Annotated in this window: 97 protein-coding genes, 1 tRNA gene and 1 pseudogene (1 of these 99 running past the window's edge); 35 read left to right on the top strand and 64 right to left on the bottom strand. The window is 62.8% G+C overall.

Annotated features, from left to right (window positions below; all coding sequences use genetic code 11):
• Positions 1-1,838: the 5' portion of an NAD(P)H-dependent oxidoreductase subunit E gene (locus tag L4X63_RS23765; RefSeq protein ID WP_284694729.1), read on the bottom strand. 733 nt of this gene lie to the left of the window's left edge; only the first 1,838 of its 2,571 coding nucleotides appear in the window; it begins with the start codon at positions 1,836-1,838; the stop codon falls past the left edge of the window.
• Between the two features lie 327 nt (positions 1,839-2,165).
• A complete protein-coding gene (locus tag L4X63_RS19840) occupies positions 2,166-2,933 on the bottom strand; it encodes a class I SAM-dependent methyltransferase (protein WP_250680400.1) in 768 nt (255 codons plus the stop codon).
• Positions 2,934-3,188: 255 nt separating this feature from the next.
• On the opposite strand from L4X63_RS19840, the gene L4X63_RS19835 reads away from it, so the two are divergent.
• Complete coding sequence (locus L4X63_RS19835) at positions 3,189-4,016, top strand: AraC family transcriptional regulator (protein WP_250680399.1); 828 nt, start codon at positions 3,189-3,191, stop codon at positions 4,014-4,016.
• Positions 4,017-4,059: 43 nt separating this feature from the next.
• Here L4X63_RS19835 and L4X63_RS19830 read toward each other — a convergent pair whose 3' ends face one another.
• The 5 genes from L4X63_RS19830 to L4X63_RS19810 form a co-directional block, all read right to left on the bottom strand.
• On the bottom strand, positions 4,060-4,965 hold the full coding sequence (locus L4X63_RS19830; protein ID WP_250680398.1) for an NmrA family NAD(P)-binding protein: 906 nt from the start codon (positions 4,963-4,965) through the stop codon (positions 4,060-4,062).
• Between the two features lie 205 nt (positions 4,966-5,170).
• A complete protein-coding gene (gene creC, locus L4X63_RS19825) occupies positions 5,171-6,598 on the bottom strand; it encodes a two-component system sensor histidine kinase CreC (protein ID WP_250680397.1) in 1,428 nt (475 codons plus the stop codon).
• Positions 6,595-7,323: a two-component system response regulator CreB gene (gene creB / locus L4X63_RS19820; RefSeq protein ID WP_250680396.1), complete on the bottom strand. Its 729-nt coding sequence runs from the start codon at positions 7,321-7,323 to the stop codon at positions 6,595-6,597. The genes creC and creB overlap by 4 nt, the downstream gene beginning before the upstream one ends.
• Before the next feature lie 5 nt (positions 7,324-7,328).
• A complete protein-coding gene (locus L4X63_RS19815) occupies positions 7,329-7,970 on the bottom strand; it encodes a sugar transferase (RefSeq protein WP_250680395.1) in 642 nt (213 codons plus the stop codon).
• Entirely contained in the window at positions 7,967-9,406 is a 1,440-nt protein-coding gene (locus L4X63_RS19810; protein WP_250680394.1) for a B12-binding domain-containing radical SAM protein, read from the bottom strand. Before L4X63_RS19810 ends, L4X63_RS19815 begins: the two co-directional genes overlap by 4 nt.
• 242 nt (positions 9,407-9,648) lie before the next feature.
• Here L4X63_RS19810 and L4X63_RS19805 point away from each other — a divergent pair, with 242 nt between their 5' ends.
• Positions 9,649-9,999, top strand: coding sequence for an Ig domain-containing protein (locus L4X63_RS19805; protein ID WP_250680393.1), 351 nt, complete (start codon positions 9,649-9,651; stop codon positions 9,997-9,999).
• A gap of 177 nt (positions 10,000-10,176) precedes the next feature.
• On the opposite strand, the gene L4X63_RS19800 is transcribed toward L4X63_RS19805, so the two are convergent.
• On the bottom strand, positions 10,177-11,088 hold the full coding sequence (locus tag L4X63_RS19800) for a LysR family transcriptional regulator (RefSeq protein ID WP_284694728.1): 912 nt from the start codon (positions 11,086-11,088) through the stop codon (positions 10,177-10,179).
• 287 nt (positions 11,089-11,375) lie between these two features.
• On the opposite strand from L4X63_RS19800, the gene L4X63_RS19795 reads away from it, so the two are divergent.
• The 7 genes from L4X63_RS19795 (at position 11,376) to L4X63_RS19765 (ending at position 19,114) form a co-directional block, all read left to right on the top strand.
• Complete coding sequence (locus L4X63_RS19795) at positions 11,376-11,591, top strand: hypothetical protein (RefSeq protein WP_250680391.1); 216 nt, start codon at positions 11,376-11,378, stop codon at positions 11,589-11,591.
• 178 nt (positions 11,592-11,769) lie between these two features.
• Positions 11,770-13,605 (top strand): cytochrome c3 family protein, encoded by a 1,836-nt coding sequence (locus L4X63_RS19790; RefSeq protein ID WP_502799930.1) that lies wholly within the window; start codon positions 11,770-11,772, stop codon positions 13,603-13,605.
• A gap of 77 nt (positions 13,606-13,682) precedes the next feature.
• On the top strand, positions 13,683-15,149 hold the full coding sequence (locus tag L4X63_RS19785; protein WP_250680390.1) for a sigma-54-dependent transcriptional regulator: 1,467 nt from the start codon (positions 13,683-13,685) through the stop codon (positions 15,147-15,149).
• Between the two features lie 95 nt (positions 15,150-15,244).
• Complete coding sequence (locus L4X63_RS19780; RefSeq protein ID WP_250680389.1) at positions 15,245-16,900, top strand: DUF3373 domain-containing protein; 1,656 nt, start codon at positions 15,245-15,247, stop codon at positions 16,898-16,900.
• A gap of 48 nt (positions 16,901-16,948) precedes the next feature.
• Complete coding sequence (locus L4X63_RS19775; RefSeq protein ID WP_250680388.1) at positions 16,949-17,266, top strand: hypothetical protein; 318 nt, start codon at positions 16,949-16,951, stop codon at positions 17,264-17,266.
• Between the two features lie 59 nt (positions 17,267-17,325).
• The gene (locus L4X63_RS19770) at positions 17,326-18,708 is read left to right on the top strand and encodes a cytochrome C (protein WP_250680387.1); all 1,383 of its coding nucleotides are present in this window, start codon (positions 17,326-17,328) and stop codon (positions 18,706-18,708) included.
• A gap of 94 nt (positions 18,709-18,802) precedes the next feature.
• Complete coding sequence (locus L4X63_RS19765) at positions 18,803-19,114, top strand: hypothetical protein (RefSeq protein WP_250680386.1); 312 nt, start codon at positions 18,803-18,805, stop codon at positions 19,112-19,114.
• A 396-nt stretch (positions 19,115-19,510) separates the two neighbouring features.
• On the opposite strand, the gene L4X63_RS19760 is transcribed toward L4X63_RS19765, so the two are convergent.
• The 5 genes from L4X63_RS19760 to L4X63_RS19740 form a co-directional block, all read right to left on the bottom strand.
• Positions 19,511-20,578 (bottom strand): sulfate/molybdate ABC transporter ATP-binding protein, encoded by a 1,068-nt coding sequence (locus L4X63_RS19760; RefSeq protein WP_250680385.1) that lies wholly within the window; start codon positions 20,576-20,578, stop codon positions 19,511-19,513.
• 11 nt (positions 20,579-20,589) lie between these two features.
• Positions 20,590-21,456: a sulfate ABC transporter permease subunit CysW gene (gene cysW / locus L4X63_RS19755; RefSeq protein ID WP_250680384.1), complete on the bottom strand. Its 867-nt coding sequence runs from the start codon at positions 21,454-21,456 to the stop codon at positions 20,590-20,592.
• 106 nt (positions 21,457-21,562) lie between these two features.
• On the bottom strand, positions 21,563-22,393 hold the full coding sequence (cysT, locus tag L4X63_RS19750) for a sulfate ABC transporter permease subunit CysT (RefSeq protein ID WP_250680383.1): 831 nt from the start codon (positions 22,391-22,393) through the stop codon (positions 21,563-21,565).
• A gap of 8 nt (positions 22,394-22,401) precedes the next feature.
• Positions 22,402-23,229: a nucleotide-binding protein gene (locus L4X63_RS19745; protein ID WP_250680382.1), complete on the bottom strand. Its 828-nt coding sequence runs from the start codon at positions 23,227-23,229 to the stop codon at positions 22,402-22,404.
• A gap of 157 nt (positions 23,230-23,386) precedes the next feature.
• Entirely contained in the window at positions 23,387-24,394 is a 1,008-nt protein-coding gene (locus tag L4X63_RS19740) for a sulfate ABC transporter substrate-binding protein (RefSeq protein WP_250680381.1), read from the bottom strand.
• Positions 24,395-24,544: 150 nt separating this feature from the next.
• On the opposite strand from L4X63_RS19740, the gene L4X63_RS24035 reads away from it, so the two are divergent.
• From L4X63_RS24035 to L4X63_RS19725, 3 genes are all read left to right on the top strand, one after another.
• Entirely contained in the window at positions 24,545-24,868 is a 324-nt protein-coding gene (locus tag L4X63_RS24035; protein ID WP_502799929.1) for a DUF2905 domain-containing protein, read from the top strand.
• Between the two features lie 541 nt (positions 24,869-25,409).
• Entirely contained in the window at positions 25,410-25,688 is a 279-nt protein-coding gene (locus L4X63_RS19730) for a TFIIB-type zinc ribbon-containing protein (protein ID WP_250680380.1), read from the top strand.
• A gap of 184 nt (positions 25,689-25,872) precedes the next feature.
• On the top strand, positions 25,873-28,416 hold the full coding sequence (locus L4X63_RS19725) for a cation-translocating P-type ATPase (RefSeq protein WP_250680379.1): 2,544 nt from the start codon (positions 25,873-25,875) through the stop codon (positions 28,414-28,416).
• A 126-nt stretch (positions 28,417-28,542) separates the two neighbouring features.
• Here the strand turns inward: L4X63_RS19725 and L4X63_RS19720 are convergent, their stop codons facing one another.
• The 3 genes from L4X63_RS19720 to L4X63_RS19710 are packed head-to-tail and all read right to left on the bottom strand — an operon-like array spanning position 28,543 to position 31,452.
• On the bottom strand, positions 28,543-29,778 hold the full coding sequence (locus L4X63_RS19720) for a DUF1638 domain-containing protein (RefSeq protein ID WP_250680378.1): 1,236 nt from the start codon (positions 29,776-29,778) through the stop codon (positions 28,543-28,545).
• Positions 29,771-30,823 carry a uroporphyrinogen decarboxylase family protein gene (locus tag L4X63_RS19715; protein WP_250680377.1) on the bottom strand — a complete coding sequence of 351 codons (1,053 nt, stop codon included), beginning with the start codon at positions 30,821-30,823 and terminating at the stop codon, positions 29,771-29,773. The genes L4X63_RS19720 and L4X63_RS19715 overlap by 8 nt, the downstream gene beginning before the upstream one ends.
• Positions 30,820-31,452, bottom strand: coding sequence for a cobalamin B12-binding domain-containing protein (locus L4X63_RS19710; protein WP_284694727.1), 633 nt, complete (start codon positions 31,450-31,452; stop codon positions 30,820-30,822). Before L4X63_RS19710 ends, L4X63_RS19715 begins: the two co-directional genes overlap by 4 nt.
• Before the next feature lie 242 nt (positions 31,453-31,694).
• Between L4X63_RS19710 and L4X63_RS19705 the strand changes: the two genes are divergently transcribed.
• Together L4X63_RS19705 and L4X63_RS19700 are read left to right on the top strand one after the other, a co-directional pair.
• Complete coding sequence (locus L4X63_RS19705) at positions 31,695-32,399, top strand: cytidylate kinase-like family protein (RefSeq protein ID WP_250680375.1); 705 nt, start codon at positions 31,695-31,697, stop codon at positions 32,397-32,399.
• A gap of 194 nt (positions 32,400-32,593) precedes the next feature.
• A complete protein-coding gene (locus L4X63_RS19700; protein ID WP_250680374.1) occupies positions 32,594-33,424 on the top strand; it encodes a mechanosensitive ion channel family protein in 831 nt (276 codons plus the stop codon).
• Between the two features lie 160 nt (positions 33,425-33,584).
• On the opposite strand, the gene L4X63_RS19695 is transcribed toward L4X63_RS19700, so the two are convergent.
• The 7 genes from L4X63_RS19695 to L4X63_RS19665 all read right to left on the bottom strand — a co-directional run bounded on the left by L4X63_RS19695 (position 33,585) and on the right by L4X63_RS19665 (position 44,752).
• Complete coding sequence (locus L4X63_RS19695; protein ID WP_250680373.1) at positions 33,585-35,990, bottom strand: PAS domain S-box protein; 2,406 nt, start codon at positions 35,988-35,990, stop codon at positions 33,585-33,587.
• A gap of 42 nt (positions 35,991-36,032) precedes the next feature.
• The gene (locus tag L4X63_RS19690) at positions 36,033-36,623 is read right to left on the bottom strand and encodes a DUF1638 domain-containing protein (RefSeq protein ID WP_250680372.1); all 591 of its coding nucleotides are present in this window, start codon (positions 36,621-36,623) and stop codon (positions 36,033-36,035) included.
• On the bottom strand, positions 36,616-37,653 hold the full coding sequence (locus L4X63_RS19685) for a uroporphyrinogen decarboxylase family protein (protein ID WP_250680371.1): 1,038 nt from the start codon (positions 37,651-37,653) through the stop codon (positions 36,616-36,618). Before L4X63_RS19685 ends, L4X63_RS19690 begins: the two co-directional genes overlap by 8 nt.
• Position 37,654: 1 nt before the next feature.
• Complete coding sequence (locus tag L4X63_RS19680) at positions 37,655-38,317, bottom strand: cobalamin B12-binding domain-containing protein (protein WP_250680370.1); 663 nt, start codon at positions 38,315-38,317, stop codon at positions 37,655-37,657.
• Positions 38,318-38,827: 510 nt separating this feature from the next.
• Positions 38,828-40,087: a uracil-xanthine permease family protein gene (locus L4X63_RS19675; protein ID WP_250680369.1), complete on the bottom strand. Its 1,260-nt coding sequence runs from the start codon at positions 40,085-40,087 to the stop codon at positions 38,828-38,830.
• 20 nt (positions 40,088-40,107) lie between these two features.
• Positions 40,108-40,737, bottom strand: a complete 630-nt coding sequence (gene upp / locus L4X63_RS19670; RefSeq protein WP_250680368.1) for a uracil phosphoribosyltransferase — start codon at positions 40,735-40,737, stop codon at positions 40,108-40,110.
• 259 nt (positions 40,738-40,996) lie between these two features.
• Complete coding sequence (locus tag L4X63_RS19665; protein WP_250680367.1) at positions 40,997-44,752, bottom strand: PAS domain S-box protein; 3,756 nt, start codon at positions 44,750-44,752, stop codon at positions 40,997-40,999.
• A 761-nt stretch (positions 44,753-45,513) separates the two neighbouring features.
• Here L4X63_RS19665 and L4X63_RS19660 point away from each other — a divergent pair.
• Positions 45,514-46,206, top strand: a complete 693-nt coding sequence (locus L4X63_RS19660) for a VIT1/CCC1 transporter family protein (protein ID WP_250680366.1) — start codon at positions 45,514-45,516, stop codon at positions 46,204-46,206.
• A 189-nt stretch (positions 46,207-46,395) separates the two neighbouring features.
• Here L4X63_RS19660 and L4X63_RS19655 read toward each other — a convergent pair whose 3' ends face one another.
• From L4X63_RS19655 to L4X63_RS19645, 3 genes are all read right to left on the bottom strand, one after another.
• Positions 46,396-47,403 carry a WD40/YVTN/BNR-like repeat-containing protein gene (locus L4X63_RS19655; RefSeq protein ID WP_250680365.1) on the bottom strand — a complete coding sequence of 336 codons (1,008 nt, stop codon included), beginning with the start codon at positions 47,401-47,403 and terminating at the stop codon, positions 46,396-46,398.
• A gap of 291 nt (positions 47,404-47,694) precedes the next feature.
• Positions 47,695-47,771, bottom strand: a tRNA-Met gene (locus L4X63_RS19650).
• 237 nt (positions 47,772-48,008) lie between these two features.
• Positions 48,009-48,815 carry a hypothetical protein gene (locus tag L4X63_RS19645; RefSeq protein ID WP_250680364.1) on the bottom strand — a complete coding sequence of 269 codons (807 nt, stop codon included), beginning with the start codon at positions 48,813-48,815 and terminating at the stop codon, positions 48,009-48,011.
• A 458-nt stretch (positions 48,816-49,273) separates the two neighbouring features.
• Between L4X63_RS19645 and L4X63_RS19640 the strand changes: the two genes are divergently transcribed.
• Together L4X63_RS19640 and L4X63_RS19635 are read left to right on the top strand one after the other, a co-directional pair.
• Positions 49,274-50,113 (top strand): sulfite exporter TauE/SafE family protein, encoded by an 840-nt coding sequence (locus L4X63_RS19640; RefSeq protein ID WP_250680363.1) that lies wholly within the window; start codon positions 49,274-49,276, stop codon positions 50,111-50,113.
• On the top strand, positions 50,104-50,421 hold the full coding sequence (locus L4X63_RS19635) for a DUF1634 domain-containing protein (RefSeq protein ID WP_250680362.1): 318 nt from the start codon (positions 50,104-50,106) through the stop codon (positions 50,419-50,421). The genes L4X63_RS19640 and L4X63_RS19635 overlap by 10 nt, the downstream gene beginning before the upstream one ends.
• 9 nt (positions 50,422-50,430) lie before the next feature.
• On the opposite strand, the gene L4X63_RS19630 is transcribed toward L4X63_RS19635, so the two are convergent.
• The 5 genes from L4X63_RS19630 to L4X63_RS19610 form a co-directional block, all read right to left on the bottom strand.
• Positions 50,431-50,586 carry a hypothetical protein gene (locus L4X63_RS19630; RefSeq protein WP_250680361.1) on the bottom strand — a complete coding sequence of 52 codons (156 nt, stop codon included), beginning with the start codon at positions 50,584-50,586 and terminating at the stop codon, positions 50,431-50,433.
• 83 nt (positions 50,587-50,669) lie between these two features.
• Positions 50,670-51,107, bottom strand: a complete 438-nt coding sequence (locus tag L4X63_RS19625) for a DMT family transporter (RefSeq protein ID WP_250680360.1) — start codon at positions 51,105-51,107, stop codon at positions 50,670-50,672.
• Entirely contained in the window at positions 51,104-53,065 is a 1,962-nt protein-coding gene (locus L4X63_RS19620) for a hypothetical protein (protein WP_250680359.1), read from the bottom strand. Before L4X63_RS19620 ends, L4X63_RS19625 begins: the two co-directional genes overlap by 4 nt.
• The gene (locus L4X63_RS19615; RefSeq protein ID WP_250680358.1) at positions 53,062-53,952 is read right to left on the bottom strand and encodes a class I SAM-dependent methyltransferase; all 891 of its coding nucleotides are present in this window, start codon (positions 53,950-53,952) and stop codon (positions 53,062-53,064) included. The genes L4X63_RS19620 and L4X63_RS19615 overlap by 4 nt, the downstream gene beginning before the upstream one ends.
• Positions 53,953-55,161: a glycosyltransferase family 9 protein gene (locus tag L4X63_RS19610; RefSeq protein ID WP_250680357.1), complete on the bottom strand. Its 1,209-nt coding sequence runs from the start codon at positions 55,159-55,161 to the stop codon at positions 53,953-53,955.
• A 270-nt stretch (positions 55,162-55,431) separates the two neighbouring features.
• Here L4X63_RS19610 and L4X63_RS19605 point away from each other — a divergent pair, with 270 nt between their 5' ends.
• Positions 55,432-56,121 (top strand): carbonic anhydrase, encoded by a 690-nt coding sequence (locus tag L4X63_RS19605; protein ID WP_250680356.1) that lies wholly within the window; start codon positions 55,432-55,434, stop codon positions 56,119-56,121.
• A gap of 104 nt (positions 56,122-56,225) precedes the next feature.
• Here L4X63_RS19605 and L4X63_RS19600 read toward each other — a convergent pair whose 3' ends face one another.
• Together L4X63_RS19600 and L4X63_RS19595 are read right to left on the bottom strand one after the other, a co-directional pair.
• On the bottom strand, positions 56,226-57,401 hold the full coding sequence (locus L4X63_RS19600) for a pilus assembly protein TadG-related protein (RefSeq protein WP_250680355.1): 1,176 nt from the start codon (positions 57,399-57,401) through the stop codon (positions 56,226-56,228).
• 116 nt (positions 57,402-57,517) lie between these two features.
• Complete coding sequence (locus tag L4X63_RS19595; RefSeq protein ID WP_250680354.1) at positions 57,518-58,819, bottom strand: L-lactate MFS transporter; 1,302 nt, start codon at positions 58,817-58,819, stop codon at positions 57,518-57,520.
• A gap of 680 nt (positions 58,820-59,499) precedes the next feature.
• On the opposite strand from L4X63_RS19595, the gene L4X63_RS19590 reads away from it, so the two are divergent.
• Complete coding sequence (locus L4X63_RS19590; RefSeq protein ID WP_250680353.1) at positions 59,500-59,961, top strand: hypothetical protein; 462 nt, start codon at positions 59,500-59,502, stop codon at positions 59,959-59,961.
• Positions 59,962-60,391: 430 nt separating this feature from the next.
• On the opposite strand, the gene L4X63_RS19585 is transcribed toward L4X63_RS19590, so the two are convergent.
• The 5 genes from L4X63_RS19585 to L4X63_RS19565 all read right to left on the bottom strand — a co-directional run bounded on the left by L4X63_RS19585 (position 60,392) and on the right by L4X63_RS19565 (position 63,607).
• Entirely contained in the window at positions 60,392-61,018 is a 627-nt protein-coding gene (locus L4X63_RS19585; protein WP_250680352.1) for an acetate uptake transporter, read from the bottom strand.
• A 442-nt stretch (positions 61,019-61,460) separates the two neighbouring features.
• The gene (locus L4X63_RS19580; RefSeq protein ID WP_250680351.1) at positions 61,461-61,796 is read right to left on the bottom strand and encodes a hypothetical protein; all 336 of its coding nucleotides are present in this window, start codon (positions 61,794-61,796) and stop codon (positions 61,461-61,463) included.
• Between the two features lie 83 nt (positions 61,797-61,879).
• The gene (locus L4X63_RS19575; protein ID WP_250680350.1) at positions 61,880-62,083 is read right to left on the bottom strand and encodes a GSU3473 family protein; all 204 of its coding nucleotides are present in this window, start codon (positions 62,081-62,083) and stop codon (positions 61,880-61,882) included.
• 70 nt (positions 62,084-62,153) lie between these two features.
• Positions 62,154-62,756: a YceI family protein gene (locus L4X63_RS19570; protein WP_502799928.1), complete on the bottom strand. Its 603-nt coding sequence runs from the start codon at positions 62,754-62,756 to the stop codon at positions 62,154-62,156.
• Between the two features lie 125 nt (positions 62,757-62,881).
• Positions 62,882-63,607, bottom strand: coding sequence for a response regulator (locus L4X63_RS19565; protein WP_250680349.1), 726 nt, complete (start codon positions 63,605-63,607; stop codon positions 62,882-62,884).
• A 248-nt stretch (positions 63,608-63,855) separates the two neighbouring features.
• On the opposite strand from L4X63_RS19565, the gene L4X63_RS19560 reads away from it, so the two are divergent.
• The 6 genes from L4X63_RS19560 to metE all read left to right on the top strand — a co-directional run bounded on the left by L4X63_RS19560 (position 63,856) and on the right by metE (position 69,273).
• Complete coding sequence (locus tag L4X63_RS19560) at positions 63,856-64,386, top strand: Spy/CpxP family protein refolding chaperone (protein ID WP_250680348.1); 531 nt, start codon at positions 63,856-63,858, stop codon at positions 64,384-64,386.
• 154 nt (positions 64,387-64,540) lie between these two features.
• Complete coding sequence (locus L4X63_RS19555) at positions 64,541-64,864, top strand: hypothetical protein (protein WP_250680347.1); 324 nt, start codon at positions 64,541-64,543, stop codon at positions 64,862-64,864.
• A 3-nt stretch (positions 64,865-64,867) separates the two neighbouring features.
• Positions 64,868-65,401 (top strand): YMGG-like glycine zipper-containing protein, encoded by a 534-nt coding sequence (locus L4X63_RS19550; RefSeq protein ID WP_250680346.1) that lies wholly within the window; start codon positions 64,868-64,870, stop codon positions 65,399-65,401.
• Between the two features lie 366 nt (positions 65,402-65,767).
• Positions 65,768-66,208: an Hsp20/alpha crystallin family protein gene (locus tag L4X63_RS19545; RefSeq protein WP_250680345.1), complete on the top strand. Its 441-nt coding sequence runs from the start codon at positions 65,768-65,770 to the stop codon at positions 66,206-66,208.
• A 41-nt stretch (positions 66,209-66,249) separates the two neighbouring features.
• Positions 66,250-66,645, top strand: a complete 396-nt coding sequence (locus L4X63_RS19540; RefSeq protein ID WP_250680344.1) for an Hsp20/alpha crystallin family protein — start codon at positions 66,250-66,252, stop codon at positions 66,643-66,645.
• Positions 66,646-66,957: 312 nt separating this feature from the next.
• Complete coding sequence (gene metE, locus L4X63_RS19535; protein ID WP_250680343.1) at positions 66,958-69,273, top strand: 5-methyltetrahydropteroyltriglutamate--homocysteine S-methyltransferase; 2,316 nt, start codon at positions 66,958-66,960, stop codon at positions 69,271-69,273.
• On the opposite strand, the gene L4X63_RS19530 is transcribed toward metE, so the two are convergent.
• Positions 69,239-69,391 (bottom strand): hypothetical protein, encoded by a 153-nt coding sequence (locus L4X63_RS19530; RefSeq protein ID WP_250680342.1) that lies wholly within the window; start codon positions 69,389-69,391, stop codon positions 69,239-69,241. The two genes, metE and L4X63_RS19530, sit on opposite strands and share 35 nt — an antisense overlap.
• A 276-nt stretch (positions 69,392-69,667) precedes the next feature.
• On the opposite strand from L4X63_RS19530, the gene L4X63_RS19525 reads away from it, so the two are divergent.
• Entirely contained in the window at positions 69,668-71,248 is a 1,581-nt protein-coding gene (locus L4X63_RS19525; protein WP_250680341.1) for a sensor histidine kinase, read from the top strand.
• 13 nt (positions 71,249-71,261) lie between these two features.
• Here L4X63_RS19525 and L4X63_RS19520 read toward each other — a convergent pair whose 3' ends face one another.
• Positions 71,262-71,438, bottom strand: a complete 177-nt coding sequence (locus L4X63_RS19520; RefSeq protein WP_250680340.1) for a hypothetical protein — start codon at positions 71,436-71,438, stop codon at positions 71,262-71,264.
• A 185-nt stretch (positions 71,439-71,623) separates the two neighbouring features.
• On the opposite strand from L4X63_RS19520, the gene L4X63_RS19515 reads away from it, so the two are divergent.
• Positions 71,624-71,986, top strand: coding sequence for a hypothetical protein (locus tag L4X63_RS19515; RefSeq protein ID WP_250680339.1), 363 nt, complete (start codon positions 71,624-71,626; stop codon positions 71,984-71,986).
• Here L4X63_RS19515 and L4X63_RS19510 read toward each other — a convergent pair whose 3' ends face one another.
• From L4X63_RS19510 to L4X63_RS19450, 13 genes are all read right to left on the bottom strand, one after another.
• Positions 71,987-73,411: a sigma-54-dependent transcriptional regulator gene (locus L4X63_RS19510; RefSeq protein WP_250680338.1), complete on the bottom strand. Its 1,425-nt coding sequence runs from the start codon at positions 73,409-73,411 to the stop codon at positions 71,987-71,989.
• 56 nt (positions 73,412-73,467) lie between these two features.
• Positions 73,468-74,619 (bottom strand): sensor histidine kinase, encoded by a 1,152-nt coding sequence (locus L4X63_RS19505; RefSeq protein WP_250680337.1) that lies wholly within the window; start codon positions 74,617-74,619, stop codon positions 73,468-73,470.
• Position 74,620: 1 nt separating this feature from the next.
• Positions 74,621-75,967, bottom strand: a complete 1,347-nt coding sequence (locus L4X63_RS19500; RefSeq protein WP_250680336.1) for a hybrid sensor histidine kinase/response regulator — start codon at positions 75,965-75,967, stop codon at positions 74,621-74,623.
• Positions 75,964-77,037 (bottom strand): chemotaxis-specific protein-glutamate methyltransferase CheB, encoded by a 1,074-nt coding sequence (cheB, locus tag L4X63_RS19495; protein ID WP_250680335.1) that lies wholly within the window; start codon positions 77,035-77,037, stop codon positions 75,964-75,966. The genes L4X63_RS19500 and cheB overlap by 4 nt, the downstream gene beginning before the upstream one ends.
• An 11-nt stretch (positions 77,038-77,048) precedes the next feature.
• Complete coding sequence (locus L4X63_RS19490; protein ID WP_250680334.1) at positions 77,049-79,217, bottom strand: hybrid sensor histidine kinase/response regulator; 2,169 nt, start codon at positions 79,215-79,217, stop codon at positions 77,049-77,051.
• A gap of 45 nt (positions 79,218-79,262) precedes the next feature.
• On the bottom strand, positions 79,263-81,119 hold the full coding sequence (locus L4X63_RS19485) for a HAMP domain-containing methyl-accepting chemotaxis protein (protein WP_250680333.1): 1,857 nt from the start codon (positions 81,117-81,119) through the stop codon (positions 79,263-79,265).
• A gap of 39 nt (positions 81,120-81,158) precedes the next feature.
• On the bottom strand, positions 81,159-81,743 hold the full coding sequence (locus L4X63_RS19480; protein ID WP_250680332.1) for a chemotaxis protein CheW: 585 nt from the start codon (positions 81,741-81,743) through the stop codon (positions 81,159-81,161).
• Between the two features lie 3 nt (positions 81,744-81,746).
• Positions 81,747-83,363, bottom strand: a complete 1,617-nt coding sequence (locus L4X63_RS23755; protein WP_284694726.1) for a CheR family methyltransferase — start codon at positions 83,361-83,363, stop codon at positions 81,747-81,749.
• A complete protein-coding gene (locus L4X63_RS19470) occupies positions 83,360-83,806 on the bottom strand; it encodes a chemotaxis protein CheW (protein ID WP_284694732.1) in 447 nt (148 codons plus the stop codon). Before L4X63_RS19470 ends, L4X63_RS23755 begins: the two co-directional genes overlap by 4 nt.
• A 21-nt stretch (positions 83,807-83,827) precedes the next feature.
• On the bottom strand, positions 83,828-84,235 hold the full coding sequence (locus L4X63_RS19465; protein ID WP_250680330.1) for a response regulator: 408 nt from the start codon (positions 84,233-84,235) through the stop codon (positions 83,828-83,830).
• A gap of 443 nt (positions 84,236-84,678) precedes the next feature.
• Positions 84,679-85,128, bottom strand: a complete 450-nt coding sequence (locus L4X63_RS19460; RefSeq protein WP_250680329.1) for a response regulator transcription factor — start codon at positions 85,126-85,128, stop codon at positions 84,679-84,681.
• Positions 85,129-85,136: 8 nt separating this feature from the next.
• A complete protein-coding gene (locus L4X63_RS19455) occupies positions 85,137-86,114 on the bottom strand; it encodes a sigma-70 family RNA polymerase sigma factor (protein ID WP_250680328.1) in 978 nt (325 codons plus the stop codon).
• Positions 86,115-86,140: 26 nt separating this feature from the next.
• Positions 86,141-86,296, bottom strand: coding sequence for a hypothetical protein (locus tag L4X63_RS19450; RefSeq protein ID WP_250680327.1), 156 nt, complete (start codon positions 86,294-86,296; stop codon positions 86,141-86,143).
• A 353-nt stretch (positions 86,297-86,649) separates the two neighbouring features.
• On the opposite strand from L4X63_RS19450, the gene L4X63_RS19445 reads away from it, so the two are divergent.
• Both L4X63_RS19445 and L4X63_RS19440 read left to right on the top strand, forming a co-directional pair.
• Complete coding sequence (locus L4X63_RS19445) at positions 86,650-88,446, top strand: SulP family inorganic anion transporter (RefSeq protein ID WP_250680326.1); 1,797 nt, start codon at positions 86,650-86,652, stop codon at positions 88,444-88,446.
• Between the two features lie 303 nt (positions 88,447-88,749).
• Positions 88,750-89,040, top strand: coding sequence for a YciI family protein (locus L4X63_RS19440; protein ID WP_250680325.1), 291 nt, complete (start codon positions 88,750-88,752; stop codon positions 89,038-89,040).
• 11 nt (positions 89,041-89,051) lie between these two features.
• On the opposite strand, the gene L4X63_RS19435 is transcribed toward L4X63_RS19440, so the two are convergent.
• Entirely contained in the window at positions 89,052-89,432 is a 381-nt protein-coding gene (locus tag L4X63_RS19435) for a winged helix-turn-helix transcriptional regulator (protein WP_502799927.1), read from the bottom strand.
• A gap of 148 nt (positions 89,433-89,580) precedes the next feature.
• Here L4X63_RS19435 and L4X63_RS19430 point away from each other — a divergent pair, with 148 nt between their 5' ends.
• From L4X63_RS19430 to L4X63_RS23750, 4 genes are all read left to right on the top strand, one after another.
• Positions 89,581-90,213: a flavodoxin family protein gene (locus tag L4X63_RS19430; RefSeq protein WP_250680324.1), complete on the top strand. Its 633-nt coding sequence runs from the start codon at positions 89,581-89,583 to the stop codon at positions 90,211-90,213.
• A gap of 14 nt (positions 90,214-90,227) precedes the next feature.
• Positions 90,228-90,518, top strand: coding sequence for a putative quinol monooxygenase (locus L4X63_RS19425; protein WP_250680323.1), 291 nt, complete (start codon positions 90,228-90,230; stop codon positions 90,516-90,518).
• A 107-nt stretch (positions 90,519-90,625) separates the two neighbouring features.
• Positions 90,626-90,931 carry a TRL-like family protein gene (locus tag L4X63_RS19420; RefSeq protein ID WP_250680322.1) on the top strand — a complete coding sequence of 102 codons (306 nt, stop codon included), beginning with the start codon at positions 90,626-90,628 and terminating at the stop codon, positions 90,929-90,931.
• A gap of 178 nt (positions 90,932-91,109) precedes the next feature.
• Complete coding sequence (locus L4X63_RS23750; protein ID WP_284694725.1) at positions 91,110-91,553, top strand: plasmid partition protein ParG; 444 nt, start codon at positions 91,110-91,112, stop codon at positions 91,551-91,553.
• Positions 91,554-91,675: 122 nt separating this feature from the next.
• Here L4X63_RS23750 and L4X63_RS19405 read toward each other — a convergent pair whose 3' ends face one another.
• From L4X63_RS19405 to L4X63_RS19395, 3 genes are all read right to left on the bottom strand, one after another.
• Entirely contained in the window at positions 91,676-92,362 is a 687-nt protein-coding gene (locus tag L4X63_RS19405) for a cytochrome c3 family protein (protein ID WP_250680321.1), read from the bottom strand.
• A 423-nt stretch (positions 92,363-92,785) separates the two neighbouring features.
• The gene (locus L4X63_RS19400) at positions 92,786-93,256 is read right to left on the bottom strand and encodes a hypothetical protein (protein WP_250680320.1); all 471 of its coding nucleotides are present in this window, start codon (positions 93,254-93,256) and stop codon (positions 92,786-92,788) included.
• 30 nt (positions 93,257-93,286) lie between these two features.
• Positions 93,287-95,935 carry a beta strand repeat-containing protein gene (locus L4X63_RS19395; RefSeq protein WP_250680319.1) on the bottom strand — a complete coding sequence of 883 codons (2,649 nt, stop codon included), beginning with the start codon at positions 95,933-95,935 and terminating at the stop codon, positions 93,287-93,289.
• 680 nt (positions 95,936-96,615) lie between these two features.
• Between L4X63_RS19395 and L4X63_RS19390 the strand changes: the two genes are divergently transcribed.
• Positions 96,616-98,061 carry an OmpA family protein gene (locus L4X63_RS19390; RefSeq protein ID WP_250680318.1) on the top strand — a complete coding sequence of 482 codons (1,446 nt, stop codon included), beginning with the start codon at positions 96,616-96,618 and terminating at the stop codon, positions 98,059-98,061.
• A 64-nt stretch (positions 98,062-98,125) separates the two neighbouring features.
• Complete coding sequence (locus L4X63_RS19385; protein ID WP_250680317.1) at positions 98,126-99,151, top strand: GW dipeptide domain-containing protein; 1,026 nt, start codon at positions 98,126-98,128, stop codon at positions 99,149-99,151.
• A 104-nt stretch (positions 99,152-99,255) separates the two neighbouring features.
• On the opposite strand, the gene L4X63_RS19380 is transcribed toward L4X63_RS19385, so the two are convergent.
• From L4X63_RS19380 to L4X63_RS19350, 7 genes and pseudogenes are all read right to left on the bottom strand, one after another.
• Entirely contained in the window at positions 99,256-99,927 is a 672-nt protein-coding gene (locus L4X63_RS19380; RefSeq protein ID WP_250680316.1) for a heavy metal response regulator transcription factor, read from the bottom strand.
• Between the two features lie 164 nt (positions 99,928-100,091).
• Entirely contained in the window at positions 100,092-101,576 is a 1,485-nt protein-coding gene (locus L4X63_RS19375; protein ID WP_250680315.1) for a heavy metal sensor histidine kinase, read from the bottom strand.
• A 236-nt stretch (positions 101,577-101,812) separates the two neighbouring features.
• Complete coding sequence (locus L4X63_RS19370) at positions 101,813-102,823, bottom strand: hypothetical protein (protein WP_250680314.1); 1,011 nt, start codon at positions 102,821-102,823, stop codon at positions 101,813-101,815.
• A 602-nt stretch (positions 102,824-103,425) separates the two neighbouring features.
• On the bottom strand, positions 103,426-108,702 hold the full coding sequence (locus L4X63_RS19365) for a hypothetical protein (protein WP_250680313.1): 5,277 nt from the start codon (positions 108,700-108,702) through the stop codon (positions 103,426-103,428).
• 108 nt (positions 108,703-108,810) lie between these two features.
• On the bottom strand, positions 108,811-109,707 hold the full coding sequence (locus L4X63_RS19360; protein ID WP_250680312.1) for a cytochrome C: 897 nt from the start codon (positions 109,705-109,707) through the stop codon (positions 108,811-108,813).
• Positions 109,708-110,207: 500 nt separating this feature from the next.
• The gene (locus tag L4X63_RS19355; protein WP_250680311.1) at positions 110,208-115,067 is read right to left on the bottom strand and encodes a cytochrome c3 family protein; all 4,860 of its coding nucleotides are present in this window, start codon (positions 115,065-115,067) and stop codon (positions 110,208-110,210) included.
• A gap of 70 nt (positions 115,068-115,137) precedes the next feature.
• A pseudogene (locus L4X63_RS19350) lies at positions 115,138-115,343 on the bottom strand (hypothetical protein); the annotation flags it as partial.

Below are 115,343 nucleotides of genomic sequence, written 5' to 3'. Positions count from 1 at the left end.
AAGACCTTGGTCCCGGGGGAGTTTTCCGTCCCGATGCTCCGGAACCACTGGGCGCCCTTTCTGATGATCGGGCAGATGTTGGCGAGGGTCTCGACGTTGTTGACGATGGTGGGTTTCCCCCAGAGACCAGCGATGGCGGGGAAGGGAGGCTTGTAGGTCGGCATGCCGCGCATCCCCTCGACGGACTGGATGAGGGCGGTCTCCTCTCCGCAGACGAAGGCACCGGCGCCGTACTTGATCTCGATATCGAAGGAAAACCCGGTAGCAAGGATGCCGGCGCCGATCAGCCCGGCGTCCCGCGCCTGCTTAAGCGCGGTCTCCAGCCGTTCGATGGCCAGCGGGTACTCGGCCCGGATGTAGATGATGCCATGGCTGGCGCCGATCGCGTAGCCGGTGATCGCCATCGCCTCCAGGACAGCGTGCGGGTCCCCTTCGAGGATGGCCCGGTCCATGAACGCGCCGGGGTCCCCTTCGTCGGCGTTGCAGATCACGTATTTCTCGTCGCTCTGCACCCCCGCGGCAAAGCGCCACTTCTTCCCGGTCGGGAACCCTCCCCCGCCGCGCCCGCGCAGCCCCGAGGCCTCGATCACGTCGATCACCTCGTCCGGCGTCATGGCGGTCAGCACCCGGGAGAGCGCCTGGTAGCCCGAGTACTCCAGGTAGTCCTCGATCTTCGCGGGATTGATCCGCCCGCTGTTACGGAGCACGATGCGGGTCTGGTGGCAGCCGGGGAAATCCTCCTCGTCCTCCGGCACGTACCAGGAGCGCTCCAGCGTCGCCACCCGGCCGGTCCCCGCCATGCCGGCGGTCAGGATGGCCGCGGCGTCGCCGGGGGTAACGTTCCCGTAGATAAGCTTGGCGCCGCTCTGGCGATCAACCAGCTCGACCGTCGGCTCGCTGTGGCAAAGCCCCATGCAGCCGGTCTCCACCATCTCCACCGCCCCGGCGAGCCCAAGCTCTTCCGCAGCCCGCTTCAGTGCGTCGTAGACGGCCTTCCCGCCGGCCGCGATCCCGCAGGTTCCCAGCGAAACCAGGACGGCGAGCCCCTCCCGCTTTTCCTTGCCTGCCTTCAGACCGGCGACCAGCCTCCGGAGCCTTTCCGCACCATCGGCCACACCTTCCGTCGAACCGTTGCCTGCGCCTGCCTGACCAGCACCTTCCGTCACAGCGTTGCCCAGGCCCGCTACCCCCGCGCCTTCCATGACACCGGTGCTGTCGTCCGCTCCCCCCGCACTTTCAGTGGAAGCGATGCTCTCCTCCGCTATCCCAGCATCTTCAGCGGAAGCATTGCCCTCCTCCGCTATCCCGGCTCCTTCCAAGGAAGCGCTGCACCCCTCGACGATGCCCCGCACCATTTCGGGGGTGACGTTGCCGTACACGCGGTCGTTGACCATGACGACCGGCGCCAGGCTGCAGGCACCGACACAGCGGAGGGCGCCGAGGGAGAACTCGCGGTCTTCGCTCGTTTCGCCATGAGCGATGCCGAGCACGTTCTCGAACTCCCGCAGCACCCGGTCCGCGCCCTTGACGAAGCAGGCGGTCCCGGTGCAGACACTGATCCTGAATTTTCCCGGCGGCTGGGTGACGAAGAAAGAGTAGAAGCTGACCACGCCGTAGACATCGGAGAGCTGCAGCTTGAACTTGGCTGCGACGAAGAGCTGGACTTCCTGCGGCAGATAGCCGAAAAGCTCCTGCGCCTTGTGAAGCGTTGAGATGAGGTGGGTGCGGCTTTTCCTCAGTTCCGCGGTCGAGGCGAGTCCTTCAATGTACCTTTCAAGTGCCAGCTTCTTTTCGGGAAAAGCATCCAGTACGCTGGACGACTCGTTACAACTGCACATGCCTTCTCCGGTACTAACAGCGCCGGGGCAAACACCGGCTGAGAGATAAAAATTGAGCGGGAGCGGGAATTGGAAACAGTACCATTTTGCCGCAGCCACATCAAGATCTACACACCTCCCCCCACGTTAGAAAATCCTCGCCTTTCCGCCCTCTTGCGGAGCAGTAGCGATTCGAGAAATCCACCTCTTTCAAAGGTCCTTGAAAGAATTTCGGGATAGGTTAAAAGTCCCCCTTTTTCAAAGGGGGGGACCTCGTTCCCGAAATTATCCTCGGTATCCCGCGATGAACCTTTCCAAAGGGGGGGACCTCCTGCCAGTGCGTCCCGGTCAAACCGCCAATTTTCTCCCTACGAAGACGCCGATGGGGACGCTGTAGACGATGGTGTCGCCGGCCCGTCGGGGGGCGATGCCGAAGCTGTCGGCTCCGACGTCGGCGGTGATCATCTCCCGCAGCCGCTCCTTGTCGCCCGGCTTGGGAAAGGACGCCTTCAACTGGGCCTCAAGCTCGATCTCCACCCGATAGCTCCCCTGCCGGCAATCGACGAGCCCGGAAGCGAGCATCAGCGCGGAGAACTCCTCGGTGGTCAGTGCGTGCGTGTGCGAGGGATCGCGCATGATCTCCAGCCGGTCGTAGGCTTCCACCTTGGCAGGCTCGATGGCCACATCGGCCACCAGCACTCTCCCTCCCGGCCGGCAGACCCGGATCATCTCAGCCAGCGCCCGCTGGGGTTCCAGGAAGTGGTGGAAGCTGTAGCGGGTGATCACCAGCGAGAATGAGTCGTCAGGGTAAGGGAGCGGGACGACGTCCCCTTCGGTCCAGGTGAGGTTAGTCAGGCCAAGCTCCTGCTGGCGCCTGGCCGCCTGCTCAATCATAGCCGGGGTGATGTCGATACCGGTCACCTGCCCAGCGTGGCGGGCGAACTCGCAGGCCACGAGCCCCGGACCGCAAGCAACGTCCAGCACCAGATCGTCCTTGGTAGGCTTGGAAAGCTCGACCAGCAACTCCATGGCATCGAGGTGCCCCGGTACCTGGGCAAAGGGAATGGCCTGTTGGGAAAACTGGGAAACAATCTCCTGCAGGTGGCTGCGACTCATCTTCTGCTCCTTTCATTAATTCTAATTTGGCTCAGCTCAAAGTTCCCCCTCCCCTTGAGGGAGGGGGTTAGGGGGTGGGGGAAGGTGCCACATTTCCCGTAGCTTGCGGCTTCACCCGCCCCCCCGGCCCCCTCCCATCAGGGAGGGGGAGAGCTTAACTTAACGGCAGGGGGGACAGGGGGGATTTGCCTTTTCCCGTTTTATTGGCGGCAACTATAACTTGCCTCCCCGTGACAGTCTATCTATAGTGCGACAATGACTGTCGCGAAACTGACAAGAATAGCCCCCATTGAGCTTGGCTTCCGGCTGGATGAGAGTCTGCCGGTCATCCCGCTGGCCATCGAAGTGAGCCCCCAGAAGATGGGAGCCCGCGAAGTGGGGTGCGCGGCCGTCCACAGCCATCCCCGCGGCCAACTGATCTTCGCCAGCAGCGGCGTGATGCGGGTCATCTGCGGCCGCGACATCTGGGTCGTCCCACCCTCCCAGGCCGTCTGGGTTCCTCCCAACCAGGAGCACGAAGTCTATTTCCCCTGCGACGTCTCGTTGCGCAACCTTTTCGTCGATCCGAGCGCGGTGAAGGGTCTGCCGGAGATCTGCACCATACTGAAGGTGACGCCGCTCTTGCGGGAGCTGGTGCTGAAGGCGGTGGAGATCGGAGAGGATTATCTTCCGAAGAGTGCGGGATGGCGGCTGATGCAGGTCCTTCTGGACGAATTGCGGCAGGCGGAGACCACGCCGCTGCATCTTCCGATGCCGAGGGACGAGCGTGCCTTGCGGGTGACCGAGCAGTTACTGGCCAATCCGGGGGACGACCGCGATGTGGAGGCGTGGGGACGTGAGGCGGGGGCGAGTGGCCGGACCCTCGCGCGCCTTTTCCAGGCCGAGACCGGTCTCACCTTCGGCGCTTGGAGAAAGAGGCTACTGTTACAGGAAGCGGTAAAAAGGCTGGGAAGTGGCGACCAAGTCACCGCCGTCGCTTACGATCTCGGCTACCAGAGCCTGAGCGCCTTCATCGAGATGTTCCGCAAAGAGTTAGGCAGTTCCCCGCGCCAGTACGCAAAGCGGCAAGAAGGAAAAATCTAACCGCCCCCCTCCCCCCTTCAGGGGAGAGGGGAGCAATTGCCAATCATTCGGCGTGCATATGCACCGCCCCCTGGTACACCGCCGCGAAGCTCTTGGCGAACTCCTCAATCGAAGTCGGCGTGGTATTGGCGGCGTTACGCGGGCGGTTGACGCCGAACAGCCCCTCGTTGAGCGCCTTGCTCATCTCAATGAAGAGCCGGGCGGTGTCTGAGCTGAACCCTGACATGGTCATCCCCTTGAACGCCTCATCGGGGTTGAACTGCACGTATTTGAGGTCCGGCATGCCGATCCGGCGGCCGATCACCCCGAAAGCCTCTTGCAGGGTAAGATCCCTCTCCCCAAGGAGGTCCCGCACCTCTTTCCCTTGGAAATCCAGCGCGGCCAGATGACCGGCAACCTTCTCCGCGATGTCCCTGGTAGCGATCATGGCCAGCTTGATATCACCCCGCACCGCCGATCCGGCGATACCGTGCTCACGGATGAACGGGATAGAGGCCATGAGGTTCTCCATGAAGTAGGTCGGGCGGAGATGGAGCACGTTCAGGTCCAGCCGGTTCAGCCGTTCCTCCTGCTCGTGCAGCCCCACCACCGGGCCGGTTCCTGAGGAGAGCTCCGCCCCCTGGCTGCTCAGGTTGACCACATACCCAACCTTCGCCGCGGCCAGCGCCGAAGCAATGGTTTCCCCGACCTCCCGCTGGTGATTGCGGAAACTCGCTATCGAAAATTGAGGAGGCGGGATCATGGCAAAGACCGCCTTTGCCCCCTTGAAGGCATCGGTGACAAACGGGAGGTCATTCAAGTCCCCCACCGCCGCCTCGGCCCCTATCTCCACCAGATGTTGCAGCTTAGTCCTATCCCTGCCGATGACCCGCACCCGCTCCCCGCGTTCCAGCAAAAGAGCAGTGGCCGTTTTCCCTATATTGCCGGTTGCCCCCGTTATGACTAACATCTGTATCTCCTTTCCCCCCTCGCGCGGGGCTTGTTCTCTCTTCTCATTATAACCCCTCTCCACCCCGGGGGGGCCAGTTTCGCCGTGCGGACCCTATCTCGTGGGAGAGGGATAGGGAGGCCGGGTGAGGGAGATCTTCGATGCAAAAAGGCACCTGATCCCGGACCAGGTGCCTTTTCATACGCTCTGTCTGTCCCCTCCCGGCTTAAACCGGCAGGCTCATCACCGCGCGGAGCCCTTTGCTGGGGAGGTTCTCCAGCCGGATCTCCCCGCGGTGCAACATCGCCACCTCCCTCACAAAGTTGAGCCCCAAGCCGGTGCTCTTTTTCCCCGTGTCGGGGCGCTGGAGCGAGAAGAACCGGTCGAAGACCCGCTCCAGGCAGTACTCCGGAATCCCCGGTCCCTCGTCGTCGACCGACAGCGAAAAACCTCCCGCCTCGATCTCTCCCCGCACCGTTATCTGCGCGCCCGGCTTGCTGAAATCGATCGAGTTCTGGACAATGTTGGAAACGGCCTGGTGAAGGAGGAATGGATCGCCCTGCACGTTGCTGTCCCGGGCGATCTCACAGTCGATGCGGAGCCCCTTACAGGAAAGGATGGGGGCCTTGCTCTCGATCACCTTGGCGACCAGGGTGTCCATGGGGACCGGCTCCACGTGCTGCAGCGTCTTCTGGGCCTCGAGCTCGGAGAGCTTCAGCATGCGATCCACCAGATCCTGGATACGGTTGGCTTCGGTGCGGATATTGGAGAGAAACTTGCTCCTTTTTTCCGCTGGCATCTGTTCGTCCAGCAGCTCCGCGGCCCCCCTGATGGCCGAAAGCGGGCTCTTGATCTCGTGAGTGAGGGTGTGGACGTACTGCTCCACGTACTTTTTCCCTTCCAGCGCCTCGCGCATGTTCTCCAGCGCCAACCCCATGTCCCGCAACTCGCTCCGCCCCATCGGGGGAAGGGGCGATCTCTTGCCGTCGCGGACGTCGTTGGCATAGCGGGTGAGCCGCTTGATCGGGCGGGTGAGCCAGAGGGAGACCAGGAACGACAAGGCGATCGCCAATGCGGCGCAGAAGTACCAGAGCTTGCGGATCCTCGCTTTCTCCTGCTTCAAAAAGGTATTGATGTTGGTGGTCGGCTTGGCGACGGTCAGCACTCCGGCCGTCTTGCCGTTCACGACGATGGGCGCCGCCACGTACAGCACCGAAGTCGCCGGATCGTTCGGGCTCAGGCGGGTGCTCCTGGTGCCGTACTCGCCCTTGAGGGTAAGCTTCACGTCCCGCCAGTTCGAGTAATCGGCACCGATGCGCTCCCTGCCGCGCGAGTCGAAGACCACCTTTCCGGAGCTATCGGTGATGTACACCCGGAGGTCGACGCTGCTCTTGGCAAAGCCGTAGATTTTCGCGCTCAGGGGGCGGGAATAGGTCCGGTCGAAGACCAGGTAAAGCTCGTCGGCGCTGAAGCGGTTCTCCTCCATCTGGCGGCCGACCAGGTTGGCGAGGAGGGTGGCGTGATCCTGGAGCGGATCCTCGACGCTCTCCAGGAAGAACATCCGGAGATCCTTGATGAAATGGCTGGCGGGGTAAAAGAAGCAGATGAGGCAGATGAGCACGAAGGCGCTGAAGATGCGGGAGCCGAGTTTCACAGGTCGTCCCTCAACGCGTATCCGGTCCCTCGATGGGTGACGATCGCCTCGATCTCCGGCTGCATCTTCTTGAGTTTGGCGCGGATGTTCTTGATGTGGGCGTCGATGGTCCGGTCGAGACTGCACTCCGGGTGCTCCCAGACGAGCTGCATGAGCTGCTCGCGCGAGTAGACGTGCCCCGGACGCCTGATGAAGGTCTTGAGGATGTCGTATTCGTAGCGGGAGAGATCGACCATGCTGCCGTAGTAGCAGATCTGCCGCTTCGACTCGTTCACCGAAAATGCCCCGGGACTCGACGCGGCGTGCTCGGCGTTCCCCACATCCCCTGTTGTCCCTGTTGTCCCTGTTGCCCCTGTTGTCCCTGTTGTCCTGCGCAGGACCGCCTTGACCCTGGCCGAGACCTCCCGGGGACTGAACGGCTTGGTGACGTAATCGTCGGCGCCGAGCTCCAGGCCGACGATCCGGTCGATCTCGCCCGAGCGCGCGGTGAGGAAGATGATCGGGACGCTGCTTTGCTGGCGGATGAGCCGGCAGAGGTCGAAGCCGCCGATGTCGGGGAGACCGATGTCGAGGATCACCAGGTCGACCTGCTGCGCCGCCAGGGCCTCGACAGCCGACATTCCGGTGGAGAAACAGAGCGTTTCGAATCCCTCCGTTTCCAGGGCGTACTGGATGGCATCGACAATAGCCGGCTCGTCGTCGACAATCACTATCCGCTCCTTCATCTGTATCAGCCCCCTCTTCCACTCAATGTGAGTCGGCCATAATCATTCGGCCGTTCCCCGTTTCTCTTTCCTTTCAACCGATATGTCAATCTTTTTGTTTTCCTTCTCCAGTTGCGCCACCGGGAGAGAGTATTCCGTACCCGGTGCTTCCCTACACAGTTCACAAGGAAAGATAGGACGATCACCTGGATGTCCAGCCAAAGGCTCCACCGTCCGGCGTGGCATCCGTCGAGGAAGCGGCTCACCCGCCGCCCCTTCCCCGCGAAGAGCTGGGCCACTCCGGTCAGCCCCGGCTCGCTTCGCCATCGGTCCAAGTCCGGGCCGCCCCAACCAAGACGGTCGACGTCGTCCCGGGTCATCGGGCGGGGGCCGACGATTGCCATCTCCCCTTTCAGAACGTTGATGAACTGCAAGAGCTCATCGATCCCCGTCACCCGGATCCATCGCCCCACCCGCGTCACGCGGCCGTCCCGCATGCTGCGGAACTTGTAGATGCTGAAGGGAACCATCCTCTTGCCGAGCCGCTCTTGCACGAAAAGAACCGGCCCGCCGTCATCGAGCAGGATCAGCAGGGCAACGAGGACAAGGAGCGGCGCGAAGAGCAGGAGCGCCGTACCGGCGACGATAGTATTAAAGGCACCTTTCATAGCGAGCTTTTCACCCCCCCGATGGACATCCGGTTATCGAGAGAGAGCTTGCCGTCCTGGCTATCGGCTTCCCCGCGGGCGCTCTGGGCGCTCGAGAGAATCGATTCCAGCACGCCGCGCATGGAAAAGAGCGCCTTGGACTTGATCAGGAAGTTCCAAAGCGGCTCGAACCGCTTCCATCCCCCCGCGTAGAGCACGTGCCGCAGGCGGTTGGCGAATTCCAGGTGGGAGCCCGCCCCCTCCAGGATGGATCCCCAGCTATAAAACTCCCGGTACGCCCAGTCGTAGCCATCCTTCAGTTCCTGTGCGCTCATCCCCTTCGGCTGGTAGACCACGTGCCTCGTGTCGTAGAGATCCCAATCCCGGCTGGTGATGCGCCCTTGATCGTTCAGCGATTGAAAGAGCCCGGTGCCGGGGTAGGGAGTCAGGATATGGAAGGTCGCCGTGGTGATCCCCCTTTCGATGGCCCACGAGGCGGTGCGCCGGAAAACGTCGGGGCCGTCGTCGTCGAGCCCGAACACGAAGCTCCCGTTGATGAAGACTCCCAACTCGTCCAGGCGGCGGATCACCCTGTCGTAGTCCCGCCCGAGGTTCTGGCGCTTGTTGCTCGACCGCAGGTTGGCCGGGTTGATCGACTCGAAGCCGATGAAGATACTGCGAAGCCCTGCCTCCACGGCCTTCTCGATGAGATCCCCCTCCAGGATGGAATCCACCGTGGCGGCGCCCTGGAAGAGACGTTTCATGCCGCGCATGCCTTCGAAGAGGCCGGCGCTGAATTTCCGGTCCCCCAGCAGGTGATCGTCCAGGAAATAGAGGTGGCGCCCCGGCAGGCTCTCGATCTCGGCCAGCGCCGCATCGACCCGCCTCGTGTAGAAAGAAGGTCCCCCCTGGAAGAAGTTGTCCTTGTAGCAGAAATTGCAGTGATGGGGGCAGCCGCGGGAGACCACCAGCGAGTTGGGGACGAGGTAGCGCTCCCTTTTGATGAGGTCGCGGCGGGGGAGCGGGATGTCGAGGGAACGAAGCGGCGAGAAGTAGACCGGCTTCGCCTCCCGGCGCCGGAAATCGGCCAGGAACTGTGGAAAGGTCGTGTCGCCGGGGCCTAGGAAAATGGCGTCGGCATGGAGCGCCGCCTCTTCCGGGACCGACGTCACGTGCAGCCCCCCCAGCGCCACGAAGACACCTTTGGCACGGTAATGGTCGGCCAGCCGGTAGGCGCGGGAAGCGCTGGTGACATAGACCTGGATCACCACCAGGTCCGGCGTGTCGTCGACGGCGACCTCCTCCACGTGTTCGTCGACAATCTCCACCTCGTCGGCGGGCGACAGGAATGAGGCGAGCGTGGCAAGCCCCAGGGGCGGGAACAGCGAGTACTTGATAGGGCGCCAGAACGGGCTTTTTGCTTCCACGAGCGCGGGGAGTATCATCTTGACCTTCATACGGTACCTCCTTCATGGCATGAGCTGCCGCATCGCCGGCAGTGATCGTGCCGCTATAGATAGAAGAAGAAGGTGAAGCCAGTATGAAGCCGCGATGAAAGAGCTATGAAAAGCGCTCAGAGGGGGATGGGACAGGATGGAGGAACTAAAAAGGGATGCGCAGTGACTCGCAGGACACCGCTGTGTGTTAGAATCTTAAAATCCTGAAACGGCACAACCAGCCGCCGGAATCGGAGGAAGACGTGAAGCACTTACTTTTTGCCCTTGTGACCGTACTCTGTCTGGCCGGGTGCGGAGCCGACTGGTTCCCGCAGAACACGAACACGGCCTCTTCGCTGACCGTCTCCACCAGCACCCTCCCGGCGGGGACCGTGGGAACGGCGTACAGCCAGACGCTGACCGCGACCGGCGGCACATCCCCCTACAGCTGGTCCGTTACGACCGGCACCCTTCCGGCTGGGCTCAACATGAGCTCCGGCGTGATCTCCGGATCGCCCACCACCGCCGGTACCTCCACCTTCACCGTGCAGGTCACCGATTCGTCCTCTCCCGCGCAGACCGCCACCAAGAGCCTGAGCATCCAGGTCAATTGAGCCCGCGGTAAGGATCCCCGTTACCTTATCTCCTCAAGACGTTCTTCCTAGGATTCCGGCGGGATACAGGTCCCCCCTTGTCAAAGGGGGGACAGGGGGGATTTGAAGTAACAACCCTGAGGAAAAGTAGACGCCGGAGCAGAGCCGCGCTAGCCATGGTGCCGGCTCCCCTCCTCTTCACAGCTCCGGAACCTCGATTCCGAAGGATGAGAATATGGACGCAATGAGAAACTTCATGCCCGGGGTGAGCACGGTCTGCCTGTTCATGACCAGCGTTCGCTTGCGGCGATGGTCCAAACCTTCCACCTTGTGCTCGCAGAGCACTCCCGCCTCGATCTGAGCCTGAACGAGCTCCCTGCAGATCAGCGCAATCCCTTCCCCATCCACAATCGACTGCACTATCACATGAAGGTCGTCGTAGGTCACCGTGTCGGTGAACTCGCTCACGTCGTGGCCGGCCACCTGCATGCTCACCGCCAGGTGTTTCCAGGAACAGCAGTCCTCCCTTCTGCGGTACAGCCGCTGCTTCACCAGCTGGTCTATGGTCACCGTCCCGGGGGGAAGCCCCAGCTTGGGCGCGCTCACGAAGACCATCTCCCCCTCCGGCAAGGGAAACGTCGCGTACCCTGACAGATCCAGCAACTCCCAGTGTTCGATCACGATGAAGTCGAAGATCCCTTCCCGCAGGCCGTCCAGCGCCAGGTGCGGGGGCTTGAAGGCTATCTTCAGGTTTTTGAGGTTGGGAAACTTGGCCGTGTAACGCTTGAGGACGTCCGGGAGGTAGGCGATGCCGAAGGGATGGGTGCAGGCAAAGGCGATGGGGGGATTGTGCTCCAGGGTATCGAGCCGGTGCAGCATGTTCTCCTCGAGGCTCAGGATCTTCTCCGCCTCCCCGATGAAGATCTTCCCCGCCGCCGTCGGCTTGATGGTGGGGCCGCTGCGGTCGAGCAGCGGGTGACCGCACTCCTCCTCGACACACTTGATCCTCCGGGAGATGGCTGACTGGGTTACGAAGAGGTTTTCCGCCGCCTTGGAGAAGCTTCCCGTCCTGACAACTTCGATCAAACTCCGCAAGTTTAATGAGTCCATATTCCTGAACGTCCTCTTCTTATGCGTGTTGCGCATCCAGCCATGAGAAATATTCGTTTTACATTCAAAAAGATATATATTTAAATCCATCGCCGAGGTCAAGAAAAAAGCGACTCACACTTTCATTAGAAAGTACGCCGCGTTACGCGATACCAGAAAACGTTACCGAACCGTAACACCCGGCGGCCAAAACGGGAGGTAAGACAGGGGTAAACAGTTAATTACGGTGAGATGAATGTGCAGCTAGTGGTTACCAATAAGTTGTTTCACACAAAGGAGTTAGCAAGATGCATCACTTGGAGAACATCAAGTTCGGACTCATGTTGGCCTGCGGCGTCCTCTTCGTCATCTTCCTCTTCTTCGCCACCTACTACACCCTCTACGAAATCTCCCTCAACGAAACGCTGGAAAAGCCCAAAAAACGCAGGTGGTCGGCCCTGACCCTCCTGCTCCCCGGAATCGGCGCCATCTCCTACCATCTGCTCGCCCCCAAGAACCGGTAAACACAATCTGAAATAAGATCGTGCGCGGCCACTCCCTCCCCCAAAGCTTCCTCCCTCCGAGGCACGGGAGAGGGGGCCGCGCGCCCTTGCGGCAACAATCGACGGCAGCAGTGCGCCCGCCGGCGGGTAAATGAACCCGGGCGCCCACTAACGGCAACAGGAGAGAAGTGTGCGTTTCATCTACATTGCATTGTTTATAGCGGTATCGCTGGCAGTACCCACCCCGGCCAGGGCCCAGCAGGGGATGGCCATCGACCCGGCAACCTGCCTCGGGTGCCACGGCGACAAGATCCAGGCCACCAGCTTCGCAGCCTCGGTCCACGGCAAGAACGCCTGCACGAGCTGCCACGTCGAGATCACCGACCTCGCCAGGCACATGAAGGGGGAGATCAAAGTAGGCAAGGTGCAGTGCGTGCGCTGCCACAAGAAGGAGGCGGCCGAGCACTTCGCGAGCGTCCACATGCTGCACGACATCGGGTGCGCCTCCTGCCATACCGACATCCACACCCACACCTACTGGAAAAAAGACAAGCGGGCGGTGGTAGCCAAGTGCATCCAGTGCCACGACAAGGAGTCCGTCTACCGGCAGTCGGTACACGGCATGGCGGTGGCGGCAGGCAACCAGGATTCGGCGGCCTGCAACGACTGCCACAACCTGCACGAGATCAAGGCGGTGACCGGCAAGGACGGCCGCAACAACAGCGAGTTCCACACCAAGGTCTGCCTCAGGTGCCACAGCGACCGCAAGATGATGGAGCGTAACGGCGTCTTCAACGTGGCGGTCGAGACCTACATGGAGAGCTACCACGGCAAGAACTACCGCCTGGGCTACCCGGAGCGGGTGGCCGGCTGCACCGATTGCCACACCGCCCACGCCGTACTCCCGGGGCGGGATCCCCGCTCCACCGTCAATCCGAAGAACCTGGTGGATACCTGCCGCAAGTGCCACAGCAAGGCGACCTTCCTCTTCACCAAGTACTACCCCCACGGCGAGCACACCGACCGCGACAAGTACCCGGTCCTCTACTGGACCTTCCTCAGCATGACCGGGCTTTTGGTCTCCACCTTCGCCGTCTTCTGGCTCCATACCCTGCTCTGGCTTTGCCGCGGCTTCATCGAGAACCGTGAGAAGCAGGCGGCCCTGGAGAGCGGGGAGCTGTTCCACGCGGTACACGACGGGCACAAGCAGTACCGCCGCTTCACCAGGCGCCACATATTCCTCCACCTGCTGGTCATCACGAGCTTTTTGGGGCTCGCCCTGACCGGGCTCCCGCTCAAGTTCAGCAGCCAGGATTGGGCCAAGATGCTCATGTACTTCTACGGGGGAAGCGCCAACGCCGGGCTCATCCACCGGATCTGCGCCGGGATCACCATGGTCTACTTCGGCTCCGCGCTGGCGATGTCGATCCACTTCCTCTTCCTGCGCAAGGACCTCCCCGGCAACTTCCTCCAGCGGCTGTTCGGCCCCGATTCCCTCTGCCCGAACCTCCGCGACCTGAAAGACGTGACCGGCATGGTCCGCTGGTTCCTGCTCCGCGGTCCCAAGCCGACCTTCGAGCGGTGGACCTACTGGGAGAAGTTCGACTTCATCGCGGTCTTCTGGGGGATGTTCGCCATCGGCGGCTCCGGCCTCATGCTCTGGTTCCCGCAGTTCTTCGGGAGCTTCCTCCCCGGCTGGGCCTTCAACGTGGCCACCATCGTCCACTCCGACGAGGCCCTTTTGGCCACCGGCTTCATCTTCACCGTCCACTTCTTCAACACCCACGGGCGCCCCGAGAAGTTCCCGATGGACTTCGTCATCTTCAACGGCCAGATGTCCAAGCACGAGTTCATCGAGGAGCGTGGCGACCAGTGGAAACGCTATGAAGAGCAGGGGGTAACCGAGCAGTACAAAGCCGAAAAATCGAGCGGCCCCCTCTACGACTTCTTCTTCAAGGCCTTCGGCTTCCTGGCCCTTTTCACCGGCATTGCGCTCCTTTGCATGATGACCTACGCCTTCATCGCCCCCCACTGATGCGGCAGATGCGGAGCAGCCGGTTAAGGCGGGGGAGGGGCAACCTTCCCCCGCGGCATCAAGCAGGAAGGACCAACGTGGGCAAGGACCGCATTCTGATCGTAGACGACGAGAGGCTGATCGCCTCCTCGCTCGCGACGCTGCTCGGCCGGGAAGGGTACGAGGTGGAGAGCGCCCTGACCGGCGCCGAGGCCCTCGAGAAGTTCGAGCGCTTCCGGCCGCAGCTGATCATGCTCGACATCTCCCTCCCCGACATGAACGGGCTCGAGCTCCTCAGGCGGATCAAGAGGGGAAACGGGGAGACCCGGGTGATCGTGATGACCGCCCTCGCCAGTGCCGACTGTGCGCTGCAGGCGCTCAAGGACGGGGCGGAGGATTTCTTCGGCAAGCCGTTCGACCTGGAGCTGGTCAAAGAGGTGGTGCGGCGGACCCTGGCCAAGCGGGAGGGGGGAGAGGAAAAACGGCCGGAGCTCCGCAAGGAGGCGGCCGACGCGAAGATGATCGGCAACTCCCCCAAGATGATCGGCATCTTCAAGCTCCTCAAGGCTGCCGCGGATGCCGACGCGAAGACGGTGCTCATCACCGGGGAGAGCGGCACCGGCAAGGAGCTCGCGGCGAGAGCCATCCACTGCCACAGCGGCCGGGCCGGCGCCCCCTTCGTCGAGGTGAACTGCGCCTCCATCCCGGAGAACCTGCTGGAAAACGAGCTCTTCGGCCACGAAAAGGGCGCCTTCACCGACGCCTCCCGGCTGCGCAAGGGGCTCTTCGAGATGGCGCAGGGGGGAACCCTCTTCCTCGACGAGATCGGAGACATGCCCCTCCCCATGCAGGCCAAGGTACTGAAGGCGATCGAGAACCGGCGTTTCAGGAGGCTCGGAGGGCAGCAGGACGTGGAGGCGGACGTCCGGATCGTGGCCGCCACCCACCAGGACCTCCCGAGGATGGTGGCCGAGGGGAAGTTCCGCGGCGACCTCTTCTTCCGCCTCAACGTGATGCACATAGAGCTCCCCCCGCTGCGCGAGCGGGTGGAGGACATCGAGCCGCTCGTGAAGTACCTGATCGAGGCGCTCAACGCGGAGTACGGGAGGAAGGTGGTCTCGCTCTCGCCCGCCACCCTCGCCTGCCTGGCCGGCTACCACTGGCCCGGCAACGTCCGCGAGCTGCGCAACGCCATCGAAAGGCTGATGATGCTGGAGCCGGGGAACGTCCTCCCCCCCGACCAGCTTCCCTCCGAGATCAAAGGGGGACGCCGCGCTCACCCCCCGGTCGGCAAGGCAGGCGCCGGGGAGCACAGGGCGGCCGCCGAAGAGCGCAAGCAGACCGGCGGAGAGCGGGCCGACGGCGACACCATCCGGCTCCCCTCCTCGGGGATCGCCCTCGACGAGCTGGAAAAGCTCCTGATCGAGCGGGCACTCGCCATGAGCGAGGGGAACCAGACCAGGGCCGCTAGGCTCTTGAAGACCAGCCGGGACACCCTCCGCTACCGGATGAAGAAGCACGGGCTCGGAGAGGGATCCGGCAATCACCCGGCCTCGGGAAGCTGAAGGCCACCGCTACCAACACTCCGCGCTGCCCGCTCTTCTGGTGGGGCCGGCTCGACGCGGTCATCTCGCAGTGAGAAAGAGGGAGAGAAAGAGACATGCAAAGGAACACCGTAGGGAAACTCTTGTTGGGGGCGCTGGCAGTGGCGCTGGCCGTCCCCGCCGCAGCGCTCGCCGACGACCAGGCGCTGCAGACCAAGGTCGAGGATCTGACCAGGAAGGTGCAGCGGCTGGAGGAGAAATCGCTCAGCCGGTGGCTGTCGGTGAGCGGCGACTACCGCTTCCGGATCGACAGCCTGCGGGGTGCCACCACCCCCTACACCGACGTCAACCAGACCTTTTCCTTCGCCCAGAGCCAGATGAACAGCGGCTTTCTTAACGATCCGGCCGGTTTCGGGCCGCAGGTCGCCGCCTTCCAGAACTTCGCAACCCAGATGAGAGGGGCCACCACCTACCAGGCGGCCAACGCCTTCCTGGGGAGTAACCAGGCCATGCTCGGGGCGCTCCAGAACTTCGCCCAGACCGTCCCCGCCTACAAGCCCAACAACGACACCCTCTACACCAACCGGCTGGGACTGAACATCCACGCCAAGGCCACCAAGGACGTCACCGTCAACGTCCGCCTCCTCGCCTACAAGGCCTTCGGCTCCCAGGACGAGTCCTCGGTGACCAACGGGGGCTCCACGCCGTTCTTCGCCGACCGGACCGGCGTCTTCGACGGGACCCTCGGGCATGTCCCCTCCACGAGCCTTCTGAACGTCGACCGCGCCTACGCGACCTGGTCCAACATCGCCGACCAGCCGATCTGGTTCTCGGTGGGCCGCCGCCCCTCCACCGGGGGAGCCCCCAGTAACCTCCGCACCAACGACGAGCGCCCCGGTAACGGCGGCACCCCTGCCCTCCTGGTCGACTACGCCTTCGACGGCATGACCATCGGCTGGGCGCCCGACATCGAAGCGCTTCCCGGCGCCTACGCGAAGGTCTGCTACGGCCGCGGATTCGAGTCCGGGTTCGAAAACCCGGGCAACAGCGTGAAGGACACCGACATGCTCGGCGTGGCGGTGGTCCCGGTCGATACCGATCCCCTGCGCGTCTGGCTGCAGTGGAACCGCGGCTTCGACATCTTCGACTTCCCGGTCATGAAGAACACCGCCTTCGGCGACACCGCCCCCACCGTCAACCTGGGCTCCATCGACTGGTACGGCGCGGGCGCCATGAGCACCCTCAAGGATATCGGCCCCGGCAAGCTCAACTTCTTCGGCGACGCCGGCCTGAGCGTCACCCACCCGAACCAGAACGTCTCCGCCAACGCCGGATTCCAGGGGCTCATGACCGGCCAGTTCTTCCGCCCCGAAGCACCCAACGACAAGACCGGCTGGGCCGCCTACCTGGGCGCCCGCTACGACTACACCCCGACCGACACCAAGCTCGGCTTCGAATACAACCACGGCTCCAAGAACTGGATCACCTTCGCCCCCGCCGCCGACGACATGTGGACCTCCAAACTGGGGACCCGCGGCAACGTCTACGAGGCCTACCTGATCCAGGGGCTCAACCTCAAGGCCGTCTCCTCCTACCTCTCCAAGGCCTTCTTCAGGATCGGCTACCAGTACTACGACTTCGAGTACACCGGGAGCAACAACTGGGTCGGGGCACCGGTCAAGATCTCCTCGATCAACCCCTCCGACATGATGCTGCTCGCCCCGGTCAAGTACGCACACGACATCTACGGCACCTTCGAAGTGAAATTCTAACCGCACGGGAGAGCCCCCAAGCGGGGAGCCCGGACAAAGGAGAACGAGATGAAAAAAACAATATCGACGTTGTTTGTGGCGGCAGTGGTGGCCCTCGGTCTGGCGAGCTCCGCCTGCGCGGAAGATGTCAAGTTCGTCGGGGTCATCACCAAGATCGAGATCGCCGGCAAGGACGCCAAGACCGCAACCGCCACGGTGAAGGATAACGGCTCCGGCACCCCGGTGCTGGTCACCGTGAACGACGATCTCACCCTCGACAAGTTCAAGGACCACCGCATCGTCGAGGGGGACGAGATCCGCTGCAAGTACGAGACCGCCGCCGGGAAGAACGTCTCCAAGCTCTTCCGCAAGACGGCCGGCTGCTAGCGCAAACAATGCCCCGCCGGCACGGACCGCGGGGCCTACCTAAAAAAGAGAGGAATCAAATGACCAGAACAACCATCGTCGCGGCGGCTTTCGTCCTCGCCGCGTCCACCGCCATGGCCGGTGAGCACTTCGGGCGGGAGAGCATCGAAAAGAGCGGCTACCAGGGTCCCGAGACCTGCGAGGAGTGCCACCCCGGCACCGCCAAGGCCTTCCTCGACACCGTCCACTGGAAGCACGAATCCAAGGTGACCAACGTCGACGGCATCGATCCGAAGAAACCGTACGGCATGAAGAACCGCATCTACGTCATGTGCAACGGCAACGATATCGTCAACAACCTCAAGGAAATCCCCAAGAGCCCCGAGACCGGCAAGACCAAGTTCTCCGGCTGCAACACCTGCCACCCGGGGAACCACTTAAGCGACGTCGGGAGCACCGGCCCCGAGGCCGAGAAAGCCATCGACTGCCTGGTCTGCCACTCCAGCGACTACGACTTCAGCAAGAGAAAGCCGTACAAAGACGAGCAGGGACGCATCGTCATGGGTCAGGACCGCAGCACCAAGGCCGCCCTCGCCATCGGCAAGCCGAGCGTCAAGAACTGCATGGTCTGCCACGAGGCGGCCGGCGGCGGCTACGTCGTCAAGCGCGGCTTCTCCTTCACCAAGGACACCGACGTCCATGCCGCCAAGGGGATGGTCTGCGTAGACTGCCACAAGGCCAAGCACCACAAGATCCCGACCGGCCTCGATCCCAACAACTGGGCCAACGACGGTGTGCGGATCTCCTGCGCGGACGCCTCCTGCCACGGCGACAAGCCGCACAAGGATGCCGACCTCAACCGCCACATCGCCAAGATCGCCTGCCAGACCTGCCACATCCCCCGCACCGGCGGCGCCTTCGCCAAGGACTTCACCGTCTGGACCCAGACCGCCGACAAGTTCTACGAGCCGACCACCCTCAAGAAAGAGGCCAACGAGACCACCCCGGTCTACGCCTGGTACAACGGAACCGTGGCCAACACCCCGCACTTCATCGGCCCCAAAGGGAGCCGCAAGGACGGCAAGAGCAAGATCATGCCGTTCAAGATCTTCCAGGGTAAAGCCTTCTACAACGCCAAGAGCGGCGAGCTCCTCTCCATGGACTTCGCTCCTCCCATGGCAAGCGGCGACACCCGCGGCGGCGTCGAGTCGGCGGCCCGGACCCTCGGGCTGAAGAACCCGGAGCAGGTGGCCAAGAGCGCGGTCCCCGGCTGGCAGACCATCTACTTCGGCTCCAACCACTTGGTCACCAAGGGTAAGGCCCTCTCCTGCGCCAACTGCCACGCCCCCAACGGGGTGCTTAACTTCAAGAACCTCGGCTACAGCGACAAGGAAATCGTCAGGCTGACTACTCCCGAGCTCTATCTCAAGCAGCTCGTCGAGAAGCAGAAGGAAGAGTGGTAGTACGTTCCGGCACCGTTTCGTCCCGTACCGGCAGCAGCGCGGTGCGGGGCGGACGGGCCAACAGCGCTCCCGGCGGAGCAGGTGGGTGACGACGATGGCATGCGAACTACACGACTGTTGTCAGTTCTTCAAGGACAACATGGCGGAATTCCCGCAGGCGGCCGAGTACATAAAGAAAAAGCTCTGCTTCGGCCAGCACGAACAATGCACCAGGTACATGATCTACATGGAATCGTGGCGGGGGGGAATGGCGCGGCTGTACCCTCCCGGCGACGAAGAAGCGGTCGCCAAGGCCACCCGGTGCATGGGAAAGAAAAAGGGCGCTCCGGCGGACGGTCAGGGTGACGGCACTCCCCTCCCCGGCGAGCCGGCCGTTGCCTGCGCCATCGACCGCTCCGACAAGTAACCCCGACAAGTAACCCCGACAAGTAACCCGCCGCCAGGCGGACCGGGCACCGCTGCCCACGGTGCCTTTTCTCGAAGCACTCCGCTTCCCTCTACGACGCCACCGCCCAGGTGCTGAAAGCGGTGTACGGCCATGAAGTACTCAACCTCTGGTATTCGAAACGGGTACTGGCCGAGCCCGACGTCATGGTCGGTGCCGGCGAGCCCGGCGTCATCCACGGCCAGAGATAGCGGTAGCAACCGGCAGGGGGGCCCGAAGCGGCGCCGTCAAGTTAAGGTAGCGGCAGCAACGGCGCCCGCCCCAGGCTTCAAGAAAAAGGCACCCGGCCAAAAACCGGGTGCCCTTTTTCTATTCTGCCCCTTTCAAACCAGAGGGCCCCCTCCGGACAAGCGGGAGTTAGATCTGGTAATCTTCAACAAATACACGCATCTTGCGCGGCCTGGCAAAAACCTTTTCCCCAACAGCCAGCTGCAGCCGGTCGGCCTCCTCGCGCGGGAGATTCGCCTCCCAGGTATCGCCGCCGGCTATCCGCAGCTCCACCCGCACCAACGGCCCCACCGACAGCAGGTGGCTCACCTCCGCAGAGACCGCCCCCCCCTCGCCCGGCACCCGCTCGATCGTTATGTCATGCGCACGTACGTAGCCGATCGCGGGAGCGTCGTCGGCAGTGGCATGCTCGGGCGAGTGTACTCTCAATCCTCCCATCTGGGCGGTCCCGGCATGCACCCTCCCTCGAAAGAGGTTCACGCTCCCCAGGAAATCGAAGACAAAAGGGGTGGCGGGATGGTCGTAGACTTCCGATGGGGTCCCCTCCTGCTCGATGCGCCCTTTGTTCATGACGACGATGCGGTCGGCAACCTCCAGCGCTTCCTCCTGGTCGTGGGTAACGAAGACGCTCGTCACATGGATCTCATCGTGCAGCCGTCTGAGCCAGCGGCGCAGCTCCAGGCGTACCTTGGCATCCAGGGCGCCGAACGGCTCATCCAGCAGCAACACCTCCGGCTCCACCGCCAGCGCCCGGGCCAGCGCCACCCTTTGGCGTTGCCCTCCCGAGAGTTGCCCCGGGTAGCGCCCGGCCAACTGTTCCAGTTGGATCAGCTTCAGCAGACGTGCCACCTTGTCGCGTATTTCCGCCTTGCCGGGCCGTTCCGCTTTCGCCTTCACCGTCAAGCCGAAGGCGATGTTGTCGAAGACCGTCATGTGGCGAAAGAGCGCGTAGTGCTGGAAGACGAAGCCCACCTTGCGCTGTTTCACCTGACGCCGGGTGGCCTCCTGCCCGTTAAAGAGGACCGTTCCCCGGTCGGGATGCTCCAGTCCGGCAATGATCCGCAACAGCGAGGTCTTTCCGGAGCCGGAAGGCCCCAAAAGCGCGACCAGTTCACCGGACGGGACCTCGAGGTTGACGTCGCTCAGGGCGGCAAAGTTGCCGAAATTCTTGCTGAGATTCTCTATCGTGATGCTCATCGGTACCCCTTTCACTCCGCGGCAGAGACCTGCCGGATTTTCCATTCCGCCACGCTCTTGACGGCCAGGGTCACCAGGGCCAGCATCGCCAGGAGCGAGGCCACGGCAAAGGCCGCGGCGTAGCTGTACTCGTTGTAAAGGATCTCCACCTGGAGCGGGATGGTGTTGGTCGAGCCCCGCACGTGCCCCGAAACCACCGATACCGCTCCGAATTCCCCCATGGCCCGCGCGTTACAGAGGATCACCCCGTAGAGGATCCCCCACCTGACGTTGGGGAGCGTCACCCTGAAGAAGGTCTGCAGTCCGCTCGCCCCCAGGGTCAGCGCCGCCTCCTCCTCCTCCCGCCCCTGGGACTCCATGAGAGGGATCAGTTCGCGCGCTATGAACGGGAAGGTGACGAAGATGGTGGCGAGGATGATGCCGGGAACGGCGAAGATGATCTTGACGTCGTGGGCCTGCAGCCACGGACCGAGCCACCCCTGCAGCCCGAAGATGAGCACGTAGATCAGCCCGGACACCACCGGGGAAACCGAGAACGGCAGGTCGATCAGGGTGATCAGCAGGCTCTTCCCCGGAAAGGCGAACTTGGCGATGGCCCAGGCGGCGGTCACACCGAAGACGAGGTTGACCGGGACGCTGCAGGCGGCGGCCACCAAGGTGAGCTTGATGGCGGAGAAGGTGTCCGGGTCCTTGAGTGCCTCCAGGTAGGCCTCCCACCCCTTGTCCAGAGCCTGGACGAAGACGGCGGCCAGCGGGAGCATCAGGAACAGGGTCAGGAAGGAAAGGGCCACGGCCAGCAGCAGGTAGCGGACCCAGGCCGGTTCGGCGATACCGGAGGTCCCGTTTTTCTTTACCGTGCGATGAATGGAGACCTGCATCTCGTACCTCGAAAAAGTTTCTGTTTTGGCGGCAATTGCGCGCCCGCCGCCCCCCGCCCGGGAGAGGGATTGGCGTGGTCATCCGGTCGACGGGGTGGCAAAAGAGCTACTCGGCGAAGCGGCGGCTCCACTTCTGCAGCAGGTTGATGGATAAGAGCAGCAAGAACGAGACAACGAGCATCAGGGAGGCGATGGCAGTCGCTCCGGCATAATCGTACTGCTCCAGTTTGGTGATTATCAGCAGCGGAGTTATCTCCGAGACCTTCGGCATGTTACCGGCAATGAAGATGACCGAGCCGTATTCACCGGCTGCCCTGGCGAAGGCCAAGGCGAACCCGGTGAGGATGGCAGGAAGCATGGACGGAAAGATGATCCGGTAAAAGGTCTGCCAGCGGCTCGCTCCGAGGCAGGAGGCGGCCTCCTCCAGCTCCCGGTCCAGTTCCTCCAGCACCGGCTGCACCGTCCGGACGACGAAGGGAAGACCGATGAAGACCATGGCAACCACGATACCCAAAGGAGTGAAGGCTACCTTGATACCGTGCGGTTCGAGGTAGCGCCCAAGCCAGCCGTTCGGGGAGTAGATGCTGGCCAGGGTGATCCCGGCAACCGCGGTCGGCAGGGCGAAGGGGAGATCCACCAGGGCGTCCACCAGCCTTTTCCCGGGAAACCGGTAGCGCACCAGCACCCAGGCGACCAGCACACCGAAGAATGCGTTGACCAGGGCCGCGGCCAGGGAAGAGCCGAAGGTGACCCGGTAGGAGGCGACCACCCGCGGCGCGGTCACGGCGGCGACAAACTCATCCCAGGTGAGGGTCGCCGTCTTGAAAAATAACGACGACAGGGGGATGAGCACGATGATGCTCAGGTACAAAACGGTGCAGCCGAGGCTCGGTGTGAAACCGGGCAGGACGTTGTTCTTTCCGCCATGCGATGCCATAAAATCTCCTAGATCCCCAACCCACCGGCGACCACTCCGGTCTCCAGCTCGGTTATCACCTCACCCCACCTAAGAGCCCACTTCTTTAGCGCCTCTTCCTCCAGGAACTTGGGGCGCCGTACTTCGCGGGCATGCATGACGGAGCCGGCAAGCTTCCGATAGGCGAAGGAAATCTGCGAGACGGGCGCGGCTTCGATCAGGGTCTGGTTATAGAAATCGCTTACCGAAACCATGAGCGAGCGGGAGACGGTGGCCGCAATCGAGGTCCCGGTCCGGCTGACGAAATCGGAAACGATCGACTCGTAGAGGGGGCCGGTCAAATTGTTAACGACCACTCCGCCGAAGCGGCAATTGGCCGCCGGAAGGGTATTAAGCCAGCCGAAGCAGGCATTCGCGCTCTGCAGGGCGGCCATGTCTGCCGTTGTCACCACGAGGATACGCGGCACCCCTTCCACCGCGGCCGGAACTCCGAAGCTCGCCGCCGGCTCCCGGGAGACGTCATGCACGACGAACTCGGGCCGGTAGGCGGCCAGCAGGGGGTGCATCATGAGGCCGGCCGCGCCGGGATCCTCCCCTTCGCAAACCGGTTCCCCCGCTTCGAGGCAGATCGAATGCCGGTACCCGCGGGCGTACTGCGGCGAAGCCTCGCCGCTCCATCCTGGCAGCGGTGCCAGCTCACTCTCTCCGCGCAGAGGCAGGGAAGAGTTCCCGTGGGGGTCGTACCCAATAAAAACGACCCGTTTCCCCGCCTCGGCCAGGGCAGCTGCGAGGTTGACCGCGGTGGTCGATTTTCCCACCCCGCCTTTGCCGACGATGACCACATGTTCGGCCGCCATCTCAGGCTCTCCTTCCGCTTGGCGCTACCGCCCGGCCACCGGAAAGGCCGGCTGCGCCGTGGGGTTCCCGGGCAGACCGGGCGATTACCCGGCCCCGCCCCTTTCCGCTCCAAGCGGGTGATTGCCGCGCAGGCTGTAAGCGCCGGTGAAACATGGCCTATCTCCCCCCGGCATAAATCTGGTCGAATACCCCGCCGTCGGCGAAGTGGGTCTTCTGCGCCTTGCGCCACCCCCCGAAGGTATCGTCGATGGTAACCAGCTTCACCTTCGGGAAGACCTTGGCGTACCGCGCGGCCACCTTCTTGTCACGTGGCCGGTAATACCTCTTGGCGGCGATCTCCTGCCCCTCGGGGGAATAGAGGTACTTCACGTATTCCTCGGCGAGCTTGCGGGTTCCCTTCCTGTCCACCACCTTGTCGACCACCGACACCGGGGGCTCGGCCAGGATGCTCAGCGAGGGGACCACGATCTGGAATTTGTCCCTCCCGAGTTCGTTCACCGCGAGGAAGGCCTCGTTCTCCCAGGCCAGCAGCACATCCCCCTGCCCCCGCTGCACGAAGGTGGTAGTCGCCCCGCGGGCACCGGAATCGAGGACCGGCACATGCCTGAAGAGATCGGCAACGAACGCCTTGGCCTTGGCTTCGTTCCCCCCCTTCTGCTTCAGCGCGTAGGCCCATGCAGCCAGGTAGTTCCAGCGCGCCCCACCGGAGGTCTTCGGGTTAGGGGTGATCACCTGGACTCCCGGCCGGATCAGGTCGTTCCAGTCCCGGATCTGTTTCGGGTTCCCCTTCCGGACCAGGAAGACGATCGTCGAGGTGTACGGAGAGCTGTTATGGGGGAGGCGTTTTTGCCAGTTTTCGGGGATCAGCTTCGCCTTGTCATGGATCTCATCGATGTCGTAGGCAAGGGCGAGGGTCACGACGTCTGCCTCCAGCCCGTCGATCACCCCCCGGGCCTGCTTGCCGGATCCACCGTGCGACTGCTTGAAGGTCACCTCCTGACCGGTTTCCTTCTTCCATTTCCTGGCAAAGGCCTTGTTGAAGTCCTGGTAAAGCTCGCGGGTCGGATCGTACGAGACGTTGAGAAAATCCTTGGCGACTGCGGTGACCGGCAGCATGGCGACGCCCAGGGTGAAAAGTACCGCCGCAACAATCGTTTTTTTCATGGCAACCCCTCCAGTTGATTTGTCCTACAGATTTAATAGACTAATTGACGAGGTCCACTTATAGACTTCAACGGCACTACTGTCAAGAAAAAATAAACACCCTACCACACCAATACGGTCAAGTTACCACAAGGTCATCACCGGCATGACATCGCCACATCCACGAGGAAGCAGCTATTCGCAATACGCATTGGCCCGGCGTCCACTTCGCCGGGGCCACGGAGGGATGAAGATCGTCGAGATAGGTCAGGGGGAACTGCTTTTGACACAGCCCCCCACCTGCTCATCATTCCCGGTCTCATCAGCGCCCTCATCGGCGTGATCCTGACCCTAGCCGGCCGCATCCCCTCGCTGGGACGGCTCCCCGGCGACATCTGCCGGCTGTGGAGTTCGTCTGGTTTCTTTTGGGAATGCAAAGATACGTTGCCCTTTTTGAAAACTTTGATATCTTACCGGGCATGCGCGAGAGCCTGACAGCCATACTGCTTATAGTGGTCGTACTACTGACTCCGGTAGCCTGTTTTGCTCACCCGTGCATGGACTTTCACGCGGCAACCGATGCAGAGATGCAGCTAGAGCTATGCTCTCCCGAGCAGGGGCCGGCTCAGCTCGAAGCAGACTGTTGCGAGACGAGCTGTTGCTGCGCCGATTACCTCCAGCTCTCGCCACTTCCAGCGGTGGCTCACTCCCCCGAGATTTCCCGTAACCGTATCCCCGCGCTCGTTGCGGTCCTTCCGCAGGTATCTTTCGAGATCTACGTCCCCCCGAAAAACCGTTACCCCTCCGCATAACCGTTACCGGGGAGTCGCCTCCTCTTAAGTCATCTACAAGCAGCTATTTCCGCTCAGCCAGCCGCGCCCTCCCCTTAAAAGAGAACGGCCCGGATCTGGATGGGGGGAAAATGCGGTCTCGCGTTATTCGCGGGGGGGATGGCAACGATCGTTGCCCGGTCCGGCAACCGTCTTGCACCCTCTTGTCTTGGGCACGAAGACCGCTACCGCAAAGGAGATAAACTATGAAATGTCCCGTATGCACTGGAATCGATCTTAAAATTGCCGACCGCAACGGCGTGGAAATCGACTACTGCCCGGAATGCCGCGGCGTCTGGCTTGATCGCGGAGAGTTGGACAAGATACTCGAACGCTCCCAAAGCTACGCCATGCAGCCCCCCCCCGAACAGCGGCCCCAGCATGGTGGGTACGGCCTAAGGGGTCACGATAGCCACCATGACGACCACCAGGGATCGCACGGTTACCAAAGGAAGAAATCGTGGCTGTCGGAGTTGTTCGACTGACCGCCTGACGAGGCAACGCGGCAACCGGAGACGCCAAGACGCCGTTAAAAGCGTAAGCATCTGCAGACCGGACCGTCGAGGCCGGGCAGATGAAGTGGGAAGTTGACCTAAGGCGGGCAGGCGGCGGGAACCCTGTCCGCCTTAGGAGACCGCGGCGCGCCGTGAAAAACGAAAGGCAAGAATAATGGACCTCCACAATATCGCGGGACTGACATCGCTTGAGGCAGAAGAGATTCTCCGGGAGGAAGGGGCCAACGACCTCCCCTCTTCCGGGCAACGCGGCAACCTCCGGATTGCCCTCGATGTCATGCGGGACCCGATGTTCCTGTTACTGGCGGCCTGCGGCACAATTTACCTGCTGGTTGGTGACATGCAGGAAGCCCTGATGCTGCTGGCCTTCATTTTCTTCGTCATGGGGATCACGCTTTACCAGGAGAGCAAAACGGAACGGGCATTGGAGGCGCTCCGGGATCTTTCCAGCCCCAGGGCACTGGTGATTCGGGATGGTGTCCAGCAACGTATCGCGGGCCGCGACGTCGTCCGCGGCGACATCATCGTTCTCGCGGAAGGGGATCGGGTCCCCGCCGACGCCCTGGTGCTCGATTGCACCAACCTGGCTTCCGATGAATCGCTATTGACGGGAGAATCGGCGCCGGTCAGGAAACGGCCGGGCGATGCGTCATCCCCGCTTGTCCAGCCAGGGGGGGACGACGTCCCCTTCGTCTTCTCTGGCTCGCTGGTGGTAAGCGGCCAGGGGCTGGCCCGGGTGACCGCCACCGGCCGGCAAAGCGCAATCGGGAAAATCGGCGCGGCATTACAGACGGTAACGGCGGAAGAAAGCCCCCTCCAAAGGGAAACAGCCCGGCTGGTGCGGACCCTGGCCACCGTGGTATCCGCCCTTTGTGCCATTCTTATCGTCACCTATGGTCTCACCCGTGGCCTCTGGCTCGACGGCATGCTGGCCGGTCTCACCCTCGCCATGGCAGTCATGCCCAACGAACTGCCGGTGGTCCTTACCATCTTCCTCGCCCTGGGAGCCTGGCGGCTCTCCCGAACCCAGATCCTTACCCGGCGATCGCCGGTGGTGGAAACCCTCGGCTCGGCAACCGTTCTGTGCGTGGACAAGACGGGGACCTTGACCCTGAACCGGATGGCGGTCGCCGCCCTGCACGCCGACGGCCTGTTCTGCCCCGTTGGCGATTTCCGCACCGATCTGCCACCCGAGGTCTTTCATGATCTCGTCGAGTTCAGCATCCTCGCCAGCCAGAGGGATCCGTTCGATCCCATGGAGCGCGCGATCAAGGAATTCGGCGATACCTATCTCGCGCACACCGAGCATCTGCACGTCGACTGGTTCCTGGAAAAGGAATACCCGCTCTCGCCGGAATTGCTAGCCATGTCCCATGTCTGGCGGTCTGCGAAGAGCGAAGCCCATGTGATAGCCGCCAAAGGCGCGCCTGAGGCGGTCTTCGACCTTTGCCATTTCACGGAAAAAAAGCAAAAGGAGATGATGGCGGCGGTTACCCGTATGGCCGACGGCGGTTTGCGGGTGTTGGGAGTCGCCCGCTCGTACTTCCGGGAGGAGGGGCTGCCGGGAGAGCAGCACGATTTCACCTTCGAGTTCCTGGGACTGATCGGTTTTGCCGACCCGGTGCGCCCTACCGTGGCCGGCGCCCTGCAGGACTGTTACCGGGCAGGCATGAGAATGGTCATGATCACCGGGGACTATCCCGGCACCGCCAGGAGCATCGCCCGGCAAATCGGGCTAAGGGAGCCGGATCAGGTGATCACCGGCGACGAATTGGCCGGTATGGAGGAGGGCGAACTGCGGGAAAGGGTGAAAACCGTCAACATCTTCGCCCGCGTCGTCCCCGAACAGAAGCTTTGTTTGGTGCAGGCGCTCAAAGCCAATGGCGAGGTCGTCGCCATGACCGGCGACGGGGTCAACGACGCGCCGGCCTTGAAAGCCGCCCATATCGGCATCGCCATGGGGGGACGAGGTACCGACGTGGCTCGCGAGGCCTCCGATCTTGTGCTTCTTGACGACGACTTCGCCTCGATCGTCCGGGCCGTCCGGATGGGGCGGCGGATTTTCGACAACCTAAAGAAAGCGATGGCTTATCTTTTGGCCATCCATGTGCCGATTGCCGGCATGTCGCTCATCCCGGTTTTCTTCAAATGGCCACTGCTTTTCATGCCGATCCACATCGCTTTTCTCCACCTTATCATCGATCCCGCTTGTTCCGTCGTTTACGAAGTCGAGCGGGCCGAGCCCGAGGCGATGAACCGGCCGCCGCGCCCCCCCCGGGAACCGCTGTTTAGCGGAATGGTACTACTGTTGAGCACTCTCCAAGGCCTGGGCGTCTTACTGGTGCTGCTGGCGGTGTTCGGCGTTAGCCTCAACCGCGGGCAGGGAGAATACGAGGCGCGGACCCTGGCGTTCATGACTTTGATCATAGCCAACCTCGGGCTTATGATCACCAACCGCTCCTGGTCGGTAACGGTAGGCTCCATCCTGAAGGCACCCAATTCGGCCCAGTGGTGGGTCACCGGAGGGGCCTTGGCATTCCTCGCCGCAGTGTTGAACATTCCCGTAGCCAGGGAAGTCTTCCGTTTCAGCGCGGTTCACCCGTTAGATGTCGCCATAGCGGCGTCGGCCGGTCTTCTGAGCGTGCTGTGGTTTGAACTGTTTAAAAAGCTACAGCCGAAGGGTCGCGGGAGGCAGTAACCGGTGGCGCAACCGGCCGCCGGACAGGAATCCCCCTTTCCGCAGAAGTTGGCGGCTTCCGTCCGGAAAGGGAACCTTTCCCGGTCAGCCTGGGGACGATAGGCGTCTCCGGGCCAGCTAGCCGCTTCACGGCGCTTTGCCCCCCCCCTCTTCCAGCTTCCGGATTTTCTCCTTCAGCTCCGCCATGCGCAACTCCCGGTTGACCAGGAAACGGTTGATGAGCGTCAGCTGCTCGTTGTTCTTTTCCAGCTCGGCCGTTCTCTCTTTCACCCGCTGGTCCAGGTCTATGGTGAGAGCAAGGAGGGCCTGTTCCGATCGCTTCAACCGTTCGTAGTTGCGCGCATTGTTGATGGAGAGGGCACAGATCGGCAGCAAAACGGTAAGCGCCATGTCGACATAGTGCTGCCGGTACTCGGGAAAGGTGATCCCTTCGACGACGACCATGCCGAGGGTCTCGTCGTCCAGGGCGACGCGGAACAAACTCCCCCCCGGATCACTCCAGCAGTGATTGCCGGCCAGGTCGGCGAGACGCCGTACGGTCGCCTCGTCGGGGGTGCCGCTCCCGGCGGCCAACGAGTGCGTCCGGAGCGCTTTTCCCTCCTCGAAGCTGACATAGGAGAGCTCCTTGGGCGCCAGCAGCATGTCGAAAGTCCCCAGTACCAGCCGGATCGTTTCCTCTTCGTCCTGGGTGCAGTTGAACCTCCCGAGCAGGTCCAGGGCCATGGCGTAATCCGAACACTGGTGTCTGAGTTTGGCGACGGTCTCCTCGCCTTTGAGCTGTTGCTGTGCCAGCCTGCGCTTCAAAACGATGACGGTGAGCAGGCGGGAGAAGTGATCGAGGCCGACGTCGACGACGGCATGGGGAAAGCCCGCATATTCGGCAAATTCTTGGAGCCGGGCGGACGACTCCGCGCAGACCCCGGTGTCCAGCAGGATGAGTTTGCTGGTCGTTTCCAGCAGGAAGGCGTGCAGCTCTTCCCTGGTGAAGCGCCAGGAGGCGATCCGCTCCCTCCAGTGGGCAAGCCAGCCGGGGGTCAAGAGGTAGGCCCCTTCCCGGATGGCTCTTTCCACCTCGCCCCGGCCGGCGAACATTTCGAAACAGGGTGTGGCGATGTGAAGGCGGCAGCCGGTGCCGCTGCCGGGTGCATCCCGCAGGAGCGCGAGACACGAATCGCCGATGATGTCCGCTTCGGTGCCGCCGGAAAGACACTGCGAGGCGTCCTCCAACGACAGGGGGGGACGGCCGCAGCGGCTCGGAAACGAGCGGACCGTCACCCCGTCGAAAAGGGGATCCGAGGCAACTACCCTCCTTGCTTCCTCGAGGTAGTTCTCGCAGACCAGCAGATCGATAGTGTCAGCCATGTTCCTCCACCTGTGCCAGGGGATAGCGTCCCCACCTCCGCACGGACTCCGCGATGGCGTAGAGCACCGGCTCCGGCACCTGCCAGGGGATCTCCCCGTGGTTGTCGGCCAGGATGAACCCGCCACCGGCCCCGGCCGCCGCGATAGCGTTTCTTACCGACCTTTCCGCATCTTCATCGCTCCAGTGGCGCATTTCGATGGCATTCAGGTTCCCCACCACCGTGAGCCTGCCGCGGCAGGCCTCCTTGACCGTCTTCAGATCCTCCAGGACGCTGACCCCGATGGCCTTGGTGCCGGTATCGGCAACATCCCCGACGACGGAGAGGCAGCGCCCGGAGGCAAAGTGGGTGGCGGTGGCCCCCTTTATGCGGGCGATAGTGCGTTTGGCCACCGGGAAGCCGGTCTTCAGGTAGAGATCCCGGGGAACGATCGATGCCGACGAGACCGGGTCGAAATAGCAGATGAAAGTTGCTCCCGCTGCCAGCTGGGCGTTGGCCCAAGCGACGCAGAACTCCTCGTTGACCGCCATCAGCCTCTCGAAGAGGGACGGCTGTTCAAAGATAAGGTCAAGGTAGGGGGCGAACCCCATCTGCATTACCGGCGCGGAAAACGGCGAAACCACCACGCCCACGATGGGCACCTCGCCGCCGGCCCGTGACTTCATGATTTGCTGGGCCTTGAGCACCTCCTGCAAGCAGGGCGAATCCGCGATCGAGGGCGGGGTCAGACGGCCGATCTCTTCCGGGGAACGGATGAACGGCGCGCCCGAGTTGGGGGGGCCGTCATCGCTGAAGATAACCTCCCCTCCCCAAGCTTCCACCTCCACCGGCGCATAGGAAAACCCGTTCAGGCAATCGTGGCCGTATTTCGCCCGCATCCGGAGCTGCCCCTCGGCAACGAGCTCTCCCTTGGAAAAATACTCCTTGATGGAGAGCCCCAGCTCCCGGGCACCATGCATGGTCAGGGAGAGGAAGTAGGGAACGCGATCCGGCTCCCGGTTGCCCATGGTGGCGAGCACCCTTTGCAGCGAGGTCATGGCAGTCATAGGCCACCTCCGGTCAGCTCCTGCAAAATGACCGCGGCATCCGAGGCGTTGCGCCCCATCGCATCGGCGCCGACCTCACGCCAGAGCCCCTGGTCGAAGCAAAAGGGCGCGCCGCCGACCACGATCTTGACGGGCAGCCCCGCGAGGTTGAGCCGTTGCCGCAAATCGGCGATGTGCAGCGCCGAGTGGAGCATGAGCACGGAGATAAACAGGATCTCGATGCGGTCCTCGGCCACCAGCCGCAGGGCGGAGTCGAGGTCCACCCGCCCGTAATCGCGCAGTTCGTAACCGGCCGAGCGGAGCACCGAATGCACGAGCCGCTTGCCGAGCATGTGGTAGTCCTCGTAAACCGCGACCGCGAGCCGCGGCTGGTTCCTTCGGCCCGGATCGCCGAGCGGCAGGAAGGTCTCGATCAGATTCTCGCAGATCCGCCCCGCCATGTAGATCTGGGAGAGAGCCAGCTCTCCCGCTTCCCAACTGCGGCCGATCTCGGTCAGGGATGCGGTTATCAAGGTTTCCAGGGTCGGCACCACCCCCTGCCGGTCGATCGACTCCTGCAGCACTTCCTGTGCAGAAACGCGATCCAAGGCGAGCAGGGCGTTTTTGAAGGCGGCAACCGGCTCGTTCATCTTCAGCCTCCCGCAACGGTACTGCCATATAAATGTCCTCGATATGTAACTTTCCCAGTTAAAGTATTGTTGTCAAGGCACTATCCGATCCGCTTCGTGACATAAGGGGAGCAGTGCAGAGGCGGGTCTGAAGCTTGGGTAAAAAAACGCGGCCGCGGCGGTTGACTATGCCAAAAATGAGTGCCTACTTATACTCATAGATGATTGTGACAACCAACGCAGGTCAAGAAGAGGTGGCGGCCATGACAGACAAAATGCTCATCCCTTCCGTGGAAGAAAGAATCGGCAGTCTCATCGAAGTCACCCGCAGGAACCTCAAGGAGCACGGCATAGCCGGAGAGAGGCTGCGCCCTACCGTCACCCTGACCAGAGAGTACGGCTGTCAGGGGTATCCGGTCGCCGTGCAGTTGCAGGCAGCGCTGGAAAAGCGGACCGGCGCGCCCTGGCTGGTCATGGACCGGGCGCTATTGGAGGCGGTGGCCCAGGATCACCGCGTGAGCGAAGAGATCCTGGCCAACATCGGGAGCCGCCACCGCTTCCTGGACGACATGCTCTCCACCTTTACCCCGCGCTGGAAGAGCGACAAGGATTACTACCGTCTGCTGGCGCGCCAGATCCTCGCGCTCGCCCAGGAAGGGAACGTGATCCTGGTGGGACGCGGAGCGGCGATTTTGACCCAGGAGATGACCCACTGCTTCCATTTCAGGATCGTCGCCCCCATCGACTTCAAGATCAAGTCGGTCATGGCGCGGACCAAGCTCCCCTCCCACGAGGCGCAGGATCTGATCAGCGACCGGCAGGGGCAGCGGGACGCCTTCCTGAAAGACTTCCTGGGGCGCGACATCGCCGACCCGACCCTCTACCACCTGGTCTTCAACAACGCGCGCTGTACCGCCGGGCAGATCGTGTCCCTGATGACCCACGTAATGTTCCCGAAAGAGGGGTAAGACTGTGACTACGTTATACCTCTCCCCTTCAGTTAACTCCCATTCAGAAAGTCGAACTGATGCCAAGATGCTGGTGGATGTGAGGGGGGCGCGATGACGGATAAAGGCGGACAAAAGCGGTTTAGGCTGTAGGTTTATCTACGGATTGACTTCACTGGCAGTGGCGATGACCCCCCCGGCGGGAAGGAGGCATTATGACTGGTATGGATCAGTACCAACAATTGGCTGTCACCTATGCAACGACCTTGGGAACCAAGATCATCGCCGTCATCCTCTTTTGGCTGATCGGCCGGTACCTCATCGGTCTGGTGGGACGTATGCTTCAGTCGGTCTTGGAGCGGCAGAAAGTAGATCCCACCCTCATGCGCTACATTGGAAACTTTGTAGCCGTGACGTTGAATATCGTTCTCGTGGTCGCCATCCTCGGGTACTGCGGGATCCAGACGACAACCTTCGCCGCATTGGTGGCTGGTGTTGGCATAGCAATCGGAGCCGCGTGGGGGGGACTCCTTTCCAACCTGGCAGCGGGGATTTTTATCGTGGTTTTACACCCGTTCAAGGTGGGCGACTTTGTGACAGTTGCGGGAGTCACCGGCAGCGTCAAGGAAATCGGGCTTTTCGTTACCTCGATCAACACGCTGGATAACATACTCACGCTGGTCGGCAACGGTAAAATATTCGGCGACACGATCCAAAACTACACCGCAAACCCGTTTCGCAGGGTCGACTTGAAATGTCAACTTGCAGGCAACGCAGACCATGTTGCCGCCATGCTCCTGCTGCGTGAGAAATTAGCCGCCGTCCCCAACGTTTTGGCCACCCCCCAAGTAGATGTTGAAATTCTCGAGTTTAATCTTGTGGGACCTGTTCTGGCCGTGCGGCCGTACTGTCATAACGACCACTATTGGCAAGTTTTTTTTGACGGCAATCGCACGATTCGCGAGAGTCTCAATGCTGCGGATTTTCCTGCACCGATGCCATCCCAGATGGTACTCGTGAACTCGGTCCCCTCCCCAACCACCTAACAGTGCATGCCCTCCCAAAGGCTGTCGTCATCCTTCGGCAGGGAAAATGGTGACAAAAGAACGGAAAAGGCACCCGGCGGATACCGGGTGCCTTTTATCGTTTTGCTCACTCCAGGGCCACCTTGGCCAAGGAGTGCCGCCAAAGCGATGCGGGGCGGTCTCATTGATCGAGAACCTCCCTGATTTTCCTCAACAGGTCGATGGGCTGCACCGGTTTCATGAGGAGGTGCACGCCAAGCGGCGTGGCCTCTCGCGTCTCGATGAAATCGGCAGGGTACCCGCTGGTGAAGATCGTTTTGATCCCCGGTCTCATGGCACTGATCTCGTCGTAGGCGATTTTTCCCGATTTCTTCGGCATGATGACATCCATCAACACCAGATCGATCCGGTCCCGCTCCCGGCGGAAGGCATCGACAGCCTCCTCCCCGTCTTGCGCCTGCAGTATCTGGTAACCGAACTCCTCCAAAGTCTGCACCACCATTTTCATGACGCCCGCGTCGTCCTCGACCACCAGTAGGGTCTCGTTGCCGGTCAGCACCGGAACCCGTTCCTGGAGGGGACGTTCTTCGCTGCTTATTTCGCCCCCCGCAAGCGGCAGGTATACCTTGAAGGTCGTTCCATGGCCTACTTCGCTGTAGACGTTGATCACTCCCTTGTGTTGCTTGACGATGCCGAAAACTATCGCCATGCCCAGCCCGGTACCTTTGCCGACCTCCTTGGTGGTGAAGAACGGCTCGAAGATGCGCGAGCAGACGTAATCGTCCATCCCGAGGCCGCTGTCGGATACGGAAAACCAGGCATACGGGCCGGGCGATACGTCGCTGTTGTCGTAGGAAGAGACCGGTGCCTGCATCTGGACACCTGTCTCGATGAGCAGCAGCCCCCCCCTGGGCATGGCATCGCGCGAGTTGGCCGCAAGATTGATGAGCACCTGGTCGATCTGGCTTTGGTCGACGCTGACCGGCACCTCCCGGGGGATGGTTTTGATTTTCAACTTGATGTCTTCCCCGATAATCCGTACCAGGAACTTTTCCACTTGGACGACGATGCCGTTCAGGTCCACGACGTCGAGCGTGAAGGGTTGCTTGCGGCCGAAGGTAAGCAGGCCCCTGGTCAACTGGGCGGCTTTCTCGGAGGTGGCGAGAATCTGTTCCACCGCTTCCGCTTCGCGCTTTGCCAGGTTGCCCAGTTTGAGCATGCTGGCGTAACCGACGATGACGGTGAGGAGATTGTTGAAATCGTGGGCGACCCCGCCGGCCAGTTGCCCGATCGATTCCATTTTTTGGGATTGCCTCAACTGCGCTTCCAGGTGTTTGCGGTCCGTCACGTCCTTGGCCATGCTGATGGCCAGCCTGCGCCCGTCGAGAAGGCTCCCCAGCGGAGCGGAGCTGAAGTCCCAGAACCGTTTTTCGCCGCTACGGGTGGTTATCTCGTAATCGCCTTCGTCGATTCTTCCGGAGAGCCCATACAGATCGCCGATGTATTCTTTCACCTGCCGGGCCCGCCCTCCGTAGGCCTTTTGGGTCCAGACATCGACGGTGGGGATGTCCGCCAGCGTGTATCCGCTCATTTCGGTCCAGGTGCCGTTTATCTGGACAACCTCCCCGTCTTCGGCGTGGATCATGATCGGAAACGGGGCATTGAGGACCGCCAGCCTGAACCGCTCCTCGCTGAGCCTCAGCACGGCCTCGGCGGTCTTGCGCTCGGTGATGTCGCGAATGAAGACCGCGTAGTGGCCCCCTTCCTCCCCCATGTGCTTGATGCTGACCTCGACATCGAACAGGGAGCCGTCTTTGCGCCGGTGCCGGGACTCGAACCGCGCCATCCCCTCCAGGAGAATCCTTTTTCCCCTTTGGGCGACATCCCGCTCCGTATCCACCGCCTCCACCAGGGTGATGGGGGCGCCGATGAGCTCGTCGCCGGGAAAGCCGCTCATCCGGCAGTAGGTATCGTTGACCTCGACGATCCTTAAGTCGCCGTTTACCAGCCAAAACCCCTCCATGGCGGTCTCGATGATGGTCCTTTGCCGGTCGACCGCCCGTGACAGCTCCGCGGTCCTCTCCGCCACTTTTTTTTCCAGTTCCTCGGACTGCTTTTCGATCTGCCTGAAGGCAAGCGAGTTTCTGATGGCAAGAGCGATGGGAGGTGCCAAAAGGTGGATGATCTGGCTGATTTCCCTAACCCGGTCGACCCCCGGCAGATCCAGAAGGACCAGCCAGCCGGTGGTCTCCCCCCCCACCTTGAGAGGGTGGACGAGAAGCGAGTCGATGCTTTTCCGGATCAACGCCTGGCGCGCGGGATGATCTTCATCGAGCCCGGCCGGCAGGACGAGGCGCTCCCCCGAGGTGACCTCCTTGCACAGATCCAGGATTTCGTTACCGGTAAAGATGCCGGATCTTCGCAGCGGGCTCACATGGAGTATTTCCACCGAGGTCCGGTCCAAGCCCGCCACGAGCACGGCAGCCGTGCGCGCACCGGTCAGCTCCCGGACCTGCTGGGTCAATGTCTCGCTCAGCGCATCCGGCGAGGTCGACGCAAGGAGCTCGGAAATGATCTCTATTGCCATTATCTGGGAGGCGGAAAGGGCGTTTTTGCTCATAGGCTCACATCACCCTGGAATAAGGCCGTCAAGCTCGCTGCGGGCGGCAAGCAGCGCCGCACACATGACATCCAGAGAAACCGTCTCGATACGCAGGGGAAGTCCCGTGTAGGCGGAGAAATCCTCGAGACACTCCACCGGGACGGGAACCAGCCCGGTATCGAGGTACACCAGCACGCTCCTGTTTTCCCTCATCAGGTCGCGCGCGGTCGTTCTTTCGAGACCGAGCTCGGTCCGCATGATCTGTTTCCACCGCGGCGCCCACTCCGGCAACACGAGAAAGGCCCCCTCCCGCATCAGCTCGCGGTACCGCGCGCGGCCGACCAGCAACTGGCCGCAGTTTATGATCGGGGTCCGGCTGACGCCGAATCGGCGCACGAGGTCCAGCATCGACGCGGAGCAGTCGCCGTACACAAGGACGATCCGGTTGGCGGGGGAAGCGAGAGTGGCAAGCTCTGCCACCAGCGCCTCTTCGAGCCGCTGCGGATTCATGTGGAGCATGGAGTCGAGAAAAAGGAGGCGCCCCCCGATCAACCCTCTCCGGCATAGCTCCTCCATCTCCGCACGTATCACGCCGCAGCAGACCCAGACGTCATTCATGCGGTTCCCTCCGGGCCCCGGCATGATCTTCGGCCGCCCTTTTCATGGCATGCACCGTGTCGGGCGAGGCCGACAAGGGAATATCCGCCCCCGAGTTGGAGAGTATGTAATGTCCGTGGGGAGCCCCTTCGAGCAGGCAGCGGCGGCTCATCTCGTAGATCTCCGTTGCGGACGAGGAAGCGAACCCGAGGTTGTCGAGGTTACCGATCAGATTCGTCTCCCCCCCCACCAGGCGCCGTGCCTCGCCGAGATCGTCCCGGGAGCCGATGGCCACCCCGGCCAAACCGTCGAGGCCGGGGAGGAGATCAATCACGTGATTGATCCTTCCTCCGGTGTGATGAAACACCTTCGGCCCCCGGATCTGCGAAAAGGTCTGGGCGACCACGGGGAGAAAGCGCTCTTCGAACAGGGCACGGGGGGCGATCTCGACCGTAGCCATTGCTTCCGTTATCACCAGGCAGTCGGCACCTTGGGCAAGGAGCGCGTTGGCCAGGGATACGAAGAAGGGATTGGTGTGGTCCAGGACCTTGCGGGCCAGAGTCTCCTCGAAGAGCACGGTTTCCATCCACGGTCCGATCCCCATCATCAGGGAGGGCATGATGCAGGGTCCCGGCAGCACGCCGATGACGGGAACCTTCTCCCGGTAGCTCTTGGCCAGTTGCCGGGTCGCCTCCAGGATGAACGAGAGCCTCGGAACGTCCTCCGGGGCCGGCATGGGGGTCGAGAGGAGCTTGGCGGGAGACCCTATTCCCGGACGTTTCATGTTGGGGACCTGATGCTCGCTCCAGGCGGTCTCGCCGCCGAAGCTTTCCGATATGAAGGTATAGATGAACGGGGTCATGACCAGATCCAACCCGAAGGTGGTTTGGACCGCCGTCTGACTTTCGGCATAGGAGGCGGGATCGGTGAAGATACGGTTCAGGGAAGCGCCGGAGAGCTTTGCCCCGTAGGCGCCAAGGACCGCGAAGACCGGCACCCGGTCGACCGGCTGGCCGGTAAGGGTGCCCATGACCCGTTGATAGGAATTCATGTTAGGCCACCTCCCGCGATTCTCTGTCCAGACGGGTGAACAATCCGTCTGCGCTGATCGCGTTACGGGCGGAGCCGTCCCCTCCCACCTCGGCAACCAGGTCGGGCCTCCAGTTGAAGACGGCGCCCCCTACCGCCAGTTTCAGCTTCCCGGCGAGCCCCTGGTCGTCGATGAGGTGACGGAGCCGGAGGATATTGTGCGCCGTGGTCTGCATCATGGCCGAGACGCCGATTACCGAGGCCCCCACCTTGAGCGCGGTCTCCAGAAAGAGCTCGGGAGGGACGTCGTTGCCGAGATCGTGGACCGTCCATCCTGCCGCGTTCAGGAACAGGCCGACGGTGTGCCGTCCCAGGCTGTGAAAGTCGTCCTCGATGTTGCCGATGACCACGGGACCTTTGGTCCCCTGGGACTGGGAACCGGCCGGTATGCACTTCAAGAGGGTATCCTCGGCGATCTTGGATGCGACGAAGTTCTGAGACAGGGACATTTCCTGCCCCTCCCACAGCCGTCCCAGCTCCACGATGGCCGGGTCCAGAACTTCCGAGATTACCGTATGGGGATCCATCCCCTCAGCCAGCACCTGATCGATGATATCCGTTGCTCCCAAACGGTCCGCGCCAACCATGGCGGCAAACAGCCGCTTGCTCCAGGATACCGAATCCATAGAAAACTCCCTTGTGTCTCAGAGGACTGAATAAGCTCAAGAAGAAGCAGGTCGTTGCCGGGCGGAAAGAGATCCACACGGTTGGTTCAGAGTGTTTGGTGTTTGGAATATAGTATTATAGGTTGGTATCAAGAAAAGTAAAATGCGAGCTGTCTCAGTAAAGCTAAGGCCTGCCCTTACGAACAATCATTTGAAACAGCATACAGCCAGCAGGCTGGAAACTCCCTCCCGCGCACGGCCCCTCCGGATTGACCACGGGAGGATGACGTATGAAAGGGAGAGGGCAATTACAAGGAGCAGGCGAATTACAAGGTAACGGAATAGGCCTTGCCACCGTCCAAAGGATCGTTTCCCGGCACAATGGAAGTATCTGGTTCTTTTTCACTCTCAACGCAGAGAGATAGACATCTTCCGAGGCATATTCCGGGGAAGTAGTGGGAAGGAGGGGGGATGGTGACCAGAGAACGGAAAAGGCACCCGGCGGATACCGGGTGCCTTTTATCGTTTTGCTTACTCCAGGGCGGGTTCGGCGCTTGGTTCTGCCACCTGATCCTTGGGGAGGAGGAGGTTCATCAGGATCGCGGCGATGCCGCAGAGGCTTACGCCGTGGAGGTGCTGACCGGCAACGTTGATGGTGAGCCCCCCGATCCCGAAGACCAGGACCAGGGAGACGATCACCAGGTTGCGTGGCTTGTGCATGTCGACCCGGGCATGGATCAGGGTGTTCAATCCAACGGAGGCGATGGAGCCGAAGAGCAGCATCATGATCCCCCCCATGACCGGCACCGGGATCGACTGCAGGATGGCGTTGAATTTGCCGAAGAAGGCCATCACTACGGCGAAGCCTGCGGCCCAGGTCATGATGACCGGATTGTAGCAGCGGGTGATCATCACCGCCCCGGTTACCTCGGCATAGGTGGTGACCGGCGGGCCGCCGATCAGGGCCGCGCAGCAGACGGCCAGCCCGTCCCCCAGCATGGTGCGATGCAGTCCCGGGCTCTCGGTGTAATCTTTCCCGGTCACCGCGCCGATGGCCACGATGTCTCCTACGTGCTCGATGGCCGGGGCGAGCGCGACCGGGAACATGAAGAGGACCGCCGACCAGTTCCACTGCGGGGTCACGAAATGCGGCACCGCGATCCAGGGGGCGTTGGCGATCTTTGAGAAGTCCACCAGCCCCAGGAAGATGGAAACGAGGTACCCCACCGCCACGCCGGAGAGCACCGGGAGGAGCCGGAAGATCCCGCGGGCCTTGGTCGCCACCGCCGCGGTGGTCGCCAGGGAGACTCCCGCTACCAGGAGCGCGGTCTGGTATTCCACCAGCACGGCCTTGCCATCGCCGGTTTTCCCCATCGCCATGTTGACGGCGACGCCGGCCAGGCCAAGGCCGATGACCATGATGATGGGACCGACCACCACCGGCGGCATGATGCGGTGGATGAAGTCGACCCCGCGCAGGCGGATGGCCAGCGAGAGGATCAAGTAGAGCCAACCGGCGGCGAAGAGTCCCCCCAGGGTGGCGGGAAGCCCCCAGGTCTGGGTGCTGTAGACGATCGGCGCGATGAAGGCGAAGGAGGAGCCGAGAAAGATGGGAACGGTGCGCCCGGTGGCGAGCTGGAAGATCAGGGTCCCGAGCCCCGCCCCCAGAAGGGCCATGCTCGGATTGAGCCCGGTCAGGAGCGGCACCAGCACCAGTGCCCCGAACGCCACGAATAGTATCTGCGCACCGGAAAGCGCCTGGCGCCAGACCGGTTCGTTAGCCTGTGTCATCTGTTTGCTCTCTCCTGCCCTTACTTGGTTCCGAAAATCTTGTCGCCGGCGTCCCCGAGCCCCGGGAGGATATACCCGTTCTCGTTGAGGCGCTGGTCGATGGCGGCCACGTAGATGTCGATCTCCGGATAGGCGTCGGTAACCCTCTTCAACCCTTCCGGAGCCGCCACCAGGCAGAGAACGCGGATCAGATGGCACCCAGCCCTCTTCAGCATTTCGACGGTCGCCACCATGGAGCCGCCGGTCGCGAGCATGGGATCGACGATGAGCGCCAGGCGCTCGTCGAGCTTTCCGACGAACCGCTCGAAATAGGTGCGGGCCTCCAGGGTCTCCTCGTTACGGGCGAGCCCCACTACGCTGACCTTGGCGTTGGGGATCATGTCCAGCACCCCGTCCAGCATCCCGATTCCCGCCCGCAGGATCGGGACCACGGTAACCTTCTTCCCCTTGATCTGCTGGACGACGACCGGGGTCCGGTCCCACCCCTCGATGGTCTTTTCCTCCAAGGGAAAATCCCTGCTCGCCTCGTAGGCCAAGAGGCAGGCCACCTCGGCGGTCAACTCGCGGAACTTCTTGGTGCTGATCCCCGCCTCGCGCATGAGGCCGATCTTGTGCTTGACCAGCGGATGATTAATCTCGTGTACTGCCATCGCTCCCCCAGAAAGGTTTAGTTGATCCCCGTATATACCTCAGATCGTGGAGCAAAGCAGCAGTTTTGCCATTAATTATGATCAATCATCTGATTGGGGAAACCAAACATACTGACGTGGGTGAAGAGTTGCTACGGATAGGGGCGCGAGGGCAACGTTCGGAAGTCGTCGGCAGGGAGCGGAAGACAATCAAAGGCACCCGGTCAAAACCGGGTGCCTTTGATTATTGGTTGCGGGGGCAGCTCGTCTCTGCGTGCCACTATGACCTATCCAGCATCGATCTCACCTTCCGCAGCAGTTCAATCGGCCGTACCGGCTTCATAACAAGTTCGATTCCTTCCTCAGACACTCCCCGGTTCTGGATGAAATCGGCGGTGTAGCCGCTTGAATACAACACCTTCACGTCCGGGGCCATACGGCTGATTGCTTCGTACGCTTCCCGGCCGTTTTTCTTCGGCATGATCATATCCATCAGAATCAGGTCTACCGTACCCCGGTGCTCGGAAAATTTCTGCACCACGTCATCGCCGTCTACGGCCTGAATGACCCGGTACCCGAATTTGGTCAGAATGGTAACCACGAGAGTGCGCACCGACGCGTCATCTTCGGCAAGCAGGATGGTCTCCGTCCCCTCCAACGGCATTTCCGGCACATTGGATTCCGCAGCCTGCGTCTGTCCGGCTTCCGCCAGCGGCAGATAAATTTGGAAGGTAGTGCCCTGTCCCGGCTCGCTATAAACGGTAATAAAGCCATTGTGCTGCTTCACGACACCGTAAACGATCGCCATGCCCAAGCCGGTCCCTTTACCGAATTCCTTGGTGGTGTAGAACGGCTCAAAGATTTTCTTCCGGGTTTCCACGTCCATGCCGCATCCGGTATCCGATACGGCGATGCAGGCATACTGTCCCGGCTCGCCAAATCCATGCTCCGCCACAAAAGCCTGGTCGACTTGTCGGCGCGAACTTTCGACGGTAAGAGATCCTCCATTTTGCATGGCATCGCGGGCATTGGTGGCCAGATTGATCAGCACCTGCTCTATCTGGCTGGTATCGACATTGACCGGCAGTTTTGTCTCGTTGCAGATGGTTCTGAGCAGGACATCTTCGCCAATGACTCGATCAAGAAACGTGTGCAGATTGTGGATGATGTCGTTGAGATTGACCAGTTTCGGGACCATCACCTGCTTGCGGCTAAAGGCGAGCAGCGCTCTGGTCAATTGGGCCGCCCTCTCTGATGAGGAGATGATCTGTTCTATGCTCTCCCGCTGCTGGTCATTAAGCGCGTTGTCCATTTCCAGAACATGGCAGTACCCGCTGACGACAGTCAGGATATTGTTGAAGTCGTGGGCCACTCCGCCAGCGAGCTGGCCGACCGCCTCCATTTTCTGCGACTGCCGGAGCTGTTCCTCTAGATGCCTTTGTTCGGTAATATCCCTGAATGCGCCTATGAGCTTGACCGGCCGGCCATCCTTGGTGATGACCTTGCTACTGGTGTGGACCAGGATGGACCGCCCCTTGGCAGTTATCAGCCGCAACTCGAGCTCGAAGCCGGTACCACTGCTAAGGGCAGCTTCGACAGCCGATGTGATGGCCGGCCGTGATTCTTCCGCATAAAAGTTGAGGGCCGATTCGATCGTAGGCGAATATTCCGCGGGCGATATTTCGTGAATCCGGAAGGTTTCGTCGGTCCAGTACAGATGATTGTTGGCAAGGTCGATTTCCCATCCCCCCACCTGGGCGATATGTTGAGATTCGTCGAGCAGTGCGGCGAGCCGGGCATTCTCGTTCTCGGCCTGCTTGATCTCCTCGATATCGGTGCAGGTGCCGAACCATTTCGAAATCGCTCCCTTATCGTCGAGAGCCGGGACACCGCGAATCAGCCACCAGCGATAGGTCCCGTCGTGACGGCGCAAGCGGCATTCGAGCGAATAGGTACCGTTAGTGGCAACCGCATTATGCCAGGCATCCCAGGCGCGCTGCTGATCGTCCGGGTGAAACGGCTTGTTCCATCCATGCCCGTAACTCTCCTCCAGCGAGAGCCCGGTATAGTCGGCCCACTGCCTGTTGAAGTAAATATTCCAGCCGTCCGCCCGGGTGATCCAGACAATTTGAGGCATTGCCTCGGCCAGGAAACGGAACTCCCTTTCACTGGTGACCAGCGCGTCTTCAGCCTGTTTACGGAGCATCGCCTCACCGATGTTCTCCGCGATATCCTCCAGGATTTCTATCCCTTCAGGGGTAAAGCGGTCTTTGGCACGGTCATTTAACTGCAGCAGGCCGACAATACTTCCTTTTGCCTTGATAGGAATCAAAGCGACCGAGGCGAAGCCCTGATGGGTGCATTCGTTACGCGAATGGTTCCGGGGATCCTGCTCAGCCGGCAACTCAAGGAACGGGAATGTGTCATTGGTCCAGACGCTGCCGCCGGCAGTGAAGAATTGTCCGGAGGGGTCAGGTTTTCCCGAGAGAACCAGGCCGCAGGTGCATTCCAGGCAGACGTTGCCGCACTCGTCCCGGCAAATGCCACCGTCGCGGTTCCTGGTCAGCACCGAGTTTTCAGTGAGGAGGAAATCCTGCGGAAATCCTTCCTGGTAAAAGTAGGGATAATCCTCCTTGTCCTGCAGCCGGATACCCACGGCATCCACCCCGATGGCCGATTTCACCAGCGAAATGATCTTCTGGATGGCATCCCGCATGTCATCCTGTTCGTTGAGCAACCGCAGAATATCCTGCCCCATGGTGCGGTACGCCTCAGCCGTTGCCACACCGCTGATGTCGCGAATGATTTGCGACGAACCGATGACGGTGCCCTCGCCATCTTTGATGGGAGAGATGCCGATCGACACGGGAAACGCTTCCCCGGTTTTTTTGAGACGAACGGTCTCGAAATTCCCGATGATTTCACCGCGTTGGACCCTGGCGAGCATTTTCTGATCTTCCGCAACCCGATCGGGCGGAGTGACCCGTGCTATCTCCTCCCCCAGCATGTCCTGCTCGCAGTAGCCGTACATCTTTTCCGCAGCGGGGTTCCAGCTCGTGACGCGCCCGCGCGGATCGATGCCGACGATAGCGTCCGAAGACGAGTGGACGATGTCGTAAAACTGCCGTTTGATGGCTTCGGACGTCTTGCGTTCGGTATCAGCCTGCGCCAGTCTGGCCTGGGTTTCCCCCAGCGATTTCATGACACTTGGCGCGGCATCGTCCATAGCGGGTATCGGCACGGAAAAATCGCCGCGCCCCATCCTGGCGATATGGGCAAAGAGCTCCTGCGGGTTTCCGCCGAGCACTTCAAACAACGACCGGTACACCCGCCACAGGGTGCCGACCAGACAGAGCGTCAACGCGATGAACAGATAACGGAGTATCAGGGCATGTTGTGAGGCCAGCTGGACAGATGCGTCCGTTCTCCGGGCGACCATGGCAAAGAGATCGTCAATCGGCCGCATGATGGCAGCCTTGGCTTCATGGTACCGCTGGCCATACATCATCAGCCGCGCTTCATCTTTCATCCTAGCGGCATCAGCCCCACCCCCCTCCGCCAGCTTCATCGCCTTGAGCTCCACGCGGGCCAGCAGATCGGACTTTTCCTTGGCCTGTGCAAGCTTGGCAAACTCCTGAGGGCGGTAACCGCTCTGCTGCATAAGAAAGAGTAAGGGAATTGTTTGGTCAGAGTCAGGGCGAGGAGCTTTGCCATCAAGGACCAGATCCCAATAGACTCGCCAATACTCTTCCGGACGTGGTTTCCTCCCCTCGCGGATCGCCAGCACGTCAAGATATTCCTGTTTGTAGCGCGGATCGCCAGTAATTACGTACGTCCGGGCGAGCCGGGTCAGATCATCCGACGACTGGCGCAGCTCATACGCCAGTCTCAGGGTAGCGTGCCGGTTTTCGTTAGCACCATCGATCAGCTTTTCGGATCTGACATAGAATGAGAAGGAAATTCCCAATAAAATGCTAAGAACAACCGCCAAAATGATATTCTGCCGGAATCGAAACGCTCTATTTAGGAAGGGCATGATTGCTACTCCAACGTCATGACAATATTTTTTTAGACAAAAACCGTCGACTGTAGAGCTCATCGGCAGCAACAGAGACACTCTTCATGCTCTGAGAGTAATTTTTGTGCTGGTCACACAAATGGCCAGCCAATTATAGCGTCAAACGCTACCCCGTCCACCTTGAGGCGGCCGGGGTTGTCGGGGCGGCCTCGGAGCCCCACTGGATGGACGTTACAACGCCCTCCCGGTAGACACAGATTCCTACCTCCCGGAGTTGGTCCGTTATGTTCACCTGAATCCGGTGACGGCTGGAGTTGTTATGTTGCCGAGTGGATAAGAGTCTGGTGGGGGAGTTAGAAGGGGGCTAAAACTGAAAAAGGCACCCGGTCGAAACCGGATGCCTTTGATTATTTGGTTGCGGGGACAGAATTTGAACTTGTGACCTTCGGGTTATGTGTAAGCCTCCGGGAACCTTGGGAGGTGGGTCTGTAAACTTTACTGAATTTGGTAGCAACAAGGAAAATGTAAAAAGTACAGACGCGGCCCCTTGAATTCGTTTGCTGTCAAACAGATTTTTTGGCTATGCAAGATTTGTCAAAAATAGCTACAAAAACCTGAAATCCAGAATACATAGGCCCCTCGACTGCAGGTTTATGGATGGTATAATTCATATCCGTTAACCGTCTATGATTGTCCGTATTGGCAGTTAAACAAAGTTGAGCATCTGATCCATGCGGATTTGAACGATGGAGCCAATGACAAAACCACAGGTGGGGAGAATGCCTAAACATCTGGAGCGGCACTATGCAACCAGGATCGGTTGGCTGCGGGCGGCGGTACTGGGCGCAAACGATGGAATCCTTTCGACCGCAAGCCTCGTTGTGGGGGTCGCAGCCGCTGACGCCGTGCGGGGCAATGTGCTGTTAGCGGGAGTAGCGGGCTTGGTGGCAGGTGCCATGTCAATGGCTGCGGGAGAGTATGTGTCCGTCAGTTCACAGGCCGACACCGAGAAGGCCGATCTTGACCGTGAGCGACGTGAGCTTAAGACGGACATCGTGTCCGAGTGCCAGGAGTTGGCGGCCATATATGTCGGGAGAGGACTTGAGCCCTCACTCGCCAGGCAGGTCGCCGAGCAGCTTATGGCACACGATGCGCTAGAGGCACATGCGCGCGACGAACTGGGAATTTCAGAAATAGTCATAGCCCGTCCCCTGCAGGCGGCACTGGCCTCTGCAGTGACTTTTTCACTGGGTGCAGCCTTGCCGCTACTCATGGCCTTATTAAGTCCAAAGGCCTATTTCATTCCCGTGGTGGCAGGTGGCTCCCTTTTGTGCCTGGGGATTCTGGGCGCTCTGGCGGCCCGAGCCGGGGGGGCAAGCGTTGTTGTCGGGGCAGTTCGTGTCGCTCTGTGGGGAGCCCTGGCGATGGCGGCCACGGCGGCAATAGGCGCCCTTTTCGGTACGGCGGTCTGATTGGCAACTAGGCCCTCCGTCTGGGACAAGGCCGTCGTCAGACGCTCTTCAACAAGGGTTTTATAACCCACCATACTTAAACCATAAATTCAACATTTGCCTTAACCTTCGGTGTGTCTTCAGTCCAACCGAGTAAGGTTGAGTCAAGGGCAATTCGGTAAAAATCGCCACACAACGGAGACAGTTTGGTCAAAAGGTATCGGAGTAATACAGCCCGTAATTCCCCACGGCAACAAAACGGCCATTCCCGTAAGCAATTTTGTTGAGCCAGTACTGGCCTGTGAAGCTCATCACCGACCAGTGCACCCCGTTATCGTTGGAAACTAGAATTTGATCGATGTGAGATGAATAGTCCCCTGATACTGCTGCGAAAACACCTTTTCCGAAGGTGATTCCATTGATGCCATAGGTTGTTCCACTGGGAGAGCTGGTCCATGTAGTTCCAGCATCAGTTGAGGTAAGAATCGCACCTCCCCCTCCCACCGCAACAAAAGTGTTATGTCCGTAGGCAATATCGCTGAAAGAGTTCGAAAGTCCTGACTGCCTTGTGACCCAAGTTGTTCCATTATCGACTGAAGTCATGACAATTCCACCAGATTCATTAGAGCCAACAGCAACGAAAGTTCCGTCACCATATACTATCTTAAAGATCCAAAGGAGAGGTTGGTTTAATCTACTGGTCCAATGGATCCCATCCGTTGAAGTCATGATGACACAGCTTTCGCCGTAACTGGTAGCGCCACTGGCAATAAAAATTCCGTTGCCATAACTGACTGTATTGAAATATTCGACTATACCTGAATGGTACGTCTGAAAGGTAGAAAAGTTATCATCTGAAGTGATCACCGTATCAGCCCCCCCTACCGCGACCAATTCATTTCCGTTTGATGCGAAATCCTTTAAGTTTCCAAGGTCATAGCTGTTGGTTAAAATGGACCAAGTCACCCCATCAGCGGAACTTTGAATGTAGTTGTACCCGATCCCCACTGCAAAAAATAGGTTGTCGGCGTACCCAACAGCATGAAGCTGCGGAGAATTGGAAAGCTCGTCCACCCCATGCCAATTTGACTTACTGACCAAATTAACCTGAATCTGGGAGGAGGGATTTCCACCGCCCCCACCACATGAGGATATCAGAATGGCTAGTACCAAGAGTTGGCAGAGTTTTGAGAAACCACAATAAATTTTTGCCCTCATTCGTACCCTCCTCCGGTGCTCAATTTAATTGGCAATGTCGTATCATATTACCACATTCACATAAGTATTTTTACAGAAAGACAGTGCATTTGCGTCACCCTAGTCGCACCAGGGTCGCCCAAGTAAGAATATCTGGGAAGAGGTTCGGGTCAGGCTTGCAAAGTTGCAAAATGTCTAGGCAAGACGAGGGAAAGAGACGGATGTGGGCTAGAAAGGATGGATGAGGGTGTGGTGAGACAAGGCGCAAAACTGAAAAAGGCACCTGGTCGAAACCGGGTGCCTTTGATTATTTGGTTGCGGGGACAGGATTTGAACCTGTGACCTTCGGGTTATGAGCCCGACGAGCTACCAGACTGCTCCACCCCGCGTCATGAGTCACCTTTTCTAACATAGCGGGCGAGGCCGGTCAAGGTTTTTTACAGGAGTCGGGATAAAAATCTCCTTTGGTCTACGTTGTCACTTCGTGGAAGCTTCCCCCACCCCCTTGCCCCCTCCCTCAAGGGGAGGGGGTGAGCTATCCCAAAATAAAAGCCGCACCCCCAGGAGACGGGGTGCGGCTTTCACTCACAGTGTGCTGCCGGGTCGCCAGGCGGAAGCCTGACCGGTTACGGGAAGTTGATGTCGAGCTGGGTGGTGAAGGTGTTGTTGCCGGCCAGGGACTTGTACAGGTAGACGTCATAGCCGAAGATGACGGAGACGTTCTTGGCGAAGTTCCAGGAGGCACCGAAGTTCACGGCGCTGTCCACGTTCTTGCCACCCTGGTAGTCGACGCCCATCCAGAGCTTGTCGGAGATCTCCGCCATGGAACGGTCCCAGGAGGCGAGCAGGCCGTGGTTTTGGGTGCTGCCGTCGGTTCCGATGAGCGCCCTCTCGGCGCCGCCATAGTAGCCGACCGACAGACGGCCCAGGGAGGGGATGGATCCGAAGGCAGGGAGGGTCTTGGCAGCCAGGCCGTAGAGGATGTTCTGACCGGAGACTACGCCGGGAGCGACGGATTTGGAGAGGGAGGGTCCGAGGTTGTAACCGCCGACGGCGAGGGCCGGGGAGTTCTTGAAGAGGGAGTCTTCGGGGGTGCCGATCTTGATGTTCGCACTCCACGGATGGTTATCGTTAGGCTCGGTGCCGGTGGAGAGGTAGTCGAAGCCGATCTCGCCCTGGAGCTTCTCGAAGGGGAGGAAACCGGCGACCGGGCCGATATCGTACACGTTGGCGTCGCGGTGAGTCGGGTCGCCGGAGGCCCTGCCGACGCCGGAAGCCCTCAGGTAGTTGTCGATGCCGAGGTGGAAGGTGCCGAAGGCCTGGACGTCGGTGGACGGGATCCAGATCTGGGTCGACGGAGTCGCCATCGCGACACCGGTTGCTCCGAGAGTCAGCGCCATTGCCAGTGTGAGAACCTTGGAAAGCTTTTTCATTTCTTACTCCTTTGTAATTTAGTGATAAGTTCAATCAGTACTGCCTGCATCGAAACAGCCTTCACCGGCTGAACTTCCCCCCTTTCAAGACTTTGATCGAAAAGAGACAATCTCTCCATCGGCGGAGAATTTGCCTGCGACTATCACGGACCGACCTGTCTCACTGCCTTGTGCTCTCAGATCGCTTCCCTACCTAAGCAGAAGGTGTGCCATCCGGCCGATAGACGGTAAAACCGTTGCCATCACTGAAGTTGCCGCCGGCACCTTGGCGCCCCCACCGTTAGAAAACCTAAAATAAAGGCAGCCAAGCCTATTCTTTGTGCAGGTTGGCGGGAGAATTTCTTACGGCGAAACAGGGGCTTAGGCAGGCTAATTATAATTTTTTTTAATTTGCAAGCAACTCCGCCATCGCGTAGATTGGCGCGGTTGGAAAATCTTGGTGGTGACGGGCGGGTTCAGTGGCGAGTTGGCAAGTCTTCGAGATGTTTCTGGTGGGACTGGGGGCGGGGGTAATCGGTGCCATCCTGGGGCTGGGAGGGGGGATCATCATCGTCCCGGCCCTCACTCTCGGGTTCGGCGTCGGCGTACGGGACGCGGTGGCGGCTTCCACCGTTTCGATCATCGCCACCTCGACCGGAGCGGCGGTCGCCTTTTTGAGGGACCGGCTGACCAACACGCGGGTGGCCATCTGGCTGGAGATGGGGACCTCGCTGGGGGCGCTTTCCGGGGCGCTCATCGCGGGGATCATCAACCAGCGGATGCTGTTCATCCTCTTCGGGGTCCTCCTCTCCTACTCCGCCTACAACATGTTCAAGGCGAGAAAGCACGAGCTCCCCATCGGAGTCACCCCGGACCATATCTCCACCAAGCTCAAGCTGACCGGCTCCTACTTCGACAAGGCGCTCGGCCACCGGGTGGAATACCAGGTGACCGGGACGGTGCCGGGCTTGATCCTCATGTACTTCTCCGGGGCCGCCGCCGGGCTCTTGGGGATCGGCGCGGGGATGTTCAAGGTGCCGGCCATGGACCAGGTGATGAAGATGCCGTTCAAGGCCTCCACGGCCACCTCCAATTTCATGATCGGGGTGACGGCTGCCTCGGGCGCGGTGGTCTACTTCGCCCGCGGCGACGTGAAGCCGCTGATCGCCGGGCCGGTGGTGCTCGGGGTCTTGCTGGGGGCGGTGCTGGGGGCGCGGCTCATGGTACGGATGAAGGCCTCCCGCGTCAGGGTCCTCTTCCTCCCGCTGATAATCTATACCGCTATCGAAATGATCTACCGGGGGGTGAAGTGGTGGTAAGCGAACACGGGCATGAAGAGGTGAGCCGCCACGAGGCGATCGAGCTGGTGCTGGCGAGGCTCTTGCGGATCGGCTCCATCGTTGCGGCCTTCCTGCTGGCGGGAGGGATTGCGGGGATGGCCATCCACGAGCCGTTCGCCACCAAGATGATCACCGCCGGGCTGCTGGTGCTGCTCGGGACCCCGATCCTGCGGGTGCTGGCGGCCTTCGTCATCTTCCTGAGGGACCGGGAATGGCACTACGCCCTCTTCTCCCTGGTGGTGCTCGCCGCACTGGCGGCGGGGATCATTCTCGGCCGGGCCGGGTAACACTACCGCCTACTCCTTCTTGCCGTTTCCCTTGAGCTTCTCGCGCGCCTTTTTCTCCAGCATCCGCCTGCGCGGGCCGCTCACCAGCTTCTCTTCCAGAAAGGCGATCAGGTAGATCCCCGCCAACAGGATGGCCACGATCGCCACCAGTCTAAGCCACCACATACTCTCTCCCTCTATTTTCGACTATTATTTCATTCACTTAAGATCCGGCAAGGAGACAGGCACCTTCCGGAGCCAGTCCCCGGCTAGCGGCGGGCGATGAGGGCGGCGCCGGCGAAGAGGAGAAGGCTCCCGATTACCCGCTTGCCGTCCAGCGGGATGTGCCTCAGGCCGAAGGCTCCATAGTGGTCCAGGATGATCCCGGCGGTCAGCTGGGCGGCGATGGTGACCGCCATGGCCGCCGTGGTGCCGATCCGGGGAACCAGGAAGAGCGCCATGGAGACGAAGAAGGCGCCGAGCGCTCCCCCCGTCCACTCCCACCACACGGTATCCCCCATTCCCTTCACACTCACCTTCCCCTGCACCGCCAGCACCAAGAAGAGCACCAGCGTTCCCACCGCAAAGGAGATGCAGGCGCTTTCGATCACCCCAACCTTCTGGGCCAGGCGCGCATTGATGGAGGGCTGCACCGCGATGGCAGCCCCGCCGCAGAACATCAGGGCCACCCAGAGCAGATTGGTCACGGGGTCACCTTCTCTTTCCGCTTGAGAAACACCACGTCACCGGCATCCGCGACCGGAACATAGTTGGCGGTAAGGTAATCGCACACCTCGGGGACCTGGATGTTCTCCGGGATGTTGTCGACCCGCCAGGTGTTGCGGCTGAATACCGCGTATTGGGGGCGCTTGCGCTCCAGGTCGGCGATCAGCTCACGGCGCTGCTCCGCGGTCACCGCGAAGTAGGAGATCACGTAGCGGGTCGGGTTGTTGCGGTTGAAGAGGAAATAGTAGGCGGCCTCGTTGGGAAAGAAGAAGACGTTCTCGCCGGGACGGGTGGTGCGGTCGAGGAAGGATCCGATGGTCCGCACGCTGGCTGCGGTTCTGGGGTCGAAGTCGATACCACCGCGGGGAAGGTCCGGCACCGCCACCCCCGTCGAGTGCAGGGTCAGTTTGCCGGTCAGCGACTTCACCTCCCCGAGTGCCACCCGCGCGGGGCTCACGTAAACGCTATTGGCGGCCAGAAGGCAGATGCTGGCAATGATGAGGGTCGCCATCGCCAGCCGGACGTTCAGCAGGGCGGTGGATTTCTCCCTCGCCACCAGACGCAGGGCGTCCTCCACGAAGAGAAAGGCGAGCAGGAAGGCCGGGGGAGCGACGAACTGGACGTGGTAGGCGTCGGATCTGGCCAGCGCTGCGCGGTAGAGGATGCCGCCGAAGAGGAGCAGCGCGCTCCTCAGCAGGATATCCCGGTCCCTCCTCCCCAGGATGAGCAGCGGGACCAGGTAGAGCGCGGCACCGATGTAGAGGAAGATGACCCAGTAGTGGTAGATCGCCTCGCCCGAAAAGGGTGCCGACAGGAAGGTCCTGAAGTCCGGGAAGACCAGCGCGGTGAAGCCCAGCCCGAGCAGGCGGGGGTGTACCAGCAGGTTGTCGAAAAAGGCCTTCAACGCCCCGTGCGAGGCGAAGTAGCTCAAAAGGGGAAGCATGGAGACGAGCGCCCCCCCCACCACGAGGCCGGCGTCCTTCGGGAACCCGCCGCTTTGCCCGGGCTTTTTCTGCACCGCGAGGAGGACCAGCACGGTGATCAGCGAGCAGATCCCGACCTCCTGGCTGAAGAGAATCGATTGCCCGAGCACCACCCCGGCGACCAGCATCCGCCACGGCGCAGGCGTTTTCCTGAGCGCCACCAGCAGGATCGGCACCAGCCCGAGCGCCACCCGGAGGTAGGTCTCGTTGGGAGCGAGCAGGGTTTCCGGCTTGAAGATCAGGAAATAGCAGGCAGCAGCGATCAGGAAGCCGGCCGTGGTCTTGAGCGAGCGGTAGAGGAAGGCGAGCACGATGCCGTAGGCGGCCAGGTTCAGCAGGTACCCGTACTCGCGCGCGGCCACCACGGTGGTGCCGAAGGCCCGCATGAACCAGGCGAGCGGACAGATCAGCATCGGGCCGTAGAGGCAGTGGAAATCCTTGCCGTAGGTGGCGCCGTTCATGAGCGCCTGGGCCCAGGCGAGGTTTTCCCCCTCCTCCCCGAGGAAGGGCCAGGCGCCGACGTAGCTGTTGTAGGCCTGGACGTGGAAGAGATTCACGTTGAAGGAGAGGACGAGGTAGGCGATTGCCGCTACCGCCAGGGCCCACCGGGCCACCTTCTCGCCGGGTAGCGGCGGCTCGGCGGCGAAGGCCTCCTGGAGCGCCTGCCGCCGGTGGCCGAGGAGCGTCCAAGCGAACCAGGAGAGGACTCCCAGGGAGATCGGGAAGCCGACCATGGCGAGGTAGTTGAGGACGTCCCTCCCCTTCCCGTACTGCATGAGGATGGTCTTGCTGACGATCCCGAGCTGCCGAGCGCGGGCCAGTTCGGCGGAGAAATCGAAGGCGATGCCGTTGAAGAAATAGACCGCCAGCAGGCCGGCCAGCAGACCGGCAATCAGCACGGCGACGTGTCCCAGGACCAGTTTCTCTTCGGGACCGGGGTTAGGTTGGTTGTTCATGACAGCGAAGCTCCTTCGGGGAGGGGTATCTTCTCGAGCAGGACCACCATCTCGCCGATGGTGATCCGGAAGTTGCCCTGCCGGATCCTCTTCGGGAGGAGGCGGTGGAGGGCCCGGCAGACCGGGGTTAACAGCCAGTGGGGGTAGCGCTCGAACTGGTGGTAGAAATAGTCGGCGGTGAGGGTCTTCCGCGCCGCCTCGCGGTGGAGCACCCGGAAACCGTGGCGCTTGGCCAGCATTTCCAGCGACCGCGGATCGAAGTAGAAGAGGTGCTCGATCTTGTAATGGACCCACCGGCTCCCCATCACGCGGTGGGTGAGCGAGGAGGTGTCGGGTGTCATCACCATCACCACCCCGTCCTCCTTGAGGAGCTCCCGGGTCTTCGCCAGCACGGAGCCGGGGTCGCGGACGTGTTCGAGGAGATCGGACATGGCGATGACGTCGAAGCTCGCCGGGGCGAAGGGGGCATCCTCGAGCACCCCCTGGAAGACCGCCTCTTCGCCGAACTTTTCGGCCGCGATGCGGGAGGAGTACGGGGAGAACTCGACTCCGTAGGGGGAGAAGCCCTGGCGGGCGGCCTCTTCCAGGAAGAATCCGGTGGCGCAGCCGACGTCGAGGACCTTCCCCTGCCGCTTGTAGCGCTTGATGAGCTCAAGCCTGAGGGCGAAGGTGGAGACCTTCATCTCCCGCACCCGGCCGTCCTCCTCCTGCAATCCCCAGGCATCGTAGTAGCTGCGGGAGTAGAGCTCGCTGAGGAATTCGGCGGTTGGCTGGGGGAAGAGGAATCGCCCGCCGCAGTGCCCGCAGCGCTGGACCCGGAAGTCCGGATTCTCCCGGACCGGCCACATTTCCTGCGCCTCGCCGGTCAGGCAAAGGGGACACCGCATCTACCACTCCCTCCGCAACTCGCCGAAGACCATCTCGGGGGTGATCTGTTTCATGCACTGGTTGTCGCGGCAGACGGTCCGCTTGCCGTTGTAGATGGAGCCGCAGGGGCTGCACCCGAGCCCCAGGAAGATGTTCGAGGCGCGCTTGGCCAGCGAGCCGAAGAGCATCGGGGTGTCGGGACCGAAGAGGGTGATCACGTGGGTGGAGGTCAGGGCCGCCAGATGGGCAGGGCCGCTGTCGTTGGTGACCAGGCAGCGCGAGAGCCCGAAAAGAACGCAAAGCTCCCTGAGCGAAGTCGCCCCCGCGAAGTTGATCACCCGGCTGTCACCGATCCTCGCCTCGAGATCTTCCGCCACGGCGAGGTCGCCCGAGGCACCGATGATGCCGATCCGGACGCCGGGGATCTCGCGCAGAACCGTGCGGGCGAGCTCGGCGAAGTGGTCGAGCGGCCATCTCCTGAGGTCGATGAACCCCTCGCTGATGTTGGGATTCAGGAGGACCAGCGGCTCGTCCCCCAGCCCGAAGCGCGCGGCAAGCGCCCTCCCCTCTTCGGCGGAGGGCTCGAATGCGATCCCGAGCTCCGCCAGCCGCGGAAGCTCGTGGTTCTGGGTCTTGTTGTACGGGAGCACGCCGCCGAGCCTCATGGTATCGACCATGTCGAGATAGGAGAGTGCGGTGTGCTGGTAGTGGTTGTAGAAGACCTTGTGGGTCAGGAAGTCGCCCCGGTAGAGCCCCTCGATGTAATGGTTGTAGAAGCCGATCCGGTTGCGGGCGCGGCTCAGAAAGGAGATCACCGAGGTGAAACGGGAGAAGAACTCGAGGTCGACCACCACGTCGAAGCGCTCCTTGCGAAGCCTCAGCAGGACCCGGAAGGTGTCCGCCGCGAAGGCCGCGAGACTCGAGGTCCGGATCAGGATCAGCTTGAGGGAGCGGGTCAGCGGAAGGAGATCGAAGACCCCCTTGGTCTCGGTGAAGGAGAGGAAGAAGAGCTCCGCGTCGGGATACTGCTCCCGGCACCGTTGCAAGGCGGGGGTGGACAGGACGACCGTCCCCATCCCGAAGAGTTTTATGAAGAGGATCTTCCGGGGATTGTGAACCGAGCGGTCCTTGCGCAGAAAACGGCGGGAAAGGGAGTGAAGTAAGGAGAAAAAGGAACAGACCGGAATGCCGATATGATAATCGATCTTCCGCATGAATCCTGTCCGCATACACTCTCCCCGGGGCTAGTTGAATCGCGCCGACAAAATTACCAGATTGTCTCCCGGAAATCCAACGATTATTAGAAGTAAGCAGGGCGCCGGAGGCCGGGGAGGGAGCGGATACCAGAGCCGCCGGGGACGAAAAGATATTAGCTTGGAATAATTTGATTTTTCATGTAAAAGATACCCCGTCTCGATGCTATCGGGGCCTGACGGCATTGCCGCCGCGGGCCCCTTTTCCGGGGAGCTCCCGGATTTCAATCAAAAGGAGGACGTACCATGAAAAGAAGCACCTTAGCGGGAAGATTGGTCATGCTGGCTGCGGGGATCGCCGCCACGGTGGGGATCGCGCTTGCGGCCGACAGCGGCGGGATGACGCCGGACCAGGCGCTGCAGAAGCTGATGGACGGCAACGGCCGCTACGTGGCGAGCCAGATGGGTGCCTGCAGCGCCTCGGACGCCTCGGCCCGCGCCAAGCTCGCCACCAGCCAGCACCCCTACGCCATCATCCTCTCCTGCTCCGACTCCCGCGTCCCGCCCGAGCTGATCTTCGACCAGACCCTCGGTGAGGTCTTCGTGGTCCGCGTGGCCGGCAACGTCGCCGATCCGGTCGTGTTGGGGAGCATCGAGTACGCCGCCGAGCACCTCGGCTCGCCGCTCATCATGGTGCTCGGCCACGAACGCTGCGGCGCGGTGACCGCCACCGTCAACGCCAAAGGGAAGCCGGAAGGGAACCTCGGCTCCATCGTGAAGGAGATCCAGCCTTCCGCCAAGAAGGCGAAGAAGCTCTGCAAGGGGAAACCGGCCGAGGAGATCGTCGAGTGTGCGGTGGACCTGAACGCCAAGGCGGTAAAGGCGGCGCTCACCAAGCGCTCCAAGGTGCTCGCCCACGAGCTCAAGGAAGGTCAGATCAAAATCGTGGCCGCCAAGTACGACCTCGACGACGGCAAAGTGACCATCCTCGAATAACCGCATAAAGAACCGAGTGATTCCGGCAAAGAATCAAAAAAAAGGGCGGCCCCACGGCCGCCTTTTTTCATTTCAAATAGCGCGCGAGGTTGCTCCTCGCTCCCTTACTGCCCGACCAGCACCGGGTGCAGGCCGGGGAAGAGCACCTTCTCCTTCTCGGCGCACCCGACGCAGGAAATCCGGTCGATGTAGAGCCCCTGCTCCCCCGGGTGGCACGCCGCCGCCGGGGAGACCGACTGGGTCGCCTGGGCGCCGCAGCCGGCCGGGCCGCTCACGCAGATCCGGCTGACTCTCACCAGTGCGTAACGGGTCACCGTGCGGGGCTCGAAGATGTCCCCCGCCTTCGCCGCCGTGCAATCGGTCACCGGCGCTACCATCCACCATCCCACCAGTTTTCCGTTGCGGTCGTACTCCTTGTTGCCGCTGTCGGCCTTCGGGTCGTACATCTTCGCCTTGATGTCGCGCAATATGTCCTGGGCCGTGCCCGAGCCCGCCGCGACGTAGATCGGGGAGCCGCAGACTTCCTGTTGGGGGGATTCCTGGCAGACGAGGTCCGAGATGGTGTTGGTGATGCCGACCGGGCGAAGCAGCGAGGTGAAGAGGTAGCGGTCGTTACCCTGCGGCGCGCTGGCGTCCGGCCAGGCGGGGGTCATGTGCCGCTCGGCGACGTTGCAGATCTTCGGCCAGCTGCAGGCGGGCTCGCAGGCCTTCTCGCAGAAGGCCAGGTTGGAGCGGGTTCCGATGGGAAGGGCCGCCACCGCCACCGGGGTGGAGCCGAAGCTCTCGGTGCCGGTCGCCTTGGCCAGGAAGCTCCCCAGCGTGCCGAGCCCGACCGAGGCGCTCTCGGCGGTCCGCTTGGTCCTCACCTGGACGGCGTTGACCGGCGCGGCGCCGGGGGTGTAGGTACGGCCCGTCTGGTTATAGTTGCCGACCGTGATGTCGTTGTCGGCGGTCAGGGCATTGGTGTTGGCGTTGGCCACTTCCATGAGGGCCGAAGCCTTGTTCTTGCCGGAGACGGTTTCCACCACGGCGTTGCGGGCCGAAGCCTGCACCAGGTCGCCGGTGGCGGCGGTAAGCTGATCCGGAGCCTGCTGCGCCTGGGCGAGGACCCGGTGCTTCAAGGCTTCCGCCCCGGCCAGCGCCGAGTTCTCCGCGGTGGCCAGCAGGTCCTCCTCGCTTACGTACATGTACCCGATGTCGATGGCCAGGCCGGCCACCACGATAAAGACCACCAGCATGATGCTGACGTACGTGGTATCCCAACTGGGTTCGTTATCCACTGCCTCTCCTCTCCGGAAGGATCTCCTGCGGGGTGCGACATACTACCATTAACAGTAAAAAAAGGGCCATGCATAAACGCATGACCCTCTTTGTGTATTTACCGAACCACTGCGGATTAGGCAGAGGTACCGATCTTGACGGCGACCTTCTCGCCCACCACCGAGGGAACCTCGACGGACACGGCTTTCTTCTCGCGCAGGAAGAAGGTGAGGATGGTGCCGGTGGCCAGGCAGGCACCAGCCAGGATGAAGGACTTGTTCAGGCCGCCCGGCTGGGCGTTGAGCATCTCGGAGACGCGCCCCATGACCAGGCCGCCGACGCCCCAGGCGGTGAACAGGGTGCCGTAGTTGAGGCCGTAGTTCCTGAACCCCCAGTAGTCTTTCGCGAAGGAGGGGAAGAGGGTCAGGTTGGAGCCGTAGTTGAAGCCGATGAAGGAGGCGAGCAGCACCAGCAGCACGGCCGAGTTGGAGGCCACCACGGGAATCGCGGCGAACATCAGGATGGCCTGGAAGGAGAGCATGATGGTCAGGGTGGCGCGGCGGCCGATCTTGTCGGAGAGCACACCGGCGACCACGCGGCCGGAGGCGTTGCCGACGGCCATGATGGCGACGGCCACGAAGGCCATGGAGCCCATGGAATGCTTGGCCAGGCCGGCCACGGAGCCGATGACCATGAGGCCTGCGCCGGCGCCGATGAAGAAGTTGATCCAAAGGAGGTAGAACTTGCCGGAGCGGAGCATCTCGGCAACCCCGGCGTCGGGACCGGCAGCCTTCTTGACCAGGGCGTCGCCCTTGGCGGCCGGCTCGACCGGAACGTACCCTTTGGGCGGGTTCGCCAGCAGGAAGGAGAGGCCGCAGACGATGACCGCGAAGCCGGCGCCCAGGAAGTACATGGACTTCTGGATCCCGTAGATGCCGAGCAGGTAGCTGGAGAGCGGCGCGATGTAAACCGGGGCCAGACCGAAGCCGGCTACCACGATCCCGGCGATGAGGCCGGTCTTCTTGGAAGAGAACCACTTGAGGGCCGGCGGGGTGGCGGCGGAGTAGCCGAAGCCGAAGCCGGAGCCAGCCAGCACGCCGAAACCGGTGACCCAGGCGGCGTAGCTATTGGAGGATCCCATCAGGGTGAAGCCGCCGCCCACCAGGAGGCCGCCGATGAGGGCGGTACGGGCAGGGCCGATCTTGTCCTGGCACTTGCCGGCAATGATCATGGAGAAAGCGAAGAAGAGGCAGCAAAGCGCATACGGATCGTTCACCGAGGCAGCGCTCCACTGGAAGGCGTCAGGTCCTCCAGCCTTGATGGAGGCTTGGATGGCACCCTTGAAGATACTCCAGGCATACAGTACCCCGAGCGCCAAGTTGATTCCCGTTCCGGCCATTACTACCTGCCAGCCCTTGCTAGATGACGTTTGTGACATGCCTTTATACCTCCACCATGGATTTGATGACGCCTGACCTAAACCGTTAGCAACTTGCATACCAACGTTCTAGCTTTTTTATTTTCCGGCAAAAACCTCAATAATTCCTATGGTTATTAAAAATAGAGAGTCTCACCCCCCGTTTTGCGGCTGGTACCGTTTTCGCATGGGTGCAAAACCTGTTTGGAGAAGCCGGAGAGAAGGGGGCGGCGGTAAGCGTTGTAAAATCAACATCTTGGTGTTGGCTAATGGAAAGGAAGCTAACTTTCGCACGATTGCAAAAGGCTCCCGCACATTTGCACATCCGAAAATCGCCCCTCGCTCCTCTGGCGGCTCCGCCCGCCGAGTCCCGTTCCGGCCGGGCTCTTTCTTTCGCAGTTACGCCCCCTTACCGCCAAAAAAATCGAACGAACGATCGAACGCGAAGCGGCCGGATCGCCTCTTCCGCCTCTCCCCGGGAGGCCATGGCAATCATCCCTATTAAAGTTTTGCTGCCGGCTGCCGTACGGTAGTGCCGAATGTTTCTTGCACGCCATTCGCCCTTCTGTTAATATAACGCAGGTTTATTCCTGTGAACTCCCGGATACGAGAGACTTCTCCGCATGAGGAGCAAGCTCCGTTGACGGCAGCGCATTTTCGGTGACGTGTGGAGCCTGCCTGGCAGGCAAAGGAGAGACTCCTTGAAAGAGACGGATCACAGGACCATGGTAGCGCCCGACGAGAAGAGAGGATCCCTGGTACTCACCCCGCTGGTGGGGGTTTACCTCCTGTATCTCCTCATCACCCTTTCCCACCTTGGCGACCCCTTCCCCTTCATGGGCAAGCTCTACTCGGGGGATGCCAGCGAATCGTCGATCTTCGCCGCCAGCATAGCTCTTGTCTATCTCATGATCGGGATCCTCAAGCGGCAGCGGATCACCCTCTGGCTGCTGATCGCCTACAACTCCGTGCAGTGTCTGAGCGAGATCGCCAACCTCGTGCATCTCCCCGTCCAGCAGGTGGTCACCGCCACCGGGTCCACTGTCCCCGATTACGAGTACCGCCTCTACGCTTTCTGCATGGCGGTGCTGTTCCTGATCCTGAACCTGGTCCTCTACTTCAACCGGCGCCACTTCGACAACAAATCCCCCTACCTCTGGTAGCCGCCCCCTTCGGCCCCGGCGAACCGTCATCAGGCCGCGAGCTTTTATCAGGTCCACGAGCTTTTGTTAGGCCAGCACTAGCTATTGTCAGGCCAGCCCGTGCATCTTCTAACCGCCGGAAAACAGGTCCCCCCCCCTTGTCAAAGGTTCATCGGGAAATATTGGGGATAGCAGGTCCCCCCCTTTGAAAAAGGGGGGACAGGGGGGATTTATGACGTTGGCAGCAGGAAAATCCCCCTAAATCCCCCTTTTGCAAAGGGGGACTTTGAGCCTCCCCGAAACCTCCCGATGAACCCTCTCCATAGCGAGAGAAACCAAGCTAAGCACCACCTCGCATCTAAAATACAGAAAGGGCCATGGCGATTGCCATGGCCCTTTCTGTTTGCTGGGTCGTTCCGGTGCCGTTTCAGGACGGCTTCGGAGGAGCCGGTTACGCGGTTACCTTGCTGGCAGCCATGACTTCCTTCTCCTGCTTGTCCTTGATCCAGGCTTCACCCACCGGAAGCTTGATGCCGGACTCGGCGTAGACGGCGACGGCCATCAGGTAGAGGGCGGAGAATGCGCAGAGGAGCAGGTCGTAGGCGGCGAAGGTCCCGGCCAGGGCGCTGCCGGCGAGCTCTTTCAGGTCGAGGCCGATGAAGCCGAGGAGCAGGGTCAGGAAGATGAAGGCCAGGGTTGCGTGGTGCTTCATGGAGGCGATGAAGAGGATGAAGGTGAAGATGGTCCAGGCCACCAGGTAGAAGCCCAGGTCATTGGCCGAGAAGGCCAGGGTCGGGTAGGCCTTCACGAGGTCGGCGTTCTTCCCGAAGATAATCATCAGGCAGAGGGAGATCCAGAAGGCCCCGTAGCCGGTGAATGCGCAGAAGCCGAAGTTGTTGCCGGTTTTGAACTCCATCAGGCCGGCGATGAGCTGTGCGGTGCCACCGAAGCAGAGGCCAAGCCAAAGAACGGGAGCGATACCGCACCACCCGAGATTGTGGCACTGCAGCACGAAAGTCGTCATACCGAAGCCAGCAAGGCCAACAACCGCGGGATTCCCCAATTTCACGTCACTCATTTCACTACCTCCTCGTTTTATGTGGATGTCGATTCCGACTTCAACGCATGTAATGTGCCGCTGGCGCCCTGGTTGAGACCCGTGAGCGCAAGCCGTCCACACGATACCTATAGCAACGAACATACCAATGTTATAGTTTTCCGTATTCACGGATTTTCTCTTTATTGACGGCATGTTACGGAAGGGGTCGATTGAGGAGGGACTAAACGGCAGCCGGGGATTTTCGCAACATTGCAAAAGGCCCACGTGCTCCTCTTGCCCGGGGGAAACAAGGAAAGTGATTCAAAATTAGCTAATTGCGGAATCGAGAGAGGGGCACGGGCGGCCATTTGCAAATGTGCGAATGGCCTGGCCGCTTTCGCAAATGTGAAAATGCCGCGGGAGCCGTTTTCTCCGGGGCTATCAACCTTGGCGCTCCGGCAGGGAATGGGGGCGATCCTCTTTACTGGGTGGGGCAGCAGTGCTTGCTGCAGTCTCCCCCCACCAGCGAGACACAGCAGGCGAGGCCGTCTTGGTCGCAGCCGGTAATTTCCTGGGAGGTGCAGACACACTCTGCGGGGTTGACGATGGCAGGGGCCGGAGGAGGGGTCTCGCAGGGAAGGTCGAGGGAAACCCAATCTCCATCGCTGCAACGGAACTGGTGGCCGGACTGGCAGGAGATCGCGCCGTCGGAGAAGTTGACCCCGGCAAAGACGCAGTCGGAAATGGCCCCCGCCGTGGCGGGAGCGAGCAGGGACAGGACGAGGGGGGCAAGAAGCAGGGACGGTCGCACGTTCATGGCTGGCCTCCTCGGGGGGGATGAAAACGAGGCGGGCCGGCCCTTGATGAGAGCCGGCCCGCAAATAACCATTTCCGCTTGGTTTAGCAGAAACCTACCTTGCCCCTTCGTTCGGGCCCCATGTAGATGCGCCCTCCCACCCCCCGGACCGGGTCGACGCCGACCTGGACGGCCTCTCCATCGCTGCGCAGGAAGGAAACGATGGCGGCCTCGTCGATCAACTGCTGGAGCTCTTCCGGCCTTACCCATCCCGGACTGTTGTCACTGTAGACCACCGGAATTTTCATGGCACCCCCCTTTCCTTTCAATAGCCGACTGCAAAAGTCTAGCAACAAGCGGGGGCATAGCAACCGCCGCCTACTTCTTGGCGATCATCTCGATCTCGAGGCTGATCTGGACTTCTTCCCCCACGGCGACCCCGCCGGTCTCCAATAGGGCGTTCCAGACCAGGCCGAAATCCTTGCGGTTTATCTTGGTGGTGGCCGAGGCTCCCCTCCTCAGGTTCCCGTACGGGTCGCGGGAGACGCCGCTGGGACCGTCGACGTCGAGCACCACTTCGCGGGTGATGCCATGGAGAGTCAAAAGCCCGTAGACCTTGAGCTTGTCCTTCCCCGCCTTGACCACTTTGCTGGAGACGAAGGTCATGGCCGGGAACTTGGCGACATCGAGGAAATCGGCGCTTTTGAGATGGGCGTCGCGCTTGGCTACGCCGGTATTGATGGATGCGGTAACGATGGAGACCGAAACCGAGGACTTGGTGACGTCCTGGTCGTTGATGTCGACCACCCCGCTGAAGGTGCCGAAGTCCCCTTTGACGTTGGAGACCATCATGTGGCGAACCTTGAAGCCGACACTGGAGTGGTCCGGGTCGATCTGCCAACTACCCGCCTGGGCCACCAGCGGAGCCAGCGTGATGAGGACCGCGAGAGAAGATAAGAACGCCTTCAGGTAACTCTTCATTGGGAATCTCCTTTCAGATGAAGTATACCCCGCAGGCCACCGTCCCTCAACTTCCGACGATTTAACATCAACCTACCGGGAGGACCTGCCCGCCCTCCTTCTCATCGCCGCGGTGCGCCTCCGGGTCAGCAGCTGGGGAATCCCGGGACCTTGAGGGACCTGCTTTTGACGAAGACGGATATCGCGGAGTCTACGGGAACCCGGGTGGGGGCTCCGTCCCCCGCAATGAAGGCAACCCCAGTTCCGGAAAGCTGGCCCGGAAGGTCGGTGGTGCCGTTACGGACCACCTTCGCGCGCATCTTGATGACCGGACGGTCGGCCGCGGGGAGCGTGAAGCTGAGCTCTACCGTGGTGCCGGTCGCAATGACCTCGTCGGGTTCGAAGCAGGCGCCGGACCTGCTGATATCGAGCAACGCGCCGGAGATCACCCGCCGGCCCATGGTCACCTGGACCGGGGTCAGCAGTTCCACGCGGCGGTCCCGGCGTTCCACCACCGGGATGAAGCAGGTGATGGCATCGAGGAAGATCCCGGTGTCGAGGGGCTTGCGGAGGATGGCGTCGCACCCGGCCTCGCGGCAGAGCGCTGCGTTGTCCGAACAGTTGGGGACGGTCATGATCACCGGGATCCGGCTGTGGCGGTCGTGCTGCTTGAGAAGGCGGCAGCAGTCAACGCCGTCCATCTTCGGCATGTTGGCATCGAGGACGATCAGGTCGGGGGCGAACTCATCCACCACTCCCAGCGCCTCCTCCCCGCCGGTGGCGGTCGCGACCTCCACCGGAAGAGCCTGGAGCATGTTCTTCTGGATTTCCAGGAACATCTTGATGTCATCCACCAGGAGGATTTTGGGCATAGAGTTGTTTTCCATGATTCGTGACCTCGTGATGCAGAAGATGACTGACACCGTCTGAGACGGCAAACGCAAAGAGTATACATTACGACCGGTCAATTGGAATCAGATAATTTTTAAAATAGAGTCACAACCGGCACACTCCTATTTCCTAAGTTCTTTCATATTCCATTCACATTTGAGCGGTAAGGTTCTCCCATCGACAGCAAAGTACACCGGAAACGGCAACCACTAACCAAAGGAGAAACACGATGAGACAACATCTGAGACCTCTTGCCATGATTACCTTCCTTACCGCAGCCACCACCTTCGGCGGGCAACTCGCCTTCGCTGAAACCACCCCGGCGCAGTCCCCGGATACCACGGTCGCCCAGCCGGGCCATGGCCATCAGCATCACGGGCGGAAGGAGGGGCACCGCAGGGAGATGTTCTTCAAGCGCATCGCCAAACAGCTCGGTTTGAGCGACCAGCAGAAGAGCCAGGCCAAAGCGATCATGCAGGCGAGCAGGGAGGAGAACAAGCCGCTCTTCAAGGCTATGATGGACGAGAGAGGCAAGATGCGCGACCTCGTCCTGTCGGGTAACGCCGACGAGGCGGCCATCAGGGCCCAGTCGGCCAAGGTAGCCCAGGCACAGGCAGACCTCGCGGTGAAGAAGTCGCAGGAAGTCGCCAAACTCCGCGCGCTGCTCACCCCGGAGCAGAACACCAAGCTGAACACCATCCTGGCCAAGATGGCCCAGCGCCACAACAAAGAGTTTCAGGAGCACGGTCCGATGATGTAGAAAACGGCGGCTTGAACGGGGGCACCGCCGGTGGGAAGGCGGGGCCCTCGTCAGAAGTACCCGACCACCGGATTTTTTGTTAAAATTAAGTTAGCCGACTATACGCTCTAAGAAACGGGGAAGCCGCTGGCAACCGGCTTAAGAGAGGGAATAGATGAAAAAACTCGCCATGATAGGTCTTTTGGCAGGAGCCCTGCTGGCCCATGCCCATCCGAGCGAGGCCCACATCCGCGGAGGGGTCTATTTCGGCCCGATGTGGGGACCATGGTGGTGGGGGCCACCGGTGGTAGTCCAGCAGGAACCGGTCATCATCCGTGAGGAGCCCCCGATTTACATACAGCAGCAACCGCAACCTGAACCGCAGCAGTACTGGTACTACTGCTCCGATCCCAACGGGTACTATCCGTACGTGAAGAAATGCCCGAAGGGTTGGATGAGGGTGGCGCCGACGCCGGCCCCGCCCGACGAGGAGGAATAAGTCATGGATGCACGGCACAAAATTCCGGCCCTGCTGATCCTGCTGGTGCTGGCGGGATGCGCCACGCTCCCGACCGGTCCGAGCGTCATGGTCCTTCCGGGTCAGGGAAAAACGTTCGAGGAGTTCCAGACCGACGACCTCGTCTGCCGTCACTGGGCCGATAGCCAGATCGGCGGAGCCCAGCAGACCTACAACCAGAACGCCACCCAGGGTGCCGCGGTCGGAACCGTCCTGGGAGCCGGGGTAGGCGCCCTGCTCGGGGCCGCCTCGGGGCACGCCGGAGCGGGTGCCGCCATCGGCGCCGGTGGCGGCCTGCTGGCCGGTACCGCGATCGGCTCCGACAACGCCCAGGTTTACGGGCAGCAGGCGCAGCGGCGCTACGACAACAGCTACGTGCAATGCATGTACGCCAAGGGGAACCAGATTCCCGGCGTGAGGAACACCTACCGCCCCCGCCGGACTACGACGCCTCCTCCCCCGCCGCCCACGTACCGGGAGAGCGTGCCGCCGGTCCCTCCCGATTACACTCCTTATTAGCTCCCCGGCGCCGGCCAGTCCTGTTGTCTTCTAAAGTCGTTCCCCCTCCCGCTGAGGGAGGGGGAGGGACGGGAAACCTATCCCTTCTTGAAAGGATTGCCGCCCCATCCTCACCCCGCCCCTCCCCTTGAAGGGGAGGGAGCCCGATGCCACCCGCTCGCTTCGCGCGCGCCACCCTCGCTTCGTCAGCCACCCTTGCAGCCCTACCCCGAGCCCTTCGTCTTAGTCTCCTCCCGCGCTTGATCGCCCTTTTACAGCGGTAATCGTGACGCCCCGCCCCTTCCTTGACAGCGGGAAAACCATGATTATCTTACCTGCAGATGGAGCAAGACCAGATCGAAAGACATCGAAAGGAGGTAAATCAACATGGCAAGCTGGAGCATTTTCAACGAGTTGGACAGTTTGAGAAGAGAGATCGACGAGGCTTTCCGGGGCGTCGGGCTTTCCCGCCCACTGACCACCACCTTCCTTTCCCCGTACTCGACCAAACGCTTTCCGCTCCTGAACCTGACCGAGGACGAGGACAAGGTCTACATCGAGGCACTTCTGCCGGGCGTCGATCCCAAGGAGCTCGAACTTTCCGTTCTACGCGGCACGCTGACCATCTCCGGTGAGCGGAAGGCCCCTACCGAAAAAGGTGTGCTGCACCGGACCGAGCTCGGGTTCGGCAGGTTCACCCGCTCGATCGACCTCCCGGCCGACATCAACCCCGACAACACCAAGGCCGAGTACAAGGACGGCGTGATGCTGATCACCATGACCAAGTCCGAACACGCCAAGCCGCGCAAAATCGAGATTGCCAGCTAACGACAAGTGAACGCCGAAACGGAACAAAGGAGGAAGAAACCATGACGACCCGTGACGTAACCACCAGCCAGGAAAAAAATCTCCAGGGAAGGGAGGAGACCAGGGCTCCTGAACGGTTCCTGCGTCCCGCCGTTAATATAGTAGAAGAGGAATCCGGTCTCCTGGTGACCGCGGACCTGCCGGGGGCCAGCAAGGAAAACCTCGACATCCGCGTCGAAAAAGGGGTTCTTACCATCACCGCGCCGGTACACCGCCAGGTGCCGGGGCGTCCCGTGTACAGCGAGTTCTCCTGGGCGCCGTACTACCGGCAGTTCCAGATCCCCGACAGTATCGATCAAAACGGCGTGAACGCCGAGTTCAATAACGGCGTCCTCAGCCTGCGGCTTCCCAAGGCCGCAGCCGCCAAGCCGCGCCGGATCGAGATCTCGGTGCAGTAACCAAAGCTCCCGCACGGGCGCGCCCCTCACGTCATCGGTGCCGCCCCGGGGGATTCTCCCCTGGAGCGGCACCGATGACCGCGACCTCCCTCTCCTCCCTCTCCTCCCTCTCCTCCCTCTCCTCCCTCTCCTCCCTCTCCTCCCTCTCCCCTTCCCGACTCAATCGACTCAATCGACTCAATCGACTCAATCGACCACAGAACACTCTACCGGCCTCTTCCGGTCCGCTCCCCGCGCCCCCTCTCGTTGTAAATCACCCGTCATCGGCTACAATCAACCGGAGTTGAAAAACCACACGAGGGAGGACGGCGGATGCTGACCCACAACCTAGGCTACCCCCGCATCGGTGCGGATCGAGAACTGAAGACGGCCTGCGAACGTTACTGGAGCAACGAGATCGGCCTCCAGGAGCTCGAAGAGACAGGGAAGAAACTCCGCAAGATCCACTGGGAGGCGCAGCGGGAGGCGGGGCTCGGCCTCATCCCCTGCAACGACTTCTCCTTCTACGACCAGACGCTCGACCTCTCCCTCACGGTGGGGGCGGTACCGCCCCGGTTTTCCCGGCTCTCCCAAGCCCCCCTCCCCGAGCTCGCCTTCGCGATGGCCAGGGGGTGCCAGAAGGAAGGGGTGGACGTGGTGGCCATGGAGATGACCAAGTGGTTCGACACCAACTACCACCACCTGGTCCCGGAATTCACCCGCGACCAGCGCTTCTCGCTCACCCCCGACAAGCCGCTGGCCGAACTCAAGGAGGCGCGGGGAATGGGGCTCCCGGCCAAGCCGGTACTGATCGGCCCGCTCAGTTATCTCCTCCTCGGGAAAGAAAAGGAGTCGGGCTTCCACCGGATCGAGCTTCTGAAGAGGCTTTTGCCGGTTTACCGGGAGCTGCTGACCGAGCTCAAGCGGGGCGGTGCGGAATGGGTCCAGCTGGACGAGCCGTTCCTGGCCCTCGACCTCTCCCCCGAGATCGCCACCGCCTACCGGGACGCATACGCCCAGCTCGCCGCCGGGGGATCGCTCCCGAAACTCCTGGTGGCGACCTACTTTGCGGGGGTGGGGGACAACGCCCGGCTCGCTGCAGGGCTCCCGGTCAGCGCCCTCCATATCGACCTGGTGCGCGCACCGGCACAACTGGAGGAGGTCCTCCCCCTCATCCCGCATGAGCTCTCCCTCTCGCTCGGCGTGGTGGACGGGCGCAACATCTGGAAGAACGACTTTTCGCGTTCGCTCCGCCTCGTCCAGCGGGCGGTGGAGGCACTGGGAGAGGAGCGGGTGATGGTGGCCCCCTCCTGCTCGCTTTTGCACGTCCCCTACGACTGCGCACTCGAGCGGGATGCGGGGATGCTCCCGGCCGAGGTGATCGACTGGATCTCCTTCGCCCGGCAAAAGCTCGACGAGGTCGTCACCATCGCCTCGCTGGCCGTAAAAGGGGGGGCCGCCCTCGAGGATCCGCGGGTGATCGCCAACGCCCAATCGCTGGAGCGGCGGCGGCACTCACCGCTGATCCACCGCCCGGATGTGAAGGAGCGGGTGAAAGGGATCACCCCGGAAAAGCTGCGGCGCTCCTCGCCGTTCGCCACGCGCCGGGCCCGTCAGCAAGAGGCCCTCGCCCTCCCCTCCTTCCCAACCACCACCATCGGATCCTTCCCGCAGACCGCCGAGGTCCGGAGGCTCCGCTCACGGCTCACCTCCGGCAAGCTGTCGGCCGAGGAGTACCGGGCGGAGATCGAGCGGGAGATCGAGCGGACGGTCCGCTTCCAGGAGGAGGTCGGGCTGGACGTCCTCGTGCATGGCGAGTACGAGCGCAACGATATGGTGCAGTACTTCGGTGAGCAGTTGGAGGGGTGCGGTTTCACCAGGGGGGGATGGGTGCAGAGCTTCGGCTCCCGCTGCGTGAGACCGCCGGTCATCTTCGGCGACGTGGAGAGGAGGGGGCCCATGACGGTAAGCTGGACGGTCTTCGCCCAGTCGCTCACCGAGCGCCCGGTGAAGGGGATGCTGACCGGACCGGTGACCATCCTGCAGTGGTCCTTCGTGCGGGACGACCAGCCGCGCAGCGATACCGCCCGGCAGCTGGCACTGGCCATCCGGGACGAGGCGGCCGAACTGGAACAGGGCGGGATCAGGGTCATCCAGATCGACGAGCCCGCCTTCCGGGAGGGGGTGCCGCTCAAGCTGGCGGACCGGGCCGCCTACTTCGCCTGGGCCGCCGACTGCTTCCGGCTGTCCACCTCAGGGGTCGATGACGCGACCCAGATCCATACCCACATGTGCTATTCGGAGTTCAACGACATCATCGACCGGATCGCGGCGCTCGACGCCGACGTCATCACCATCGAGGCGTCGCGCTCCCAGATGGAGCTTCTGGAGGCCTTCAAGGAGTTCAGCTACCCCAACGACATCGGCCCCGGGGTGTGGGACATCCATTCGCCGCGGATACCGTCCTGCGAGGAGATGTTCGATCTATTGGAACGGGCGCTGGAATGCGTCCCCAAGGAAAGGCTCTGGGTGAACCCGGACTGCGGGCTGAAGACGCGCGGCTGGAGCGAGACCCGGGCAGCCCTCGCCAACATGGTCTTCGCCGCCCGCGCGCTCAGGGAGCGCTACTTCGCTCCACCCGCCCGGTGACCGCCCGGCTGATCATCCCGGCCTCGGAGGTGGTGAGCCCCACCCCGGGCCTGTTTCCCATCCAGCGGGTAATGCCGTCCCTGGCTGCGTACATTTTGTACCATCCCAGGTCTTTCATCTGGGCCCCCGGGGCCGCGCCGTTTTGAAAATTATTTTCATTTCATTTCGGTGCGGCCGGCCATCCCTTTCGACATAATCATCGACGCCTGCCGGTAAAACTTAAGTTGGAATACCGGCAGGTTAGCACAACGCCCCTCGCACCTGCCGCCTTTGGCGGCCTCCCCGCCTCCCCGTCACACCCCCCCGGTCCTCCTGTGAAAAAGCAGCGGGAGGATCTATACTATCGATCATGGCGCGGCACCCCGCGCAGATTAAGCAAACCACCGGCACGCACATGAAGATCGATCGTCCCCCAGTTTCCGATCCCCCCGGCACCGCCACCGGCCGACGCCCTCCGGCAGGAGAATCACCCTCTTTCCCAACTGACCAGTGGTACGCCCTCATGATGCAGCAGCTCAGGGAGTACGCCGTCATCCTCCTCGATGGCGAGGGGACCATCCTCTCCTGGAACGGGGGCGCCGAGGCGATCTTCGGCTACCGTCCGGAAGAGGCGATCGGGCGCCCTCTCTCGCTGCTCATCCCCCCCGATGAGGGGAGGGACAAGGCGGACCGCGAGCTGGCCAGGACGGTCCAGGCCGGAAGCCTCGAGCTGAGCGGCTGGCGCCCCCGCAAGGACGGAAGCCGTTTCTGGGCCGAATTGACCCTCACCGCGCTGAAGGACGGCGGCGGCGAGCCGCTCGGCTTTTCCCTGGTGGCCCGGGACGATACCCGGCGCCACGGCGTCGAGGAGGCGCTCCAGAAAAGCCGCGGCATGTTCGAGAGACTCTTCGAAACCTCTCCGGACGCCATCGTGGTGGTGGACGGCAAGGGGTCGATCAGGAAGGTGAACCAGCAGACCGAGGTCCTCTTCGGCTACCAGCGCGAGGAGCTGATCGGGGAGCTGGTGGAGCGCCTGATCCCGCCCCGCTTCCACGACCGCCACATCAAGGACCGCGAGGGGTACTTCCGGGAGGCGCGCCCCCGCAAGATGGGGATCGGCCTCGAGCTGTACGGGATGACCCGGGACGGGCGCGAGGTGCCGGTGGATATCATGCTCACCCCCATCGAGATGCCGGAGGGGACCTGGGCCTTCGCGGTGATCAGGGACATCACCCGCCAGCGCAAGAGCGAGGCCAAGATCAGCGAGCTGAACGGAGAATTGAGGAGGCAGATCGAGAAGCTCGAGGCGAGCAACCGCGAGCTGGAAGCCTTCAGCTACTCGGTCTCCCATGACCTCAGGGCGCCGCTTCGCCACGTGATCGGCTTCGTCGACCTGCTGATCACCCGGGGCAACGAGAACCTGGACGACAAGAGCCGCCACTACCTCGAGGTGATCACCGAGGCGGCCAAGAAGATGGGGGACCTGATCGACGACCTTTTGGCCTTCTCGCGGATGGGGCGGTCGGAGATGATGAAATCGCGGGTGGACATGGGGCATCTCGTGCGGGATATCGTGGAGGAGCTCACCGGCCAGGCCAAGGGGAGGAACCTGACCTGGGCGGTCGGGCCGCTCCCGAGCGTCACCGGGGACAACGCCATGCTGAGGCAGGTGGTCTACAACCTGCTCGCCAATGCGGTGAAATTCACCCGGGACCGGCAGGCCCCCAGGATCGAGGTGGGGGCGCTCGAGACCCCCGAGGAGTACCAGTTCTTCGTGCGGGACAACGGGGTAGGATTCGACGCGGCCTACGTGGGGAAACTCTTCGGGCTCTTCCAGAGACTGCACCGCAACGAGGAGTTCGAAGGGACGGGGGTGGGGCTGGCGATCGTGCAGCGGATCGTGGCGCGCCACGGGGGAAAGGTCTGGGCGGAGGGAAACCTGGAGGAGGGAGCGAGCTTCTGGTTCACCCTCCCCCGGCGGGACCCTGCCCAGTAAAGAAGAGCCCAGGTCACAGCTTGTTCCTGAGGGTCTCCTTGAGCTCCAAAAGGGCCAGGGTCTGCAGGTAGCTTCCCAAAAACTCGATGTTCTTGAAGGCAATCCCCTCGCCGAAATAGTCGTCGATCTCGTGGATCGCCTGCTTCATCAGCTTCTGTGCTGGGCTCAGCTTGGCGGTCTCGGGGTTCATATGCCGGTCCTCCTCATGGGGGTTCGCTCTGCTATATATATACCAAAGCGCCACGCCCTTGGAAACCCTCCCCTCCGGCAGCGGCCGCCACATTTTCCCCTTTACCGCGGGGACCGATTTCGGGTAACCTGCAGCGGTTCCGATCCGCTTGGGTCGGGAGAGTTTACAGCGGGAGGAGCGGTGAGATGAGATTGGCGACAGCGGTACCGGCAGTGGCAATGTTGCTCGTTACGGCGGGATGGCAGCCGGCCTGGGGCGGGCATGGCACCATCGAGGAGACCGACGACCAGATCATCGTCGAGTATAGCGGGGACGCCGGGGACAACGCGGCGGCCAGCCGTGGCGCCAACCCTTCGGCGGCGAACCCTGCCGCGCTCCCGGGCACCGTCAACGCTCAACCGTCGTCCACCCCGCCGGGTAGCACCCCGGAGGCGAGTGCGGGCAACGGAAGCGGCGACGAATCGCCGCGCAGGCTGCCGAGAAACCGGAACACCAGGCGCCCCCGCTCCGGAGGGGGAGCCGTCCCGATGCCCTCCGTGGACGAGTAGCTACCCGCCGTTCCCCTGGAGCTTCAGCCGCTTGTTGAGGGTCTGTCTCCCCATCCCAAGGATCTTCCCCGCCAGCCCCTGGTTCCCCTTGGCGAGCTTCATCGCCTCCCCAATCATGTACTCCTCGACCTCGTCGATGGTCGGAAAATGCCCGAAGATGGCGCAGAGCGGGTTCTCCTCCCCCGAGGCATCCGAACCGGACGCCACCCGCACCGGACGCTCGTCGCCGATCACCGACTTGAAGGTCTCGGTGGAGAGCACCCCCGACTTGTGGCGCAGCACCGCGTCGAAGACCAGCGCCTCGAGCTCGCGCACGTTGCCCGGGAAGTGGTAGAGCGCCAGCATGACGGCGAGTTCGGGGGGAGGTGTCGGTTTCTTCTTGTTGAGAGAGGCGGCGGCCGCCTCCAGGAAGTGGTCCAGAAGCAGCGGGATGTCGTCCAGCCGCTCCCGCAGGGGGGGAAGATGGACGCGGTGCCCGCAGAGGCGGTAGTAGAGGTCGTTTCTGAATCTCCCCTGCTTGATCAGCTCCTGCAGGTCGCGGTTGGTGGCGAGCACGATGCGGGCGTCGCTCTTCTTGACGAAGTCGCTCCCCACCGGGTAGTACTCCTGCTCCTGGAGAAGCCTCAGGAGCTTGATCTGCGACATCTCGTTCAAATCCCCGATCTCGTCCAGGAAGAGCGTCCCGCCGGCGGCCCGCATGATGAGCCCGTCGCGGTTTTGCTCGGCGCCGGTGAAGGCCCCCTTGCGGTGCCCGAACAGGGTGTCGGAGAACATGTTGTCGTCGAGCCCGGCGGCGTTCAGGGCGACGAACTCGCCGCTGCAACCGGAGAGGTCGTGGATGACGCGGGCGATCCGCTCCTTGCCGGTCCCGGTCTCGCCGGTGATCATCACCGGCTGGCGGGTGCCGGCGATCACCTCGAGGTACTGGAAGATGGCGCGCATGTTCTTGTTGCCGGTCACGATGGAGCGGAAGGCCTCCGGGTGGTCCAGCCGGTCGGTGAACAGGTACTGCTTGAGCACGGAAAGCTCGCTGGAAAGCGAGCGCATCTCCAGCGCCTTTCTCACCGAGGTCACCAGCCGCTTCACCTCGATCGGCTTGACCAGGTAGTCGAAGGCCCCCTCCTTGATGCAGTTGACCACCAGCTCCACGTCGTTGTTGGCGGTGGCGAGGATGACCGGTATCTGGGGGTGGCGGGAGACGATCTGGGGGAGGAGTTCCTGGCCGGTCAGGTTGGGCATCCTCAGGTCGAGGACGATCACGGAGACCTCCTCGCGGGCGAGGAGATCGAGGACCTTACGGCTGTCCGATTCGGTGAGCACGTCGCGGTAACCGCTGGTGATGAGACAGCTTTTGCAGCTCTCCAGGATCTGGGTCTCGTCGTCTACCAGGAGGATGCGCTGCAGATGCTTGTTTTCCCGTATCACGTTTCTGACTCCTAGCGGTGCCCGCCGCCTCCCTCGCCCGGGGGCGGGGGAAGCGGTCAGGCAGGGAGGGTAAAATAGAAGGCGGCTCCGCGGCCCGGTTCCCCCTCGGCCCAGACCCTGCCACCGTGGCGCTCGACTATGCGCTGAACGGTGGCGAGCCCGATGCCGGTCCCTGAGAACTCCTGGTCCGAGTGGAGCCGCTGGAAGGGTTGGAAAAGCTTGCCGCACAGCGCCATGTCGAAGCCGGCGCCGTTGTCACGGACGAAATATGCCCTTTCCCTACCGGTCACGTCAAGTCCAAATTCGATGATCCCCTGCTCCTTGCCTCCGGTGTATTTGCACGCGTTGTCGAGGAGATTGAAGAGGACCACCCGCACGAGGTCCGGATCGACGGAGGCCGACAGGCCGGGGGAGATCTCGAAGCTGAGCTCGCGGCCGGGGTTGCGGCAGGTGAGCTCGGCCGCGATCGCCTGGGCCATCTCGCTCAGGTCGGCCTCCCGCTTGGAGAGCTCGTGGCGGCCGGCCCGCGAGAAGTCGAGCAGGGTGCGGATCAGGGTGCTCATCTCCACCGTCTCGTCCTCGATGATCCCGATGAAGCGGCGGCACTGCTCGTCGAGGAGGGGGCCGTAAAGCTCGGCGATCAGCTGGCAGTAGCCGCTGATCTTGGTCAGGGGGGAGCGGAGGTCGTGGGAGATGGTGTGGCCGAAGGCCTCCAGGTCGCGGTTGGCGAGCTCGAGCTCGCGGGCGCGGGCGGCCAGCCGGTGGTTCAGCTCCTCGATCTCCCGCGCCGCCCGCACCCGCTCGCGTTCCTGGGAGAGGAGGCGCAGCGAGTCCTCGACGGCGGCGAAGAGCTTGGCGCTCTCGATCGGCTTCAAGACGTAGCGCCCCACCCCGATCTCGATCGACTTGATCAGGTAGTCGATGTCCGAGTGGGCGGTGGTCACCACGATGGGGACCTTGGGGGCGGCCTCCAGGATCCTCCTCGCCATCTCGATGCCGTTCATGGCGGGCATCTTGATGTCGGTCACCACCAGGTCGGGGCGCTCCTTCTCGAAGAGGGCGAGCCCTGCGGCCCCGTCCTCGGCCCAGACGAGGGTCAGCTCCGGAAAGCGCCTCCCGAGCATGGTGAGCACCGCCTGCCGGGTGATCTCCTCGTCCTCCACGTACAAAAGTTTAAGCCCTTCCCCCCATGGCCGTTCGCCTTTCATCTCACACCTCGATCCTGAACTCGGCTCCCCCGGCCACGTTGCGGGCGGTGATGGAGCCGTTCATGCTCTTCTCCACGATGTTCTTGGCCATGAACAGGCCGATGCCGGTCCCCTTCCCCTGCTCCTTGGTGGTGAAGTAGGGCTCGAAGATGCGGGCGATCACCTCCTCGGGGATCCCTCCCGCGTTGTCGGCGATGGTCAAGACCGCCTTCCCCCCCTCGCCGAAGAGCCTCACCTCGATGCGGGGTTCGCGGCAGCCGGAGGTCGAGAAGGCGTCCATGGAGTTGCTGAAGATGTTGAGGAGCACCTGGGAGAACTCGTTGGGGTACCCGGCCACCCGCGGGGCGTCGCCGGAGCGGACCTCGACCACGATCCCCTTGTCGTTGAGGCTCCCGTTGACCAGGGCTAGGGTGCGTTCCACCACCGGGGCCAGGTCGAACTCGCTCTTTTGGCGGTCGGGGGCGAAGAAGTTGCGGAAGTCGTCGATGGTCTGGGACATGTGCCTGACGAGCTGCATGATCTTGGTGGTGGAGGCGTAGAGGTGGTCGGGGGTGAAGGTGCCGTACTCGTGGCTTAAGGTGAGGTCCTGGACCAAGAGCCCGACCGCGTTCAGGGGCTGGCGCCACTGGTGGGCGATGTTGCCGAGCATCTCGCCCATGGCCGCCTGGCGCGACTGCTGGATCAGCACCTCGTCCTTCTTCCTGAGCTCCTCCATGGCCTGCAGCCTCTCGGCGGTCTCGCGGGTGAGGGCCGCGGTCCGCTCGGCCACCCGCTGTTCGAGCTCGCGGTTCAGCCGGGAGAGGGAGTGCTGGGTGGCCAAAAGCTCCTGGTTCTTGTCGGCGGCGAGCTCGTAGGTGGCAAGGAGGAGCTCGACGATCTGGGCCCGGCCGGCGCCGATCCGGTAGCTCCGGTCCCGGTAGCGGATCTCCACCGGCTCGACGGACTCCCACCCGGAGCGCCCGCCGTGGCCGGAGAAGACGGTGGCGATCCGGTTCAAGAGGAGGGTGTTGCTGTACGGCTTGGAGACGAAGTAGTCGGCACCCGCCTCCAAAGAGTTCAGGACGTCGGCCGGATCGTTCAGGTGGGTCAGGAGGATGATGGGGGTCCCCGGGGCGCTCCCCTCCCTGCGCACCCGGCGGCAGAGCTCGAGGCCGTCCATCTCGGGCATCATGATGTCGCTGATCACCAGGTCGGGGCGGTGCTCCTCGATGAGCGGCAGGGCGTCCAACCCGTTCCTGGCGGTCTGCACCAGGTAACCGTTGGCGAGAAGCAGATGCTCCAGGAACTTCGCCTGGGTCGGGCTGTCGTCGACGATGAGGATCAGGCGCGGGGCGCCGGTCGTGGTCATGGTACCTCCTGCGGTGCGAGGGAGTGGGGGGTGCCCAGGCGGGTCAAGAGCCGGACGATCCCGTCGGGGGGGAGCACGTAGCGGGCGGCCCCCAGCGCCACCGCGGCCCCCGGCATGCCGAAGACCACCGAGCTCTCCCGGTCCTGGGCCACGGTGATCCCCCCCTGCTCCTTGATGGCCAAGAGCCCGCGGGCGCCGTCGCTCCCCATCCCGGAGAGGAGGATCCCGGCGCTCCGGGGGCCGAAACGGAGGGCCACCGAACGGAACAGGGCGCAGACGGCGGGCCTCAGCCCGTTGACCGGCGGCGCGGTGGAGAGCTGAACCCGCTCCCCGGGGCCCGCCTCCAGGTGGCACCCCTCGGGGGCCACGTAGACCCTCCCCCCCAATAGCGGCTCGCCCTGGCAGGCCAGCCCGACCGGGAGGCGGGAATTCTGGTTGAGCCAGTGGACGAAGTTGCCGGTGAATCCGTCGGCCATGTGCTGCACCACCATGACCGGGAGGGAGAAGCTCTCCGGGAGCGAGGAAAGGATCTCCCCCAGCAGGGGGGGACCTCCGGTGGAGGCCCCGATGGCCACCACCCGGACCTGCTGCCCGTCGGGGAGCGCATCCGGGGGAGTGGGAAGGGGAGCGGGGGCGGCAGCCGACGGACGGGGGAAGGTGCGCCGCACCACCTTGATCTCGGACATGAGCTTCACGTGGCGGATCAGCTTCTCGACCGACGCCGCATGCCGCGGGGTACCCGGAGGCTCCGGCTTGGCGAGCACCATGAGGGCGCCCGCCTCCATCACCCGGAAAAGGGTGGAAGAATCGGCCGGGTCGACCTTGGAGGTGACGATCACCACCGGGACCGGGGAGAGGGACATGATGGCGCGGGTCGCCTCGTAGCCGTCCATTCCGGGGAGGTGGAGGTCCATGGTCACCAGGTCGGGACGCAGGGAGGCGGCCGCCTCGACCGCGGCTTCCCCGGTCTCGGCGCACCCCACCACCGTGATCGCCGGATCGCTCTCCAAGGCCGCCACCAATGCCCGCTGCACGGTGCGGGAATCTTCTACCACCAGTACCCTGATCACCCGTCTCCCCTTCAGGTCAATTTGCCGATCACTTCGATGAGGCTGCTCTGGTCGAAGCTGCTCTTCACGAGGTAGGCGTCGGCCCCCACCTCGATCCCCCGCTCGCGCTGGGCACGGGACTCCAGTCCGGTCACCAGCACCACCGGGAGTCCCGCCCACCGGTTGTCGCGCCTGATGGCGGCGGTCAGCTCGAAGCCGTCCAGCCGCGGCATCTCGACGTCGGAGACCACCAGGTCGAAGCGCTCACCCTTCAAACGGTCGAGGGCGTCCTGGCCGTCCACCGCGGTGGCGACCCGGAAACCGCTCGACTCCAGGATGTTCTTCAAAAGGGTCCGCGAGGTGATGGAGTCCTCGGCCACCAGCACCGAGAGCTGGCGCGCCTCCCCGGCGCTCCTCACCCTCGTGGCCGCGTCGCCGCGGGAGAGGGCCGAGCGGAAGAGGTCGGCCGGGTTGGCCACCGGGACCACCTTGCCGTCACCGAGGACCGCGGCCCCCACCACGTTACGGACCCGCGACAGCTGGCTGCCGAGCGGCTTCACCAGCATCTCCTGGACCCCGATCACCCGCTGCACCGCGAAGGCGAGCCTGCGGCCGGCGGCGTTGAGGACCACGAGCTGCTGGAACCCTCCCGCCGGGGGGAGCCCCTCGGGGAGCTCCAGTACCCGCGCGAGGCTCACCAGGGGGACCACCTCGCCCCCCAGAAGCACCGTTTCCCGGTTCTCCACGCTCCTGATCTCCTCCACCGCGACCCGGGTACCGAGCTCGACCGCCTGGGCCGGGATCAGGCAGAGGCGCCCCCCCGTCTCCACCAGGAGCCCCTCCATGCGGGAAAAGCTGAGCGGAAGGGTGATGGTGAAGGAGGTCCCCTTCCCCGGCTCGCTCGCCACCGCCAGGTCCCCCCCGAGCTTCTCGACCGATTCCCGCACGATGGCGAGCCCCACCCCGCGGCCGGAGAGGTTGGTGACCATGGGGGAGGTGGAGACCCCGGACTCGAAGATGAGGCGCACGGCATCGGCGCCGGAGAGCCGCTCGAGCGCCTCGGGGGTCACCGTCCCCGCCTTGAGGGCCGCGCCCCGGACGGCGTCGAGGTCGATACCGCGCCCGTCGTCGCTCACCACCACCTGGAGCCGGTTGGCGTCGGGGAAGAGCGGGCGGATCTCGATGGCTCCCCTCTCCCTTTTCCCCGCCCCGCGCCGTTCGGCGGGAGGCTCGATGCCGTGGTCCATCACGTTGCGCAAAAGGTGCAGGAGCGGCTCCTTGAGCTCGGCCAGGATGCGGCGGTCCACCTCGAGGTGGGGGTCCGGGGTGACGAGGTCGGCCTCCTTCCCCAGCTCGCGCCCCAGATCGCGCACGAGCTTACCGAGCGGCGAGGTCAGCCAGGAGAAGGGGAGGAGCTGCAGCTTCTTCAGTTCCGCGAGGAGCGGGTCGACCGCCGCCTCCAGCCCCCAGAGGTGCCGCTCGGCGCGGGCCTCCAGCTGCCTCGCCACCCCCTCGGTCAGCCGCTCGCCGGCGGCCAGCTGTTCGAGGAGCGGGGCCAGCGGCGATGGCTCGCCCTTCGGCCCGCCCCGCCGGATCGCCTCCCGGGCCAGGTCCAGCGCCCGTCCCCGCTCCCCGGCCCGCCCTGCCAGCTCGGCGGCCAGCTGCCCGACCTCCTCGCGGAGGAGCAGGGCGTTGAGCTTGGCGGAGGCGAGCTCCTCGGCCTGCAAGAGGAGCGATTCCAGCAGATGGGCCGAAACCCGCACCGTCTCCGGCTGGGCCGCCGGAGGGGAGGGAAGCGGGCGGCTTGGCGGGGCGGCGGTGGCCACCCCGGGGGCCCCGGCCGGCTCCTGCCGCGGCCGCGGCGCCGGGGCGGCGGCTTCGATATCGCGGGCGAGGAGGTTCACCCCGCCGTGGAGCCGGTCGAAGACCTCGCCCCCCAAGGCGAGCTCCCCGCGCTTGACGGAGGCCAGAAGCTGCTCGAGCTCCTGGCACTCCTTGGCCACCTCCACCAGGTTGACCGCGTGGGCGGCCCCCTTCAGGGTGTGCATCCGGCGGAAGAGGGCCTCCACCAGACGCCCCTGGGCGGCAGGCTCCCCCCGCTCGAGCTCGACGAGGAGCTCGCCGAGCCCGGCCAGCTGTTCCTGGGCCTCGGCGCGGAAGGTCTCCAGCAGCTCCCTCAGGAGGTTCTCGACTTCAGGCATGGCGCCCCTCCCCCCTTAGGCCGCGGGGTATCACGGTTACCCCCGTCATGCCACCAGGTAGCGGCTCACCAGCTGCTGGAGCTTCTGGTTCAGCTGGTAGAGGTCGCGGGCCGCCGCCTCGATCTGGCGGGAGCCGTCGAGGTTCTGGCTGGAGGCCTGGTTGATGCTCTGCACGGCGATGGCGATCTGGTCCATGCCGATCGCCTGCTCCTGGGTGGAGGTGACGATCTGGAGGGTGGCGTTGGAGGACTCCTCGATGGCCTGGGAGAGCTGGCGGATGGCCTCCCCGGCCTCGCCCGACTGCTTCACCCCGCTCTCCACGGCCTTACTCCCCTGTTCGGTGGCCAAGACGGCGGAGGTGGTCGCCTTCTGGATGTAGCCGAGGATGTTCCTGACCTGGCCGGTCGCCTGCTTGGACTGGGTGGCGAGGTTCTTGACCTCCTGGGCCACCACCGCGAAACCCTTGCCGTGCTCACCGGCCTTGGCCGCCTCGATGGCGGCGTTGACCGCCAGGAGGTTCGACTGTTCGGCGAGGTCGTTGACGGTGGCGATGATCTCGCCGATCGCCTGGCTCTGCTCGGAGAGATTGACGATCCGCTCGGCGATGAAGGCCATCCGTTCGTCGATCCCCCGCATCCCCTCGATGGCGCTCTCCACCGACTCCCTCCCGGTCTTGGCCACCTGGACCGCCTCGTGGGAGCGGTCGTAGACCTGGCGGGACTTCTGCGAGGCGAGATCGGTGGTCTGGCGGACCTCCTGGACGGTGGCGTTGGTCTCGGAGACCGAGGCGGCGGTCTGGGCCGAGCTGGAGGCGAGCTCGGAGACGGTGGTCATGATCTCGCCGGCCGAGCGGGCCAGCACGTTGACGGTCTCCCGGATCTCCAGGTTGAGCTCGCGCAGGTTCCTCGCCATGGCGGCAAAGGAGGTCCCCAGCTGGTCCCGGGGCGAGGCGGGGATCACCTGGACGGTGAGGTCGCCGGCCGCCAGCCGGTCGGCGTTGGCGGCGAGCCTCTTAAGCGAGGCGACCATGTTCTGCATGGCGAGCCCGAAGACGTCGCGGTCGGAGGAGGGGACCACCTCCACCTCCAGGTCCCCGAGCGCGATCCGGTTGGCGCTCTCCCCCATCCGGCGCAGCGACTCGACCATCTGCCCCATGGCCTCCAGGAGGGCCCCGAGCTCGTCGCGGGAGGCGGAGCCGATCTCCACCGAGAGGTCACCCTGGGCAAGCCGCTCGGCCGCCGCCACCGCGCTCGAAAGCGGACCGGTGATGGAGGCGGTGATGAGGGCGGCGATCACGAGGGCGGCGATCCCGGCGGCCACCACCAAAAAGGCGGTCAGCATCCAGGTGGAGCGCTCGTTGCTGCGCGCCTCCTCCTCGAGGGTGCGGGCCTTGTTGCTGGAGAACTTGAGCACGTCGTCGATCTGGCTGTCGATGCGGGAGACCGTGTCGCGGGCGAAGACCTTGTGGAACTGGGCCGCCTCGGTCACCCGGCCGCGGTTGACCAGGTCGATGGTGCGGGCCCGGACCGGCTTCCAGGCGTCCATGGACTGGCGCACCCGGTCGATCATGGCGGGGTCGCCGAGGAACTGCTCCCGGGCCAGGGCAAGCTGTTCGTAGACCAGCTTTTCGTTGGCATCGACGTCGCGGATGGCGTTCTCGCGCTCCACCGGGTCGCTGCCGTAGAGCACCAGGTCCTTCATGCTCCGGTGCATCATGATGACGTGCTGGTCGACTTCCCCGATGGCCTTCACCACGGTGAACGGGTGCTGGTAGAAGTTACTCACCAGGTGGGACTGGGCGGAGAGGTTCCTCAGGGAGAGGAGCCCGACCAGCACCAGGAAAAGGACCAGCAGGCCGAAACCGGCCACCAGCCGGGTACGGATCTTCAGATTTTTCAGCATGACACCCCCTGTCTGCAGGATAGCGATTGGCATGACATATCAGCTCACTTCCTCGTGTACCACCAGGCGCGGATCGGCCAGCACCCTGGCGAGGTCCAGCACCGCCAGCCGTCCGGCGGTGACCCCGGCGAGGAACTCCCCCCCGGTGCCGGAGAGGGTGATGGGGGGAGGCTGGAGCGCCCCCCGGGAAAGCGTCCGGACCCCCACCACGGCGTCGGCCAGGATGCCGAACTCGACCGTTCCGTCGCCGACCACGATGACGCGGTTCAAGTCGGAGAGGCCGGGGGCGGGGATTTCGAGGAAGCGGCGGAGATCGACGATAGAGACGATCCTTCCCCGCACCTGGACGATGCCGAGCACGAAGGGGGGGGTGCAGAAAAGCGGCGTGAAGTCGGTGACCGCCAGCGTCTCCTTGACGAAGGAGAGCTCCACCCCCCAGCTCTCGCCGGAGAGCCTGAACTCGAGGCAGTCGAACTTCGGCCCCGCGTCCTCCTCCCTTTCCGGGCGGGCCGCCAGCCTGTGTGCGCGGGCGAGGAGGATCTCCCGCTCCCTCGCGGGGTCGAGCCCGCCGGGGATCTCCCCGGACTGCTCCTCACTGGCCGTCATGTCGCGTTCAGCATCCATCTATCATCCCTCCGCTCCCCCCCGGGCAGGGGAGGAGCCTTTTTCCCTTCCCGCGCCCCTTTCCCCCAAAAGCCCCCGGACGATCTCGGCCAGCCGGCCGGCGGTCAGCCCCTCGGCCTCGGGGAGCACCTCGTGGGGGAGCCTTCTCTCCAAAAGCCTCAGGGCGTTCGCGAAGCAGCGGCGGGACTCCTCCGGCTCGCCGCCGCGCCTTTTGAGGTTTCCCAGCGCGAGGTAGGCCATGAGATGGTCGTGGTCGATGAAGAGGGCGTTTCTCAGGGCCCGGGCCGCCGCCGCGTCGTCCCCCTGCTGCTCGAGGATCAGCGAGAGGAGGTAATGGTTGGCGGCGCTCAGCCGGTCGCAGTCGATCGCCTGGCGGCAAAGCTCGGCCGCCTCCTCGCAATGCCCCAGGTTGGCAAGCGCCCGGGCCGAAAGGGCCAGCGCCCGCGCCCCGGGCTCCCCCTCCCGGGGGATGGGACGGCAGCGTTCGGCCGCCTCCAGGTAGCGCCCCTCGCGGTACAGATCGAGCGCCTCCCGGTAACGCGCTTCCCCCTCCCCCTCCGGGGAGGGTCCGGGTGGGGCCGGCGCCGGGGCGGCCGCGGCAGGAGGAACCTGCGGCGGGGCCGGCGGGGCGCCAAGCTCCCGCTTTGGCGGGGCCGGGGACGATGCCTGGCCAGGCTCCGGCCGCGAGGGCAGGCGGAGGCGGCGGGTCCGCTCGGTCGGCCCGGGGGGCGGAAGCAGGGGGGCTTCCTTGCCGGGGAAGGGGGCCAGCGGGCCGGATTTCTCCAGCACGAAGCTCCCCGCCACGTGCAGGCAGCGGAAACCGCCGAGGTTACGGTGGTCCACCTCGGTGGGAGCCACGAAGAGCCATCCCCCCTCCCTCAAAAGGTCGTGCAGCCCGGCCTGGGTCCGGAGCGCCTGGGAGGGGGAGAAGTAGAGCATCACGTTGCGGCAGAAGATCAGGTCCGCCTGGTCGATCCCGGTCCCCTTCCGGAAGGAGGAAGGCTCGGCCAGGTTGAGGCGGCAAAAACGGACCATCGACCTCACCCGCGGCGAGAGCTCGAAGCGGCCGTCGGGCAGCCGGGTGAAGTACTCCGAAAGCCAGGGCGGCGCGTTCCTGAACGACCAGGGGGTGTAGATCCCGGCGCGGGCCCGGGCGAGGGCGTGCTCGTTGAGGTCGCTTGCCACCAGCCGGATCTCCCAGGCCGGCAGGTCCGGGATCAGCCGGGTCAGCAGGATGGCGATCGTGTACGGCTCCTCGCCGCTCGAGCACCCCGCGCTCCAGATGGTGAGCCGGAGCCTCCCCTCCCGGCGGCGGGCCGCCACCAGCTCGGGGAGGAGCCGCTCCTCGAAGAGGCGGAAACTCTTGGGGTCGCGCAAAAAATAGGTCTCGCCGATGGTGAGGACGCCGGCGAGCTTCTCCAGCTCACCCGGAGGGGTGGGCCGGGCGGTCAAAAGCCACAAAAGGTACGGCTCGCAGGCGGGAAAGCCCGCCTCCTGCGCCAGCGGGGCCACCCGGCGCTCCAGCTCCTCGAATCGCTCGGGGCCGAAGAGGAGCCCGAGTGTGCGTGACACGAAGGAGGCGAAGAGCTTGAGGGTCTCCCCCGCGGCAGGCCGCGTCATGACCTGAGGTTCTCCAGAGCCTGCAGGATCTCGCGTTCCTCGGAGCGGAAGAGGAGGGTCTCCAGGTCGTGGATCAGCACGAGCCCTTCTTCCCCGCTTCCCACCCCTTCGAGAAGCCCGAGCCCCGCCATCACCCGCTCGGGGGTGTGGACGGTCAGCTCCCCCCCCTCGATCACCTCGCCGGCGGCATCCACCGCAAGCCCTAGCCTGAGCGCCCCCGCCCGCACCACCAGGAAGTGGTCGGAGGAGGCGAGCTCGCGTAACGGCAACCGGAAGCGCCTGCGGAGATCGAGGACCGGGAGGGGCTCACCCTGCAGGTCCAGGAGGCCGAGCACCACCTCCGGCGCGCTCGGCAACGGGGTGAGCGCCGCCGCCGGCAGCACCCGCTGGACGGCCTCCAGCCGGACGGCATACCGCTGCCCGGCCAGGGTGAAGGTGAGCAGATGGGAAGTCGTGATCTCCTCCTAGAGTGGGATGACCGGCGAGGCGGGGTGGAAGGCGCGCCCCACCACGTCGAAGAGCTGGTGCCGGTCGACCGGCTTGATGATGTATTCGCTGACGCCGCTTTGCTCGGCGTCGCGGCGGCACGTGGTTTCCGAGTGGGCAGAGATGGCGATGACGACCGTCCCGGGGGCCTCGGCGCGGATGGCCCGGGCCATCTCGATGCCGTTCAACACCGGCATGTTGATGTCGGTGATGACCAGCGACGGCCGGTGGCGCCGGAAGAGCTCCAGCCCCTGCTGGCCGTTTTCGGCCGCATGGATGGCGACTCCGGGGAATTTCATCCCCAGCATGCGCTCCATGGTTTCCCGCGCGGCCTGATCGTCCTCGACCAGCAGGATGGCGGCCCTGTCGTGAGTCGGGTGCTTCATGAAAATTGTTGACCTCGTGCTGAAAATTGCCCTCCGGCGGGACCGGGGGGAACAGTTACTTCCGGGATGAGCGCCGCCTGCGGCTGGGTAGCCGCCGGGAAAGGGTGGCGCCGGGTGTACAGGCAGAACCGGTGACGTGCGGGATAGACGGTGGCCGGCGGGGCGGGAAGGCGATCGATGCGGCGGACGGTCCACGGGCTTCCACCGCATCGTGAGGTGGAGGGCCGCGGAGACTCCGGGGACGGAGGTGACCGGCGATGGAGCCGCCGTCGCGGGGACGGCATCGTGCTTCCTCTTGGGAGGCGCTTCCCGGACCGCAGCCAGCGATCCGCATTTCACTGGTCATGCCAGCCGGTTAGGCCGGAAGAGCAGGGTCGGTACGGTCACCTTACATAGCACATCGCCCGGCTTGCATAAAGCGAAAAACCGGGCCTTAGGTCCGGTCATCCGCTGATTCGGTAGCTGCGGTGGATAGCCCCGGGGACCGTCTCCCCCAGGGCCGTCTCCATGGCGGTGAAAAGTTCCTGCACCCGGTACGGTTTGCCGATGGTGGCCCTCGCCCCGAGGAGCGCCGCCTTTTCCCGCCAGCGGGGATCCCCCCCGGCGCTGACCACGAGGACCGGGGTCTCCTTTTTGACCGCCCGCATCCGCCCGATCATCTCCAGCCCCCCGAGGACCGGGAGGTCCAGGTCGGCAATCACCAGGTCGGGAGAGCTCTCCCGGAAGATGCGGATCCCCTCCTCGCCGTTGCCGGAGCTCACCACGGTGGCCTGGGGAAACTCCCACGAGATGAGGAGGGTCATGGTCCGCTCGGTCTGGTGGTCGTCCTCGACGATGAGCACCGTAAAGCCGCTGCCGCGTATTCCCGCTGTGGTCGCCGCCCTCCCCTCCATGGCCGCTCCTAGCTATGGGCGGATTGGAACTGGGAGGGGTCGGGAAGCTCGACGAAGGAGCGGAGCTTCTCCAGGGCCTTGGACTCGATCTGGCGGATCCGCTCGCGGGTCACCCCGAAGTTTCTCCCGATGTTGTCCAGGGTCTGCGGCTCCCCGTCGTCCAGCCCGAAGCGCATGGTGAGGATCTTCTTCTCCCCTTCCGAGAGGGTCTCGAAGCAGCGGGCGACCAGGTCGTAGCGGTCGAGGTCCTCCAGGAGCACCGCCGGCGAGACGGTGGAGGTGTCCTCGATGGTGTCGATCAGGAAGTAGTCGTTGCTGTCGCCCAGCGGCCGCTCGATGGAGTAGGTCTTCTTCAGGAACACCATCAGGCGGCGGACCTGGGCCGGGTCGGTACCCATGGCGTCCGCGATCTCTTTGGTGGAGGGCTCGCGGTTCATCCGCTGCACAAGCTGGCGGGTGACCCGCATCATCTTGTTGATGTCGTCCGATATATGCACCGGGAGCCGGATGGTGCGCGACTGGTTGACCAGCGCCCGCTCGATCGACTGCCGGATCCACCAGGTTGCATAAGTGGAGAACCGGCACTCCTTGGAGAGCTTGAAGCGCTCGACCGCCTTGATGAGCCCCAGGTTCCCCTCTTCGATCAGGTCGAGAAAGGGGAGCCCCCGGTTCATGTACCGCTTGGCGATCTTAACCACCAGCCGGAGGTTGCAGACGATCATCCGGTCGCGGGCCGCCTTGTCTCCCTTGGCAATCTTGGCGGCGAGCTCCCGCTCCTCCTCGGCCGTCAGCAGACGGGTCCTCTGGATCTCCTTCAGGTAGAGCTTGATGGCGTCGTCGAAGTGCTCTTCGACCGCCGCCCGGCGTTCCTCCTCGGGCTCGTCCGTCTCTTCCATTCCGCCCTGCTCCTCGGCCTCCATCTCGCCCAGCTCCGGCTCGCGATCGAGGAACGGGTCCCGCTCTTCCAAAAGCGCACAGCTTTCCATGCTACATCTCCCAGACCGTCGCCCGGTTAGGCGAGCGGGTTGTTGAAGGATTTTTTCCGGTTGGCCACGATGGTGGTATCGACCATCTCGCCGCAGCAGACGCATTTCCAGGCCTCGAACGACCTGACGAAATCGTAGTATTTCTCGGCAAACATCCTGCCTTTGCATTTAGGGCATGTCATGACGGGCCTCCTCCCCCCGAAGGGGTGTTTTTATCAATGATGTGAAGAGATTATCGTTGCACAAGTGATGTATTAGAGGCAGGAAGCGTGCCAGCCGGCCGCGAGGCTGGTAAGGGTGCGATTCCGCGCGGTTTGCCGCGAAAAAGGAGGAAAATCGCCCCCTCGAAGGGGTGCGAAAAATACGACAGTCGCGAGGAGGCCCGTCGCCAAGCTGCCGATTTATAAGGATAAATCCACCCCTGTCGAAAAAGGAGCACGCAAAATTTGGCGACACCCGTGCCGGGAGGGGCTGCCCGCTATCGTTTCCTCCGGTTGGCAAGCGGACGATTTCAGTGTAAATAGATAGCCGAAACATGGCCGGGGGAAAGCGCTGCGCTTTCGCCGATGGAAGCGAAAACGGGAGGATGCGGCAGGTGACGGAGCACAAGGTAAAAAGCAGCCGGTGGGGAAAGGGTGGCCTCCGGCGTCTCCCCCTGCTCAAGGGGGTGCTCCCGCTGGACCGCTCGCGGCTGGGGAGTGAGCTCTTCGCCGGGGTGACCCTGGCGGCGCTGGCCATCCCGGAGGTGATGGGGTACACGAGGATTTCCGGGACCCCGGTGGTGACCGGACTCTACACCCTCCTCGTCCCGATGGTCCTCTTCGCCCTCTTCGGGGCCTCGCGCCACCTGGTGGTGGGGGCCGACTCCGCCACCGCAGCCATCCTGGCCGGCGGGCTGGCCACCATGGCGGTCCCCGGCTCGCCGCAGTGGCTTTCGCTCGCCGGCGTGCTGGCGCTGATGGCGGCCGGCATGCTCCTTCTGGCCCGGCTGGCCCGGCTCGGATTTCTGGCCGATTTCCTCTCCCGGACGGTGCTGGTCGGCTTTCTCTGCGGGGTGGGGGTACAGGTCGCCGCGGGCGAGCTCCCGGGGATGCTCGGGATCGCCGGTGGGGGGGGAAGCGGGGTGGCCAGGATCGCCGCCGTCGTCCGCCATTTCGGGGAGGCCAACCCGGCCACCGTGGCGCTCTCCGGTGCCATGCTGATCGTGGTGCTGGGTGCGCGCCGGCTCTCCTCCAGCATACCGGCACCGCTGCTGGCCATCGCCGGCTCCGTCGCGGCCGGCTGGGGACTCGGCCTGGAGGGCTATGGCGTCCGGCTCCTCGGGACCGTTCCGGGCGGGCTTCCCACCGTCTCGATCCCGCCGCAGACCTGGCAGTGGGGGGTGATCCGCACCCTCGCCCCCACCGCCTTCGCCATGTTCGTCGTCATCCTCGCCCAGAGCGCCGCCACCTCGCGCGCCTACGCGGCCCGCTACCAGGAGAAACTGGACGACAACCTCGACCTGGTGGGCCTTATGCTGGCCAACATCGGGGCGGGACTCACCGGGACCTTCGTGGTGAACGGCAGCCCGACCAAGACCCAGATGGTGGAGAGCGCCGGAGGGAGAACCCAGCTCTCGCAGCTGACCGCGAGCTTCTGCGTGCTGATGGTACTCCTTTTCCTCACCGCCCCCCTCGCCTACCTCCCCACCGCGGCCCTCTCCACGGTGGTTTTCCTGATCGGGATGGAGCTCATCGACCTGGGCGCCCTCAGGAGGATCTACCTCGAGCGTCCCTGGGAATTCTGGGTGGCCCTCGTCACCGCGGCGACCGTGGTCGTGGTGGGGGTCGAGCAGAGCATCCTTTTGGCCATCGTCATGTCGCTCGTGGTTCACACCCGGCACGGCTACCTGGTGAGCAACATGCTGCTCGTTTCCGACGGGCGGGGGAGCTGGCGGCAGCAGAAGGTGGAGAAACCGGAGCAGATCGTCCCGGGGCTGATGATGTACCGCTTCATGCACAACCTCTACTACGCCAACGCCCACCTGCTGTACGAGGAGGTAGGGAGGCTGGTACGGGAGAGCTCCCCTCCCCTCACCTGGTTCTGCATCGACGCCGCCGCCGTCAACGACGTCGACTTCACCGCCGCCGAGGCACTGCGGCACCTGCACCGGGTGGTGGAGGGGGAAGGGGTCAAGGTGGTCTTCTGCGACCTGGTCGAACACGTGAAAAACGAGTTCGACCGCTCGGGCCTCACCCAGCTCTTCGGCGAGAGCGCCTTCTACCCCTCCATCGCCGCCGTGCTGGCCGATTTCCGGGACCGCTTCCCCGGCCGCCCGGAGCGGCCGTCCTAACGGGCGCCTCCTTCTTCCAGGCCTTCTCCCCTGCCGGCCTCTTCTTCGTCCAAGGTCCGAGCGGGTGAATTGGATCGGGAGGATGTTTTCGTGGCCGTTGCGGCTTTCAAGTCCACTGTTTTTTCCGCAATGACAGTCCTGGGGAGACGGCCGCGAGCGGCAACAATATCTATTGAAATCCTTTCATAATACCGGTAATATTTCTGACATCCTGCCCTGGTGCCTATGAGATAACTCCGGGCCTGACGGCGGCGGCGTTGTCATGTACCGGCAACCACTCTGACAAGGCAAAAAGGTGACGAAGTGTTCATCGTTCTTCTCAACTACTTGAAGCCCCTCACCGAAGTAGACCGCTTCGTCGGGGAGCACCGCCAATTCCTGGAGAAATATTACGCCTCGGAGGATTTCCTCATGTCGGGGCGCAGGGAGCCGCGCACCGGCGGGGTCATCGTCTCCACGGCCAAGACCCGCGAGGAGATCGAAAGCATCATCCTGAACGACCCTTTCCACCGCGAGAACATCGCCGAGTACGAGATCATCGAGTTCGTCCCCTCCATGACCGCGCCGCAACTCGCGGCTCTCCGGACCCCCTAGCGGCCGGCCTCTCAATCGCCCAGATAGTTCTTCGCCCAGTTGCACATCATTTCGAGCACGGGATAGATGCTCCTCCCCTTCTCCGTCAGCGAATATTCCACCTTCGGCGGAACCTGCGGGTAGACCTCCCGGTGTACCAGCCCGTCGGCCTCCAGCTCCCGCAGCTGCTGGGTCAGCATCTTCCTGGTGGTGTCGGAGAACTGCCGTTGCAGATCCGAAAAGCGCATGGTCTCCTGGGCCAGGTGCCACAGGATCGACGCCTTCCACTTGCCGCCCACCACCGCCAGGGTGAGGTCGATCCCGCACTTGTATTCCTTCTCCCGGTACACCATCGGTTCGCCGGAGGGCTGGTTCTCGTTCATCTTCGCCACCTCGTATGACATGTATGACATAGGTTACCTGCTGGGTACTACGTCCCTTTTAGGTAACTACGTTCCGGTAAAGTACGTAGTTGACCTTTTGGAACGTAGGAGTAAAGTTAGCACACTTAATTTGCCTTTGGAAAGAGATTCCGATCAACCGAGAAATGGAGGAGTAGCGATGAAAGTGGTAGCGTTCAACGGCAGCCCCAACAGCGAGGGGAACACCTGGCACGCCCTGAAGATGGTGACTGCGGAACTGGAGAAAGAGGGGATCGAGACGGAGATCGTCCAGGTCGGGAACAAGGTCATCAGGGGCTGCCTCGCCTGCGGCGGCTGCGCCAGAAACAAGAACGAGCGGTGCGTGATCGACGACGAGGTCAACGGGTGGGTGCAGAAGATGAAGGAGGCCGACGGCATCCTCCTCGGCTCACCGGTGCATTACGCGGCCATGGCCGGGACCATGAAATCGTTTCTCGACCGCGCCTTCTACGTGGCCGGGGTCAACGACAGCCTGCTCCGCCACAAGGTTGGCGCCTCGGTGGTCGCCGTTCGCCGCTCCGGCGGGCTCCCCACCTTCAACCAGCTGAACAACTTCCTGCTCTATGCCGAGATGCTGATGCCCACCTCCAACTACTGGAACGTCATCCATGGCAGGGCGCCGGGCGAGGTGAGCCAGGACAGCGAAGGGGTGCAGATCATGCGGGTACTCGGGAAGAACATGGCCTGGCTGCTCAAACTCGTCGAACACGGCAAGGGAGCCATCACTCCTCCCGAACGGGAAGCGAAGACCTTCTTCAGCTTCATCCACTAGAAAAGGAGATTGCCATGTCAAAGCTGTCGATTGTCGCACGGCTCAAAGTGAAACCGGAGTCGGTGGAACTGGCCAAAAGCGAACTCGTCAAGCTGGTAGCACCGACCCGCCAGGAAGAGGGATGCCTCGAGTACAACCTGCACCAGGACAATGACACCCCGGAAGTCTTTGTCTTCTACGAGAACTGGGAGAGTGCCGCTCATCTCGACAAGCACAAAGAGAGCGATCACTACCGGCACTGCTTCGGCACCGTCGGCTCCCTCATAGTCGAGAGAAGCCTCCAGAAGCTCACCTGCCTCGAATGACTGGACGGGGAGCAAGTAACCGTATCATTAGATAAAATTAAAGATAGCTTTACTCGCATGAGAAATTGTGCTACCAAGGGACACTTACAAACTCCAGGAGGTAGCATATGAAGCGTACGTATCTGGTTGGTCTTTTGGTTATCGGAGGGATGCTTTCGGGTTGTGCCTCGAGTGTTCCGGTCGGGGCTCTCTACACCGAGCTGAAGCTCCCGGTCACCGCCACCTCGACCCCCGGCAAGAAGGAAGGGACCGCCGAGTGCGAGAGCATCCTTTCCCTGGTCGCCACCGGCGACTGCAGCATCGAGACCGCCAAGAAAAATGGCGGGATCTCCCGCGTTTCGAGTGTCGACTGGGAGGTCAAGAACGTCCTGGGCATCATCGGCAAGTACAAGGTCAGGGTGACCGGCGAGTAATCGCGAACTACCCCGGGACACCGAAATGCCGCAAGTACCTCCGGGCGCTTGCGGCATTTTTCATTCCCGATTGGCCGCCGCAGTCCGGACGGCGAATGCCGCTTCCGCCTCGAAAGGGTTGATCGGCCATTTAGTATTGGGTATACTCCGGCATCGATTCCCACCAGTCGGAGGTAGTATGGAAAATCAGATGAGGCTGTTCGGAGAGTTGCTGCAGCCGCGGCCGGTCGAGCCGGCTTCCGCCCCTACCCGGGCGGCTGCCAAGACACCCGCTCCTGGGGCCGCCAAGTCGCCGGCACCTGCGGCGGCTCAGTCACCGGCACCCACGGCCGCTCAGTCATCGGCACCTGGGGTCGCTCAGGCACCGGCCCCGGCGGTCGCCCAGGCACCCGCCCCTGCTCCCGTCCGCGAGAACACCGCCGCCAAGCCCTCTCGCGCCGCCAAGGCGGCCAAGAAGCAGAACACGCCCAAGAAGGTTTCTGGACTGGTCCCGGCCGGCGACGTGCGGCTGACGGCCAACATCCGCGAAGATCTGCACCTCAAGCTCAAGATCGCCTCCGCCCACCGCAGGACCACCATCGGCGAGATCATCGAGGAACTGGTGGAGAAGTACCTGAAGTAACCGCTCCCGCCAACGTGCGGAACGCCCCTTCCCCAAACAAAAACGGCCCCAACCATTACCGGTGGGGCCGTTTCTTTTCCGCCCTCGCCTCCCGTCCGTAACGGACGGTGGCGCGCTCTTCCTTATTTGTCGTGACAGCTCTGGCAAAGAGCGCTTTCCCTGTCGCTCATCACCAGGTGCCCCTTCTCCGGATTCAGCGGATCGTGGCAGGAGAGGCAGCCGACCCGGCCGTTGATCAGGGTGATCTTGCTGGTGGCGAAGATCGGCTTGTACCCACCTTTGCGGGCATTCACGTAGCTGTTGTACACCATCCCGATCGGGTGATCGCTGGTGAAGGAGTCGACATGCTGTCCGCGCTCGTACGGGTTGTTCCTGAGCACCACCGTGATCCCCATTGCCCCGACGCCGTCGTGGCAACTGAGACAGTCGGCGGAGAAGGCGTCGACCTCGGCGCGGGGCCCTTTGTATTTCCGGTACCCGAGAAAGCTCACTTCGACCTGGCCCTCCCCGTCGTTTTCATCCGGAGAGTAGGAGGCCTTCTGGATGTTGCTGTACATGTCCTCGACGGAATTGCTCGCGACCTGCACCCGGCCGAGGGCGTTATCGATCTGAACCATGTACTGCCGGCGGGCGCTTACCGATTTCTGCAATTGCTCGGAGAAAAGGCAGGTTCCGGTCGCCTGCGACACGCCGTTGGGGGAAGCAAAGGCCGCTACCCGCTCGGGATGGCCGAATACACCCACCCCCGCTATCAGCGAAATGCCAGCCACCGTGAATACCAGTCCCTTAATCGTAGTGTGTGTTTTCATGGCGGACCTCCCGTTTGCCTTTGCCTTCTGCATTACAAACGGGATACCCCTTTTGACGGGGAGGGCATAAAACTTATAGATAGCTGTTTTTACTAATTGTTTTACGGGCCTGAATTCCGGATATTGATTTTACATTTCACTTAGCCGCTGTTCACCTTTTGCACACAAAACAGGGAGCTATCCTGCAAGTGACCAAAATGAACAGCTCATCAGGGGACTGGACTGGACTGGACTGGACTGGACTGGACTGGGCGGGACTGGGCGGGACTGGGCGGGAGCGGGCGGGAGCGGGCGGGCGGGAGCGGGCGGGAGCGGGCGGGAGCGGGCGGGAGCGGGCGGGAGCGGGCGGGAGCGGGCGGGAGCGGGCAAAAAAAAACCCGCCCTTTTTGGGGGCGGGTTTTTTCCTTAAGCGGGAAGCGGGTATCAGTCGAGCGAGAGGGACCCGCTGACGGAAGCGCCGTTTTGGTCGGACAAGGCGGAATTCGACATCACGTAGTCGGTCGCCGCCGGGACCGCAGTTCCGGATGCCAAGTCGAAAGTTACCTTGACCAGGTCCCCGGTCGGCAAATCAGCCGTAGGGCGCGTGATCAGGATGCTGAGCTTGGCCGGGGTATTACCCGATGCAGCAGTGTAGTATCCGGTGGCATTGAGTCCGCTTATAGTCGTGGTGAAGGTTGAGTCGGGAACCTTCCCGGAGGAGTCTGCGGTAAGAGTTACCCCGGCGGGGAGGGAAATGACCCCCTGAACCCCACGCACGCCGCTCGCGGCAAGGGCGACATTCACCGAGGCAGTGGTGGGCGCCGCCGGAGTGCCGCCGCCACCGCCCCCTCCCCCGCCGCAGCCGGCCAACGCAAGGAATGCTCCCAGAACCAGTATGAGTCGTATCATTTTCATCGTTTCATCTCCGTGATGTTGGAAGTGCCGTTACCAGGTTTTGAGGCCAACGAGCCTCTCGAGGATCACCAGGACGTCGCCCACGCCGATGATCCCGTCCGGCTGCGGCTTACCGCCTACCAGCGGAGCCACGTCGGCGTACCCTTTGTCCTGGGTGCTCGCGGTGTTGACGCCGAGGGCGAACTTGATCAGCTGCTGGGCATCGGCCAGGGACGGCGGCGAGATGCCGTTGGTCAGGCAGCCGGTCGGGTAGGTAACGACCACGTTACGCTGGACGGTGGTGGTGGCGAGGGAGTTGGGATCGGTCGCGGTGACCTTGATCACGTAGCTTGCGCCGTTGGCCAGCGACAGGCTGGTGCTGAAGGTTCCGTTGCCTGCCACGGTAACCGCGGTGGGGGCCCCGCCGTTCACCGTGTAGGCCAGGGTCGGGTTGTTGGTCACGTCGCCGATCACGCCGGCCAGGACGACGCTGCTGTTCTGGGTGCTCGGGTCGGCCAGCACCGCCTGGGTAGCCGCAGGCGAGGTGACGGTGAGGTCGGGTACCGAGCCGTCGTAGGTGACGCTCAGTGCCTTGGTGGTGGTGCCGGTCGCGCTGTCGGTGGCGCTGACCACAATGGCGTTGGCGCCCTGGTTCAGGAAGACGGTAGCGGAGAAGCTGGAGCCGGAAACCACCGGGGTGACCGCAACGCCGTTGACCTTCACCGTGATGGTGGCGGTCCCCTGGGCGGCGAAGGTGCCGTTCAGGCTGACGTTGTTGCTCTTCGTGTAGCTGCCGTCGGCCGGCGACGAGATGGTGAGGTCGGTCAGCGCCGGGTTGTAGGTGATCACCCGCTGGTCGGTGGTGGAGCCGTGGGCGTCGGCAGCGGTGGTAACGATGGTGTTAGAGCCGACCGCAAGGACGAGGCCGGTGCTGAAGACGCCGGTGGTCGAATCGAAGGCGATGCTCTTGGCGGTGCCGCCGTTGAGGGCCACGCTCACGCCGGTAACCGCCGAGGCGTTCGGGGTGGCGGTGCCGGACAGGGTGAAGTTCGGGTTCTTGGTGGCGGTGCCGTCGGCCAGGGTGGATCCCGAGATGGTCAGCAACGGACCGCTCAGGGTGATCCTGACGACCGCGCTCTTGTAGGCGGAGACGTTACCTGCGCCGTCCTTGGCCCAGGCGTAGAGGGTGACGTTGGTGGCAACCCCTTCCGGCACCGACTGGGTCACGGTGTAGCTCGACGGTGCGCTAGAGAGCCAGCCGGAAGTCGGGGCAGTCGAGGTCTCGGTCACCAGGTACCCGGCCACGCCGGTACCACCGGCGTTATCGCTGGCGGTGAAGGTGCTGATCGGGATGTTCAGGGTGGTGGAGGCGGAGGCAGGGGTGAAAACGGTCACGGTCGGCGCCGTGGTGTCGGGCACGGGCACGAGAGTCGCGTCGACGTTGGCGTTGACCGTGTCGTCGGTCACGAAACCGGCGGTGACCGGAACGGTGGCCGCGCTCCAGACATCCGCATAGCCGGCGGCGCTAAACTTCAGGTAGTAGCTCCCCGGGGGAACCAGGGTGAACTCGTAGGATGCGTAGCGGACGGCGGGGGTGACGGTGACCGGAGAGATACCGGACACGGCGACCTTCGCGGCGGTGTAGAGGCCGACGGTGACAGGCACTGGCGCAGGGCCGGTGCCCGAAAGGTAGAAGTTCCCCTTGATGATACCCCAGGAGCCAAACTCGGCGTTGATGTTGGAGACTATCGTTCCCGCCGTCACCGCGAGGGGATCCGGGGCGGTGATCTGGTTGTTGTAGTAGACGAGCTGGCTGTTGGTGTTGAAGAGGACCGTGTAGGTGCCGGAGGCCAGGCCGCCGTACATGTAGGTACCGTCAGCCAGGGTGGTGACCGACACTCCCCGGGTTACCCCCTGGGAATCGATGGCCGACACGGTGACCCCGGCCACCGGTGCGCCGGTCATGTCGGTGACCTTGCCGGTAAAGTTGACCCCCGTCATGAAGGAGTTGTTGCGGACCTCGGCCCGGTTCCCCACTGCGTCCACCGAGGCGACGTTCCAGCTGTACAGTACCCCCGGGGTCACAGCGGCGGCGTATCCGCCGACCTGGGTGGGATTGTTGTAGGTGTAGGTGGTGACACCCGGGGCGATGTCATCGGTCCAGACGATGTCGCTGCCGTTGATGGCGATGTCGTACCCCCCCGCCGGAGCGGTGGTGGGCGCCGTCCAGGTGAAGGCCGGGTTGGCGCTGGATCCGACGGCACCAAGCGGTGCGGTCGGGACCGGGAAATTGTCGGAGACGGTGGAAACCGTCGCGGTAAGGGTCTCGGTGGTGTTGTCGACGTAGGTCACGTTGAAGGTGCACTGGGCGCCGGTCCCCGGGCGGTTGGCGACATCGACGGTCGCCGTGTAGACCGTGCCGCTCGATTCGCCGACCAGGGGCGTATTGGCGGGGATACCGAGAGCGGTGCTCGTCATGGTGATGGTGGCGGGGGCAAGGTTATCCGGGATGGTGACTTTCCCCGTCACGGTGTACCCTTGGGTGCTGCCACTTTTCCAGTGGGTGGTGGTGACCGACGGAATCCCGGTAGCGGCCAATGCGGAACCGCCGAAGAACCCCATCAAGGCCAGCAGACTGGCAGCCATCGTGGCAAGCCGCGTGCCTTGTCTGAAGAATTGCCTGACAAACTCTTTCAACATTCTCCCTCCTTTTTTGCCTGCCTCGCGGCGATGGTCGCCGCAGACCGGTCGGTCCTTCGGGGTACGTGCCTTACCAGCCGGCGCCTCGCGTGTGGCGAGGGCCGGGATCATTACCTGCAACAAGCGCTCCCAGATTGCGAGATCGCGGCACCGATCGGCGACGCGCGGGGGATCTCGCTTTCCCGGAGCTGAAAAAGCTTTATATTTCGCTAATTTTTACTGCCGATCCCTGAGGAGGTACGGCAAATAACCTTGGCCGTGCCGTGTTTTGACGGAGAGGCTCCCCGGGAGGCGGAAACGGACCGGGTCCGGCGCCGGGGAGGAACATTCCGGAAGGGGATGCCGGGGGCCGGAAAGGCCGGCCGGCGAACGCCCCTGCGCTCTTCTAATGAACGCTAACCTCTCGAAGAGAGAGGCGAATCATACTACGACAGCAGGTTCACGTTTGTCCAGATGTAAATAAAACAAGGGCGGATAGAGTATCGCTATCCCCGCACTGTCATTAGCAAGCGTTTATCCTTGAAGTACAGAACGGTTTAGTATAAGATGCGCGAAGCCAGCAGTATCTGGAGAGGAATTTGCCGCGCATCGTTCGCATATTATTACTGGTCGTTCTCTTTACCCTCGCGCTTTCCCTCCCGGGTCTGGCTCTCACCGAGATCCCCAAGGTTGTAAAGCCCGTGACAGAGTTCGAAGTGGCTCCCATCATTGGAGGATACTTCTTCGCCTCGGGCCAGGCGCTGGATCCGACTCCGCTCTATGGAGTCAGGGCGGGATACCACATAGTGGGAGCCAACGTCGCCGACTCAATCGGGGTCGAGGCGAACGTCAACTACTTCTCCACCAGCACCAGCTCAGGCTCCAAGGCCACCGGCTATCTCTTTGGAGCCGACGCGGTCTACTCGCTGACCCCGAGGAAGGTGACGGTTCCCTTCTTCTCGGTCGGCATCGGCGGCATGTCCGTCGACAAGGGCCCTCGCACCACCGGCAACTTCATCTTCAACTGGGGACTGGGAGTCAAACACTTCCTGACCAACCATCTGGCCCTCAGGTTCGACGCCCACCAGCTCTTTGTATACGACAACGTTTCCACCAGGACCAACTACGAGATCCTCGCCGGGGTGTCCTACTCCTTCACCGACCTGATGCGCATCATCCCCCCCGCGCCTCCCAAGCCGAAGAAGGCGCTCCCCGCCCTGGCCGTCCCGGAGCTCAAGGACGATGGGAAATCCGAGGAGCAGGAACCGTCCGGCTACGTGCCGGAACCGGAACCGGCGGCAGGCGCGCCCGGCCAGGCGACGCCCCCTGCTGCAGCGCCCGCGGCACCAGGCACCCCGGCTACCGGCGCCCCGGCGCCCGGAGCCCCGGAAGCCACACCCGGCACCGCGCCCACGCCAGCCCCTGCCATCAAGGGTGCCCCGGCCGGCAGGGAGGTTGGCCCGGCCACCGAACAGGGGAGCGCGCCGGAAATCGTCCTGGGACCGGTGGTGCTTTCCGAAGTGCCCCCGCTTGAGCCCGCCGTGCTTGCCCCGCGGGCTCAAGCCAAGAGTGCCGCCCCCCCCGCGGGTCAGCCAACCCAGACGGCATCGGCACCGGCGGCAGGCATACCGGCCGCCGCCGCGCCCGCCCGTCCCGCCGCCCCCGCTCAGGCGGTTCGCCGGCCCGCACAGGCTCCCCAGGAGGAGCTCGTGCTCGAGCCGGTGGAACCCGAACAGGCGGCGGTCCCCGAGCGGGACGAGACCGGGGTCGTGCGGCGCACGCTCGGTTACCTGACCGTGGAGTTCGACTTCAACAAGACCGTGGTACGGGCCGAGTACGCCGCCAAGATCGACGCGCTGGCCGCCATGCTCAAGAAGTCGCCTGACGTATCGGTGAGGATCGAGGGGCATACCGACAGCGTCGGCAGAAACGAACCCAACCTGCGGCTCTCCGAGGCGAGGGCCCAAGTCGTGGCCCGGGAACTGGTGGCCCGCGGCGTCAACACCGACCGGATCTCCACCAAAGGGTTCGGCTTCGGCAAACCCAAGGCAAGTAACCGCAGCGCCAAGGGGAGGCAGGTCAACCGCCGGGCCGAAATCCTGACCCTGGTGGTCCAGCGCAAGGATGCCACCCAGCCATCCCACTGATCGATTGATGCAACGGACCGGCCCACAAGGGGCGTTCCTTAAATAACAACATGAGGAGACCAACATGATGAAACACAGGAAACTGGCAGGGATCACCCTGGCCCTGGGTGCCGTTGCCATGGCAGGCTGTGCAGGCCCCGGCCAGACCGCCAAAACCACCGCTGCACCGGCATCCGCGACCGCCGCCGCACCCGCCGGTCTGTCCGGGAAGGTCGTCGAGACCATGGACGCCGGTGGCTACACCTACATCAACCTCGAAAAGGACGGCAAGAAGAGCTGGGTGGCGGTCCCCGTGACCCAGGTCAAGGTGGGAGACGAGCTCAACCTGCTCCCCGGCGCCGTCATGAACAACTTCACCAGCAAGTCCCTCAACCGCACCTTCGAATCGATCGTGTTCTCGGGTGGCGTGGCAGCCGCCCCTGCCCCCGCAGCAGCCGCCGCTGCCGCCCCGGCCGAGCCGGGCAAGGAGACGGTCGACCCCAACGAGTCCGCCACCCCGATCCTGGCCGGCAAGGTCATCGAGACCATGGACGCCGCCCAGTACACCTACATCAACGTCGAGAAAGACGGCAAGCACAGCTGGATCGCCGTCCCCGCCACCCCGGTCAAGGTCGGTGACGAGATCGAGGTCCTCCCCGGCACCCCGATGGGCAAGTTCACCAGCAAGATGCTGAAGAGGACCTTCAACGCGATCTACTTCTCCAGCGGGATCAAGACTCCGGGCTCCGCGGCCGCCCCCGAAGCCGCCAAAGAAGCTGCCCCCGCAGCGGCACCCGCCGGTCTCCCCTCCGGGCACCCGAAAATCGACGCGGCCAAGGCTTCCGCCGAGCCCCCGCGCGCTCCGGAACCGGCCCCGGCCGTCACCCCGCTCACCGGCAAAGTGGTCGAGTCCCTCGACGCCGGCGGCTACACCTACCTGAACGTCGAGAAGGACGGGGTGAAGAAGTGGGTGGCCATTCCCCAGGCCAAGATCGCCGTCGGCGAGGAAGTCGCCCTCTCCCCGGGGATGACCATGAGCAACTTCGTCAGCAAGGGGCTCAACCGCACCTTCGAAAAAATCATCTTCTCCAACGGGCCGGTCTCCAAGTAATCCGCCCGCCAGCCGCACGAAAAAAGGGCCGGGGAATCGCCTCCCCGGCCCTTTTCTATTTCCGTTACCTCGGTTGGCTCCGCCAGCCAGGCGGATCCCCCGTTTCACACCTCGTCAAGAACGTACCCTACCCCCCGCACGGTCCTGATCAGCTTGGCCTCGAACGGATCGTCGACCTTCATCCGCAGCCTCCGCATGTGCACGTCCACCACGTTGGTGTCGCTCTCGAAATCGATGGACCAGATCTGCTCGGCGATCCTGGTCCGGGAGAGCACCTCTCCCCGGCGCCGGGCCAAAAGCGACAGCAGCGAGAACTCCTTGGGGGTGAGGTCGATCCTCTTCCCCTGGCGCGACACGCGGTGGGCCGGGAAGTCGATCTCCAGGTCGCCTACCGTCAGCACCTCGGGGACCCGGATCGGGCCGCGCCTGAGGATGGTCTGGACCCGCGCCAAAAGCTCCGAAAAGGCGAACGGCTTGGTCAGGTAGTCGTCGGCCCCCAGTTGCAGCCCCTTCACCCGGTCCTCGACCCCGTCCAGGGCGGTAAGGAGCAGGACCGGGGTGTGGCTCCCGCGTTCCCTAAGCCTTTTCAGGACTTCCCAACCTTCCATGGCGGGGAGCATCACGTCGAGGATGATCAGGTCGTACTCCCTCTTGAGGGCCAGATCCAGGCCGTCCTGCCCGTTGTCCACCACGTCGGTCGTAAAGTTGTCCTCGGTGAGCCCACGGCTGATGAATGCTGCGGTCTTCTTCTCGTCCTCTACGATCAGGATATGCATCGGTGCCCAACCTCTTCTTGAAGTTTCTTTTGCGGGTGACCGGCCGGTCCCCCTCTCACATTAAAACGGCATACTATCCGTAGCAGACCGTCCAAGGCAAGAAAATTATAGCGGTTGCCGGTAAAGGTAACGATTTCCCCCTACCCGTCCGGCGTCCCCCGCCCCTATCCCTGGGCCGCCGTCTCGGAGGGGAAGGACTCCGGGTCGGGGTAACTCAGGGTGACGGTGGTTCCCCTGCCGGGTTCGCTGCGGACGGTGATGGATCCCTGGTGCAGGTCCATGATCGCCTTGGCGATGGGGAGCCCCAGCCCGGTGCCGTGGGGATCCATGTGCCTCGTGGCGTAGATCCGGTAGAAACGGTCAAAGATCTTGCCGAGCTGGTCGGCCGCCATGCCGCAGCCGGCGTCGGCGACCGAGATTTCGCAGGCGAGCCCCGCCCCCTGGGTGACCGAGAGCTGCACGACTCCTCGGGAGCTGTTGTAGGTGATGGCGTTGGAGATAAGCGCCGCCAGCGACTTTCTGAACAGCACCCGGTCGGCCACCAGCTTGGCATCTCCCCGGCATTCCAGGGTGATCCCCTTCTCTTCGGCCACCGGCCCGTAGAAGTCGATGACCTCTTCCGCCTCCTCGCGCGCCGTCAGGTCGCTGAGCGTCAGGCTGAATTTCCCCAGCTCGGCGTTGCCCAGAAAGAGAATGTTGTCGGCCAGCCGGGTGAGCCTCGTCACCTCGTCGAGGCTGGAGGCGATCACCGCCTCGAGCTCCTCCGCGCTCCTCGGACGCGAGAGCGCCACCTCGGCCTCCCCCTTCAGGATGGTGAGGGGGGTGCGCATCTTGTGGGAGAGGTTGGACGCGGAGCGGTAGAGCCGGGCGAAGGAATCCTCCATGCGGTCGAGCATGTGATTGATGGCGTCGGCGACCACGCCGATCTCCGACGGCCACCCGTCCCCCCCTACCCGCTCCTCGAGGTTGGTCACCGTGATGCGGCGGACGGTGTCGGTCAGGGCGACCAGCGACCGGGTCCCCTGGCGGGCGATCAGGAAGCTCGCCCCGCAGCAGAGCGCGAAGCCCAAGGCGAGGGCCAGGCCGATCTTGGTACGGTAGCCGACCAGGATCTCCCGGACGTTGGTCACGTCGAGGGCGACCTGGAGGACCGCGCGGCGGTTGAAGCGGGGGTCGACGTCGATCCAGACGAGGGTGGTGAGGTAATCCCTGCCGTCCGGTCCCACCAGCGCGGTATCGGTGGCAGGCCGGTCACGGTAGGGGATCCGGAAGAGCCCCCTCGGGAGGAAGCGCTCCATCCCCGGCGACTCCATGAGGAGCGCCCCGTCACCGTCCATCACCCGGATGAAGTGCTTGACGTACTCGCTCCCGGAGTGCTCGAAGTTCAGCTCCTTGAAAATGACGGAGATCTCCCTCTGGGCCTGGATCATGTTGCCGAGCGAGGTGACCTCGTCGTGGAGGTAGGTGTGGTTTTGCTTGGCGAGCTGGGAGGCGAGCCCCGCATAGAGCAGGGTGGAAACCAGGGACATCAGGATGAAGAAGGAAAAAGCGTTGCTGCAGGCGAGCCTGAGGGTGAGCGACCAGCGGCGCGGCCGGGCGGCGGTTCCTTCAGCGGAAGCGGGATGGCGCGGGCTTGCCGAAGCTGGCATTACAAGGCTCTCCATGACATGGCATTACACGGCCGCGGCAACATCTGCCCGCGCTCGCCCCTATCCCCTGCTCTCCCTCTGCTCTCCCTTCCCTTCAAGGGAAGGGCTGGGGTGAGGATGGAGGTGAAGGCGGAGGAACGGGACAACGATAGGAAAACCTGCCCCCCCGCTCGATCCCGCTCTCCCTCCCCTTCAAGGGGAGGGCTGGGGTGAGGCTGGGGGGGAATATCCGCAAATTACTGTGCGGTGACCTTGAAGGTTATCGGCACCCCGTCGATGTTGACGATGGTGGTCGCCACCTGCCCGGCGGTGGCCGGCAGCAGATCGCTGAAGTAGAGGGAGTCGCCGTTGGCGAAGGTGTGGGTTTCGTCGGTACCGGCCCCGGTGTAGGTGCCGCTGGCGACGTCGGCGGCGGTCAGCGCGTAGCCGCCGGAACCGGTAGAGCTGCTGACGAAGTGGACCGTATAGGTCCCGGGGACCAAGGCCAGCACGGCCGACCCGGTGATGACCCCACCGGCCGTCCCGGTGAGATACACCGTCTCCGGCGCCACGTTGCCGGGGGTGGTGGAGAAGGTCGCGCTCTGGTCGCCGATCGTTAGCACGGTGGTGACCGCCACGTTCGAAGAGATGTTCTGGACCACCACCTGGTCGCCGTTTTGGACGGTCCCCGGACTGGAAGTGAAGCCGCCCGAACTGCTCGACACGTACTCGCCGCCGGTGATGCTGATGGGGGCCGACGTTCCCGAGGTCAGGTTTACCGTGATGGAGTTGGAGGTCTTGGTGGTGCCCGAGGTCGTCACCCCCGCGTACCCGGCCGGGGAGAAGAAGAAGGTAGATACGGAGGCGGTGGTGGTGGTACTGGAGAAGGTCGCGCTCTGGTTGCCGACGGTCAGCGTGGTGGCCACCGTGCCTCCGGCGGTGCTGGCGGAGGTATGCTGGACGCGGACTTGGTCGTTTTTATGTACCTTGCCGGTCACCGAGGTGAAGGAGGTGGTGGAGTTGATCGAGTACTGTCCGTTGGAGACGCTGATGGCGGCCGTGGAACCGTTGGAGAAGGCGATGGTGACCGGGTCCGAGGTCTGGACGGTGTTAAACGCCACGTTGGTCGCGTTGGTGAAGGAGAAGGGCTGCACCGTGCTCGAAGAGCCAGTGGTGGAGGTGGTCTTGGTGGTGTCGGGGAACCAGTCGACTCCGCATCCGGCCAGGGTAATCAACAGCAACAGGGAAAACAGTATCGAACGGAACATCCTACCCCCTCTGGACAAACAAACGTTGGCGCGCATTATAGCGCCACCTGCGACTCTTTGTCAAAAAGAGAAAGGTAGCTGGAATAACTAGATAACGGAGCGGATCTCTAGCAACGGATTGAGAGAAGCGATTCCCCACTGAAGAAGCGCTTAACCGTGTGCTGTCCGGCCGCCATGCTGCAGATAAAAAAAAGCCCCGCTCCTTTCGGGGCGGGGCAATCGCAAAAGGTGAAGCTTTTCTGCTGCAGCTGTTGTGGCAGTGTCCGGTGTATATTGGTCACTGTGATTTAGTTTTCTTTCTGCACGATACAGGCCATTTCGGCGAAAAAGTAATTTTATAGCATCTCGGTTGTCATTTGTTTGTAATTTATAGGTTATACAACTGTAACAATTACTTGCCCTGACTACCGATCCCATCTCAACCGCCGAGCGATGGCGCTCTTTCGCGTATCAGCTACGCCATAGCACGTAACCCTACCTTGCCATACAGGCTTTAGCCGCCCGCCCCCCTCCGGAGCCTTCCCCCCTTCCCCGCCCTGCGCCAATAAAAAAACCCCGCCTCTTTCGAGGCGGGGCCATTACATACGGATTAGAAGGAGGAATTACCTTCTGGCACCGTTCCTGATCAGGTACCCCTTCAGGGCAGTGATGCTCACGCTGGAGCCGGACTGGCCTGCCGCGATCCGGTCGGAGTTCGGAGCGGAAATCGCGGTGGAGTAGTTGGTGAAGTTGATGAGGTTGTTCGGATCGGTGGAAGTGACGGTACGATCCGCGTCAATACCAGCCTGGCCTTTCTGCAGGTACACGAGGGAGTCGGTGATGAGTGCACGCATGAAGGCGCGGTTGTGGACGTGGGAACCCTTCTCAGCTTTGAGCAGTTTGAGGTTCTGGGCTGCGCCCATGGTCTGCTTGCCGGTGACGGTCACGCTGTTCGGGTTGTTGGTCCAGTTGGTTGCGCTGGTGGTGAAGGCCGCATCGGTGAAGAAGTACGGGTTCTTGTCGTTGTTGAAGTACAGACCGTATTTCTCGAGCTCGTAGGCGAGCAGGTCGAGAGACCTGTCAACCAGAGCCTTCTCGCCGATGGCGACTTCTTCCATGTCCTCGCCGCTGTGGCAGCCGAAGCAGCCGTTCGGCGTGGTGTTGGTACCCCAAGTGGCCTTGGCAGCTTCGAAGGCATTGAAGGTGTGGGTGTTGGTGGGTCCGAGGTGGCAAGCCACGCACTGACCTTTGTTCCCGGAGCCGCGGATGTTGCCGGTGTTGGCGGTCTTCAGGGTGGAGGTGGTGTAGTTGTCCATACCAAGCTTGCCGTGGCTCCAGTTGGCGGTGCGGCCGATCTTGCCGGCGGCGCCGTAGGTGTTGTAACGGACACCCGAGGTGTAGAACTGGAAGCCGCCTTTGCCGTAGAAGACAGCGGCTGCGGCAAGGTAGTGCGGGTTCTTGAAGCCGGTGTTGCTGAAGTCGGCAGTCGAAGCGTTGATGGAACCGCCGTTTTCGCGGCCAGCGTGGCAGGGAATGCAGACGTTGGACTCGCCCATGTTCTCGTAGGCGGTGTAGGCCGGAGCAGTCAGGCTGAAGCCGCCCTGAGCTGCCTGGTAGTTGTTGCTCATGGTACGGATGCTGGTTTTCCAGCTGGTGCTGCTGTGGCAGGCGGTGCAGCCAAGGACCTGCTTGGTGGTGTCAGCAGCGTTGCCGATGAAGGCCGGGGTAGCGATCTTCCCGCCGTTGGCATTGACGCTGTCCATGGCGTTCGCGAAGCCCTTGGTGGTGTGGCACGGGGTGCAGCCGGAGCGGCTGGAGAGGTTGAGGAAGTTGTAGTCGGTCCATGCCAGACCGTTGATGTCGCCGTGAGCGGACTCAGCGTAGTTGGCGTTGATACCTTTACCCTGAACACCGGAGATGTTCGGGAAGGCAGCCTTCGAAGCGGAGTAGCCCGGGCTGTCGGTGCCGTGGCCGTAGCCGTGGCAGTCGTTGCACTGCGAACCGGCAACTACGAACTGTGCCTGGGTGAAGGTCTGGCCAGGAACGTTGGTAGCGGCGGTGTTGTAGTGCGGAGCACCCTGGACGCCCGGGATAGCTTCGCCGTTGAGGTTGTTGGTGGTGGTCCCGAAGTGGCAGCCGAGGCAGCCCGGGTCGTTGGTGGCGGTAAGTGCGTTAGCCACGTTGAGGTTGGCGTTGTACAGAGCGTTCCCATTGACACCCATCGCCTGGACGGTAGCAGCAGCAGAGCCGTTCAGGGTGTTGTCGTCGAGCATGTCGATGGAGTCGGTCAGCAGCCTGCGGGCGTAGGACGGGTTGTGGGCGTAGGCAGCCGGGTCGGTGGTGTTGAAGAGGTACCAGTTGTACCAGGCACCCATGTTGCGCTGAGCGATGGCGTTATCCTTGGTGCCAAGGCTCATGTCGAACGCTTTGCGCTCTGCCAGCGGAGTAACGCCGTCCTGGGTGATCCCCTTCTTGACGAGGAGGTTGCCGAGGGCGTCGACCAGGGCCTTGAATTCGCCCTTCCTGGTGTTGAGGTTCTGGTAGGTGAAGTCGCTCGGGTGGCACTTGGCGCACGCGGTGCTGGTGATGGAGGTGAAGTTGCCGTTGGCATCCTTCTCGCCGATCTCCAGGTTGTGGGTTGCCCCGGCGGTGTTCATGTGGCAGCCGACGCAGTTACCCTGGGTGACGCCGGTGTTGTTGTAGCCGGTGCCGGTGCCGTAGTTGCCGATCCTCTGGTGACGGGCACGATCCTGGTAAGCGAAGCCGTTGTTGCTGGTGCCGTTCTGGACGGTGAACTCGTAACCACCCATGCCGGCCACGATGGCGGCAGGCTGTGCGGCGTGCGGGTAGATTGCGCTACCGGCGGAGTACTGCTTGAAGTTGCCGAGAGCGAACACGTCTTTGATCTCCTGGCCGGAAGCACGCTGGCTGTGGCAGGGGAGGCAGACGTTGGAGTTCTTGTTGTCCGGCAGGGTCAGGGTGCTGTTAACCAGCACGTTGTTAGCCAGAGCGTTTTTGTAGCCGTAGCGAGCCATGTACTTCGCGCCGCCCAGGTGCTGGGAGGTGAAGTTGGCCAGACGCAGGGTGCCTTTGTCCACGTTGTTGTGGCAGGCGGTGCAGACGATCGGCTCGGAGGTGTTGTCGGAAGCGACGCCGACCGGGGCGATGTTGGTGAAGCCGGAGTCGACGAACTGGGCGAAACCGTTGGCGGTGTGGCAACGGACGCAGTTACGTGCGCTCGGATCGACCTGGTAGTTGACGCCGGCGACGCCCATGGTCTTGAAGTTTTCGCTCGGGCTGCCGTCGAAGGCCGGGGTGGTGGTGGAGCCGTGGCCGCCTTCGGCCCAACCGGCGTTGATGGTGTTGTTGTGGCTGTGGCAGCTAGCGCAGGAGGTGCGCGGGGTCATGTAAGCGGTGGTGTTGTCGGTTTTGAAGTGCGGAGCCTTGCCGATCCCGTTGGAGCTGAAGATCGAGTACGACTGGCCCGGAGTGTGGCAGCCCTGGCAGCCGGTAGCCATCCCGGCGGAGCGGAGCTGGTTGGAGGAGACGTTAGCGAACTCGGCCTCCAGGGAGTGAGCATTGTGGCAGGCGATGCAGGCTTTGCCGGTCGGGCCGCCCATGCCGTCGTAGATGGCGTAGGTGCTGGTGTAGTGCGTGGACTTCTCGAAGGCCTTCACGGACCAGCCGTGGTTGCCGCCAGCGTGGCAGGTGTAGCAGGTGGAGCGGGCGTCGGTCACGAGTTTATGCGAGTCGTGGCAGGCGAGGCAGGCGTTGCCGCCCGGACGGGTGTAGGTGATCTTCTGCCCGGAGGCGCGGGAAGAGTAGGCGATGTAGGTGATGGACTTCCCGTTGGCGAGGTAGCCGGCCACGTTCTGCTGCGGGCCCATGCCCGGACCGAAGTGGCAGCGGTAGGCGCAGGTGGTGGCTGCACCGTTCTCGGTGGTGTTGTAGCTGGAGTTCGGGTTCATGTCGCCGGGAACGGTGGCGGCGTCGAGCTTGACGTTGCCGTTGGTCTGGGTCTGGCCGGCGAAGGTGTAGCTGCCGTACTCGACGGCGTTCTGGCCAGCGAACTCGGGGCCGGACTCATGGGTGTTCTTCCAGTGCTTGGAGTTGAAGAACTCGTTGGGCACTACGCCATGCTTGGAGCCGGAGTGGCAGATGAGGCAGGTCTGGTAGTCGGCTGCCTTGCTGGTGTGCGGATCGTGGCAGGCGATGCAGCCGTCGCCACCCGGACGGGTGTAGGTCTCGTTGTTAAGGGTGTCGGTGTAGCTGACGTTGGTGGTAGCGCGGCCGTTGGTCACGTAGCCGGTCACGTTGCGGGACGGACCCATGCCCGGTTTGAAGTGGCAGCGGTAGGCGCAGGTGGTTGCTGCACCGAACTCAGTGGTGGTGTAGCTTTCGTTCGGGTTGATCTGCTCGGGCACGGCGCCGCCTGCGAACTCAGGCCCGTACTCGAAGGAGTTGTTCCAGTGCTTGGAGGCCAGGAAGTTGTCGGTCGGGCCGCCATGCTTGCCGCCGGCAGCGTGGCAGACGGTGCAGGTGGTGTTGTAGTTAAGGATCTGGGTGTTGTGGGCAGCAGCCGAGGAGTAGGTCCCCTGGGCGAAGCTGCCGTCGCTAGCAAGGGCGCCCGAGTGGCAGGTGCCGCAACCGGCGGCGGGCTGGCTCTTGAAGTGGCACTTCTGCGAGCAGCCGGCGTTGGCGCTGGTGTTGTAGGTGTTGGTCCAGTGAGCGGAGGTCAGGAAGCCAGCCGCGGTGGAGCTGCTGTGGCAGGAGGTGCAGTAGACGGAACCGTCGGTCTTCTGCAGAGTTACGCGGCTAACGGTGCCCGCGGTCACGTCGCCCGGCATAGTGTTGTGGCAGGAGACGCAATCGACGGCGTTACGCTTGTGGACGGAGTTGTTCCACAGGCCGGCGGTAGCCTGGACCTGGGCCGAAGCGGACATGTGGCAGGTGCTGGTGCAGCCCTGCATCTGGCCGGTGTTGTCGGTGCCCGGGGTGTAGCCGAGGGTCAGCGGACCGGTGACGGCCGAGATGGTCACCACCACGGAGCCTTTCCAGGGAGCCGAGGTGTTGCCCTGGGCGTCGATCATGGTGACGGCGCCGTGGCCGGTGCCGGTCAGCGAGAGGGCGGTGATGGTGTTGTAAGGAGCCATCGGGGAGACGACCAGTTTCACGTCCTTACCGTAGGCGACCTTCGGGTTAACCGGGAGGATGCCGTTGGCGGCGGAGGCGGTGTTGGTGGTCACGGTGTTGACCAGCGGCTTGTAGTTGGCGGTGACGTTGAACACCTTGCCGGCAGCCGAAGGATCAATGGTGTAGACGCCGCCAGCCTGCGGGAAGCTCGACTGGAGGACGCTGTTCACGTACACGCTCGACACGTAGTAACCGGTAGCCGGGGTAACGGTCACCGGCATCGGAGTGGTGTCGGAGTAGTTGTACATCTTCATCCCGTAGTTGCCAAGCGAGCGGCCGGCAACCGAGATGGTGCCGCCGAAGCTGCCGTTCTGCAGCTGGAGCTGCCAGGTCTTGGCACCGGTGTTGGCGGCGTTGAGCCCGACGAAGCCCGCGAATACTTTCACGGTGTGGTTCGGGGTCGTGACCGGGATGGTGAAGGTCACGGTCGGATCGGCAATCGTCTGGACGACGTTGTCGACGGTGACCGTCGAGATCTTGTAATTGGCGGCCGGCTGAACGTACACCGGAACTGCATTGGCAGTCGTGAAACTGCTGAATTTGATGGCCCCAACACCGGAAAGTGCGGTGCCGTTCGCAACCTTGATGCTACCACCGAGGGAGGTAGTTTTGGTCTCCACCCAGTAGGTCGAGAAGGCTGTGGCTGCCCACGCCCACACGACCGCTACAAGGGTGAGAGAGACCAGTGTTGCCAGTCCTTTTCTCATGTCGTAAGTCCCCTTTAAATTAGAAATTCAAATCGCATCAAAAGTGCCCATTAAACATGTGGTCCGTCCGGGGCTCTCAAACCGGCAGGGAGCGCCCCGGGGGGCCTGCTACTTCACGTGGCAGGAGAGGCAGATGAGCGACTCGCTCTGCTTGGCGTAAAGGAAGTAGTTCGGGGCCGCCATGGGGTAAGTGGTGCCGCTGACGGTGAGGTTCTTCGGACCGTCAGTGAAGTTGTCCTGGGTGGCGTTCTCTTTGTTGTGAACCTCGTGGCAGGTGGCGCAGGTCATGATGTTGGCGCCGTAGAGGTTGTCCACGATGCGCTTGCCGCCTACGTTACGCTGAACGTAGTTGTACTTGCCCTGGGTGGTGTTTTCCACGGTGATGGAAAGGGCGTACCCTTTGTCTGCCGAGACGATCTCGGTGTCGCCGGTCGGGTTGTGGTTGGAGTCGAGGGCACCGTTCTGGGAGTTGGAGTTACGCCAGGCGGCGATCTCCACGTAGTCGAACCCGATCGGGTGGGTCTGGGTGAGGTCCTTGCCGAGGGCGCCGCGGCCCTGCTGGTTGGTGTAGGTCGTCACGTTGGCGATCGAGGTGGTTGCCTGGCTGGCGTCTTTGCCGAAGGCGGAGTTGTGCTCGTCGACGGCGACGGCGCCGTCATGGCAGCTCATGCAGAGACGGCTCGGGCCGGCCAGCGGGTCGGTGATGGTGAACTCGCCGTTGTTGGAGTTCATCGGGGTGGCCCAGGCGTAGGGGGTGTAGGTGGTGACGTCCGGGATGTCATGGTTCCACAGCGGGAGGTTGTAGCCGCCGTCCGAAGACTGGGCATGGTGAGGGGTGTGGCAGAAAACGCAGACTCGAGCCATCGAGTCAGCCTGGGGCCCAACCACCACCGTCATGTCGTGCAGGGAGCCGTTGACCCCCGTGCCGGCCGGAAGACCGCCAAGAGCGGTACTAGCGGCCGCAAGACATCCTACTGCTGCGACTGTTGCCAATACTTTTTTCATGTTGCCTCTCCTTTTGTACTACTGAAGATATGAAGCACTGACAGCACTTTGTGCAAAAAACGAACCCTACAGGTAATCTTTGTGTAATTTTTATCGACAGCGTTGGTCAGTTTTTGTTTAACGTTCCGTCATTTTTACGTAATTTTTTGTACAGCAATACGTAATCGGTGCGATGCCGGGGAAGCCCTCCGGTCATACCAACGGCTTAGGGCAGGCTATTTCACCGGGATGAAGGTTATTTCACGGAAAGGGGAGCCGGGCATTTCGCGGAGTCGTCCCCGCGGAGGATCGGACAGACGCAGGACGGGCAGAAAACCGGTGGGATCGGCACAGTGAGAAGGACGATGGGACGGGGAAGTAAAACGGCGGCAGAAAGAGAGGTCAGGCGAAGTGAAGTGAAGTGAAGTGAAGCGGTTGGGATGAGGCGGGAACGCATCAAAAAAAGCCCCGCCTCTTGCGAGGCGGGGCAGGTACTGCATTGCAGAAGACTTCAGGAGCTACTACGGGCGCTCAAGCGGGTTGTTGGCGGTGAGCTTGTAGTTGTTCCAGTTGCCGTAGGTGCGGTTCCAGTTGAAGAGGAACAGCGATGCTTCAGTGGTGCCGGTGCCGACCACGTCCAGGTTGCTCTGGAGGATGCCGGTGGTGGTGTTGGCGGTGCCGTCCTGGGTGTAAGCGACGGAGCCGATGCCGTAAACAGCCGGCATCTTGGTGGTAGCGGTAGCGCTGACCGAGAAGTTCATGGCGCCATCATCGAGGAAGTCGATGGTGTCGTACAGCGAACGGCGGGTAGCGGTACGGGCGTGGGCGAAGGCCGCCTTATCCTGGTAGCCGTAGAGGGCCACGTTGTAAGCGGCACCCATGAGCTTCATGGCGGCGGTGTTGTTCAGCCAGTAGGCGCCGTTGCCGTCGGTCTGGACTGCGGAGCCGAGGGACAGGGCGATGGTCGGGTTGGCGGTCAGCCAAGCCTTCCTGGTGTAGTCGGTGACGGATTTGCCTGCGTTGGGGCCAGTGGCCTCGACGGTGGTATCGGTCACAGTGTTGATGCCGAAGTTCTGGGTCAGCAGGCTGCTGGCCAGGGTAACGGCACTGTTGTAAGCCTCTTCCTGAGCGCCGAGGAAGTAAGTCTGGAAGTCGGCGAAGGTGTTGAGGGCGTGGCCATTCTCGCTGGTGTGGCAGTTGATGCACACCTGGTTGAAGGCGTCTGCGTTGATGTCGAGGCTGTGACCGCCGTCAGCGCGGTGAGCCAGGGAGGTGCCGGTACCCTGCATGTGGCAGGTGACGCAGGGACCGCCGGTGGCGAGGACGCCAGCGGCAAGGCCGTGGCCGACAGCGGTGGAACCGAGCAGCCTGTGGGTACTGGTGACGCCGCCGGTCAGGTCGAGGCTGGAGGTGACGGTTTTGGCGTAGGTGGTAGCGCTGCCGACCGAGGTGTAGTTCTTGAGGGTCGGGATGGAAGTGCCAGCCGAGGTGAAGGAAGCGAAGGCTACCTTCATGTACATCACGCCGGCGACCGGGAGGTTGTGCAGGGTCGGACGGCTCTTCACGTTGGAGATGGTGAAGTTCGGGTTGGCAGCGATGACGCTGATGTGCTGACCGGTGCCGCGGCCGCTGTGGCAAGACACGCAGAGGTTGGAGTCCTGGACATCCGGGAAGTTAGCCTGGGTGCGTGCACGGTAGGACAGGTGGGTGCCGTTGTCGACAGCCGAGATGTTGTAGAAGATGGCTGCGCCGACGCCGCTGGTGCCGTTGCCGGTACCTGCGGTCTGGGCGATGCTGCGACGGTCGTTGCCGGTCGGCAGCGGCTTGACGTGGCAGGCGTTGCAGTTGAGCGGGGAGTTAACGGTGCCCGCATCGGTCCTGGTCAGCGGGGCAACGCTAGCGAAGGCGCCACTGTTGGTGAACTGGACGAAACCGTCCACGGTGTGGCAGCGGACGCACTCGGCGCTCGGAATAGCGGTCCCGTTGTAGGGGGTGCTGCTACCGCGGCTGGAGGAGGAGAGGCTTGCGCCCCAGCCTGCTTCGGAGGTCAGGCCGTGGTTGGACTCGGACCATGCGACGCGGGCGGCAGCCTGGAGGGCGGTCTCGCTCGGGTTGTGGCAGTCGGTGCAGGTAGCGGTGCTGATCATGTACTGGGTCTTGCTTGCACCGGCAGCGTAGTGGTTGTTGGCGTTGTTCAACGCAGTGATGGCGGCATCCTGGGTAGTAGCGCTGAAGCCCGGGAAGTAACCGTCGGTGGAAGCTGCGTCGTACGGCAGCTGGCTGATGGCGTCGGCCACCGAAGCGGTGGTCGGAACGCGCAGCGCGTTGATGGTGTCGTTAACAAGCTGCTTCAGGTACTGCGGGTTGTGAGCGTAAGCACCTTCGTCGGTGGTGGAGAAGGCGATGCCCCACAGGAGCTGCAGGTTGTAGTAGGCGCCCTGGAGGTCGGCGAACTTGGCGGACTTGCCGGTGAAGGAAACGCCGGCGATGCCGCGCTTGGAGTCAGCCCAGCTCCACTTGAAGCTGGTGGTGCCGTACTGGGTCACGGTAGCACCGGTGACGATCGGGGTACCGTAGACGTTGTTGCTGGTCTTCATGACTTCGGCCAGGGCCACGACAGCGGCCTGGAAGTTAGCCTTGGCGTCGTCGAGGGAAGCGCCGTTGAAGCTTGCGCTGTGGCAGTTGGAGCAGAGGGTCGGCAGGCTGCCGTCAGCCTTCACGATGGAGAACTCGTGCTTGCGGTAGGTAGCGGTTTTGCCAGCCTCACCGGTCTGGGTTTTGAAGTCCATGTGGCAAGAAACGCACGGACCCGGGGTCGGATCGGTGGTAGCGTTGCCGTTGACAGCAGTCACCACGCTGTTCACGCCGATGGTGGCGTGGCCGTTGGCGGCGGTGGTGTATGCGGAGAATTTGTAGCCGAGCTTCGCGTCGAGGATGGCAGCCTGGTACACGCCGTGCGGCAGGCTCGGGGTCCCAGCGAAGGTAAGGGTGGTGTAGTTAGCGTAAGCGCCGAGAGCCTTGATGGCGGAACCGTCGGTTGCGCCGGTACGGCCGGAGTGGCAGGGTACGCAGACGTTGGAGTAGCCGAAGTTGTTGAACTTGGCCTGGCCCACGAACTTCTTAACCTTGGAGACCGAGTAGTTGTAGTACATGGTGTACGGGGTCTTGGCGGCGCGGATGGAGTTCGGGTTCCAGTTGTTCGGGTTGCCTTCCGGCAGGCCGACAGTGGCCTCACCCTTAATGGCGCCGGCGCCGGTTACGTGGCAAGCGCGGCAGGTGATGACCTCGCCGGTGGCGTCGGCTTTGTTAGCGAAGCCCCAGGCGCGGAGGTCCTGGAAGCCGGACTGAACGAAGTTCACGAAGCCGGTAGCGGTATGGCAACGTACGCAGCCGTCCTGCTTGACGTTGGCCGGGGTGTACACGGTGGCGGTAGCAGCGGAGTAGCCGGCGAACTTGAAGCCGTCGATGGCTTTCCAGCGGCCGTTCGGATCGGCGTGCATGGTGGTGGCGTATTCGGCGTTGATGAAGTTGTTGTGGCCGTGGCAGTCGGTGCAGCTGTTGTTCGGGGTCACGTACTGGGACTGAACGTTGACGGTGACGCCGGTCAGCTGGCCAGCGGAGTACCAGCCGGCGTTAGCGCTGAAGCCGTGCAGGTAGTTGCTGTTGTCGGTGGTGCTGGCAGCGGAACCGCTCTGGTTGACGTGCGGAGCGACCATCTGGCCGTTGGAGCTGAAGATGCCGTACGGACGGCCCGGGGTACGGGCGTGGCAGCTGTCGCAGGCGCCGGCAGTAGTTTTGGCGTAGGTGGTGGCGTCGTAGCCCGGGAAGGTTGCCTTGGTGCTGTGCGGATCGTGGCAATCCTGGCAGACGACTTCCTTGTCGCCGTACATGTAGTACGGGTTCAGGTAGTGAGCGGACTTCTGGTAAACAGCGGTCGGGGTCCCGTGGTATGCGCCCTCATGGCATTTGATGCAGGTGCTCTCCATGGTCGGGGTGAACGGGTTGTGGGCGACGCTGTTAGCGGAGTAACCGGCGAAGGTGCCGTCGGCGTTGATGTTGTTGTCGGTGCCGGCAGCATTGCCGCGGTGGCAGGTAGAGCAGCCGGTCTGGTTGGTGCTCTTGAAGTGGCACTTCTGGGTAGCGCAGGTAGCGAGCTGGTCGCCGGCCACGGCGCTGTCGCCGTTGTTGCGGAGGTTGGTCCAGTGCGGGCTGGTCAGGAAGCCTTCGACGGCAGCGTCAGCGTGGCACTTGGAGCAGACCACGGTGGAGCCGACGGTCATGGTGGCTTTGTTGACGGTGTCGCTGGTCCAGGGACCGGGCATGGTCTGGTGGCAGCTCACGCAGTCGACGGCGTTACGCTTGTGGTTGGAGGCGTTCCACTGGGCCGGAACAGCCTGAACAGCGGCGGAAGCGGACAGGTGGCAGGTGTTGGTGCAGCCGCCCATCTGGCCGGTGTTGTCGGTGCCCGGGGTGTAGCCGAGGGTCAGGGGGCCGGTCACGCCGGAGATGGTCACCACCACCGAGCCCTTGAACGGAGCAGCGGTGTTGCCCTGGCTGTCGACCATGGAGATGGCGGTGTAGGTGGAACCGGTCACGCTGATCGCGGTCACGGTGTTGTAGGGAGCCATCGGAGCAACGATCAGCTTGACGTCGTTGCCGTAGGCGACCTTCGGGTTAACCGGGAGGATGCCGTTGGCGACCAGCGGGCTGGTGACGTTGGTGGTCACTACGTTGTTCTGCTTCTTGTAGTTGGCGGTCACGTTGAACACCTTGCCGGTGACGGAGGGGTCAACAGTGTAGGTACCGCCGGTGGTGGCGAAGCCGGACTGCAGCACGCCGTTGACGTACAGGCTCGACACGTAGAAGCCGGCGGCCGGGGCAACGGTGACCGGGATCGCGGTGGTGTCGGCGAAGTTGTACATCTTCATGCCGTAGGTGGCCATGGTATGGCCAGCGGCAGAGATGGTCCCGCCTGCGCTGCCGTTCTGGATCTGCAGCTGCCAGGTCTTGGCGGCGGAGGTGGAGGCGTTGGCACCAACGAAGCCGGCGATGATCTTCACGGTGTGATCCGGAGTCTGCAGGCTGTTGTAGGTGTATGCGCCAGTGGCCGGCACGCTCTGGGCGACGTTGTCGACGGTGACGGTGGAAATCTTGTAGCCGCTATCCGGGGTAACGGTGACCGGAACAGCGTTGGCGGTGGTGAAGCTGGTGAAGCGGATGGCGCCGACACCGGAAAGTGCGGTGTTGTTGGCCACCTTTACGCTACCACCGAGGGTGGTAGTCTTGGTCTCTACCCAGTAGGTCGAGTAGGCGGTGGCTGCCCACGCCCAAACGACCGCTACCAGGGTAAGACAGACCAATGTTGCCAGTCCTTTTCTCATTTTATCTATCCCCTTTTTCATAATAAGTAAGATCTCGGGTTCTTTTGCTTGCCGCCTGAGCGGCCCGCCATTACTTCACGTGGCAGGAGAGGCAGATGAGCGAGTTGCTCTCTTTTGCGTACAGGAAGTAGTTCGGAGCGGTAACGGTTTTGCCGAGCTGGGTCCTGGTCACGCCATCGGTGAACGGGTCCTGGGTAGCGTTCTCTTTGTTGTGGACCTCGTGGCAGGTAGCGCAGGTCATGATGTTGGTGCCGTAGAGGTTGTCGACGATCTTCT

It is taken from the genome of Geomonas sp. Red32 (assembly GCF_023652955.1).
GTDB lineage: Bacteria > Desulfobacterota > Desulfuromonadia > Geobacterales > Geobacteraceae > Geomonas.
Note: the sequence above shows the minus strand (reverse complement) of the source record. Positions and strands in the feature narration are given on the sequence as shown.

Excerpts from the sequence above, each read along its gene's own strand:
- L4X63_RS19605 (WP_250680356.1), top strand. The coding sequence starts at position 55,432 with ATGAAAAGAAGCACCTTAGCGGGAAGATTGGTCATGCTGGCTGCGGGG.
- L4X63_RS19460 (WP_250680329.1), bottom strand. The coding sequence starts at position 85,128 with ATGGAGGGGAGGGCGGCGACCACAGCGGGAATACGCGGCAGCGGCTTT.
- L4X63_RS19480 (WP_250680332.1), bottom strand. The coding sequence starts at position 81,743 with ATGGATGCTGAACGCGACATGACGGCCAGTGAGGAGCAGTCCGGGGAG.
- L4X63_RS19595 (WP_250680354.1), bottom strand. The coding sequence starts at position 58,819 with ATGTCACAAACGTCATCTAGCAAGGGCTGGCAGGTAGTAATGGCCGGA.
- L4X63_RS19665 (WP_250680367.1), bottom strand. The coding sequence starts at position 44,752 with ATGCCCTTCCTAAATAGAGCGTTTCGATTCCGGCAGAATATCATTTTG.
- L4X63_RS19740 (WP_250680381.1), bottom strand. The coding sequence starts at position 24,394 with ATGAAAAAAACGATTGTTGCGGCGGTACTTTTCACCCTGGGCGTCGCC.
- cysT (WP_250680383.1), bottom strand. The coding sequence starts at position 22,393 with ATGGCATCGCATGGCGGAAAGAACAACGTCCTGCCCGGTTTCACACCG.
- L4X63_RS19365 (WP_250680313.1), bottom strand. The coding sequence starts at position 108,702 with ATGAGAAAAGGACTGGCAACACTGGTCTCTCTCACCCTTGTAGCGGTC.
- L4X63_RS19405 (WP_250680321.1), bottom strand. The coding sequence starts at position 92,362 with ATGAAAACACACACTACGATTAAGGGACTGGTATTCACGGTGGCTGGC.
- L4X63_RS19530 (WP_250680342.1), bottom strand. The coding sequence starts at position 69,391 with ATGAAAGACCTGGGATGGTACAAAATGTACGCAGCCAGGGACGGCATT.
- L4X63_RS19450 (WP_250680327.1), bottom strand. The coding sequence starts at position 86,296 with ATGACATGCCCTAAATGCAAAGGCAGGATGTTTGCCGAGAAATACTAC.
- L4X63_RS19690 (WP_250680372.1), bottom strand. The coding sequence starts at position 36,623 with ATGAATGACGTCTGGGTCTGCTGCGGCGTGATACGTGCGGAGATGGAG.
- L4X63_RS19645 (WP_250680364.1), bottom strand. The coding sequence starts at position 48,815 with ATGAAAAAGCTTTCCAAGGTTCTCACACTGGCAATGGCGCTGACTCTC.
- L4X63_RS19720 (WP_250680378.1), bottom strand. The coding sequence starts at position 29,778 with ATGGCTGACACTATCGATCTGCTGGTCTGCGAGAACTACCTCGAGGAA.
- L4X63_RS19835 (WP_250680399.1), top strand. The coding sequence starts at position 3,189 with ATGACTGTCGCGAAACTGACAAGAATAGCCCCCATTGAGCTTGGCTTC.
- L4X63_RS19540 (WP_250680344.1), top strand. The coding sequence starts at position 66,250 with ATGACGACCCGTGACGTAACCACCAGCCAGGAAAAAAATCTCCAGGGA.
- L4X63_RS19515 (WP_250680339.1), top strand. The coding sequence starts at position 71,624 with ATGAGATTGGCGACAGCGGTACCGGCAGTGGCAATGTTGCTCGTTACG.
- L4X63_RS19360 (WP_250680312.1), bottom strand. The coding sequence starts at position 109,707 with ATGAAAAAAGTATTGGCAACAGTCGCAGCAGTAGGATGTCTTGCGGCC.
- L4X63_RS19685 (WP_250680371.1), bottom strand. The coding sequence starts at position 37,653 with ATGAATTCCTATCAACGGGTCATGGGCACCCTTACCGGCCAGCCGGTC.
- L4X63_RS19710 (WP_284694727.1), bottom strand. The coding sequence starts at position 31,452 with ATGAACGAGCCGGTTGCCGCCTTCAAAAACGCCCTGCTCGCCTTGGAT.
- L4X63_RS19770 (WP_250680387.1), top strand. The coding sequence starts at position 17,326 with ATGACCAGAACAACCATCGTCGCGGCGGCTTTCGTCCTCGCCGCGTCC.
- L4X63_RS19840 (WP_250680400.1), bottom strand. The coding sequence starts at position 2,933 with ATGAGTCGCAGCCACCTGCAGGAGATTGTTTCCCAGTTTTCCCAACAG.
- L4X63_RS19715 (WP_250680377.1), bottom strand. The coding sequence starts at position 30,823 with ATGACTGCCATGACCTCGCTGCAAAGGGTGCTCGCCACCATGGGCAAC.
- L4X63_RS19655 (WP_250680365.1), bottom strand. The coding sequence starts at position 47,403 with ATGAGGGCAAAAATTTATTGTGGTTTCTCAAAACTCTGCCAACTCTTG.
- L4X63_RS19420 (WP_250680322.1), top strand. The coding sequence starts at position 90,626 with ATGAAGCGTACGTATCTGGTTGGTCTTTTGGTTATCGGAGGGATGCTT.
- L4X63_RS19375 (WP_250680315.1), bottom strand. The coding sequence starts at position 101,576 with ATGCCAGCTTCGGCAAGCCCGCGCCATCCCGCTTCCGCTGAAGGAACC.
- L4X63_RS19680 (WP_250680370.1), bottom strand. The coding sequence starts at position 38,317 with ATGGATTCGGTATCCTGGAGCAAGCGGCTGTTTGCCGCCATGGTTGGC.
- L4X63_RS19385 (WP_250680317.1), top strand. The coding sequence starts at position 98,126 with ATGATGAAACACAGGAAACTGGCAGGGATCACCCTGGCCCTGGGTGCC.
- L4X63_RS19565 (WP_250680349.1), bottom strand. The coding sequence starts at position 63,607 with ATGCCCAAAATCCTCCTGGTGGATGACATCAAGATGTTCCTGGAAATC.
- L4X63_RS23755 (WP_284694726.1), bottom strand. The coding sequence starts at position 83,363 with ATGACGCGGCCTGCCGCGGGGGAGACCCTCAAGCTCTTCGCCTCCTTC.
- L4X63_RS19455 (WP_250680328.1), bottom strand. The coding sequence starts at position 86,114 with ATGGAAAGCTGTGCGCTTTTGGAAGAGCGGGACCCGTTCCTCGATCGC.
- L4X63_RS19580 (WP_250680351.1), bottom strand. The coding sequence starts at position 61,796 with ATGAACGTGCGACCGTCCCTGCTTCTTGCCCCCCTCGTCCTGTCCCTG.
- L4X63_RS19775 (WP_250680388.1), top strand. The coding sequence starts at position 16,949 with ATGAAAAAAACAATATCGACGTTGTTTGTGGCGGCAGTGGTGGCCCTC.
- L4X63_RS19525 (WP_250680341.1), top strand. The coding sequence starts at position 69,668 with ATGAAGATCGATCGTCCCCCAGTTTCCGATCCCCCCGGCACCGCCACC.
- L4X63_RS19765 (WP_250680386.1), top strand. The coding sequence starts at position 18,803 with ATGGCATGCGAACTACACGACTGTTGTCAGTTCTTCAAGGACAACATG.
- L4X63_RS19610 (WP_250680357.1), bottom strand. The coding sequence starts at position 55,161 with ATGCGGACAGGATTCATGCGGAAGATCGATTATCATATCGGCATTCCG.
- L4X63_RS19505 (WP_250680337.1), bottom strand. The coding sequence starts at position 74,619 with ATGAAAGGCGAACGGCCATGGGGGGAAGGGCTTAAACTTTTGTACGTG.
- creB (WP_250680396.1), bottom strand. The coding sequence starts at position 7,323 with ATGAAGGAGCGGATAGTGATTGTCGACGACGAGCCGGCTATTGTCGAT.
- L4X63_RS19380 (WP_250680316.1), bottom strand. The coding sequence starts at position 99,927 with ATGCATATCCTGATCGTAGAGGACGAGAAGAAGACCGCAGCATTCATC.
- cysW (WP_250680384.1), bottom strand. The coding sequence starts at position 21,456 with ATGCAGGTCTCCATTCATCGCACGGTAAAGAAAAACGGGACCTCCGGT.
- L4X63_RS19795 (WP_250680391.1), top strand. The coding sequence starts at position 11,376 with ATGCATCACTTGGAGAACATCAAGTTCGGACTCATGTTGGCCTGCGGC.
- L4X63_RS19560 (WP_250680348.1), top strand. The coding sequence starts at position 63,856 with ATGAGACAACATCTGAGACCTCTTGCCATGATTACCTTCCTTACCGCA.
- L4X63_RS19355 (WP_250680311.1), bottom strand. The coding sequence starts at position 115,067 with ATGAGAAAAGGACTGGCAACATTGGTCTGTCTTACCCTGGTAGCGGTC.
- L4X63_RS19545 (WP_250680345.1), top strand. The coding sequence starts at position 65,768 with ATGGCAAGCTGGAGCATTTTCAACGAGTTGGACAGTTTGAGAAGAGAG.
- L4X63_RS19585 (WP_250680352.1), bottom strand. The coding sequence starts at position 61,018 with ATGAGTGACGTGAAATTGGGGAATCCCGCGGTTGTTGGCCTTGCTGGC.
- L4X63_RS19425 (WP_250680323.1), top strand. The coding sequence starts at position 90,228 with ATGTCAAAGCTGTCGATTGTCGCACGGCTCAAAGTGAAACCGGAGTCG.
- L4X63_RS19370 (WP_250680314.1), bottom strand. The coding sequence starts at position 102,823 with ATGTTCCGTTCGATACTGTTTTCCCTGTTGCTGTTGATTACCCTGGCC.
- L4X63_RS19435 (WP_502799927.1), bottom strand. The coding sequence starts at position 89,432 with ATGTCATACATGTCATACGAGGTGGCGAAGATGAACGAGAACCAGCCC.
- L4X63_RS19400 (WP_250680320.1), bottom strand. The coding sequence starts at position 93,256 with ATGAAAATGATACGACTCATACTGGTTCTGGGAGCATTCCTTGCGTTG.
- L4X63_RS19675 (WP_250680369.1), bottom strand. The coding sequence starts at position 40,087 with ATGACACAGGCTAACGAACCGGTCTGGCGCCAGGCGCTTTCCGGTGCG.
- L4X63_RS19430 (WP_250680324.1), top strand. The coding sequence starts at position 89,581 with ATGAAAGTGGTAGCGTTCAACGGCAGCCCCAACAGCGAGGGGAACACC.
- L4X63_RS19490 (WP_250680334.1), bottom strand. The coding sequence starts at position 79,217 with ATGCCTGAAGTCGAGAACCTCCTGAGGGAGCTGCTGGAGACCTTCCGC.
- L4X63_RS19485 (WP_250680333.1), bottom strand. The coding sequence starts at position 81,119 with ATGCTGAAAAATCTGAAGATCCGTACCCGGCTGGTGGCCGGTTTCGGC.
- L4X63_RS19660 (WP_250680366.1), top strand. The coding sequence starts at position 45,514 with ATGCCTAAACATCTGGAGCGGCACTATGCAACCAGGATCGGTTGGCTG.
- upp (WP_250680368.1), bottom strand. The coding sequence starts at position 40,737 with ATGGCAGTACACGAGATTAATCATCCGCTGGTCAAGCACAAGATCGGC.
- L4X63_RS19615 (WP_250680358.1), bottom strand. The coding sequence starts at position 53,952 with ATGCGGTGTCCCCTTTGCCTGACCGGCGAGGCGCAGGAAATGTGGCCG.
- L4X63_RS19695 (WP_250680373.1), bottom strand. The coding sequence starts at position 35,990 with ATGGCAATAGAGATCATTTCCGAGCTCCTTGCGTCGACCTCGCCGGAT.
- L4X63_RS19575 (WP_250680350.1), bottom strand. The coding sequence starts at position 62,083 with ATGAAAATTCCGGTGGTCTACAGTGACAACAGTCCGGGATGGGTAAGG.
- metE (WP_250680343.1), top strand. The coding sequence starts at position 66,958 with ATGCTGACCCACAACCTAGGCTACCCCCGCATCGGTGCGGATCGAGAA.
- L4X63_RS19800 (WP_284694728.1), bottom strand. The coding sequence starts at position 11,088 with ATGGACTCATTAAACTTGCGGAGTTTGATCGAAGTTGTCAGGACGGGA.
- L4X63_RS19620 (WP_250680359.1), bottom strand. The coding sequence starts at position 53,065 with ATGAACAACCAACCTAACCCCGGTCCCGAAGAGAAACTGGTCCTGGGA.
- L4X63_RS19465 (WP_250680330.1), bottom strand. The coding sequence starts at position 84,235 with ATGAAGCACCCGACTCACGACAGGGCCGCCATCCTGCTGGTCGAGGAC.
- L4X63_RS19500 (WP_250680336.1), bottom strand. The coding sequence starts at position 75,967 with ATGACCACGACCGGCGCCCCGCGCCTGATCCTCATCGTCGACGACAGC.
- L4X63_RS19395 (WP_250680319.1), bottom strand. The coding sequence starts at position 95,935 with ATGTTGAAAGAGTTTGTCAGGCAATTCTTCAGACAAGGCACGCGGCTT.
- L4X63_RS19520 (WP_250680340.1), bottom strand. The coding sequence starts at position 71,438 with ATGAACCCCGAGACCGCCAAGCTGAGCCCAGCACAGAAGCTGATGAAG.
- L4X63_RS19830 (WP_250680398.1), bottom strand. The coding sequence starts at position 4,965 with ATGTTAGTCATAACGGGGGCAACCGGCAATATAGGGAAAACGGCCACT.
- L4X63_RS19570 (WP_502799928.1), bottom strand. The coding sequence starts at position 62,756 with ATGAAGAGTTACCTGAAGGCGTTCTTATCTTCTCTCGCGGTCCTCATC.
- L4X63_RS19745 (WP_250680382.1), bottom strand. The coding sequence starts at position 23,229 with ATGGCGGCCGAACATGTGGTCATCGTCGGCAAAGGCGGGGTGGGAAAA.
- L4X63_RS19550 (WP_250680346.1), top strand. The coding sequence starts at position 64,868 with ATGGATGCACGGCACAAAATTCCGGCCCTGCTGATCCTGCTGGTGCTG.
- L4X63_RS19555 (WP_250680347.1), top strand. The coding sequence starts at position 64,541 with ATGAAAAAACTCGCCATGATAGGTCTTTTGGCAGGAGCCCTGCTGGCC.
- L4X63_RS19700 (WP_250680374.1), top strand. The coding sequence starts at position 32,594 with ATGACTGGTATGGATCAGTACCAACAATTGGCTGTCACCTATGCAACG.
- L4X63_RS19780 (WP_250680389.1), top strand. The coding sequence starts at position 15,245 with ATGCAAAGGAACACCGTAGGGAAACTCTTGTTGGGGGCGCTGGCAGTG.
- L4X63_RS23750 (WP_284694725.1), top strand. The coding sequence starts at position 91,110 with ATGGAAAATCAGATGAGGCTGTTCGGAGAGTTGCTGCAGCCGCGGCCG.
- L4X63_RS19445 (WP_250680326.1), top strand. The coding sequence starts at position 86,650 with ATGGCCGGGGGAAAGCGCTGCGCTTTCGCCGATGGAAGCGAAAACGGG.
- L4X63_RS19725 (WP_250680379.1), top strand. The coding sequence starts at position 25,873 with ATGGACCTCCACAATATCGCGGGACTGACATCGCTTGAGGCAGAAGAG.
- L4X63_RS19810 (WP_250680394.1), bottom strand. The coding sequence starts at position 9,406 with ATGAAGGTCAAGATGATACTCCCCGCGCTCGTGGAAGCAAAAAGCCCG.
- L4X63_RS19730 (WP_250680380.1), top strand. The coding sequence starts at position 25,410 with ATGAAATGTCCCGTATGCACTGGAATCGATCTTAAAATTGCCGACCGC.
- L4X63_RS19630 (WP_250680361.1), bottom strand. The coding sequence starts at position 50,586 with ATGTGGTGGCTTAGACTGGTGGCGATCGTGGCCATCCTGTTGGCGGGG.
- L4X63_RS19705 (WP_250680375.1), top strand. The coding sequence starts at position 31,695 with ATGACAGACAAAATGCTCATCCCTTCCGTGGAAGAAAGAATCGGCAGT.
- L4X63_RS19760 (WP_250680385.1), bottom strand. The coding sequence starts at position 20,578 with ATGAGCATCACGATAGAGAATCTCAGCAAGAATTTCGGCAACTTTGCC.
- L4X63_RS19815 (WP_250680395.1), bottom strand. The coding sequence starts at position 7,970 with ATGAAAGGTGCCTTTAATACTATCGTCGCCGGTACGGCGCTCCTGCTC.